Annotated in this window: 111 protein-coding genes (2 of these 111 running past the window's edge); 32 read left to right on the top strand and 79 right to left on the bottom strand. The window is 53.9% G+C overall.

Annotated elements, in window-relative coordinates:
- A protein-coding gene (locus HUF19_RS02260; protein WP_260998307.1) for an NADH:flavin oxidoreductase/NADH oxidase family protein crosses the window boundary here: on the bottom strand, positions 1 to 860 show its 5' portion. The gene continues 370 nt to the left of window position 1, outside the view; 860 of the gene's 1,230 nt are visible here — the first part of the coding sequence; it begins with the start codon at positions 858 to 860; its stop codon lies beyond the left edge, outside the window.
- An 82-nt stretch (positions 861 to 942) separates the two neighbouring features.
- Between HUF19_RS02260 and HUF19_RS02255 the strand changes: the two genes are divergently transcribed.
- Positions 943 to 1,440, top strand: a complete 498-nt coding sequence (locus tag HUF19_RS02255; RefSeq protein ID WP_260998306.1) for a MerR family transcriptional regulator — start codon at positions 943 to 945, stop codon at positions 1,438 to 1,440.
- Here HUF19_RS02255 and HUF19_RS18325 read toward each other — a convergent pair.
- The 4 genes from HUF19_RS18325 to HUF19_RS02230 all read right to left on the bottom strand — a co-directional run bounded on the left by HUF19_RS18325 (position 1,437) and on the right by HUF19_RS02230 (position 5,113).
- Positions 1,437 to 2,729, bottom strand: a complete 1,293-nt coding sequence (locus HUF19_RS18325) for a methyl-accepting chemotaxis protein (protein ID WP_270049433.1) — start codon at positions 2,727 to 2,729, stop codon at positions 1,437 to 1,439. The two genes, HUF19_RS02255 and HUF19_RS18325, sit on opposite strands and share 4 nt — an antisense overlap.
- A gap of 244 nt (positions 2,730 to 2,973) precedes the next feature.
- A complete protein-coding gene (gene ahr, locus HUF19_RS02240) occupies positions 2,974 to 3,975 on the bottom strand; it encodes an NADPH-dependent aldehyde reductase Ahr (protein WP_260998305.1) in 1,002 nt (333 codons plus the stop codon).
- 106 nt (positions 3,976 to 4,081) lie between these two features.
- Positions 4,082 to 4,504 carry an organic hydroperoxide resistance protein gene (locus HUF19_RS02235; protein ID WP_260998304.1) on the bottom strand — a complete coding sequence of 141 codons (423 nt, stop codon included), beginning with the start codon at positions 4,502 to 4,504 and terminating at the stop codon, positions 4,082 to 4,084.
- A 171-nt stretch (positions 4,505 to 4,675) separates the two neighbouring features.
- Positions 4,676 to 5,113 (bottom strand): MarR family winged helix-turn-helix transcriptional regulator, encoded by a 438-nt coding sequence (locus HUF19_RS02230; RefSeq protein WP_145471108.1) that lies wholly within the window; start codon positions 5,111 to 5,113, stop codon positions 4,676 to 4,678.
- A 1,557-nt stretch (positions 5,114 to 6,670) separates the two neighbouring features.
- Between HUF19_RS02230 and HUF19_RS02225 the strand changes: the two genes are divergently transcribed.
- The gene (locus HUF19_RS02225; protein ID WP_260998303.1) at positions 6,671 to 7,192 is read left to right on the top strand and encodes a hypothetical protein; all 522 of its coding nucleotides are present in this window, start codon (positions 6,671 to 6,673) and stop codon (positions 7,190 to 7,192) included.
- Between the two features lie 80 nt (positions 7,193 to 7,272).
- The gene (locus HUF19_RS18400; RefSeq protein WP_366516531.1) at positions 7,273 to 7,530 is read left to right on the top strand and encodes a CPCC family cysteine-rich protein; all 258 of its coding nucleotides are present in this window, start codon (positions 7,273 to 7,275) and stop codon (positions 7,528 to 7,530) included.
- Positions 7,531 to 7,760: 230 nt separating this feature from the next.
- On the opposite strand, the gene HUF19_RS02220 is transcribed toward HUF19_RS18400, so the two are convergent.
- Positions 7,761 to 8,498 (bottom strand): tellurite resistance TerB family protein, encoded by a 738-nt coding sequence (locus HUF19_RS02220; protein WP_260998302.1) that lies wholly within the window; start codon positions 8,496 to 8,498, stop codon positions 7,761 to 7,763.
- A gap of 215 nt (positions 8,499 to 8,713) precedes the next feature.
- Between HUF19_RS02220 and HUF19_RS02215 the strand changes: the two genes are divergently transcribed.
- On the top strand, positions 8,714 to 9,265 hold the full coding sequence (locus tag HUF19_RS02215) for a YdeI/OmpD-associated family protein (RefSeq protein ID WP_260998301.1): 552 nt from the start codon (positions 8,714 to 8,716) through the stop codon (positions 9,263 to 9,265).
- Between the two features lie 71 nt (positions 9,266 to 9,336).
- Here the strand turns inward: HUF19_RS02215 and HUF19_RS02210 are convergent, their stop codons facing one another.
- Both HUF19_RS02210 and alr read right to left on the bottom strand, forming a co-directional pair.
- On the bottom strand, positions 9,337 to 9,720 hold the full coding sequence (locus HUF19_RS02210) for an MmcQ/YjbR family DNA-binding protein (protein WP_260998300.1): 384 nt from the start codon (positions 9,718 to 9,720) through the stop codon (positions 9,337 to 9,339).
- A 28-nt stretch (positions 9,721 to 9,748) separates the two neighbouring features.
- On the bottom strand, positions 9,749 to 10,864 hold the full coding sequence (alr, locus tag HUF19_RS02205) for an alanine racemase (RefSeq protein ID WP_260998299.1): 1,116 nt from the start codon (positions 10,862 to 10,864) through the stop codon (positions 9,749 to 9,751).
- Positions 10,865 to 11,108: 244 nt separating this feature from the next.
- On the opposite strand from alr, the gene HUF19_RS02200 reads away from it, so the two are divergent.
- Positions 11,109 to 12,308, top strand: coding sequence for a DnaT-like ssDNA-binding domain-containing protein (locus HUF19_RS02200; protein WP_260998298.1), 1,200 nt, complete (start codon positions 11,109 to 11,111; stop codon positions 12,306 to 12,308).
- Positions 12,217 to 12,885: a replication protein P gene (locus HUF19_RS02195; protein WP_260998297.1), complete on the top strand. Its 669-nt coding sequence runs from the start codon at positions 12,217 to 12,219 to the stop codon at positions 12,883 to 12,885. Before HUF19_RS02200 ends, HUF19_RS02195 begins: the two co-directional genes overlap by 92 nt.
- A 106-nt stretch (positions 12,886 to 12,991) precedes the next feature.
- On the opposite strand, the gene HUF19_RS02190 is transcribed toward HUF19_RS02195, so the two are convergent.
- Both HUF19_RS02190 and HUF19_RS02185 read right to left on the bottom strand, forming a co-directional pair.
- Positions 12,992 to 14,716, bottom strand: coding sequence for a jacalin-like lectin (locus HUF19_RS02190; protein WP_260998296.1), 1,725 nt, complete (start codon positions 14,714 to 14,716; stop codon positions 12,992 to 12,994).
- 208 nt (positions 14,717 to 14,924) lie between these two features.
- Positions 14,925 to 15,425 (bottom strand): FecR family protein, encoded by a 501-nt coding sequence (locus tag HUF19_RS02185; RefSeq protein ID WP_260998295.1) that lies wholly within the window; start codon positions 15,423 to 15,425, stop codon positions 14,925 to 14,927.
- Positions 15,426 to 15,663: 238 nt separating this feature from the next.
- Here HUF19_RS02185 and HUF19_RS02180 point away from each other — a divergent pair, with 238 nt between their 5' ends.
- Positions 15,664 to 17,724 carry a TonB-dependent copper receptor gene (locus HUF19_RS02180; RefSeq protein WP_260998294.1) on the top strand — a complete coding sequence of 687 codons (2,061 nt, stop codon included), beginning with the start codon at positions 15,664 to 15,666 and terminating at the stop codon, positions 17,722 to 17,724.
- Positions 17,725 to 17,819: 95 nt separating this feature from the next.
- Here the strand turns inward: HUF19_RS02180 and HUF19_RS02175 are convergent, their stop codons facing one another.
- Together HUF19_RS02175 and HUF19_RS02170 are read right to left on the bottom strand one after the other, a co-directional pair.
- Entirely contained in the window at positions 17,820 to 18,830 is a 1,011-nt protein-coding gene (locus HUF19_RS02175; protein WP_260998293.1) for an FUSC family protein, read from the bottom strand.
- An 8-nt stretch (positions 18,831 to 18,838) separates the two neighbouring features.
- On the bottom strand, positions 18,839 to 19,966 hold the full coding sequence (locus HUF19_RS02170) for an HlyD family secretion protein (protein ID WP_260998292.1): 1,128 nt from the start codon (positions 19,964 to 19,966) through the stop codon (positions 18,839 to 18,841).
- A 271-nt stretch (positions 19,967 to 20,237) separates the two neighbouring features.
- Here HUF19_RS02170 and HUF19_RS02165 point away from each other — a divergent pair, with 271 nt between their 5' ends.
- Entirely contained in the window at positions 20,238 to 20,954 is a 717-nt protein-coding gene (locus HUF19_RS02165) for a hypothetical protein (protein ID WP_260998291.1), read from the top strand.
- A 27-nt stretch (positions 20,955 to 20,981) separates the two neighbouring features.
- On the opposite strand, the gene HUF19_RS02160 is transcribed toward HUF19_RS02165, so the two are convergent.
- From HUF19_RS02160 to HUF19_RS02105, 12 genes are all read right to left on the bottom strand, one after another.
- Positions 20,982 to 21,515, bottom strand: coding sequence for a GNAT family N-acetyltransferase (locus HUF19_RS02160; protein ID WP_260998290.1), 534 nt, complete (start codon positions 21,513 to 21,515; stop codon positions 20,982 to 20,984).
- Positions 21,512 to 22,126 carry a GNAT family N-acetyltransferase gene (locus HUF19_RS02155; RefSeq protein ID WP_145470904.1) on the bottom strand — a complete coding sequence of 205 codons (615 nt, stop codon included), beginning with the start codon at positions 22,124 to 22,126 and terminating at the stop codon, positions 21,512 to 21,514. Before HUF19_RS02155 ends, HUF19_RS02160 begins: the two co-directional genes overlap by 4 nt.
- Positions 22,127 to 22,207: 81 nt before the next feature.
- On the bottom strand, positions 22,208 to 23,608 hold the full coding sequence (dnaB, locus tag HUF19_RS02150) for a replicative DNA helicase (protein WP_260998289.1): 1,401 nt from the start codon (positions 23,606 to 23,608) through the stop codon (positions 22,208 to 22,210).
- Between the two features lie 167 nt (positions 23,609 to 23,775).
- Complete coding sequence (gene rplI / locus HUF19_RS02145; RefSeq protein WP_260998288.1) at positions 23,776 to 24,222, bottom strand: 50S ribosomal protein L9; 447 nt, start codon at positions 24,220 to 24,222, stop codon at positions 23,776 to 23,778.
- Positions 24,223 to 24,246: 24 nt separating this feature from the next.
- Positions 24,247 to 25,107, bottom strand: a complete 861-nt coding sequence (locus tag HUF19_RS02140; RefSeq protein ID WP_260998287.1) for a hypothetical protein — start codon at positions 25,105 to 25,107, stop codon at positions 24,247 to 24,249.
- Between the two features lie 152 nt (positions 25,108 to 25,259).
- On the bottom strand, positions 25,260 to 25,490 hold the full coding sequence (gene rpsR / locus HUF19_RS02135) for a 30S ribosomal protein S18 (protein WP_145470898.1): 231 nt from the start codon (positions 25,488 to 25,490) through the stop codon (positions 25,260 to 25,262).
- A gap of 15 nt (positions 25,491 to 25,505) precedes the next feature.
- On the bottom strand, positions 25,506 to 25,931 hold the full coding sequence (rpsF, locus tag HUF19_RS02130) for a 30S ribosomal protein S6 (RefSeq protein WP_145470896.1): 426 nt from the start codon (positions 25,929 to 25,931) through the stop codon (positions 25,506 to 25,508).
- A gap of 251 nt (positions 25,932 to 26,182) precedes the next feature.
- Positions 26,183 to 26,545, bottom strand: coding sequence for a hypothetical protein (locus tag HUF19_RS02125; RefSeq protein ID WP_260998286.1), 363 nt, complete (start codon positions 26,543 to 26,545; stop codon positions 26,183 to 26,185).
- Entirely contained in the window at positions 26,538 to 26,858 is a 321-nt protein-coding gene (locus tag HUF19_RS02120) for a Bor family protein (protein ID WP_260998285.1), read from the bottom strand. Before HUF19_RS02120 ends, HUF19_RS02125 begins: the two co-directional genes overlap by 8 nt.
- Positions 26,859 to 26,904: 46 nt before the next feature.
- Positions 26,905 to 28,254 carry an ATP-binding protein gene (locus HUF19_RS02115; RefSeq protein WP_260998284.1) on the bottom strand — a complete coding sequence of 450 codons (1,350 nt, stop codon included), beginning with the start codon at positions 28,252 to 28,254 and terminating at the stop codon, positions 26,905 to 26,907.
- A complete protein-coding gene (locus HUF19_RS02110; RefSeq protein ID WP_260998283.1) occupies positions 28,254 to 28,928 on the bottom strand; it encodes a response regulator transcription factor in 675 nt (224 codons plus the stop codon). The genes HUF19_RS02115 and HUF19_RS02110 overlap by 1 nt, the downstream gene beginning before the upstream one ends.
- Positions 28,928 to 29,395, bottom strand: coding sequence for a hypothetical protein (locus tag HUF19_RS02105; RefSeq protein ID WP_260998282.1), 468 nt, complete (start codon positions 29,393 to 29,395; stop codon positions 28,928 to 28,930). Before HUF19_RS02105 ends, HUF19_RS02110 begins: the two co-directional genes overlap by 1 nt.
- Positions 29,396 to 29,680: 285 nt before the next feature.
- Between HUF19_RS02105 and HUF19_RS02100 the strand changes: the two genes are divergently transcribed.
- Positions 29,681 to 29,926, top strand: a complete 246-nt coding sequence (locus tag HUF19_RS02100) for a hypothetical protein (RefSeq protein WP_260998281.1) — start codon at positions 29,681 to 29,683, stop codon at positions 29,924 to 29,926.
- Between the two features lie 5 nt (positions 29,927 to 29,931).
- On the opposite strand, the gene HUF19_RS02095 is transcribed toward HUF19_RS02100, so the two are convergent.
- Together HUF19_RS02095 and HUF19_RS02090 are read right to left on the bottom strand one after the other, a co-directional pair.
- The gene (locus HUF19_RS02095) at positions 29,932 to 30,363 is read right to left on the bottom strand and encodes a DUF6691 family protein (protein ID WP_260998280.1); all 432 of its coding nucleotides are present in this window, start codon (positions 30,361 to 30,363) and stop codon (positions 29,932 to 29,934) included.
- A complete protein-coding gene (locus HUF19_RS02090) occupies positions 30,360 to 30,782 on the bottom strand; it encodes a YeeE/YedE family protein (protein WP_260998279.1) in 423 nt (140 codons plus the stop codon). The genes HUF19_RS02095 and HUF19_RS02090 overlap by 4 nt, the downstream gene beginning before the upstream one ends.
- Before the next feature lie 220 nt (positions 30,783 to 31,002).
- Here HUF19_RS02090 and HUF19_RS02085 point away from each other — a divergent pair, with 220 nt between their 5' ends.
- The 3 genes from HUF19_RS02085 to HUF19_RS02075 are packed head-to-tail and all read left to right on the top strand — an operon-like array spanning position 31,003 to position 33,428.
- Positions 31,003 to 32,370 carry a leucyl aminopeptidase family protein gene (locus HUF19_RS02085; protein WP_260998278.1) on the top strand — a complete coding sequence of 456 codons (1,368 nt, stop codon included), beginning with the start codon at positions 31,003 to 31,005 and terminating at the stop codon, positions 32,368 to 32,370.
- Between the two features lie 41 nt (positions 32,371 to 32,411).
- Positions 32,412 to 33,032 (top strand): trimeric intracellular cation channel family protein, encoded by a 621-nt coding sequence (locus HUF19_RS02080; RefSeq protein ID WP_260998277.1) that lies wholly within the window; start codon positions 32,412 to 32,414, stop codon positions 33,030 to 33,032.
- Between the two features lie 24 nt (positions 33,033 to 33,056).
- The gene (locus tag HUF19_RS02075) at positions 33,057 to 33,428 is read left to right on the top strand and encodes a hypothetical protein (RefSeq protein WP_260998276.1); all 372 of its coding nucleotides are present in this window, start codon (positions 33,057 to 33,059) and stop codon (positions 33,426 to 33,428) included.
- Positions 33,429 to 33,465: 37 nt separating this feature from the next.
- On the opposite strand, the gene HUF19_RS02070 is transcribed toward HUF19_RS02075, so the two are convergent.
- The 3 genes from HUF19_RS02070 to HUF19_RS02060 all read right to left on the bottom strand — a co-directional run bounded on the left by HUF19_RS02070 (position 33,466) and on the right by HUF19_RS02060 (position 37,488).
- Positions 33,466 to 34,131 (bottom strand): carbonic anhydrase, encoded by a 666-nt coding sequence (locus HUF19_RS02070; RefSeq protein ID WP_260998275.1) that lies wholly within the window; start codon positions 34,129 to 34,131, stop codon positions 33,466 to 33,468.
- Positions 34,132 to 34,241: 110 nt separating this feature from the next.
- Positions 34,242 to 36,053, bottom strand: a complete 1,812-nt coding sequence (gene oadA / locus HUF19_RS02065; protein ID WP_260999454.1) for a sodium-extruding oxaloacetate decarboxylase subunit alpha — start codon at positions 36,051 to 36,053, stop codon at positions 34,242 to 34,244.
- A gap of 19 nt (positions 36,054 to 36,072) precedes the next feature.
- Positions 36,073 to 37,488: an acetyl-CoA carboxylase biotin carboxylase subunit gene (locus HUF19_RS02060; protein ID WP_260998274.1), complete on the bottom strand. Its 1,416-nt coding sequence runs from the start codon at positions 37,486 to 37,488 to the stop codon at positions 36,073 to 36,075.
- A 136-nt stretch (positions 37,489 to 37,624) separates the two neighbouring features.
- Between HUF19_RS02060 and HUF19_RS02055 the strand changes: the two genes are divergently transcribed.
- Positions 37,625 to 38,581: a LysR family transcriptional regulator gene (locus tag HUF19_RS02055; protein ID WP_260998273.1), complete on the top strand. Its 957-nt coding sequence runs from the start codon at positions 37,625 to 37,627 to the stop codon at positions 38,579 to 38,581.
- 48 nt (positions 38,582 to 38,629) lie between these two features.
- Here the strand turns inward: HUF19_RS02055 and HUF19_RS02050 are convergent, their stop codons facing one another.
- From HUF19_RS02050 to HUF19_RS02040, 3 genes are all read right to left on the bottom strand, one after another.
- The gene (locus HUF19_RS02050) at positions 38,630 to 38,755 is read right to left on the bottom strand and encodes a hypothetical protein (protein WP_255606124.1); all 126 of its coding nucleotides are present in this window, start codon (positions 38,753 to 38,755) and stop codon (positions 38,630 to 38,632) included.
- Between the two features lie 38 nt (positions 38,756 to 38,793).
- Complete coding sequence (locus HUF19_RS02045; protein WP_145470949.1) at positions 38,794 to 39,003, bottom strand: hypothetical protein; 210 nt, start codon at positions 39,001 to 39,003, stop codon at positions 38,794 to 38,796.
- A gap of 73 nt (positions 39,004 to 39,076) precedes the next feature.
- Positions 39,077 to 40,057 carry a GlxA family transcriptional regulator gene (locus HUF19_RS02040; RefSeq protein WP_260998272.1) on the bottom strand — a complete coding sequence of 327 codons (981 nt, stop codon included), beginning with the start codon at positions 40,055 to 40,057 and terminating at the stop codon, positions 39,077 to 39,079.
- A 108-nt stretch (positions 40,058 to 40,165) separates the two neighbouring features.
- Here HUF19_RS02040 and HUF19_RS02035 point away from each other — a divergent pair, with 108 nt between their 5' ends.
- Positions 40,166 to 40,708, top strand: coding sequence for a thioesterase family protein (locus tag HUF19_RS02035; RefSeq protein ID WP_260998271.1), 543 nt, complete (start codon positions 40,166 to 40,168; stop codon positions 40,706 to 40,708).
- Positions 40,709 to 40,753: 45 nt separating this feature from the next.
- Here HUF19_RS02035 and HUF19_RS02030 read toward each other — a convergent pair whose 3' ends face one another.
- From HUF19_RS02030 to HUF19_RS01995, 8 genes are all read right to left on the bottom strand, one after another.
- Positions 40,754 to 41,140, bottom strand: coding sequence for a phage tail sheath C-terminal domain-containing protein (locus HUF19_RS02030; protein ID WP_260998270.1), 387 nt, complete (start codon positions 41,138 to 41,140; stop codon positions 40,754 to 40,756).
- Positions 41,094 to 42,272 carry a phage tail sheath subtilisin-like domain-containing protein gene (locus HUF19_RS02025; protein WP_260998269.1) on the bottom strand — a complete coding sequence of 393 codons (1,179 nt, stop codon included), beginning with the start codon at positions 42,270 to 42,272 and terminating at the stop codon, positions 41,094 to 41,096. The genes HUF19_RS02030 and HUF19_RS02025 overlap by 47 nt, the downstream gene beginning before the upstream one ends.
- 233 nt (positions 42,273 to 42,505) lie before the next feature.
- A complete protein-coding gene (gene ahpF, locus HUF19_RS02020; RefSeq protein ID WP_260998268.1) occupies positions 42,506 to 44,059 on the bottom strand; it encodes an alkyl hydroperoxide reductase subunit F in 1,554 nt (517 codons plus the stop codon).
- A gap of 235 nt (positions 44,060 to 44,294) precedes the next feature.
- The gene (ahpC, locus tag HUF19_RS02015; RefSeq protein WP_145470856.1) at positions 44,295 to 44,852 is read right to left on the bottom strand and encodes an alkyl hydroperoxide reductase subunit C; all 558 of its coding nucleotides are present in this window, start codon (positions 44,850 to 44,852) and stop codon (positions 44,295 to 44,297) included.
- A gap of 190 nt (positions 44,853 to 45,042) precedes the next feature.
- The gene (locus HUF19_RS02010; protein ID WP_145470854.1) at positions 45,043 to 46,125 is read right to left on the bottom strand and encodes a mechanosensitive ion channel family protein; all 1,083 of its coding nucleotides are present in this window, start codon (positions 46,123 to 46,125) and stop codon (positions 45,043 to 45,045) included.
- A 74-nt stretch (positions 46,126 to 46,199) separates the two neighbouring features.
- Complete coding sequence (gene rlmB / locus HUF19_RS02005; RefSeq protein ID WP_225692440.1) at positions 46,200 to 46,943, bottom strand: 23S rRNA (guanosine(2251)-2'-O)-methyltransferase RlmB; 744 nt, start codon at positions 46,941 to 46,943, stop codon at positions 46,200 to 46,202.
- A 3-nt stretch (positions 46,944 to 46,946) separates the two neighbouring features.
- Entirely contained in the window at positions 46,947 to 49,625 is a 2,679-nt protein-coding gene (gene rnr, locus HUF19_RS02000; protein ID WP_260998267.1) for a ribonuclease R, read from the bottom strand.
- A gap of 378 nt (positions 49,626 to 50,003) precedes the next feature.
- The gene (locus HUF19_RS01995; protein WP_260998266.1) at positions 50,004 to 50,375 is read right to left on the bottom strand and encodes a gamma-butyrobetaine hydroxylase family protein; all 372 of its coding nucleotides are present in this window, start codon (positions 50,373 to 50,375) and stop codon (positions 50,004 to 50,006) included.
- 144 nt (positions 50,376 to 50,519) lie between these two features.
- Here HUF19_RS01995 and HUF19_RS01990 point away from each other — a divergent pair, with 144 nt between their 5' ends.
- Positions 50,520 to 52,154, top strand: coding sequence for a methyl-accepting chemotaxis protein (locus tag HUF19_RS01990; RefSeq protein ID WP_260998265.1), 1,635 nt, complete (start codon positions 50,520 to 50,522; stop codon positions 52,152 to 52,154).
- Positions 52,155 to 52,222: 68 nt separating this feature from the next.
- Here HUF19_RS01990 and hslU read toward each other — a convergent pair whose 3' ends face one another.
- Positions 52,223 to 53,566 carry an ATP-dependent protease ATPase subunit HslU gene (gene hslU, locus HUF19_RS01985; RefSeq protein ID WP_260998264.1) on the bottom strand — a complete coding sequence of 448 codons (1,344 nt, stop codon included), beginning with the start codon at positions 53,564 to 53,566 and terminating at the stop codon, positions 52,223 to 52,225.
- A gap of 3 nt (positions 53,567 to 53,569) precedes the next feature.
- Positions 53,570 to 54,100: an ATP-dependent protease subunit HslV gene (hslV, locus tag HUF19_RS01980; protein ID WP_145470843.1), complete on the bottom strand. Its 531-nt coding sequence runs from the start codon at positions 54,098 to 54,100 to the stop codon at positions 53,570 to 53,572.
- A 158-nt stretch (positions 54,101 to 54,258) separates the two neighbouring features.
- On the opposite strand from hslV, the gene HUF19_RS01975 reads away from it, so the two are divergent.
- Entirely contained in the window at positions 54,259 to 54,750 is a 492-nt protein-coding gene (locus HUF19_RS01975) for an FKBP-type peptidyl-prolyl cis-trans isomerase (RefSeq protein WP_260998263.1), read from the top strand.
- A 102-nt stretch (positions 54,751 to 54,852) separates the two neighbouring features.
- Here HUF19_RS01975 and HUF19_RS01970 read toward each other — a convergent pair whose 3' ends face one another.
- On the bottom strand, positions 54,853 to 55,242 hold the full coding sequence (locus tag HUF19_RS01970; protein WP_260998262.1) for a hypothetical protein: 390 nt from the start codon (positions 55,240 to 55,242) through the stop codon (positions 54,853 to 54,855).
- A 115-nt stretch (positions 55,243 to 55,357) separates the two neighbouring features.
- Between HUF19_RS01970 and HUF19_RS01965 the strand changes: the two genes are divergently transcribed.
- The 3 genes from HUF19_RS01965 (at position 55,358) to HUF19_RS01955 (ending at position 58,310) form a co-directional block, all read left to right on the top strand.
- Positions 55,358 to 55,936: an LPP20 family lipoprotein gene (locus tag HUF19_RS01965; protein WP_145470838.1), complete on the top strand. Its 579-nt coding sequence runs from the start codon at positions 55,358 to 55,360 to the stop codon at positions 55,934 to 55,936.
- Between the two features lie 70 nt (positions 55,937 to 56,006).
- Complete coding sequence (locus tag HUF19_RS01960) at positions 56,007 to 57,563, top strand: hypothetical protein (RefSeq protein ID WP_260998261.1); 1,557 nt, start codon at positions 56,007 to 56,009, stop codon at positions 57,561 to 57,563.
- 99 nt (positions 57,564 to 57,662) lie between these two features.
- Positions 57,663 to 58,310, top strand: coding sequence for an MBL fold metallo-hydrolase (locus tag HUF19_RS01955; RefSeq protein WP_145470834.1), 648 nt, complete (start codon positions 57,663 to 57,665; stop codon positions 58,308 to 58,310).
- A 75-nt stretch (positions 58,311 to 58,385) separates the two neighbouring features.
- On the opposite strand, the gene HUF19_RS01950 is transcribed toward HUF19_RS01955, so the two are convergent.
- Positions 58,386 to 58,946 carry a hypothetical protein gene (locus HUF19_RS01950; protein WP_145470832.1) on the bottom strand — a complete coding sequence of 187 codons (561 nt, stop codon included), beginning with the start codon at positions 58,944 to 58,946 and terminating at the stop codon, positions 58,386 to 58,388.
- Positions 58,947 to 59,217: 271 nt separating this feature from the next.
- Between HUF19_RS01950 and HUF19_RS01945 the strand changes: the two genes are divergently transcribed.
- On the top strand, positions 59,218 to 60,078 hold the full coding sequence (locus HUF19_RS01945; RefSeq protein WP_260998260.1) for a hypothetical protein: 861 nt from the start codon (positions 59,218 to 59,220) through the stop codon (positions 60,076 to 60,078).
- Positions 60,079 to 60,383: 305 nt separating this feature from the next.
- On the opposite strand, the gene rpmE is transcribed toward HUF19_RS01945, so the two are convergent.
- Positions 60,384 to 60,593 (bottom strand): 50S ribosomal protein L31, encoded by a 210-nt coding sequence (gene rpmE, locus HUF19_RS01940; RefSeq protein ID WP_145470828.1) that lies wholly within the window; start codon positions 60,591 to 60,593, stop codon positions 60,384 to 60,386.
- Positions 60,594 to 60,735: 142 nt separating this feature from the next.
- Between rpmE and HUF19_RS01935 the strand changes: the two genes are divergently transcribed.
- From HUF19_RS01935 to HUF19_RS01920, 4 genes are all read left to right on the top strand, one after another.
- The gene (locus HUF19_RS01935; protein ID WP_260998259.1) at positions 60,736 to 62,946 is read left to right on the top strand and encodes a primosomal protein N'; all 2,211 of its coding nucleotides are present in this window, start codon (positions 60,736 to 60,738) and stop codon (positions 62,944 to 62,946) included.
- Between the two features lie 103 nt (positions 62,947 to 63,049).
- The gene (locus HUF19_RS01930) at positions 63,050 to 63,865 is read left to right on the top strand and encodes a CZB domain-containing protein (protein ID WP_260998258.1); all 816 of its coding nucleotides are present in this window, start codon (positions 63,050 to 63,052) and stop codon (positions 63,863 to 63,865) included.
- 22 nt (positions 63,866 to 63,887) lie between these two features.
- Positions 63,888 to 64,400 carry a phosphatidylglycerophosphatase A family protein gene (locus HUF19_RS01925; protein ID WP_260998257.1) on the top strand — a complete coding sequence of 171 codons (513 nt, stop codon included), beginning with the start codon at positions 63,888 to 63,890 and terminating at the stop codon, positions 64,398 to 64,400.
- A gap of 176 nt (positions 64,401 to 64,576) precedes the next feature.
- Complete coding sequence (locus HUF19_RS01920; protein WP_260998256.1) at positions 64,577 to 64,963, top strand: VOC family protein; 387 nt, start codon at positions 64,577 to 64,579, stop codon at positions 64,961 to 64,963.
- Between the two features lie 197 nt (positions 64,964 to 65,160).
- Here HUF19_RS01920 and nudC read toward each other — a convergent pair whose 3' ends face one another.
- The 4 genes from nudC to HUF19_RS01900 all read right to left on the bottom strand — a co-directional run bounded on the left by nudC (position 65,161) and on the right by HUF19_RS01900 (position 69,664).
- Positions 65,161 to 65,994 (bottom strand): NAD(+) diphosphatase, encoded by an 834-nt coding sequence (gene nudC / locus HUF19_RS01915; protein WP_260998255.1) that lies wholly within the window; start codon positions 65,992 to 65,994, stop codon positions 65,161 to 65,163.
- A gap of 3 nt (positions 65,995 to 65,997) precedes the next feature.
- Positions 65,998 to 66,819, bottom strand: coding sequence for a mechanosensitive ion channel family protein (locus tag HUF19_RS01910; protein WP_260998254.1), 822 nt, complete (start codon positions 66,817 to 66,819; stop codon positions 65,998 to 66,000).
- Positions 66,812 to 68,878: an ATP-binding protein gene (locus tag HUF19_RS01905; RefSeq protein ID WP_260998253.1), complete on the bottom strand. Its 2,067-nt coding sequence runs from the start codon at positions 68,876 to 68,878 to the stop codon at positions 66,812 to 66,814. The genes HUF19_RS01910 and HUF19_RS01905 overlap by 8 nt, the downstream gene beginning before the upstream one ends.
- A gap of 108 nt (positions 68,879 to 68,986) precedes the next feature.
- Entirely contained in the window at positions 68,987 to 69,664 is a 678-nt protein-coding gene (locus HUF19_RS01900; RefSeq protein ID WP_260998252.1) for a zinc metallopeptidase, read from the bottom strand.
- A gap of 256 nt (positions 69,665 to 69,920) precedes the next feature.
- On the opposite strand from HUF19_RS01900, the gene ribA reads away from it, so the two are divergent.
- A complete protein-coding gene (gene ribA, locus HUF19_RS01895) occupies positions 69,921 to 70,577 on the top strand; it encodes a GTP cyclohydrolase II (RefSeq protein ID WP_260998251.1) in 657 nt (218 codons plus the stop codon).
- A 15-nt stretch (positions 70,578 to 70,592) separates the two neighbouring features.
- Here the strand turns inward: ribA and nosR are convergent, their stop codons facing one another.
- The 5 genes from nosR to HUF19_RS01870 form a co-directional block, all read right to left on the bottom strand.
- Entirely contained in the window at positions 70,593 to 71,933 is a 1,341-nt protein-coding gene (gene nosR, locus HUF19_RS01890) for a response regulator c-di-GMP phosphodiesterase, NosR family (RefSeq protein WP_260998250.1), read from the bottom strand.
- Positions 71,923 to 73,599 (bottom strand): sensor histidine kinase, encoded by a 1,677-nt coding sequence (locus HUF19_RS01885; RefSeq protein ID WP_260998249.1) that lies wholly within the window; start codon positions 73,597 to 73,599, stop codon positions 71,923 to 71,925. The genes nosR and HUF19_RS01885 overlap by 11 nt, the downstream gene beginning before the upstream one ends.
- An 89-nt stretch (positions 73,600 to 73,688) precedes the next feature.
- Complete coding sequence (gene dxs, locus HUF19_RS01880) at positions 73,689 to 75,569, bottom strand: 1-deoxy-D-xylulose-5-phosphate synthase (RefSeq protein WP_260998248.1); 1,881 nt, start codon at positions 75,567 to 75,569, stop codon at positions 73,689 to 73,691.
- 206 nt (positions 75,570 to 75,775) lie between these two features.
- Positions 75,776 to 76,678 (bottom strand): (2E,6E)-farnesyl diphosphate synthase, encoded by a 903-nt coding sequence (ispA, locus tag HUF19_RS01875; RefSeq protein ID WP_260998247.1) that lies wholly within the window; start codon positions 76,676 to 76,678, stop codon positions 75,776 to 75,778.
- The gene (locus tag HUF19_RS01870) at positions 76,678 to 76,920 is read right to left on the bottom strand and encodes an exodeoxyribonuclease VII small subunit (protein WP_260998246.1); all 243 of its coding nucleotides are present in this window, start codon (positions 76,918 to 76,920) and stop codon (positions 76,678 to 76,680) included. The genes ispA and HUF19_RS01870 overlap by 1 nt, the downstream gene beginning before the upstream one ends.
- A 173-nt stretch (positions 76,921 to 77,093) precedes the next feature.
- Between HUF19_RS01870 and pomA the strand changes: the two genes are divergently transcribed.
- The 4 genes from pomA to HUF19_RS01850 all read left to right on the top strand — a co-directional run bounded on the left by pomA (position 77,094) and on the right by HUF19_RS01850 (position 80,258).
- Positions 77,094 to 77,852 carry a flagellar motor protein PomA gene (gene pomA, locus HUF19_RS01865; RefSeq protein WP_260998245.1) on the top strand — a complete coding sequence of 253 codons (759 nt, stop codon included), beginning with the start codon at positions 77,094 to 77,096 and terminating at the stop codon, positions 77,850 to 77,852.
- 5 nt (positions 77,853 to 77,857) lie between these two features.
- A complete protein-coding gene (locus HUF19_RS01860) occupies positions 77,858 to 78,838 on the top strand; it encodes a flagellar motor protein MotB (protein ID WP_260998244.1) in 981 nt (326 codons plus the stop codon).
- A gap of 17 nt (positions 78,839 to 78,855) precedes the next feature.
- Complete coding sequence (locus HUF19_RS01855; protein ID WP_260998243.1) at positions 78,856 to 79,413, top strand: PilZ domain-containing protein; 558 nt, start codon at positions 78,856 to 78,858, stop codon at positions 79,411 to 79,413.
- A 116-nt stretch (positions 79,414 to 79,529) separates the two neighbouring features.
- Positions 79,530 to 80,258 (top strand): 16S rRNA (uracil(1498)-N(3))-methyltransferase, encoded by a 729-nt coding sequence (locus tag HUF19_RS01850; protein ID WP_260998242.1) that lies wholly within the window; start codon positions 79,530 to 79,532, stop codon positions 80,256 to 80,258.
- A gap of 25 nt (positions 80,259 to 80,283) precedes the next feature.
- Here HUF19_RS01850 and HUF19_RS01845 read toward each other — a convergent pair whose 3' ends face one another.
- The 5 genes from HUF19_RS01845 to HUF19_RS01825 form a co-directional block, all read right to left on the bottom strand.
- Positions 80,284 to 80,517 carry a TIGR02647 family protein gene (locus HUF19_RS01845; protein WP_260998241.1) on the bottom strand — a complete coding sequence of 78 codons (234 nt, stop codon included), beginning with the start codon at positions 80,515 to 80,517 and terminating at the stop codon, positions 80,284 to 80,286.
- A 100-nt stretch (positions 80,518 to 80,617) separates the two neighbouring features.
- Complete coding sequence (locus tag HUF19_RS01840; RefSeq protein ID WP_260998240.1) at positions 80,618 to 81,286, bottom strand: Frag1/DRAM/Sfk1 family protein; 669 nt, start codon at positions 81,284 to 81,286, stop codon at positions 80,618 to 80,620.
- The gene (locus HUF19_RS01835) at positions 81,283 to 82,017 is read right to left on the bottom strand and encodes a hypothetical protein (protein ID WP_260998239.1); all 735 of its coding nucleotides are present in this window, start codon (positions 82,015 to 82,017) and stop codon (positions 81,283 to 81,285) included. Before HUF19_RS01835 ends, HUF19_RS01840 begins: the two co-directional genes overlap by 4 nt.
- Before the next feature lie 37 nt (positions 82,018 to 82,054).
- Complete coding sequence (locus HUF19_RS01830) at positions 82,055 to 82,708, bottom strand: Frag1/DRAM/Sfk1 family protein (protein WP_225692413.1); 654 nt, start codon at positions 82,706 to 82,708, stop codon at positions 82,055 to 82,057.
- 61 nt (positions 82,709 to 82,769) lie between these two features.
- A complete protein-coding gene (locus tag HUF19_RS01825) occupies positions 82,770 to 84,041 on the bottom strand; it encodes a bifunctional O-acetylhomoserine aminocarboxypropyltransferase/cysteine synthase (protein WP_260998238.1) in 1,272 nt (423 codons plus the stop codon).
- Positions 84,042 to 84,220: 179 nt separating this feature from the next.
- On the opposite strand from HUF19_RS01825, the gene radA reads away from it, so the two are divergent.
- A complete protein-coding gene (gene radA / locus HUF19_RS01820) occupies positions 84,221 to 85,591 on the top strand; it encodes a DNA repair protein RadA (RefSeq protein WP_145470767.1) in 1,371 nt (456 codons plus the stop codon).
- Between the two features lie 46 nt (positions 85,592 to 85,637).
- Here the strand turns inward: radA and HUF19_RS01815 are convergent, their stop codons facing one another.
- The 19 genes from HUF19_RS01815 to HUF19_RS01725 all read right to left on the bottom strand — a co-directional run bounded on the left by HUF19_RS01815 (position 85,638) and on the right by HUF19_RS01725 (position 109,825).
- The gene (locus HUF19_RS01815) at positions 85,638 to 86,573 is read right to left on the bottom strand and encodes a chemotaxis protein (RefSeq protein WP_260998237.1); all 936 of its coding nucleotides are present in this window, start codon (positions 86,571 to 86,573) and stop codon (positions 85,638 to 85,640) included.
- Positions 86,574 to 86,667: 94 nt separating this feature from the next.
- Positions 86,668 to 87,027 carry a Na+/H+ antiporter subunit G gene (locus tag HUF19_RS01810; RefSeq protein WP_260998236.1) on the bottom strand — a complete coding sequence of 120 codons (360 nt, stop codon included), beginning with the start codon at positions 87,025 to 87,027 and terminating at the stop codon, positions 86,668 to 86,670.
- Positions 87,028 to 87,032: 5 nt separating this feature from the next.
- On the bottom strand, positions 87,033 to 87,317 hold the full coding sequence (locus tag HUF19_RS01805; RefSeq protein ID WP_260998235.1) for a K+/H+ antiporter subunit F: 285 nt from the start codon (positions 87,315 to 87,317) through the stop codon (positions 87,033 to 87,035).
- A complete protein-coding gene (locus HUF19_RS01800) occupies positions 87,311 to 87,796 on the bottom strand; it encodes a Na+/H+ antiporter subunit E (RefSeq protein WP_260998234.1) in 486 nt (161 codons plus the stop codon). The genes HUF19_RS01805 and HUF19_RS01800 overlap by 7 nt, the downstream gene beginning before the upstream one ends.
- The gene (locus HUF19_RS01795; protein ID WP_260998233.1) at positions 87,793 to 89,313 is read right to left on the bottom strand and encodes a monovalent cation/H+ antiporter subunit D; all 1,521 of its coding nucleotides are present in this window, start codon (positions 89,311 to 89,313) and stop codon (positions 87,793 to 87,795) included. Before HUF19_RS01795 ends, HUF19_RS01800 begins: the two co-directional genes overlap by 4 nt.
- Positions 89,314 to 89,315: 2 nt before the next feature.
- Complete coding sequence (locus tag HUF19_RS01790; RefSeq protein WP_145470755.1) at positions 89,316 to 89,639, bottom strand: Na+/H+ antiporter subunit C; 324 nt, start codon at positions 89,637 to 89,639, stop codon at positions 89,316 to 89,318.
- Complete coding sequence (locus tag HUF19_RS01785) at positions 89,639 to 92,434, bottom strand: monovalent cation/H+ antiporter subunit A (RefSeq protein ID WP_260998232.1); 2,796 nt, start codon at positions 92,432 to 92,434, stop codon at positions 89,639 to 89,641. The genes HUF19_RS01790 and HUF19_RS01785 overlap by 1 nt, the downstream gene beginning before the upstream one ends.
- Positions 92,435 to 92,664: 230 nt before the next feature.
- Positions 92,665 to 93,732, bottom strand: a complete 1,068-nt coding sequence (gene hemE, locus HUF19_RS01780) for a uroporphyrinogen decarboxylase (protein WP_260998231.1) — start codon at positions 93,730 to 93,732, stop codon at positions 92,665 to 92,667.
- Between the two features lie 160 nt (positions 93,733 to 93,892).
- The gene (locus tag HUF19_RS01775) at positions 93,893 to 95,470 is read right to left on the bottom strand and encodes a vWA domain-containing protein (protein WP_260998230.1); all 1,578 of its coding nucleotides are present in this window, start codon (positions 95,468 to 95,470) and stop codon (positions 93,893 to 93,895) included.
- Between the two features lie 162 nt (positions 95,471 to 95,632).
- Positions 95,633 to 97,051 carry an FAD-dependent oxidoreductase gene (locus HUF19_RS01770; protein ID WP_145470748.1) on the bottom strand — a complete coding sequence of 473 codons (1,419 nt, stop codon included), beginning with the start codon at positions 97,049 to 97,051 and terminating at the stop codon, positions 95,633 to 95,635.
- A gap of 30 nt (positions 97,052 to 97,081) precedes the next feature.
- Complete coding sequence (gene gltB, locus HUF19_RS01765; protein WP_260998229.1) at positions 97,082 to 101,533, bottom strand: glutamate synthase large subunit; 4,452 nt, start codon at positions 101,531 to 101,533, stop codon at positions 97,082 to 97,084.
- A 204-nt stretch (positions 101,534 to 101,737) separates the two neighbouring features.
- A complete protein-coding gene (locus HUF19_RS01760) occupies positions 101,738 to 103,258 on the bottom strand; it encodes an SPOR domain-containing protein (protein WP_260998228.1) in 1,521 nt (506 codons plus the stop codon).
- Positions 103,259 to 103,281: 23 nt separating this feature from the next.
- Positions 103,282 to 104,373: a 3-dehydroquinate synthase gene (aroB, locus tag HUF19_RS01755; protein WP_260998227.1), complete on the bottom strand. Its 1,092-nt coding sequence runs from the start codon at positions 104,371 to 104,373 to the stop codon at positions 103,282 to 103,284.
- 5 nt (positions 104,374 to 104,378) lie between these two features.
- On the bottom strand, positions 104,379 to 104,894 hold the full coding sequence (gene aroK, locus HUF19_RS01750; protein ID WP_260998226.1) for a shikimate kinase AroK: 516 nt from the start codon (positions 104,892 to 104,894) through the stop codon (positions 104,379 to 104,381).
- Positions 104,895 to 104,897: 3 nt separating this feature from the next.
- Positions 104,898 to 106,961, bottom strand: coding sequence for a type IV pilus secretin PilQ (locus HUF19_RS01745; protein WP_260998225.1), 2,064 nt, complete (start codon positions 106,959 to 106,961; stop codon positions 104,898 to 104,900).
- Positions 106,962 to 106,992: 31 nt separating this feature from the next.
- Positions 106,993 to 107,532, bottom strand: coding sequence for a pilus assembly protein PilP (locus HUF19_RS01740; protein ID WP_260998224.1), 540 nt, complete (start codon positions 107,530 to 107,532; stop codon positions 106,993 to 106,995).
- A 1-nt stretch (position 107,533) separates the two neighbouring features.
- Entirely contained in the window at positions 107,534 to 108,175 is a 642-nt protein-coding gene (locus HUF19_RS01735) for a type IV pilus inner membrane component PilO (protein ID WP_260998223.1), read from the bottom strand.
- Positions 108,176 to 108,179: 4 nt separating this feature from the next.
- Positions 108,180 to 108,728, bottom strand: coding sequence for a PilN domain-containing protein (locus HUF19_RS01730; RefSeq protein WP_260998222.1), 549 nt, complete (start codon positions 108,726 to 108,728; stop codon positions 108,180 to 108,182).
- Entirely contained in the window at positions 108,728 to 109,825 is a 1,098-nt protein-coding gene (locus tag HUF19_RS01725; RefSeq protein ID WP_366516530.1) for a pilus assembly protein PilM, read from the bottom strand. The genes HUF19_RS01730 and HUF19_RS01725 overlap by 1 nt, the downstream gene beginning before the upstream one ends.
- 205 nt (positions 109,826 to 110,030) lie before the next feature.
- Here HUF19_RS01725 and HUF19_RS01720 point away from each other — a divergent pair, with 205 nt between their 5' ends.
- Positions 110,031 to 112,466, top strand: a complete 2,436-nt coding sequence (locus HUF19_RS01720) for a penicillin-binding protein 1A (protein WP_260998221.1) — start codon at positions 110,031 to 110,033, stop codon at positions 112,464 to 112,466.
- 102 nt (positions 112,467 to 112,568) lie between these two features.
- Here the strand turns inward: HUF19_RS01720 and HUF19_RS01715 are convergent, their stop codons facing one another.
- On the bottom strand, positions 112,569 to 113,972 hold the full coding sequence (locus tag HUF19_RS01715; protein ID WP_260998220.1) for an FAD-binding oxidoreductase: 1,404 nt from the start codon (positions 113,970 to 113,972) through the stop codon (positions 112,569 to 112,571).
- Between the two features lie 232 nt (positions 113,973 to 114,204).
- Here HUF19_RS01715 and serA point away from each other — a divergent pair, with 232 nt between their 5' ends.
- Positions 114,205 to 115,343, top strand: the 5' portion of a protein-coding gene (serA, locus tag HUF19_RS01710; protein WP_260998219.1) for a phosphoglycerate dehydrogenase. 91 nt of this gene lie beyond the right edge of the window; 1,139 of the gene's 1,230 nt are visible here — the first part of the coding sequence; its start codon is at positions 114,205 to 114,207; its stop codon lies beyond the right edge, outside the window.

The raw sequence follows: 115,343 nt of genomic DNA, 5'->3' as shown, positions 1-115,343 counted from the left end.
GCAAATTCGAGAAAATACGCCTCGCGTGCCAGGGTGCGGCCATCAGCGGTACGCCCCTGCATTGCCGGTGCTTCGTAGCTGCCACCGGAAATTTCTATCGCATCCACATGCAGTTCGTTGAGCAGGGTTACTACGGCTTTGGCGTCGGCAATATCAAAACCGCCACGCTGAAAATCGGCGGAATTTAATTTAACTGCAACAGCAAATTCTGGTTTAACCGCAGCGCGGATACGGCGGGTAATTTCCAGTAATAAACGCGCACGGTTTTCCAGACTGCCACCCCACTCATCCGTGCGCTGATTGGTCAGCGGTGATAAAAACTGGCTGAGTAAATAACCATGTGCGGCATGAATTTCCACACCATCAAAACCGGCTTGTTCAGCCCGCTGCGCGGTGGTTACAAAACGGCTGATAACGTCTTCAATTTCTGCTGCGGTCATCGCCTGCGGCCGGGCAAATAAATGTGAATGTTTGCCCATATCCACCGCGACCGCCGATGCCGACAACGCCTTCCCCCCCAGTGCGGCATACACCTGACGACCGGGGTGATTAATCTGCATCCAGATTTTTGCGCCCTGTTCTTTCGCCGCCTGCGCCAGTGCCATAAAAGGTGCCAATGGCGTTTGCGCTTCCAGCGCCAGGCCACCGGGGCCGGTCATTGCCAGCCGGTCGACCATCACGTTACCGGTAATAATCAGGCCACTGCCGCCCTGACCCCAGCGCCGGTAGAGGTGAGTCAGCGCCGCATCCGGCAGTAACTGCGCATCGCCCATATTTTCTTCCATCGCCGCTTTGGCAATGCGGTTTATAAGCTGCTGGCCATTGGGCAGAGTCAGCGGGGTAAACACGGTTGAAGTCATAACTGCTCCGGAATAAATTGTGTGAAGATTCGACAAACACGATGCTAAACTTAAAGTTAACTTTAAGTTCAACTGGTTTTTTATGCCGTTTTCATCTGTCGATAAACCCTCTGCAGCACTCCCCAGCAAAGCGGATACACGATTAATGCGCATTGGTGAACTGGCTGCCCAGAGTCAGACGCCTGCGTCCACCATCCGCTATTACGAGCAGCAGGGTTTGCTGAGTGGCGTGCAGCGTACCGCTGGCGGCAGCCGCCGTTACGATGGCAGCGCACTGTTGCGCCTGCAGATGATCCGCAGTCTGCAGAATATGGGCTTTGCTCTGGGGGATATTCCGGTACTGCTGCGCGATGAGCAGCAAGGCGTCGATCATGAACGGGTCATGACTACCCTGAATGGCCGGCTGAAGGATATCGATACTTTATTAGCCAGCCTGCAACAGCAGCGCGATCAGTTGCATGCGCTGCGTTGCCTGCTGAAAAGCAGCTGGGATGCAGGAAACTGCCTGACCGATGAGCAGATTCTGGCGCTGCGCGATCAGTATCTGCAGCCATCGGGCATGGTGGGAGATCAGGATTAATTGAGCCGGGCAACCGTGGCAGCTACGTCTTCAGCGCTGTGGCGGATCTGCTCAATCACATCTGCCGCCTGCTGAATCTGTTCACCCACCTGCCGGGTTTGTTGCTGGGTTTTTTCCATCTGCTCCATCGCCGCACGGGTCAGGGCTTCATTCGCCTTAACCATTTCGTCGATTTCCAGTGTTGAGCTGTTGGTACGCGATGCCAGACTGCGCACTTCATCGGCGACCACCGCAAAACCACGGCCATGCTCACCGGCACGCGCCGCTTCAATCGCGGCATTTAAGGCCAGCAGATTAGTCTGCTCGGCAATGCTGCTGATGGTGGTGACGATGGCGGAAATTTCCGCCGATTTACTGCTTAAATTGCTGATGCTCTGTGCCACATCACCCACCTGTGCCGCCACCTGCGCCGATGCCGTAACACTGGCACGTAACAGGCCACTGCCGTTCTGAGCCAGATTAACGGTATCAGCCGAATTACTGCGCGCCAGCTCCGATGCTTCGCGCACCTGCAGTGCCTGTGTAACCCGCTCAGTGATATCACGGGCAAATTTAATCACCTTCACGACACGCTTATTGCTGTCCAGAATCGGGTTATAACTGGCCTCCAGCCAGATGATCCGCCCCTGTTTATCACGCCGTTCAAATTTGCCATTCTGAATCCGTCCCTGCCCCAGCTGCTGCCAGAAATCCGGATACTCGCGGTTAAAACCCTCGGTACAGAACATCTTGTGGTGCTTGCCTTTAATCTCTTCCAGGCGATAGCCCATGGTGCGCAGAAAATTCTCATTGGCATTCTGGATGGTACCGTCCGGGGTAAATTCAATAATGGCCTGCGAACGGTCGAGAGCATCCATCACCGCTTCCTGACGCTGCCGCTTTTCGGTATTAGCCGTTACATCCTGAGCCAGTTTAATCACCCGCACCACACGGCCGTTAAGCTGCACCGGGAAATAGGTAGCGCGCAGCCACAGGCGCTCCCCCTGTTTATTAATCCGCGGAAAAGAGCCACTGGCAAATTGCCCGGCGGCCAGTTGCCGCCAGAAATTGCGGTACTCTTCTGAATTAACGTAATCATTACTGCAGAACATTCGGTGATGCTGGCCCATCACCTCATCACGGCGATAGCCAACCACCTGCAGAAAGAGATCATTCACGGCGGTAATAGTGCCATCCGGGGCAAATTCAATCATTGCGGAATCCTGACGCAATGCCTGCTCCAGCGCCTGAGCTTCGGCCAGTGCCTGTTCAAGCTGCTGAACCTTGTCTTTGTTTTTATCGAACCACATAACTGCTCCGGAATAAGTTTGCATACAAGGTACACACGCTCTCAATCTAGCCCAGTCCTGCACGCCCGCCAGTGCTGGCTACAAGCGACAGGCACTATTTATAAAAACCAGTGATGTATAACAATCCGGCATCGTGTTGCAGGCATAAAAAAGCCGCCAAACGAGGCGGCTCCGGGCTTTAAGTACAACAGCGGTACTACAGAGGTACAACAGCGCTACAACAGCAGTACTACAACAATGCCGCTTACTTTTTCAGCACCACACGATAACGCGGGCTGCCGTTTTCCAGACGGTCGATGGCGTTATTTACGTCCGCCATATCAAACACTTCTACTTTAGGTTCGATGTTATGGCGGGCGGCAAATTCCAGCATTTGCGCAATCACTGCAGGACTGCCAACTGGCGACGACGACACCGAACGCTGGCCGCCCATCAGCGCGAACACATTCAGCTCGACCGGTTCCAGTACCGCACCGACCAGATGCAAACGGCCCTTCGGACGCAGGGTATTTACATAGGAACCCCAGTCGAGTTTTACATTCACCGTCGACAGAATCAGATCGAAATACCCGGCGGAATCTTTCAGCGCCTGCCCATCACGGGAATCCAGCGTACGGTGTGCGCCCAGCTCCAGTGCTTCGGTGCGCTTGGCTTCCGACGAGGTAAAGGCCGTTACTTCACAGCCCCAGGCATTGAGGAACTGCAGCGCCATATGGCCAAGGCCACCAATCCCGACTACGCCGACACGCGCCGTAGGCTTAACACCAAACTGCACAATCGGGTTAAACACGGTAATACCACCGCAGAACAGCGGTCCGGCCACTTCGCTGCTGACGTTATCCGGCAGTTTCACTACGCTGGCGGACTGCGCCCGCACCTTGTCGGCAAACCCGCCATGACGGCCAACAATAGTGCCGCGCGCACCGGCACAGAGGTTGTGGTCACCTTCCATACAGGTCTGACACTCGTTGCAGTAACCGGAATGCCAGCCGAGGCCGACCCGATCACCCACCTGCAGTTTTTTCACATGAGCGCCTACCGCACTGATGCGCCCCGCCACCTCATGGCCCGGCACAAAGGGATAACGGGTCATGCCCCATTCGTTATTCAGCATGCTCAGATCGCTGTGGCAGATACCGCAGTATTCCACATCGATTTCCACATCATGGTCACCCAGCGGGCCCGGATCGTATTCAAACGGCTTGAGTTCACCACCCGGTTCGAAGGCTGCGTAGGCTTTGATCATGGTTGTTCTCCTGACATAAAAAATGGGCTTAGCGGTTACACCTGAGCAGATGCCGGCGTGCCTGCTCACACGCCGTTGTATTACACCGACAAAAGACGGCGATGACTCAGACCAGCACCAGCTCAACACGGATATTACCGCGGGTAGCGTTAGAGTATGGACATACCTGGTGTGCCTTTTCCACCAATGTCTGAGCGACAGTGTTATCCATGCCCGGCAGGCTGATATGCAGCTCAACGTCGATGGCAAAACCCACACCCTTATCATTAGGGCCAATGCCCACATGCGCGGTAATGGCGGTGTCAGCTGGCAGCGCGGTTTTATCCTGCATCGCCACAAACTTCAGCGCGCCGATAAAGCAGGCGGAATAGCCCGCCGCAAACAGCTGCTCCGGATTCGTACCATCACCACCGGCACCACCCAGTGCTTTAGGGGTGCTGAGTTTGACATCCAGCGCCTGGTCGGATGAGACAGAGCGGCCATCGCGGCCGCCGGTTGAGGTTGCCTGGGCGGTATACAAAATTTCCATAGGATTCTCCGTTTTCGGTTCGTCGTTGCTGGCACCGTCTGCTGCTGTTTGTTGCTGCCCGCTGCCACCAAGATATAGTTATCGCAATAACTATATGATTTTAAAAAATGGCCTTGTGTGGCCAGAATGGAGAAAAGATTATCGCAATAATCTATTGCGCGCAATATAAAATCATTCCCCCTGCAATGCCCGGCGCAGAACATCCAGCCGCTCTTTCAGATCCATCAGCTCCGGAATAGCGGCATTGCAGTGGCTGGCGGCACAGGCATTCACCTGCAACGCCTTCTCGCGCAGGCTGCGGCCATGCTCACTGAGGCGGATCTCCAACAGCCGCTCATCGGCGCTGCTGCGCGAACGGCTGATTAAGCCCTCAGCCTCCATCCGCTTGATCACCGGCGTTAACGCTCCCGGCTTCTGCCCCAGACGCGCGGCAATATCCTTCAGCCCCAGACCGTCCTGCTCCCACAGAATCAGCAACACCAGATACTGCGGATAGGTCAGCCCCAGCGGCTCCAGCAGAGGTTTATACACCTGAGTCATCGCCAGCGAGGTAGCGTACAGAGAGAAGCACAATTGCTTATCGAGCAGCAGCGGATTGGAATCGGACATAAAGGCTCGGGCCTGTGGTGATCAAAGATGACAATAAGGGAATGCTGCCATAAGCCGGCGTTGCGGAACAGTGTTGGTGGCAGCTGCAGGCTGGCAGGGTGTGGGACCGGATCTTATCCGCGACATGCGGGAGCAACCTGTGGGAGCGACTTTCAGTCGCGATAGCCTACTCGCTCCCACGCTCTGCGTGGTAGTGCCTGCTGTGTTGCTGGCTCTGGAAATGATCGACTCGCTCCCACGCTCTGCGTGGTAGTGCTACTGCTGGAGGTAGATGTGTTCTCGACTCGCTCCCACGCTCTGCGTGGTAGTGCTACTGCTGGAGGTAGTTGTGTTCTGAGTTGTAGCCGCAGCGCGGGCTGGCTTTTTGAGCTACCGCCCGGCCCTATGACCTCTTTGAGGGGTCTTACCCCTCACGCCGGTCGGGCAAACTCCCTGCTTCGCGCTTTGTGGCCCGTAACCCCTTACTCACTCGGTTTTTCTGACCACGCGCCCATGCGACGTCCCTGTCGCTGCGCACTCGCCGGGCATCCATGCCCGGCGGATCAGAAAAACCATCGTTCGCTGCGGCGGGCCACGTGCGCATAAAACCATGACGCAAAGCCAAACTTCAAAGCTGGCAGAGTTTCTTTTGAAAAGCCGCGTTGCGTCTGAATGAACGCGGCATTTGTGCGGTGCCAGTCAACCAGGCAGGCAATCCGGTGGAAAGCACAGTACGGCCCGGAGCCCATTCATTTAAATTATCAAACGGTATAAGGCTCCGGGCGAATTGCTGTGCGGGCCGGATTGGCCACGCAGTTGACTGAACAGCACCGGACAGCCGCAAGAGAGGATCGGAAGGAGATACCTCTCCTTGCATGGGGCGCAGGGGCTTGCCCCGCATTGGCTCAGAGGCTATTACAAAAGCCAGACCGCGCAGCGGCTACTCTGCAGTAAAAATAAGACCACGACAGTGAACAACTGTCGCCCTTAGCCACTTGTAACCAGTTTTATCAATTATTGAACCCATCCCAGAACTTCAGTACTCTTCAGTCCAGCAGGGAAGCCGTATCCGCCGATATAACAACACCAGAACTCAGACCGTCAGGTCGGTTTATCTGACTCAGCACCGATACCCTCCCCGCCTGAAATCCGACTGCTTTATCACGCAATTCCTGCCCTGCGCTTACAAGGACGGGCGGCAGCGTGTCTGAATCAGCAATCAGTGGTTTTTTGTGGGTAATAGCAAAACTTTCAACGTAAAGAAGTACTGATGTACATACAGTATATTTCCGGATTTAAACGAAATCTGGCACGCTTTACATTCGTGCTTGCTCGTTTTGCCGGAGGCCAGTAACTTAAACGCGAAGTTAATCAATAATTTACAAAGCTGGTTTACAAGTTTATGTACGCTGGAAATTAGAATTAACAGGCGTGCGCGTTTTTCTGGAAGGGATATTTAAGTTATGGAAGATTTTTCAGGCTGTTCAATATGTTACGTGGGAATATTCGAAAGAGCCTCCCCGAATTAATGCGCATGCACACTAATAAGCTGTTAACTTAATAAAAAACGAGAGATCTGTGGAACTAAACATAGCACCATATCTGGCAATAATTACTGCAATAGTGGCAGCGTACTTTACGTATAGAAACCAGCAGAGACTGAAGTCGTTTGAAATTCTCTATGATAGAAAAACTTCTGTTTTGGCTGATATGGAAGCATATTTGAAGAATTTGCATCTATTAAGATCAGAGATTGAGAAGGATGAGCTAAGTGATGTGCTAGAAAAATACTTGCGTGAGCACTTTCATGAAGGTCTTGTGCTTTACCACAAAGTAAAGGGGGCTAATTTTGGTGGCATATCTGAAGTCATGGCAGAAACATTCTGGTCAATCGTTAAAGAGACTTCCACTAAAGGAGCCATGACAAAGGAAGATGCGAAAGAATGGATACATAGAACAACAAATGCTCTGTCTGCACTTTATGGTTTCTCGCACAGTCAACTTACAAAAGATCTGGAAGAAATGGCCTTCTCATATACAGCAAGATTCATCAGAAAGAGAAAGCGAGAAGTTAAAGTTGAGAAAAAAGTTAACAAGTAGCTTCAATGGACAGCAAAAAACGCCGCTCGTACCTCGCTCTACTTTTTACTGCCCCTGAGCTTAGCGTTAGGTAGCTGAAGATGAAGCCACAGTCTGACTACTGTTTGCCTTGTCCCTGTTGCGGCTTCAAAACAATAGGCGAGGCTGGAGCTTTCGAGATATGTCCCGTTTGCTGCTGGGAAGACGATGGTCAAAGCGACGCAGATTCCAGCATTTTCCGCGGGGGTCCAAACGGGGAGCTAAGCCTTGAGCTAGCGCGCGAGAACTTCGCAAAGTATGGCGCATGCGCTAAAGAGTATATTGGCCAGGTTCGAAGCCCAAATATCGATGAAATGTAGTGCTAATCCGCAACCTAACAAGGCCAAGCAAGACGGGACTGATCTTCCCCCGCTTGAACGGGCACCAAAATCAAACCAACAGGGTGTCCGTTCCAACCCAACCCCTCTGAAAAATCCGCGTTAATCTGCCAGAATTAAATCCCACCTCTCGCGCATTTTTTCTGCTAACTTTTCTTAACCTGCCGCACTACCCTTTCTTAACCTGCCGCAAGTCCGCTATCCTCAATCAGTCACCCCTGACCCGCCAGCTGTACCTGTTTTTCCAGTTCAGCCACCAAACCAGGCTCCAGCTTTAACTGCCGGGCCAGTTCCTGCAGGTAGGCTTTTTCCATAAAGTTTTGTTCATCCACGATTAACACCGAGGCCAGATAGACTTCGGCGGCTTCTTCCGGTGCTTTTACCTGAACGGCTATTTCTGCCGGGTCGAGTGGCTTGCGCAGTTCCTGTTCAACAAAGCGGTTTACCTCTGCTGTTGCGCCCATGGCCTGTACGGCGTTGCTGATGCGTTGTTGTTCGGCGTCGTCGATATGGCCATCGGCTTTGGCGGCAGCAATCATGGCAGATAACAGCAGCAGGCTTTCACGTTCGTTCGGTGCGGGGGCGCTGATAGCGGCCTGTTCTGGTAAAGCCGCGGCCGGAGTCTGAAGTGCGGCATTATGGTCGCCACCAGCAGCCGCTGCGTTTTTTCCGGCTTTCCAGCTCTGGTAAGTTTTAAAGGCAACGGCAGCCAGCGCGGCGCTGCCACCAACCTTCAGCGCAGTTGAGCCAAGCTTGCGGCCGCTTTTTGAGCCCAGCAGCAAACCCAGTGCACCGCCACCCAAAGCGCCTTTGGCCAGGGTCGATAAGGTATCGCTGCGCGCCTCGCCTTCGGCAGGAATATTCAAAGCCTTCTCTGCGCCCTGCTTACCTTGCTGAGCAAGATCCGTGGCAGAGCTGAGAAACAGATTCACCAGTCCTTTAATATCCATAAAGCATACCTGATAACAAATGAGTCCATTACCAGTATGCGCATTTAAATTTAAGCTTGGGTCAGGGATTGTGAGGAATGGTCAGGCCGGGCACACAAGGTTATGCGATAAAATTTACACAATAATAAGCAGGCAGCGCAGCCACAGAGGTTAACAGCCGCAGCCTGAGCCGCTACTATCATTCCGCTACTCATTAAGTGCAGACGGAGTTATCGATGAGCAGGGATGCAGAAAAAGCCACTTTTACCGCACAGTTATACGCTCCGGCAAAAGCCGCTGGTGATGATCTGCGGGCATTTCTGATTTTGCCTAAAGAAGTCAGCGATCTGCTGCCCCGCCGTGGCCGCACCAGTGTCGAAGGCACCATCAATAATCACCCGTTTCAGGCACCCCTGGAGCCGGACGGTCAGCTCAGCCACTGGCTTAAAATGGATAAAATCCTGTATGAGGCCTGTGGCGCAACGATCGGTGAGACGGTTACTGTAGAAATTGCTGCCATGCAAAAGGAGCCGGAGCCTGCGCTGCCCGAAGATTTTCAGGCCCTTCTTGATGCCTCACCGCAAGCTAAAGCGGTGTGGGAAGCAACAACGACTATTGCCCGGGTCGACTGGATTCACTGGATCGAGTCTGCCAAGCAGGCCAAAACCCGCGTAACCCGTATCGAAAACGCCTGCGACATGCTCGCCTCGGGTAAAAAGCGGGTGTGCTGTTTTGATCAGTCGGGGTTTTACAGTAAGGCTTTGCGCTCGCCGGACGTTAAAACCTGAACGGAATTAAAAAGCCTGACAGAGCTGACGCCCAGCTCAGATCAGCCCAGTCCAGCACAGCCAAACAGGCATTATTCCGCACATAATTCTTTATCGCTGTAACGGGTGCTGAGGTAGCGCTTCTGCGCTCTGGTTAATTTCTGAAAAATCAGCCGGTAAGAATGATCGACCATACGTTCCAGTTCGCCGTCGGGTACATCGCCGTCCAGCAGTACAGTATTCCAGTGGGTTTTATTCATGTGGTAGCCGGCCATTACAGCGCTGAATACATCACGTAATTCCACCGCCTGCTGCGGATCACACTTCAGGTTAATCCGCGCTTTGCCGTCTTTTTCGTACAGCAGGGCAAACATTTTGCCCTGCACTTTATACACATAAGCATCCGGGCCGAAGGGAAAATCCTCCAGCGCTTCGGGCTTGCTCAGCAGGTAAGTACGCAGGGTCTGGAAGTCCATTTACGCTCTCATATTTACGTTTGGCAAATCAGGGATTAAGTACCGTTGCGCCATCGCTCGGCAGTTCGCGCGCCACGCGTTTTACCCGCGGCGTCAGCTGGCAGAACAACTCATAACTGATGGTGCCGCACAGTTCTGCGATACGGTCGACGCTGAGATGCTCGCCCCAGAGTTCAACCGGCGAGCCGATCTGTGCGTGTGGATGGTCGGTAAGATCGACGGTGATCATATCCATCGACACCCGGCCAATCAGCGGGCATTCAACACCGTCCACCAGCACCGGCGTACCGGCCGGCGCATGGCGCGGATATCCGTCCCCATAACCAATGGCAACAACGCCAACGCGGGTATCGCGTTCAGCCGTCCAGTCACCGCCGTAGCCTACGGTTTCACCGGCGGGTACGTCATGGGTGCTGATTAATTGTGATTCGAGGCTCATTACCGCTTTCAGGCCCAGCTCGGCAGTACTTTTATAATTCAGCGGCGAGCTGCCATAGAGCATGATGCCGGGGCGGCTTAAACCTTCGGCGACCAGTTCATTGTTGATGCGTTTTTCGGTCAGCAGGCCGGCACTGTTGCTGATGCTCAGCGGCACCGGCCAGTCGCGGCTGTAGAGAGTATCAAGCTGTGCGGCAAGTACCGGAGACTGCCATTCATCGGCACTGGAAAAGTGCGAGATCACATAGCGCAGTTCCAGTTGTTCGTCGGCACTGATCAGAGCGAGGATGTCGTCGGCCTCGCTGACGCGGAACCCTAAGCGGTTCATGCCACTGTTGATCTTCAGCCACACGCCTACCGGCTGGCTCAGCGTGGCGCTGGCCCGGTCCTGCAGCTGTTTGCGGTGATGCACCACCAGCTGAATTTTGTGTTCGGCGGCCAGTGTCCATTCATGCGCGTCGTAAGCGCCCTGCAGCACCACCAGCGGACGGCGGATACCGGCTTCGCGCAGGGCCAGAGCCTCGTCAACACAGGCCACGGCAAAGCCGTCGGCGCTGCTCAGGGCGCGGGCGCAGTTGACCAGCCCGTGGCCGTAGCCATTGGCTTTAATTACCGCATAGGCCTTACCGCTGACGCCGGATTTGGCCAGTTGGTAATTGTGGCGGAAGTGAGACCAGTTGATTAATGCGCGCGTTGGACGTGTCATGGACGTGGGAACAACCTCGAAAATAGGTACAATAGCGCTTTGGCCCTGCCACAACCAGTGATGCCGGTATCAATAACGCAGAGCCGCCATAAGGCGGGAATCGTTGCTGATACGGAATGCCGGGTATTTAGTGCAGGGCCGCCGGAGTACAATGCCGGCAGAATCTGCCGGGCGGCCATTATGTCAGGCCTGTCCGGCAAAAACACCCGCTGCCTCTGGCTGCAAACCGGCTACGGAAATAACCATGCCCAGTCACCCGCTGTTTACCGACAAAACCATTGCCCTCTCGGCAACGCTGGCGGCGACCATTGGCCTGGAAGAAGCCGTGCTGCTGACCGTGCTGAACGATGCCGCCAGCATCCAGGGTCAGCAATGGGCGCGGCTGCATAATCAGGCACTGCGCAACCAGCTGCCGTTCTGGGATGACGTCAGCATCCGCCGCGTGCTGCGCAACCTGCTCGATAAAGGCCTGCTCAGCCTGCAGGGGCCGATGTTTCCCGATGCCGAAGGTCTTATTTACGCCTTCAGCGCCGCGCAGACGCAGGGGCGTGCGCAACCCGGCAGTGAAGCGCAGCCACAACAGACAATTCCCCCGACCCAGCCCGGCCACTTTAAGCAGCCGCTGGAATCGCGCTGGCAGCCACAGGAAGACACCCTCGCCCGCCTCGAACAACACGGCATTCCGCGCAGCTTTGCCTGGGCGCAGCTGGATACCTTTATTCTGCAGGGGCAGGAACAGGGCGCGAACCGTAATGACTGGAACACCCGCTTTTTCCGCCATGTGAAGAGTCAGTGGGTATTCACTCAGAACGATGCACAGAAGCAACAGCGCACCCTTGAGCGTGGTTTTCAGGGAACCGCAGCCGCCACGGGCGTTCAGGAACGCAGTGCCTTTAAACCCAGCCATGATGAAGCAGCCCCCATCAGTCTCGACTGGCAGCCGAGCCAGGATGCCTGCCAGATTCTGCAGCGTGCCGGTATCGACCCACAGTTTATTGCCGATGCCGTGGCCGAGTTTGTACTCTACTGGGCCGAACGTGGCGACGCGTTCAAAACCTGGAACAGCAAGTTTATTCAGCAGGTGCGCCAGCAATGGGCGCGCTACAGTGCCTCGGTGGAGCATTCCTCCCTGCCGACCCGTATTCCCGATAACTGGCAACCGGCGGAGGACTGCTACGACATTCTCGCCATGGGTCATATCGACCGTCAGTTTGCTCAGGGTCTGGTAGCGGAATTTGTGCTTTACTGGCGCGACTCCAATCAGGTACACAACAGCTGGAACAGCCGTTTTCTGCAATACGTTAAACAGCAATGGGGCAAGCGTTTAGCCCAGACTTCGTCAGGAGAATCTTATGGCACGCACACCGGCCAGCACACAACTGCTCAACCGGGTTACGCAACAGCTGAAGCAAGCGTCCAGCGACTCAAAGACACCAGCTGGTGAAACCCTGGCGCACGAGCCGAGCATTGAGCAGAAAGAAGCCATTAACCAGATTTTTGAGCTGTTCCGCTTTAATTATCACAACCAGTTTTTAAAGGCCTTTCCCGACCTCGACACCATGATTATGGCGAAGCGGTTATGGGCACGGCTGCTGGGTGAATACAGTGGTGACGTGATGATGCGTGCCGCCGAAAGAGCGGTAAAAGAAAGCAGTTTCCTGCCCAGTGTGCACGAAGTACTGGCCCGCTGCGACGTAGCCGACAGCCTGGGGTTGCCTTCCGTTCACGCCGCTTTCATGGAAGCCTGCCGCGCACCGTCGCCGAAAAAAGAATTTAACTGGAGCCACCCGGCGGTGTACTTCGCCGGCCGTGCCAGCGACTGGTTTTTTCTGGCTAATAATGTCGAAGAGAAAACCTTCCCGGTATTTAAACGCAATTATGAAATATTGCTGAGGCGCCTGCAGAATGGCGAAAGTATCGAGATGGAAGTGGCCAAAGCGCTGCCCGAACACAGCGAGACACCGCTGCCGCGTAAAGAGCAGCAACAGCGGTTGCAGGAACTGAAGAAGCAGTTAAGTTAAAAAAAATCCCGGAATACTCCGGGATTTTTTTATTTAAATCATGATTAAACGCTGATTGCACTTCAAAAGCCTTAGCAGGGGTTAAGTAGCCGCTAAAGCCCGGCCCTTAAGGCACCAGCGTCCAGCGCTGGTTATTCCCACCCCAGTTATACCAGGTTCCGGCGTTATCTCCGGCATTGCTGCCGTAACCATCCACCACCTGTTCCGGGAATGTACGCATAGCTACTGAGCCATCGGCATTCAGGCTGAAACGCTGATTTGCATTGCCATTGCACTGCCAGATCATCAGGTTGGCGCCGTTGGCAAAGTTGCCGCCATTGTCCAGACAAAAGCGGTTGTCCTGCTGGCTGCGGATTAGTCCGCTGCTGGCGTCGTAATGCCATTTCTGCCAGTTGCCGTTATTGCAGGTCCACTGGCCTACGTTGGTGCCGTTGCTCATGTTGGCATTGCTGATATCCAGACACAGGCCGGAGGCGTTATTAATAAACTGCACGTAGTCCACCGCTGGCGGAATATTGCCCGCCTGGAACGGTGCGTAAACCACACCGGCTTTATCCAGCTCTTCACCGGCGCGGCCATGCAGGCCAACAATCTGCCAGCCAGCCGGAGCATTAAAGGTCTGACAGCTGCCGGTGGTTGAGCCCGCCGCGACGCTGCGGTTCTGACTGGTGGTAAAGCGGCTGTAGAAGATACGGGTTCTGCCGTCTTTCTGGCCGCTGCACAGCTGCAGTGAAATCAGGTATTCACCACTGTTGAGGTTCAGCACATGATCCGTACCGCCATTACCGCCGTGCGATAGCACGAAGCCATTGCTCAGGGTCAGGTCGATACGGTCAACGCGGGAACCGGCGCGGATATTTACGCCACTTACGGCCGGATTCTGCGGTAATACCGCCACATCGTTAAAATGCGTACCGTGCGGGCCACCAAAAGGATCGCTCAGCCGGCGGTCGGCCGGGGTGGAATAAACAAAGTCAGTCTGCAGCGGTGGGTGGTCAGATAAACGCAGCCCATCGCTGGTGTTGTCGTCCTGACGCAGCAGGTGATAGACCGCATCCAGCCCGACAAAACCGTTATCGCGGAACAGTACTTTATCGACAATTTCGCAATCCGGGGCCGAAGTCTGCGGATCACAGGTCAGGGCATCAGCGCCGCTTACCGGCACGTCGCCGTTACGCGACAGCTTGAGCCAGGCATCGCTGAAACCACGGTTCAGCAATTCCCAGATATTATCGCCACTGCGGGTATAACGGGTGTTGGTATCGCCCATCACGATCACCGCATTACCGGCAGAATTGGCATCGATATAGCTGATTAACTGGCGGATATTGCCACGGCGGGCAGCCAGATCGGCATCGCCCACCTGAGCCTGGGTATGCAGGTTATAGATATCCACATACACGCCTTCTGCCAGACGGGTACGGGCCAGGGTGAAGCCCTTAGGGGTTAAACAATCAACGCCATTACAGTCTTTCCAGCTGACCCGTTCCCAGTCGCTGTACGGGAAGCGGCTGAGGGTATTCAGGCCACTGCCAATCCCCATGCCGCCGGTGGTGGCGGAGCGGTATGGATGGGTGTTGCAGGTGTCATAGAGTGCGGCGTGATAGTTAAAATCTTCCTGCACGTTCACCACATCAAATTCGTTGATATAACAACTGATCTCTTCCGTGGCGCTCTGGCGCGGCGATACCGCACTGGAAAACAATTCCAGTAAACCGGCGACGTTGTAGGTGAGCGTACTGAAGCTGCCTTCCTGTGAAGCCGATACCTGAGCAGGCGCGGCACAGAGTGCGGCCAGCATCATGCCGGCCGTCAGCATGGATCTGTTCATAAGAGTTACCTTCGTATTTATGATTATTATTTGGCCCATCGCAATTCGATTGCGGTACTTTTGTACCACATCAAAACTTCACTGCGGCAGGACAACACGGGCCGCTGCGTAACAGACCGGCTGAGCAGCCATGCGCTGCTCCAGGCTCTGATGAAAGGGAAGAAGACGCCGCAAGGCGTCAAAGGGGGACATTACAATGGAAAATAATTCAGCGACTGAGTGCCAGTTCTACCCGCTCACCGGCATTCAGGGTCTGCACACCACCGCCAGACTGTGCGCGCACACTGCCTTCCAGTACTTCGAGGGCCACAACGCCATTACCCATCTGCAGGGTAAAAGCGCTGGCATCGGCGCGCAGCCTCAGGGTTCCGGCCTGGGCCCAGAATGGCCGGACATTGTCCGGCGCAATAATAAACAGCACTTCACCACGCAGCAGCTGCACGCGGCGTTGCTCGGCGCTGTAACGCACGGCCACACTGCTGTTTTCCTGCAGGCGTAATTCTGAACCGTCATCCAGCCGCAGCGCACGCTGTTCTGCGCTCACCGTGCTGTAGGTTTCCACATCCGCCGCCTGTTCGTTCTGAGCGGGGGCCAGAAACAGATACACCAGCAATGGCACACCCACCAGCAGCAGTAACGCGGCCAGCAGCATACGCGGGTTTCCCGGTGTTGCCTGATGCTCTGCGGAAGACTCGTATCGTCCTGCCATAAAAGGCCTCATATCGTTCCGGATCGGGTGATTTTGTTGTTATGGGCTGCCACTGTGACAGAACAATTACCCTAACACCGCAAGCCATTCTCAGGCATGAGACTTTTCGCTAACGCAAGTCAGCCAGCGATGAACTGACGCATATCAGCCCTGCGACACCCTGTCGCATCCCGCACAGGCGCCCCAGCGGTTACTCTGCGCGCCATTAATGTATTTATCTTTTTATTGCGGAGTATTTATGCCGGCCTTCCGACCATCGCTGTTAGCGTTTCTGATTACTTCCCTGAGCGTGCAAAATGCCCTGGCGGCAGACACTGACACTGCTGCAGACACTGCGACTAACAGTGCAACCCAACTGGAGCCGATGGTGGTTACCGCTCCGCCAATGAGCGGTGTACTGACTGTAACCACCGACCCGAAAGCGCCGCGCCAGCCCATTCCTGCCCACGACGGTGCCGATTTATTAAAGAATATTCCCGGCTTCTCAGTGATCCGCAAAGGCGGTACCGACGGTGATCCGGTATTCCGTGGCATGGCAGCATCACGTCTGGGGATTTTACTGGATGGTGAAATGATTCTCGGCGGCTGTGGTATGCGCATGGACCCGCCCACCGCTTATGTTTTCCCCGAAGCCTATGACGAAGTAACCGTATTAAAAGGCCCGCAAACGGTTAAATACGGCCCCGGCAACAGTGCCGGTGTGGTGATGTTTGAACGTGTGGCACCGGATTTTTCCACCACGCCGGTACAGGGCGAAGTCAGCCTGCTGGCAGGCAGCGCCGACCGTAACGATCAGGTTGCCCATCTGCTGGCCGGTGGTCAGAAAGGCTATGTCGATTTAAGCGGCACCCGCTCCGACGCCAATAACTATGAAGACGGTGACGGCAACGAAGTACACTCAGCCTACACCCGCTGGAGTACCAACGCCGCACTGGGCTGGACGCCGGATAACGATACCCGCATCGAACTGAGCGGCGCCAGAAGCGATGGTGAAGCACGCTACGGCGACCGCAGCATGGACGGCGCAAAATTCGATCGCTCCAACTTAGGCCTGAGTTACGAACAGGAAAATATCTCGCCGCTGTTTAATAACGTAAAAGCCCGTATTTACCGCAATTACGTTGACCACGTGATGGATAATTATTCATTGCGCGCTAACAGCGGTATGAAAATGGTTTCCAACCCGGACCGTTTAACCAAAGGCGCCAGCCTCAGCAGTACGCTGGCATTAAGCAACACGACCGAACTGGAAATCGGCGTTGATACCCAGCGCAACGAACACTCGCTGCGTAAAGCCAGCAGCATGAGTGGCACACCGGATTACGAAAGCCTGAGCCGTGTGGATGATATGCGCTTCGCCAGCAACGGTATTTATGCCGAACTCGATCATCGCTATAACGCTGGCCACAGCGTGCATGCCGGTGTGCGCATTAATAAAGATAAAGCCGAAGATTTACGTACGGGTAAAACCACCAGCGGCATGGATGACAACAACACGCTGCGCAATGGCTTTATCCGCTACGAGCACCAGCTGAGCAGCGCCAACCGTTTATACGCCGGCCTGGGACACAGCGAACGCGCGGCCGATTACTGGGAGCGCTCCAAATTACCGGAAGCCACGGTCAATATGATGGGTATGCGTGTCGAAGGTACAGCCTCCACGTTTGATATTGCCCCGGAAAAAACCACCCAGCTGGATATCGGCGCGCTGCACAATGCCGGTGATGTACAGGCCTCGGTCTCGGCGTTTTACACCAAGCACAAAGATTACATCCTGATTGAAACCCTGCCGGATGTGAGTGCCTTTGCCAGTAATGCACGTAATATCGACGCCACCAGCTACGGTGCAGAAGCCGACAGCCGCTGGGAATTTACCCCCGGCTGGAACAGCACCGCCACCCTCGCCTGGGTGCATGGCGAAAACGACAGCGACCACCGCGCACTGGGCCAGATGCCTCCTCTCGAAGCCCGCTTCGGTCTGAATTACGACAACGGTTTATGGTCAGCCGGTGCGTTATGGCGCTTAGTCGAAGAGCAGAACCGCGTTGCTGAAGGCAGCGGTAATATTGTTGGTCAGGATATTGGACAAAGCGGTGGCTTTAATGTGTTCTCGCTGAATGCCGGTTATCGCCCGCTGGACGATATGCTGCTGACCGCCGGTATCGACAATCTGTTTGACGTTACCTACGCCGAACATATTTCGCGCAGCGGCGCGGCAATTCCGGGCTACGAAAGCACCACCCGCGTCAATGAGCCAGGACGTACCCTGTGGCTGAAAATGCAGTGGGCGTTTAATTAACCATCAGCAGCAGACATACCATAATGCAGGCTGAAACAGGCCTGCCCTACCGGGCCTGTTAACGCCAGTTAAACAGGCCCTAAAGCAACCTGCGGTTAATGTTTTTCGGTAATCAGCAGGCGTTCCAGAAAACTGGTGAGTACTGCCGCTGTTAAAGCACCGGCAAGGGTGAGAAAAATACGCATCCCGGTATAGCCTAAGGGTGCCTTGCTGCTCAGAGCACCGACCACCAGTGCAATGGTTACCGATAAGGCAAACTGATAGACCATGGGCGGATAGCGGCCATGTAACATCTTATTGCCGAGAAACAGAGCGACGAGAAATAACAACAGAAAAAGAATGCTGATATGGGCCGCATAATAAAAAACAGCCAGTATTAACAACGCCATTCCGCCCCCCACAAAGGTGGCGAAGGTTCTTTCCCAGGCTTCGGCAAATTGCCGCTCACGGGTGGGGAAAACCAGCACAAAGACTCCGGCCATAGCCAGCATGATATTTGAGCTGTCGACAACCGTATAAAGCCAGAAAATCAGCAGCATTAATACCAGACCACGAATAAGCGCACGCAGGGCATGCTCTCCTCTCTGGTCTGGTTCATAAACCTCAATAAAAGGTGTGTTGTTATGCGGTGGCAGCAGCCAGTAAAGCAGCGGAATAATAATCAAAGCGCCAAGACAGGCTTCGATAAAGGCATCGCGCATAACAAACATAATCGTCAGTGAATGCATGCCCATCACCGACATCAGAACCGCCCCCATCAGCAACAACATGCCGGTCGGACTGCCGCTGCGCAGAATAATAAAATAGGCAAAAACACAGCTGGCCAGAATAACAACCAGCAGAACCCCCGGCATCGGCCTTGTCAGGGCGACCAGAGCAGCATAAAAGCTGATGATAAAAATCATTGCCAGTGGTCCGCCAAAGGCTTTTTTGGCAGAAAAGCGCTGACGAATACCAGCAATCAAACCTAATGTCATCGCTGGCATCAGCATAGGCATGGGTGAATTCAGCCACATAGCCAGCAACAATGCCAAGGTCACGGCACAGGCAAGACGTATGGCATAAAGAGGATCATCAGCAAGCAGTGGACGCGGCGCGACGTACATAGCAGGCTTCAGTAAAGATACGAAAGATAGGACTTAATTCTTAACAGTCCGGCTGCAATCCAGGAAACCGGGTTATTACGCCCGCCGGCATAGACCACCACTGCGACTTTACCACCGGCTTTCACTGGCGCAGGCCAGGCGTCGAGACTGTCAGAAAGCTCTATCCTTACCGGTATCCGCCGGGCAGGCTCGAACCAGTCATTTTCCGGCTGATTCTGCGCCAGGCCTCCGGCGTATGGCCGGCCCGGATCAATCCCCCAGGCCAGACTCTGCACATGACCACGGAAGATCGTGCCCGGCATTGCATCAAACAGAATATCCACCTCATCCCCGGTGACTACATGGCCGATCTGATTCTCACGCAGGTCGGCGGTAATCCAGGCACCACGGGCATCAATAAAGGTTACCGCCGCGGAACCTGCCGCGACATACTGGCCAACTGCCAGATGCAGGTTGGTAATGACACCACGGGTCGGGGCCTCCACTTCGGCAAAGTGCCTGTCGAGCTGAGCTTTTTCCAGATCCGCGCGCGCAGCCTGAATTTCAGGATTATTTTCTCCCTGTGCGCCCAGCTCAAGAATGGCACTTTGCAGATCCGCTTCGGCTTTTTCGGCATCTGCCTCAGCGCTCAGCAGCCCTGCCCGGGCATTGTCAGCATCAGCCAGAGAAACCAGACCGCGTCTCTCCAGACTCAGGGTACGGTTGGTGGTCGCGCGGACGTTTTCCAGCTGGGCTCGGGCCTGAGCCACCCTGGCCTGCGAGGAAATAATAGAAGCAGCACCGGCCTGACTGGATTGAACCGCACGGGCAAGCCGGGCCTCCGCCTGACGTACCGCCAATTCAAAAGGACGGGGGTCAAGACGGAACAGCAGCGTACCCGCCTCAACCACATCACCATCCTGCACCAGCACTTCCGTTACCTGCCCCGGAACCCGCGCAGCAAGCTGGGCAACATAGGCGGACACCGCACCACGGCCGGAGTAAGGGGAAACCCGGTCAGATACGGCATACCAGACAATTAACAGCAGCAAAACCGACAGCAGCGGCACTGCAACCTTACGGGCAGGGTTGCCCACATCATCGTCACTGAGCTGCTGCACAGCAGCTTCGCTGCCTGAGTTCTCTGTTTTATTCATAGTCTGTTCCATTGCTCGGCAATAATCGGCTGGAAAATCAGCGGCTGGAAAATAAATCACCTGAATCCAGAGAATAGACGAAGAACTGCACTTATCCTGAGCGAGCCCCGGGCGCATTGCATACTGAGCGAATCAATGGTTAACAGAGCAGCCCGGTGCTGAAAGCAACATGACTCCGGTACACACAGGCCTGTATTATCCAACCTATACACTGTAATGCATGCCGGTCAGGCAGAGTTGCACCGGGCGTTCACTTATTTACAGGAAAGTTATGCCGTTTTTTACCTCTGTTCTGAATCAGTTTCCTGAACACAGCCTTAAAGTAAGAACGATTAATCAAAGCCGCCAGCGCCAGTGCTTTATTGTCCACAGAAAACCACAGGCGCCGCAGTGGCAGGAAGAAAACGCCCACGAAATTAAAAACGATGAAATATCCCGTGTGATTGAAACCCCCGAAGGCTACATCGTTAAGTACATAAAACAGCGTACCTGGCACGATAATCTGCGTATTTTTTGGGGTGCGAGCAAAATTTCCGCCGAACTGAGAAGCTGTATTTTCCTGCAGAATCTTGGCCTGCGTGTACCTGCGGTTCTGGAATACGGCATGGCGTTTATTCCGGGGCACTTATGGGGGGTAACCGGTTATTACCTGATGGAAAAGCATCCGGCGGCGGACATCGTTAAACACCATTTCCACCATTGTGATCAGCCTGCCCGGCAAAAAATACTGGCGCAGCTGGTGCACGATCTGCAGCGTCTGCGCGACGCCCGTTGTGTATACCGCGATCTGTCCTTCCGCAATATGATGACGGATGACGAAGGTGAGCTGTTCTGGATTGATACCAATATCAGACGTTATGCCAAAGCCAATCAGAAGTTTATCGCCGACTGGAATAAAACGCTGAAGGTGTTGCTGCAGGAACTCAGCACCATGTCGGAGTCCGCCGAACATGACGGACTGCGGGCCATTCAAGACCTGATGCTGTAGCTCCCTGTGTCGTTTCTGTGCCGCGCCTCAGCTGTCGCTGGATAAGCGCGAGTACAGTGCCATATCGACGCTGCTGTCGTTATATTCAACCTGTGCCGGCAGGCAACCTTCGTAGTGAAAGCCCAGTTGCTGCAGCAGCGTTTCATGATGCTCAGAACCGGCGCGCAGACGCATTTCAATACGGTGCAGCCCGAGTTCGCTAAAGCAGAAATTCAATAATGGTGGCATGACTTCCTGTAATGCCGGTAAATCGGCGGCATCACTTAATTCCCACTGTAATTGAGCACAACTCAGCATCCAGTTAATTTTCTGAATACCAATACGCGCAATCAGCTGCTTATCGTACAGACCTTCCACCAGCCAGAAAGCGGCCTCGCGGGTTTCAAAGCGCATCGCCATGCGACGCAGCTCATCCAGCGCCTGAGCGTCCACCGTCATGGCGGTACGCGGAATATGATCAACCCGGCTCTGCTCTTTTAACAGAGCATACAGGGCATCGCCGTCCTGATCGGATACCGGCAGGCGCAGGCTGAAATTACCGGCAGAAAAATTCCAGTTCATGCGACACCTCCGTTACTATTATCAGCATTCAGGTTCTGGCCGGGATTAATATCACTGTCTTCACCCAGGCGACCGGCCACCGGCTTTTTCTTATCCAGTACCAGATTAAACTGCACTACATTGGCGAATGAATGTTCGCCGCTGCGCCAGGCATCACGCATTACAGCACTCTGCTTAAAACCCAACTCAGTGAGCATGGTTTTAAATTCTTCGTTCTGGCCTTCAATCCACTGATAGCCAAAATTACGCAGATGATATTTCTGCGCCATAAAATCCATACATACCTGCAAGGCTGCACTGCGCTGCGCCAGTGTTAATTGCGGCAAACCATCCACGCGCAACATGGTGCGCAGCAGTGATGGCTGCCAGTCAAAAGCACTGACCATGCCGATGATGGCACCATCCACTTCCAGCGCCCACATCATGCCGCGCTGCGTCGCCGCCATCTGCACGCTCAGATCCACCATGCGGATCAGATTATCTTTATTGTCCAGAACACGCTGACCCGGTAATTCAGGGTGCTGATACAGCTCGAATAATGCATCGGCATCATCATAAGTCAGCGGCCGGACACGACCGCCGGAAAAGGATAATTCGGGGGTAAATTTCATAAAAAAAGCCTGAAGTCTGCAGCCAGACGCCTGAGGCTGGCGACTGTCACAACAGACGCCGCAGCCAGACGCAAAAGCTAATTAATACTCATCATCGCCGCCGTCATACGGGCGGGCAAGATTCTCAAAGCGGGTGTATTTACCGATAAAGGCCAGACGGTCGATACCAATCGGACCGTTACGGTGCTTACCGGTAATAATTTCGGCCACACCTTTATCCGGCGAGTCTTCGTTATAAACTTCGTCGCGGTAAATAAACTGAATAATATCGGCGTCCTGCTCGATCGCACCGGATTCACGCAGGTCGGAGTTCACCGGGCGTTTATTCGGCCGCTGCTCAAGGGAGCGGTTAAGCTGCGACAGAGCAATCATCGGGCAGTTAAATTCTTTGGCGATCACTTTCAGGGTGCGCGAAATTTCCGAAATTTCCTGGGTACGGCCTTCCGATGGTCCGGACACCCGCATCAGCTGCAGGTAGTCGACCATGATCAGCGCCAGGTCATTGTTGTTTTCGCGGTAGACTTTACGTGCGCGGGCACGCATTTCCTGCGGTGTCAGCGCCGGGGTATCGTCGATATACAGCGGCAGATCTTTTAACAGATTCACTGCAGCGGATAATTTCGGCCAGTCTTCATCGATTAATTTACCGGAACGGATACGGGTCTGGTCGATTTTGCCGATGGACGACAGCATACGCATGACGATGGATTCCGACGGCATTTCCAGACTGAACACCAGACACGGACGCTTGGTTGCCAGCAGCGCATTTTCCACCAGGTTCATGGCGTAGGTGGTTTTACCCATCGACGGACGCGCCGCGACGATCACCAGGTCGGCTTTCTGCCAGCCCGAGGTACGGTTATCAATCTCGTTAAAGCCGGTGGTGACGCCGGTCAGACCATCCGGCTGGTTGAACATCTGATCGAGCTGTTCGAGGGTATTTTTCAGGATCGGAGCCACCAGTTGCGGGCCACCGTCTTTACGGCTGCCTTCGGCAATCTGGGCAATGGCTTTTTCGGCATCCGACACCAGTGTCAGCGAGGTTTCACCTTCCGGCTCATAGGCTTTGGCCATAATGTCCGAGGCGGCTTCAATCAGGCGGCGCTGTTGCGCCCGCTCGCGCACGATCTCGGCATAGGCTGCGCAGTTGTCGATCGACGGTGTCATATCGACCAGACGGCTCAGGTAGGCGGCACCACCGACGCTCTCGAGCTTGCTGCGCTCTTCCAGCTCTTCGGCCACGGTGACCACGTCAATCGGCTGTTCCTGATCAACCAGGTGTCTGATGGCACGGAAAATCAGGCGGTGGTCGTGACGATAAAAGTCACTGTCCTGCAGGGTTTCAGCCACCGTTTCCCAGGCGCGCTCATCCAGCATCAGCGAGCCCAGCACCGATTGCTCGGCCTCTACCGAATGCGGCGGCGTGCGCTGGCTGTTTTCCTGTCTCTGCTCATGTGGCAGTGCAGAATACTCTTCACTCATGCAAGCAATTCCCGGAGATGATCAGACAATAAAAGGTGATAGCGGCCCGTCTTCCGGTCATGGCGCGGACATAAAAAAAGGCACTATCAGCAGGCTGCTAATAGTGCCTTATCTTGCTCATTGCTGCCAGCCGGCAATCGGCCAGGCGGCGACAACAAGCCTCTGAGTTATTCTGCTACTACGTGCAGTTTCAGAGTTGCGTTCACTTCTGCGTGCAGGTGAATCGCGATGTCGAATTCGCCAACGGCACGGATAGGACCGTTTGGCAGACGAACTTCAGCTTTGCTCACTTCAACGCCAGCCTGAGAGATCAGGTCTGCGATGTCGCGGTTGCCAAGAGAACCGAACAGTTTGCCTTCGTCGCCAGCTTTAACAGCAACAGACAGTTCGATTTCTTCGATTTTTTCTTTACGGGCCTGTGCATCAGCCAGTTTGGCAGCTGCCTGAGCTTCCAGATCAGCGCGACGGGCTTCGAAGTGCTCAACGTTGGCTTTGGTCGCAGGAACCGCTTTACCCTGTGGGAACAGGAAGTTACGGGCGTAACCTGGCTTAACGTTAACCTGTTCACCCAGTGCACCCAGGTTTGCTACTTTTTCTAACAGAATAATTTGCATCTTAAAATCCTCATTACAGGGCGGCTATGCATTACCCGCCGTGTCTTTTAGTCGCGCGCGGATGTTCATTAAACTATCCAGCAACGCTACGAAAATTAGTAATGTGTACATGTAAGGCCCGAACAACATCAGTGCCAGATACACCAGCAACATCCAGTTCGGACTGGCCTGTGATATTTTCACAACACCATGGAACAAGGCCAGACCAGCGATCATTAACGGTACCGTTAATACGGGCGTTAATCCTGCCAGTTCAGGCTGCAACTGTCCGGCAGTCAGACAAACCAGCACCGCCGGTAAGCTGAAGGCCAGAGGCAAACGCAGCTGCTTAAACTCGGTGCCGAAGCCGCCGGGGTTATACAGTTCGCTTTGCCAGTAGCGTCCCAGTAACAGACACAAAATAAATACCAGCACATGCAGAGCAGCTAGCACTCCGCTGATCATCGGGGCAATCAGTGGCTGCAGATGAGCCAGTATTTCAGGCTGATCTTTCAGTGCTTCACTGACGGTGGTTTCACTGCTGGCCACCACCTGAGGCAGAACCTCAGACAACATCAGCGGCAACAACAGATACACCAGCACGCCCAGAGCACAGGCCAGCAGCATCGACCAGTCAAGGCGGATACTGTAGCGCAGCAACGCGGCCATGGCGCTGGTGCCAATGGCTACGAGTAACGGGGTCGGATCGCCGATGGCGCTCCAGGCGATGGCCGGTAAAACCGCCCATAAAACCACCTGTCCCCCTTCACGGACACCCTGACGCAGGATAACCAGCGCCAGAATGGCTGCTCCGATCCAGAACAGCAGTGGCACAGCCAGACAGCCACCGGCAGCAACCGCTGCCTGCCAGCGTCCGGTCATAGCCCAACGTGCCAGTGCTTTCATACTATTAACTCAATTGCGCAAACCAAGCGTCGGCGAGGCCGATGAAGCAAGGCGAAAATGCCCGAGGAAGCGCAGTGTATAAGTGATACATGAGCATTCCGAGGGCATTTTTAACGCCACTGCATCAACGCAGCCAGCTTGGAAAGGCGAACTTAGTTGTCGTGCTGATCAGTGTACGGCAGCAGTGCGATGTAGCGCGCGCGCTTGATCGCAGTAGACAGCTGACGCTGATACTTAGCACGGGTACCAGTGATACGGCTTGGTACGATTTTGCCAGTTTCAGTGATGTAGCCTTTCAGAGTATCCAGATCTTTGTAATCGATCTGGCTTACGCCTTCAGCAGTGAAACGGCAGAACTTACGACGACGGAAAAAACGTGCCATGACTCAAATCCTCTCTTATTCAGCGTTATCGTCAGAATCGATCTCGTCAGCGTCATCCGCTTCTTCCGCAGCGCTTTCAGATTCTTCAGCGCGTGGCTCGGAACGACGACGATCTTCGCGGCTTTCAGCAGCTTTGATCGGAGAGATTTCGGTGATGGCTTCATCACAACGGATCACCATGTTACGCAGAACAGCGTCGTTGTAACGGAAGTTGGTGGTCAGTTCGTCCAGAACTTCCTGAGTACATTCGATGTTCATCAGGATGTAGTGGGCTTTGTGCACATCGTTGATTGGGTAAGCCAGGTGACGACGGCCCCAGTCTTCGAAACGGTGAATTTTGCCGTTAGCGGCTTCGATTGAGTTAGTGTAACGCTCAACCATCGCAGGTACCTGCTCGCTTTGATCTGGGTGAACCAGAAAAACGATTTCGTAGTGACGCATTGTCAACTCCTTATGGGTAGTCAGCCTTCCGGCCCATCCGGTAAGGCAAGGAGTCCGTTGTTCGCCCGAGGGCCAATATACGGATAAAAAGGAGCGCGGAGTCTACCAGAGACCGGGGGGCGGATCAATCTTTGTACAGAGCGGGCGGCGGCTATATATTCCGCCGCCGTGGGAACAGCCTTCCGGCAGCTTCAGAAAAGCGCTTAACCCACGTTAAGAGAGTTTCGCGCCCAGTGCAGGAAATAGAATATTCAGGGTTCAAGCGGTTGCGAGCAGCGGGTTTCCACCGACCAGGGTGAGTACAGGCTGACCCAGTCGAACACCGGCGCAACACTGGCTAAGGTACCACCAACCAGAGCCGTTACGAGACCATTGGAAAAGCTGTATTCGACTGTCACCTTACTCCAGGGCTTTCCCTTGCACTCACGGTAAAGATTAACCGGCGGACTGATTTCAATCATGCCGTCGATCGTTGTGTCATGCCATTTAACCGGCAGCGGTGGCGCCGGCTGGCGGCTGCTGCTCAGTTCATGACTGAAGTGAATCGTGCTGCAGGCCGACAATAATGCACAGGCAATAACGGCAACAGCTCTGATGATACGCCTCTCAGCCATGCTCGCTCTCCTGTGACGGATGTTCGCACCAGACCTTGGCGGTGCGCGGCGTATAAATCAGCAAGGTCAGCATACTCTGTAACCAGTCAGACAAGCTGGTGATAGCCTGCATCTGCATAACCCGCCGCTGGCCGCAGATTGCACTGGTATTTACTTCATGCTCGCCAATAATGCCGGCCAGATAAAAGGTTTTACTCGATTGATAATCCGGGGGAGAGGTGTCCTTTTCTCCGCCATAGGGACGGATAGTGACACTGGAACAAGCCGTCAGGAACAACAGACTCACCAGCAGAAACAGTGTCTTATTATTCATATTGCCCAATGCTCTGAAGCGGTTTAATTCTTTTTTCAGCGGCATTCTATAACGTTCCCTGATATTCAAACTCCAGAATAAAGCAAGCGCCCCCCAGCAAGGAATCACGAATACTGAGACGGGCGTTATAAAACGCCAGTATGTCGCAGACCAACGCCAGCCCCAACCCCTGCCCGGCCGTCATGGTATCCAGACGCACACCGCGCTGAAGAATACGCTCACGCTGATCTTCAGCAATACCAGGACCATCATCCTCAACGCATAATTGCCAGCCCGCTAAAGTATTATGCGCACTGACCAGCACCTGCCGGTGACCATACTTGCAGGCATTATCAAGAAGATTGCCGATAATTTCAGTCAGATCGTTGTCGTCTCCCCAAAAGACAACATCGTCATCAGCAACCAGCTGCAGCGCCAGCTGTTTATCGGCATACACTTTTTTCATAACACCCAGCAGCGATTCTGCCACAGGCTTAACCGCCACTTTGTGCAGACTGAAACTCTGCGCCTGCGTAACCGCGCGCTGTAACTGAAAGCGGATACGCTCACTCATGGTGTTTATCTGACGCTCAAGTTCCTGCTTATCATCGCTGCTGAGCTGCGGCTGCCGTACCATACCACTCATTACCGCCAGCGGCGTTTTCAGGCTGTGCGATAAATCGGCCAGCATATTACGGTAACGCTCCCGCTGCGATCGCTCACTCTGCAGCAACTGGTTCAGGTTGGTGGTTAATGGCTGCAGTTCACGCGGATAATCACCGGTTAAATCGGCCTGTTCACCACGCTGCAATTTTTCCAGATCTTTGCTGACACGGCGTAACGGCGCTAATCCCCAGCGCAGAATAATCAGCTGCATCCCGATCAGTAATAAAGCAAACGTCAGTAACGCATAATCCATACTGTTACGGTAACTGACCAGCTGCCGGTTAAAATCCTGCAGGTTCTCAATCATCAGCAGATTAAACTGCGGATTATTATTACCGGCATCCCCCCAGGAAACACCAAGCCGGGCAATCATATATTCTTCGCCCTGCATCCAGGCCAGACTGTAGCGCCACTCACCCGGCTGTACATTACTGCCACTGACTGGCGGTAAATCCTGTGCCGATAATGAGCGCCACACCACATTACTGTCTGAATCCAGAACCAGCGCATACAAACCGGAGCGCTGTCTGTTAAACCGTTCTTCCGGTAAATAATCCGGTATCCACAGCCTGTCAGAACGATAATCAGCCAGGGCCAGCAACGAGTATCCATGCAGACGCAGACGCTCCTGTAAACCATCAACCTGCGCGTAATAAAACGACTGATAAAGCCACACGCCGACCCCCAGCATTAATACTGCCAGCAACAATGTAGTAAACAGCATCAGCCGCGCGCGCAGCGAATTAAGCATCAGCCATTTTCCGCCGCAAACTGATAACCGCGGCCACGCAGGGTAATAATCGGACTGAAACCATCGGCCTGTGCCAGCTTTTTACGCAGCCGGCCAATCAGTACTTCAATCACATTACTGTCGCGGTCAAAATCCTGCGCATACAGATAATCGGTAAGGGTATTTTTCGATATTACTTCGCTGCGGTGGCGCAGCATATATTCCAGGATTTTGTATTCAAAAGCCGTTAATTCCAGGCGTTCCCCGGCCAGTGTTACCTGCTGACTCTGTACATCAAGTTCCAGCGGGCCTGCTTTAAGTACGGAACTGTGGCCAGTGATACGGCGCAATAATGCCCGGCTGCGGGCAATTAATTCTTCGATATGAAAAGGCTTTTCCAGATAATCATCCGCACCCGCTTCCAGCCCTTCCACTTTGGCTTTCCAGCCGCCTCTGGCGGTCAGTATCAGCAGCGGAAAATCACAACCTTCATTTCGCAGACGACGAATCAGTTCAATACCATCTATTTTGGGCAGGCCAAGATCAATAATGGCCATATCGTAGGGATATTCACTGGCCTGAAAATAACCTTCCATTCCGTCCGCTGCTGACTGACACTGAAAACCGGCTTTATTCAGACCGTCGGCCAGCTGACTGCGCAGATTCGCATCGTCTTCCACAATCAGGATTTTCATCACTGCTCTCCTTGTGCTTTGTTCTGCTGCGCCGGGACGCTATCAGCGGCAAAGGGAACAGTGTCCAGCAGCGTGCCATCGATTGCGTGTATATAGTAACTGGCAATATTGCCTTTACTGCCAAGCAGCTTAATCAGGTAATAAGGTGGCGGGCCCGGCTCAAAATGAATACGCAGAATATCTCCCGGATAGAGCAAACGTAATAAACGTCCGGCTTCCTGCGGTGAAATAGCGTTAGCCGGTGGATTGACCCGGTGAGAGAAAACATCCGCCGGAGGCAGTACCGGTGCTTCCGGCTGAGCTGGTTTACCCTGAATTTTTCGCTCAACCCAGCGGTTAAACGGAGTAAAGATTTCTTCGACCCATTCGGTTTTCGGATTGATGGTTTCTTCAACCCAGTCGTGATTTTCCTGCAGACGCTCTTCTGGTTTGTCATCTTCCGCGGCCAGCACCGGCCATGCCAGCATCTGTAGTAACAACAGACACAACCAAGACCGAACAACACGGCAGCCTGCAACCCGGCACAGCGCTGGCGATGTTGTGCGCGCACTGAATGCAGATTGCAGCGACAAGAAAGAAAGAATCAAAAGTGGGGCACCTGTGCATCAGTATCCGGGCAGTTTAAACAGAATACCCTGAGCAGGTGAACCAAAGCTGAATAAATTGCCGTGCCAGAGCATGGTCCAATTCAGCTCAGGTTCAGACTCGGCTGATTATAGTGCTGGCTCAATAACCAGAATGGAGATACTCAGATGGAATTTCCACAGGAATCCGGTGCGGGAGCACAACAAGAGCAACAGCGCCGCTTTACCGCCTATTTTGACCTGCTGCCCGGCATCACCCGCCAGTTCGGCGAAGTTATGGCCAGCAATCGTAAGGCAAAAATCAACAGCGCCATTGTTGAATCATTACACCTCAGCCCGGAAGAAGATGCCGGCAACGTCGCCGGCCCTGCCGCGCTGTGTGACGATATGATATGCACCGATGAAGCCGCATGACGCTGCTATCGAGCAGGCCCAACCAGCCAGTGCGCAGCACGGTTACCGGCTAACAAGGCCAGCACAAAAACCAGCACACCCGGCTCAAAGGTCAGCAGATTAACCAGCGCGGGTCCCGGACAAAGACCAACCAGACCCCAGCCGATGCCAAACAACAGCGCTCCGGCCAGCAGACGCAGATCAATGTGTGTCAGCTTAGGCTCATGAAAAGCCGCGGCACAGAATGGTGTTTTACGGCGCTTACTGAAATAGAAAAACAGTGCAAATACCGGTATAGCCGATCCCATGACCGCAATCAGCGATGGGTCCCAGGCAGCGAATATATCGAGAAATGCCCGTACTTTTGCCGGGTTATTCATTCCGGAAATCAGCAAACCCAGGCCAAAAATAAGACCACTGACCAGAGCCACTAACGGGCCCAGCAGGCGTGCGTTCATAAAATACCTCCGGCCATATTCATAACAGCAACCGTTGCCACTCCGGCCAGAATAAAGGTAACCGTCGCAATCGCTGAGCGCAGCGATAAACGCCCCATGCCGCACACGCCGTGACCACTGGTGCAGCCATTGCCGATATAAGTACCGAATCCGACCAGCAGACCGGCGGCAATCAGCAGACCATTGTTTGTGGTCATCTCTATCGGTGCACTGTGACCCAGTAACAGATACAGCGGATAAGCCAGCGTCAGCCCGGCCAGAAACCAGAATGCCCAGTGGCGTTGCTTTTCGTGCAACAAAAACAGGCTGGATAACACTCCGGTCATACCGCTGATACGGCCAATCCCTAACCACAGAATACTTGCCGCAAGACCAATCAGCGTGCCGCCGATCAGCTCCGGAATCAGTTCATTGATCATTATGAATACCTGAATAAAACAGTCTGACATTCTAAACGAAGTCGCCCTTTGCGTCTGCTGCCCGGTAACCGGCACCATTACCGCCAGAACCGATATCCCCCAGGACAATGCTGACAGCGGTTTATCTGTGACCTACACCAAGGTCTCTGGCAGCGATCATTCTGTAATTTGCGGGAATTACCTATACTGTGAACATTATTTTCAGTAGTCCGGAGTTTCCATGTCTGATGTTTTAGCCGCAGGCCAGCAAGGTATCCCTCTTACCATTCTTGAAAGCAGCGATTTTCCGCGCTGGCTGGAGCAGCAGGCAGACGGCGTAAAAGCCTGGCTGGAAGCCTGCGGCTACAGTGGCAAGGGAGTACAGTTATTACCGGCAGCCAATGGCTCCCTGCAAAGCGCGCTCTTTGTCTGCGATAACCTCGACGATATGTTTGCCTGTGGCGAGCTGGCCAATCTGCTGCCCGCCGCGGATTACGTGATCGACAATATCAGCGATACCGATCAGTTAATCAGCATTGCCTTTGCCTGGGGCGCTGGCGCTTATCGCTTTGAGCGTTATGTAAAACCGGGTAAGCCACAGGCGCGTTTATTACTGGCCGACAGCGGCGCACTGGCGTATGCCCAACAGCTGGTCAGCGCTACCCGTCATGTGCGTGATCTGGTGAATACTCCGGCCGCCGATATGATGCCGCAGCATCTGGCGGCTGCTCTGGAAAATCTGGCAAAAGAATTTGGCGCGCAGTTTTCACAGGTCGTCGGCGATGATCTGCTGAGCGAAAATTATCCGATGATTCATGCGGTCGGGCGCGCCAGTGCCCATGCTCCGCGCCTGCTCGATCTGCGCTGGGGCGATGAAAAACATCCGCTGGTCACTCTGGTGGGTAAAGGTGTGTGCTTTGACAGCGGCGGTCTGGATTTAAAACCTGCCGATGCCATGCGCACCATGAAGAAAGATATGGGCGGCGCGGCCCATGTGGTTGGTCTTGCTTACCTGATTATGGCGCAGCAGCTGCCGGTACGTTTACGCGTGCTGGTTCCGGCGGTTGAAAATGCCGTCAGCGCTGACAGTTTCCGTCCCGGTGATGTGCTGAATACACGCAAAGGCTCAACCGTTGAAATTGACAACACCGATGCCGAAGGTCGTCTGGTGCTGTGTGATGCATTAACCGAAGCGGTCAGTGAATCACCGGATCTGGTCATCGACTTCGCCACGCTCACCGGCGCCTGCCGGGTAGCTCTGGGTACTGAATTACCGGGTTTCTTTACCAACCAGATGCAGCTGGCTTCTGATTTAATGCAGGTTGGTCAGCGCATTACCGATCCGGTCTGGCATCTGCCTTTGCATCAGGCTTATCGCGATTCTCTGAAAAGCGACATCGCTGATCTGGTGAACTCTGTACCCGGGCCTTTTGGTGGTGCAATTACCGCTGCGCTGTATCTGGAGCATTTTGTTGATAACACGCCCTGGGTGCATTTTGACGTAATGGCCTGGAACCGCCGCAAATTACCGGGCCGCCCGGTCGGTGGCGAAGCCATGGGCATGCGCGCCGTTTTCGCTTATCTGCAGAACCGTTATGCAGCGCAATAAGCGCTGCTGTTTTTTACATTAGTTAAAACCGGGCGATCACTATGGTTCTGAGCACCGCTGAAGTGATGTACTGGTCAACGATGTTTGCCTCGATTCTGTCCGCTTCTGCCGGTGTGCTGGATGCGCGCAGCAAACAGTTTGATCTGTTCGGTATTATGATTATCGCGTTTTGTGCCGCCCTTGGTGGTGGCACCCTGCGCGATACCCTGCTCGACCGCACCGTATTCTGGGTAGCGGATTCCAGCTACCTTATTTTTACCTGGTTTGGCGCACTGGCCACTTTTTTTCTCGCACGCTGGATTAAATTATCCGGCCGCTGGTTTGTGGTTCCGGATGCTGCTGCACTCGGTTTATATACCGTCGCCGGAACGCAGGCAGCACTGGGCGTCGGTGCCGATATGCTGGTCGCTTCTTTTATGGGTGTTATTACCGGAGTTGCCGGCGGTATCCTGCGCGACATACTGCTGAATCAGGACCCTTTGGTATTTCAGGGCCAGTGGTATGCCACTGCAGCCTGGAGTGGTTCGCTGCTCTATATCCTGCTGATTCACAATGACATTAATATCGGTGCGGCTGCATTAATTGCCGGAATATTTATTTTCCTGCTGCGCCTGAGCGCCATCCGCTGGAATCTGGTATTACCGCGCTATAAAGAGAAATAAATTCAAATCTTCAAAGGAATGAGCATGACTTCTAACCTGTTACCCTCTCTGCTGCTGTTAACCGGGCTTACTGTTGGCACAGCCTACGCTGCACCAGAATTGCCACTGGCTGATGGCCAGTATGTATTTCAGCAGCGCTATGCCGAGCACCCACAGATGCAGGGCATCAATCTGGATACCGAAATAAAACAGGGAAGGATCTCTCTGACCAACAACGACAGTGACGGCGTATTTCCGTTGGGATTAATTGATGAGGGAGAGCTGTACTGGCATGCCCGCTCCGGCCAGTGGATTATTATCTATGAACCGCAGGATAAAGAGGCAAAGGATGTTGGCGGTTGCAGCGACGGCCCGGCCGTCGTTGATCTGGAGAATAAAATTTACTGGACCTGCTGAATACAGAATCATGGCCGGTAAAAACCGGCCATGAGAGTTATTCGCCAACGCGCGCAATAATATCGGCGTATTGCTCAGAGAAGTCGTTGAAGGTATCGCTGTTATGGCTGCAGCAGCGGATGCCGCCACTCTTAATATCGTATACCCAGCCATGAATGCTCACTTTCTGCGTCGACAGCTTAGCCGCCACCACCGGGTGGGTACGTAAATGCTGAACCTGCTGCAGTACGTTTTCTTCGATGGCTTCGTTCAGGTGTTCATGGCCAAGGCACATATCCGATGGAATGTCGTTACGTTCACGCACAATTTCCATCGCCGAACGGCAATGACCCAACCACTCTTTAACATGCGGCAAGCCTTTCAGCTTGGTCATATCCAGAGCACCTTTAATCGCACCGCAGTCGGTATGGCCGCATACAATAATATGACGCACACCGAGCACGGCTACGGCATATTCGATAGAGGCTGTCATACCACCGGTTTCGTTCGAATGCGGGGGAATAATATTGCCGGCGTTACGACAGATAAACAGATCACCGGGAGCGGACCCTGTCACCATATTCGGATCGATACGGGAATCCGAGCAGGTAATAAACAGCACATCCGGGCTCTGACCATCGTCTGCCAGCGTGCCAAACAGGTCTTTCTGCTGCGGATACACATTCTGCTTAAAATTCAGTACACCACGTATCAACTTTTCCACTGCAATCTCCCCTTATCAACGGCGCTAAGAATACGGTATTCCCTCCGTAAGAAACATGATTTTCTCAGCGGACTGTTGTGCCGCTGAAGACACAACAATCCGCTTTGGCATCAGCCGATTTCGACCAACACTTCACCCGGAGTCACACGGTCGCCTTTGCTCACATATACCGCTTTTACCGTACCGGCGATATTGGCATGAACTTCGGTTTCCATTTTCATCGCTTCGGCAATCAATACCGACTGGCCGGCTTCGACACTGTCGCCTTCTTTAACCAGTACATCGACGATGTTGCCCGGCATTGCTGCGGTCACATGACCAGGCTCGGTCGCTCGCTTACGGCCATGATTGCTGCCACCTGCGGCAACGTATTCGTTCAGCGATTCAAAAATCACTTCTTCCGGCATACCGTCCAGCGACAGGTACAGTTTGCGTTTACCGGCACCGGAATCGCCAACACCGGTAATAGCCACTTCGTAGCTTTCGCCGTGTACATCGATGCGGAATTCGGTTGCCACCGCTTCGCCCATCCGGCCTTTGCCTTTCTGATCCGGTGGCAGCAGTTCTTCCGGCTTCAGAGTGCCATCGGCACGCTGCTGCAGGAACTCACGGCCCAGATCCGGGAACATGGCGAAGGTCAGTACGTCTTCTTCACTTTGTGCCAGAGCACCAATGTCATCACGCAGCTTGTTCATTTCCGGGCTTAATAAATCCGCCGGACGGCCATCATTAACGCTCTCATTACCAATGGCTTTTTTCTGCAACTCAGCATTCACCGGCGCCGGCGCGGCACCATAGCCACCCTGCAGGTAACGCTTAACTTCGTTGGTGATGGTTTTATAACGCTGACCCGCCAGCACGTTATATACCGCCTGAGTACCAACAATCTGTGAGGTTGGTGTTACCAGCGGAGGAAAACCAAGGTCTTCACGCACCCGCGGAATTTCGGCAAACACCTCACGGATTTTATCCAGCGCGTTCTGTTCTTTCAGCTGATTGGCCAGGTTGGACATCATGCCGCCCGGCACCTGATTAATCTGCACGGAAACATCTTCGCGGGTAAATTCACTTTCAAACTGGTGGTATTTTTTGCGCACTTCACGGAAGTAATCGGCAATTTCACCCAGTAATTCCAGATCCAGACCAGTGTCATATTGCGTGCCTTTTAACGCTGCAACCTGCGACTCGGTCGCCGGATGACTGGTACCTGAGGCAAAGGAAGAAATCGCGGTATCGATACGGTCAGCACCGGCTTCAATCGCTTTCAGCTGACACAGCGGTGCCAGACCGGCCGTTGAATGGCTGTGAATAACCAGCGGTAAATCGACTTCGGCTTTAATCGCTTTTACCAGTTCATAAGTACCGTACGGCGTAAGCAGACCCGCCATATCTTTAATGGCAACAGAGTCGGCACCCATGGCCTGCATCGCTTTGGCCTGTTCAACAAAGAGCGCTGGCGTGTGCACCGGACTGGTGGTGTAGCAGATGGTGCCCTGCGCATGTTTACCGGCTTTTTTAACCGCTTTCATCGCAGTTTCGATATTACGCAGATCGTTCAGCGCATCGAATACACGGAATACATCAATGCCGTTATCCGCCGCTTTCTGCACGAACGCTTCCACCACATCATCGGCGTAATGACGATAGCCGAGCAGGTTCTGGCCACGCAGCAGCATTTGCAGACGGGTATTGGGCAGCGCTTTTTTCAGCTGACGCAGACGCTCCCACGGGTCTTCTTTAAGGAAACGCACACAGGCATCAAAGGTGGCGCCGCCCCAGACTTCCAGCGACCAGTAGCCGACTTTATCCAGCTTGTCGCAGATTGGCAGCATGTCTTCGGTGCGCATACGGGTCGCAATCAGTGACTGGTGTGCATCACGCAGAACCACATCGGTGACTTCAATCTTTTTCACGTTACTCATCATTCATTCCTCCTGCGGATTACCAGCCGGCGTGTGCGGCAATGGCTGCGGCAATGGCCAGCGCAACTTCGCTGGGGTGACGTTTTTCTGAATAATTCAATAATTCCGGATGGGTCGGCACAAAGCTGGTGTCGAATTCCGCCCGTTTAAAATCGGCATTGCTGAGAATCTGCTGGTAATAGTGCGCGGTGGTTTTAATACCGTGCAGACGCATGTCATCCAGCGCGCGCTGTCCACGGGCAATCACTTCTTCCCAGGTCAGCGCCCAGACCACCAGTTTTAAACACATGGAGTCGTAATACGGCGGAATTTCATAGCCGGTATAAATGGCGGTATCGACCCGTACACCCGGACCACCCGGTGCGTAATAGTGAGAAATACGGCCAAAGCTTGGCAGAAAATCGTTTTTCGGGTCTTCGGCATTAATACGGAACTGCAGGGCAAAACCACGATAGGCAATATCTTGCTGGCGATAACTGAGCGGCAGGCCAGCGGCAATGCGCAGCTGCTCACGCACAATATCCACCCCGGTGATCTGCTCGGTAATGGTGTGCTCAACCTGTACGCGGGTATTCATTTCCATGAAGTACACTTCGTTGCCGGTCAGCAGGAATTCGACCGTACCGGCATTTTCATAACCAACGGCGGCGGCCGCTTTCACCGCCAGCCCACCAATATACTGGCGCTGCTCCGGTGTTAATTGCGGGCTTGGCGCAATTTCAATCAGCTTCTGGTTACGGCGCTGAATAGAGCAATCGCGCTCGTACAGATGCACCACATTGCCGTGGCTGTCGGCCAGAATCTGCACTTCGATATGACGCGGGTTAACGATGCACTTTTCCATAAACACATCGGCCGAACCGAAGGCTTTGGTGGCTTCGGAAATAACCCGCGGGTACTGGGATTTTAATTCGTCGGCAGAATCGCAACGGCGGATACCGCGACCACCACCACCGGAAGTGGCTTTCAGCATCACCGGATAACCAATCTCGGCGGCCAGTTTCAGCGCTTCATCCAGATCGGCCAGATTACCGTCGGAACCCGGAGTAATAGGTACGCCAGCAGCGCGCATGGAATCACGGGCCTGGGTTTTATCACCCATTTTGTGGATAACATCCGACTTCGGCCCGATAAAGGTTACCCCTTTCTGTTCACACAGGCGGGCAAACTCAGCGTTCTCTGACAAAAAGCCGTAGCCCGGATGAATGGCATCGCAGCCGGTTTCCAATGCCAGATTCACAATGCGCAGCGGATCGAGATAACCAGCCAGCGGATCTTCACCCAGCATATAAGCTTCGTCCGCACGCTTAACATGCAGCGCATAGCGGTCCGGTTCGGTATAGATAGCCACCGAGCGGATGCCCATCTCGGCGCAGGCGCGCACGATACGGACGGCAATCTCGCCGCGGTTAGCAATAAGAACTTTCTTCAGCATGGGGAACTCCTCGTTCGTAGTCCCTGAGTGAAAGGGTCAGATCAGCTTAGACAACACCAGACCAAAGCAAAAATTGATATTTTTTACCCAACCTATAAGGTATTACTTATATATAAAGACCAATGAGCAACATAACATGCCGCTTAGCGTACACAAATTAGCCAGCCGCCTGACTTTTCGCCAGTTGCAGGTATTCCACGCAGTATATGAACTGGAAAGTTACAGTAAGGCGGGCGAGCTGCTCGGGCTGACCCAGCCGGCGGTCAGCAGCCAGATGCGCCAGCTGGAGCAGGCGCTGGAAATGCCCTTATTTGAATATGTCGGCCGTCGTTTATTTGTAACAGCGGCCGGGGAGAAGCTGGCTCAGAGCGTACTCGGCATTTTTGGCGAACTGCGCCGGCTGCAGACCGATCTGGCCGAGCTGGATGGTAAAGTGGCTGGCGAGCTGAAACTGGTGGCGGTGAATACCGCGCAATATGTGGTGCCGTATCTGTTACGCGCCTTTCTTAATCTGTATCCGCAGATCAATGTCAGCGTCAGCGTGGTGAACCGCGCTGCAGCGATTCAGCGCCTGAACGATAACCGTGACGACCTGGTGATTATGGGCATGGTACCCAGTGAGAAGCCGCTGGCCTCGCTGCCGTTTCTCAATAATGAACTGGTGCCGGTGGTGCCGGCCGGACATCCGTTACTGCAACAGCAAGCGGTCAGCCCGCAGGAGTTTCTCGACAGCAACCTGCTGATGCGCGAGGCCGGTTCCGGCAGCCGCCTGGCACTGGAAGTTCATTGTCAGGAGCAGCGTCTGCGACTGAAACCCAGCATGGAAATCGGCTCGAACGATGCGGTAAAACACGCAGTGATTGCCGGCCTTGGCGTAGCCGTACTGCCTAAACTCAGTATCCTGCCGGAGCTGGAATTAGGGACATTACAGGTACTGAATATCAGTGGTTTTCCACTGCGCCGCAGCTGGTGTGTGGTGTATCCGCAGGCCAAACATCCGACCCCGGCGATGAAGGCTTTTATTGATTATATTCAGCAGAATATTAAACAGTTTGAGCAGACATTTTTGCGCAATCCGCAACTGAAATCCTGAGCAAAAAAAACGACACCCGCGGGTGTCGTTTTTTATATCAGCCGGCGATTAAGCGGCTTTTTTCAGCTTTTTCTTCAGCACTTTCAGTTTGCTTTCCTGCTTGGAGATCTTGGCCTTACGCGCTTTGATCTCTTTTTTCAGGCTGACGACTTTCTTGGATACTTTCTTAGACATAACAAATTCCTTCTTTATTCCGATGGGTGCGTTAAGCACTATGACTCTTCAGTCTGCTGATTCTTCCGGATAAAACCGCGGATAAATCGCCGGATTTCACGGGCTGCACTGGTGTCCAGCTCTTCACACAGAGCAAGAAACTGCTCCCGCTCTTCGCCATTAATACGGATAAGCAGCTGCGCATCATTCTTTACAGCTTTGGCCTTTTTACTGCGGCCAGTTTTGGCTGAAGCCTTTGCCTTATCCACGACGCCTGAAACCCAATAAGATGAAGAGAACTTAATGATATACATTGTATATCATAATGCAATACGTTAGTTGTTAATCAGACGGCTGCGCTCTGACCTTTGGCTGAAACTGTTTACGATAAGCCGCCGGTGATAACCCTACCCGCTGGCGGAAAAGACGGCGGAATGAGTTGCTGTCTTCATACCCAACCGCCAGCGTGATGCTGTCAATGGTCATGCGGGTCGATTCAATCAGCTGCTTGGCTTTTTCTATGCGCAGCGCCTGCAGATAAGCCAGCGGCGCCTGCCCCGTCGCCTCTTTAAAACGCCGCTTAAAGTTACGCACACCAAAGCCGAAACGACTGGCCAGCTCATCGATGACCAGCGCTCCGGCAAAGTGTTCATCCAGCCAGTTCTGTACTTTCAGAATCTCCTGATCGCTGTGATTTTTCGGCGCCGCCCATAAGGCATAGGGGCTTTGCGCGCTGCGGACATTGTCGATTAATAGATAGCGGCTGCAGGTTTGTGCCAGCTCTAATGAAGCAAAACGGCGTATAAGGTGCAGCAGCAGATCCAGCACCGCCGTCGCTCCGCCACTGCTGATCAGCTGGCCGTCTTCGCACAGCATTTGCTGCTCATCCAGCCTGACCTGCGGAAAGCTGCGCCGGAACAGCCCGGCGAAAGCCCAGTGAGTCGTCACCCGCATACCGTCGGCAAGACCGCTTTCGGCCAGTAAAAACGTTGCATTACACATGGTGGCAATCGTCGCCCCCTGACGGTAACGCTCCCTCAGCCAGGCCCGGTAGCGGCCAAATTCCGGCATTGCCTGCTGCAGACTGAAGAGAAACCCCGGAATCACAATCAGATCGGTCTGACGAATATCAGTTATCCCACCGTCCACGCTCAGCTGCTGACCGGCTGACGCTGCTACCGGCAAACCGTCCAGCGACACCGTACGCAGCTCAAACAGCGGCTTCTCCTGAGCGGCAAACAGATTGGCGGCGTAAAAAATCTCCTGCGCCATGGTCGCACTGGCCGCAGAACACTGGTCAGCCAGCAACAAAGTAACGTGCATAATGCCCTCGCTTGCAGATATCGCATGGAACAAGTCATTTATGCATATACAACGCCGGAACCGCAAGCCTTAGACTGCCCGCCTGTTTAAGCAGTCAGGAAAATAAAGATGAATCTCTGGTTCCGTTTGTTATTGATGTTGCTGCGCCGCCCGTGGCGCAAGCCGGTCGGCGGCCTCGATACCACGGTGGTGAAAATGCGCGTATGGCCACTGGATCTGGATTTTAATCGCCACGTAACCAATGGCCGTTACTTCACCATGGCCGATGTCGGGCGTATGGATTACGTATTACGCAGCGGCGCCTACAAAGTGGCTCTGCGCCATAAAGCGTTCCCGATTGTCGGTGATGTCTGGGGAAAATTCCGCCGTGAGCTGCGGCTGTTTGAGGCCTTCGAAATTCACAGCCGTATGCTCGGCTGGGATGATAAATGGGTCTTTGTTGAACACCGTTTTATACGCAAAGAACGCGTGATTGGTGTGGTGATGATGCGTGGCCTGTTCCGTTCGGCAAAAGGATTGGTCGACCCGCAGGAGTTTATCGCTGAGATGAACCTTGATCCGCAATCACCACCGCTGCCAGACTGGCTCAGCGCCTGGTCAGAAAGTTGCGACGGAATGAGCTCCCAGCTGCGCGAGGAAGAGCTCTGCTGAAAAAAACTGGCCGGAATTACCGGCCAGTCAGCGTTTCCGGCAGCATCAGGAATCTGCCTGCTGCTGCTCAAAGTTCAGCACAATAAATTCCGCAGGACGAACCAGTGCTACTTTTACACTAACCCGCAGCCAGCCATTCAGAATATCGTCACTGGTCATGCTACTCCCCAGCCCGACCGCAACCGAAAATGCATCACTGGAAGAAGCACCCTGCAGACCACCTTCTTTCCAGATACTGGTGAGAAAACTCTCAATCATAGCTTTTACAGCGCCCCAGGTGCTGGCATCGTTGGCAGAAAAAATATAATTTTCCATGCCCTCCTGAATTGAACGCTCAAGAAAAATCGCCGTGCGCCGCACCGGAATATAACGCCAGTCCTGACTGTTACCATCCAGCGTGCTGGGCGCCCCAGACCAGAATTCCCTGACCATTAAAAAAACGAATAGCGTTAATGGATTTACCGGAAACCGCATCAACATTCAGGTCAGCCTGTTGCTCATCCGTTAAACGGATAGGCAATACAGCAGCGCCAACGATGCTGACATTAGCTGGTGCACGCCATACGCCCTCGTTGCTATCGTTAAGCACATAAATGCCAGCCATTGCCGCACTGACCGGCAAAATATTGACCTCGGTATTCAGTCTTTGCTGCAAACTGTTATATCGCTTACTGGCATTCCGTAATGCTATATCGTGCTGGCGGATCTGTGCTGCTGATGGCTCTGCTAAGGCTGCGATATCCGCCAGAATGCGGCTGACTGCCGATGCACCATCAGACTCGGCATGAAGGAACGCCGCCAGTTGATGCAGATTACCGCCGAACAGATTGGTGTAATTCAGCTCGTTACTTCCCACCATCGTGGTGCCGATAAACGGATAATAGCAGGCAGCATTTTTCAGCCCGTTACTGCCCGTACTTTCACGAAAATTCCGGATATCTTCGCTGTATAACAGCGGGTCAGGATTGCGCCCGCCAATCACATCGAACAGACAGAACGGATACTCCAGCTGTTCAGCCTGCAACAGCATGGCCTGCATCAGTGTTGCATTTTCTGCCACCGGCAGCAGTGTTGCGTCCGGACACAGGTACAGCGTCGGCTCCGATTCTTCTGCCAGAACCTGAAGACCACGCAAAAGGTCAGCGAGCAGAATATTCGGATTAATAATCGCTGCCTGCGCGTTGCTTAAGGGGTTTCCGCTCGGCTTACCGTAATTTCCGACCGATACAACATAAGCACTGCCACCCCCGTTTTCAAAAAACAGCCGCATACTGTTACACAGGTAATACACCGTTGCCGGGTCGGGCAGAAGTTCGTAATTATCATCTCCGCCCTGTGGGTAATACTGTACCGGCTGGAGTGCGTCCGGATGCATAAAGCGTGAGACAAATTCTTCATAAGATTGTACAAGCACCGCTTTATTCAGCAGTGACTGACCGCTTAATTGTGCCGCAGGCGTATAACCGATAAACGCAGGAATAGCGGTTGCACTGGGCACAACCGAATCAGGAAAGGTGTTTATCTCATTGATATAAACACCCGGGGTTTTGACTGTCGTGGTCATAGTGGCTCCGTGCGCTGCTGTCTGTCCGTGAATGACTGAGCATGCCTGAAGTGGCTTTATAGTCAAGAAACACTCCTGAACCCTGCTTCTCCGAAAATCCGTTTCACAGCAGTCGACTTTGATGTGATTAAAAACAAAAACGGCCCGGCAGCAATCATTGCTACCGGGCCGCGGGCTGCTTGTCTGTTCCCAACAAGCATTCAGGGTGCTGAATTTTTAAATTATGCGGTCGCTCAGTTGCGGATTAAGTAATCGAAGGAACCCAGTGCAGCCGTTGCACCTGCGCCCATCGAAATAATAATCTGCTTGTACGCCACGTTGGTGCAGTCACCTGCAGCGAATACGCCCGGTACATTGGTCTGGCCATGACCGTCGATAATAATCTCGCCACGCTCAGTCAGGTCGACCGTTCCTTTCAGGAATTCGGTATTCGGCACCAGACCAATCTGTACGAAAATACCCGCCAGTTCGATCACATGGCTCTCACCGGTATTACGGTCCTGGTATTTAATCGCCGTTACCCGCTCACCGTCACCAATCACTTCAGTGGTCATCGCCATTTTAATAATGTCGATATTGGCGGTGGCTTCGGCTTTTTTCACCAGTACCGCATCAGCACGCAGTACATCGGAAAATTCCAGTACGGTGACGTGCTCGACAATACCCGCCAGGTCAATGGCAGCTTCGATACCGGAGTTACCACCACCGATCACCGCAACGCGCTTGCCTTTAAATAACGGGCCATCGCAGTGTGGGCAGAAACATACGCCTTTGGCTTTGTATTCCTGCTCGCCGGGTACGTTCATTTCTCTCCAGCGTGCACCGGTGGCGAGAATCACCGACTTACCCGCCAGCACCGCACCGTTTTCCAGTTCGACTTCGGTTAAACCGGAATCGGTTTTGCGTACCGCAACGGCTTTCTGGGTTTTCATCACATCCACGTCGTATTCTTTAACGTGTTCTTCCAGATGAGCGACCAGCTTCGGACCTTCGGTGTAAGGCACGGAAATAAAGTTCTCGATACCGACGGTATCGGATACCTGACCACCAAAACGCTCGGCCACCAGACCGGTACGGATGCCTTTACGTGCAGCGTAAATTGCAGCTGAAGCACCTGCCGGGCCACCGCCAACCACCAGCACATCAAACGGATCTTTATCGGCCAGCGCCGCCGCGGCTTTGGCATCGGCGTCGTCATCCACTTTATTGAGGATTTCCGCCAGCGTCATTTTACCGTTGGCCAGCACTTCACCATTCAGGTACAGCGAAGGGACCGCCATAATATTGCGCTCTTTCACTTCGTCCGGAAATACGCCGCCGTCGATCATGGTGGCGGTCACGTTCGGATTCAGCGCGGCCATTAAATTCACTGCCTGTACAACATCAGGACAGTTGTGGCACGACAACGATACATAGACTTCAAAGTTCAGGGTGCGCGTCAGGGATTTTGCCTGATCCTGCAACGCCTGATCTTCTTTCGACGGGTGACTGCCCGCCTGTAATAAAGCCAGTACCAGCGAGGTAAACTCGTGGCCCATTGGCACACCGGCAAAGGCCACACGGGCTTCGCTGCCCGCTTTGGCAATGGTCATTACCGGAGAACGGCCACCGATTTTTTCGTTAGTGATCGTCAGGGAAATCTGATTATTCAGTTCTGCGATTTCACGCGCCAGGGTTTCCAGTTCTTTGGATTTTGGCGAATCATTAACAGACACCTGCAGTTCAATCGGATTACGCAGATTGTTCAGGTAGGTGCCTAATTGTTGTTTCATATTTGCATCAAGCATGGAAATACCGTCCGATTGAAGATTTTTAAAACGGCTCCGGAAAACCGGAGCCGGGTATTGCAATTACAGTGTCGGCCCGCGTCCCGAAGCCGGCAGCATTTGGCAAATGCCGGCCCGAAGCGTTGGCGAGGCCGACAGCGCTAGGCAAAAGCCGATGAAGAAGCAGAGCTTAGTGGACTAAGTGAGCATTCTGAATCGGCTTTTAACAACGCGATGTCAACGCAGCCAGCTTCGATTAAATTTTGCCGACAAGATCCAGAGAAGGAGCCAGCGTCGCTTCACCTTCTTTCCACTTAGCCGGGCACACTTCACCTGGGTGAGCAGCAACGTACTGAGCAGCTTTTACTTTACGCATCAGGTCGTCTGCATCACGGCCGATACCTTCAGCAGTGATTTCCATCGCCTGGATAACGCCCTGTGGATCAACCAGGAAAGTAGCGCGGTCTGCCAGGCCCTGACCTTCACGCATTACACCGAAGTTGTTGGTAATGGTGCCGGTCTGGTCGCCAACCATGTAGTAGTTGATCTTACCGATGGTTTCAGAGCTGTCGTGCCATGCTTTGTGGCAGAAGTGAGTGTCGGTAGACACAGAGAATACTTCTACGCCCAGCTTCTGCAGTTCTTCGTATTTGTCAGCCAGATCGCCCAGTTCGGTCGGGCATACGAAAGTGAAGTCGGCTGGGTAGAAGAAGAATACTGCCCACTTGCCTTTAACATCAGCTTCGGTGATTTCTACGAACTCACCCTGTTTAAAAGCGGTTGCTGCAAATGGTTTGATTTCAGTGTTGATCATGTGGTCTTACTCCATAGGTTTGTGTTGGGAACAGGATCTATAGTAGGGGTATGCTCTTGATTAGTTAAATTGATCTTTTCAAAGAAGGCTATTAGGTATAGCTATTGAACCGTTTAACTAACAGTCCGGAGGGTAAGTGCTCTGCCCTTGAAATGAAGGGCAGAGGTTGCCGGGCAGAGCCAGAGCCTTGTCAGCGCTGGGCCGGAGCCGTACCAGCCAGTTGCGGCGGTAAAGAATCGACATGCAGCGTGCGGGTCGGGAAGGCGCAGTCGCCACCCTTCTCGTGGATGATATTCAGTACTTTCAGCAGTACATCCTGCTTGATCTCGTGGAACCTTACCCAGTCGGTGGTTTTGGTGAAGGTGTAGATAAAGAAATCCAGACTGGATTCACCAAAGCTGTTGAAGTTCACGATCATGGTCTGGTTATTATCAATTTCCGGATGTTCGCGCAGCATGGCACGCACGCCTTCCATAATCGCCGGCAGATGACGCGAATCCTGATAGCGGATACCAATGGTTTCGTAGATACGGCGGTTGGTCATGCGCGATGGGTTTTCCACCGAGATATTGGTAAACACCGAGTTCGGCACATACAGCGGACGCTTATCAAAAGTGCGGATACGGGTTACGCGGAAGCCGATATGCTCTACCGTTCCTTCGATGCTGCGGTCCGGCGAACGCACCCAGTCACCGACTTTGAACGGGCGGTCGAGATAGATAATCAGCGAGCCGAAGAAGTTGGCCAGCAGATCTTTGGCGGCCATACCGACAATCAGACCGCCGACACCACCAAAGGCGAGGATGCCGGAAATGGATATGCCCAACAGCTGAAAAATCGGCAGAATAATCAGAATGGTCACACTGAGTTTGGCCACCTTACCCACCAGCTGTACCGTGGTCGGATCGATGCCATTCACAATCTGCCGTTCTTCCACACGGTTAATCAGACGCCACAGCGCCCAGGCGGTGAGAATAATCAGCGCCAGCTGACGTACCACCGGAATACTGGAAATAATTTCAGAAGAAAAATGACCTGCGGTAATGTCGGCAATCCAGGTCGCACCAATGGCAAAAATAATCCAGCTGATAGGAACGCCAATGGCCTCCAGCACAATATCGTCCCAGCGGTTCTTGGTCGCCAGCGCCAGCTTAACCAGACGCTTGCGGGTAAAACGCCATGCCGCACCGGCAATCAGCGTGATACTCAGGGCAATGCTGACATCCCAGAACCAGTCATAATTCTGTGAAATTAATTCGTTCCACCACTCCACGCAGAAGACTCCATTTATTCAGAGGGAATTTTGCGCAGACAGGCAACAGCGGTTACCTGCCCGCAAACCGGTACTCAGCTCAACTGACGCTGACGCACCGCTTCAAACAGACAAATGCCGGTAGCCACCGACACGTTAACAGAGCTGACTTCGCCAGCCATCGGAATATTCACCAGATAATCGCAATGTTCACGGGTCAGACGACGCATACCCGCACCTTCTGCGCCCATAACCAGAGCTGTTGGCCCGGTAAAATCCTGCTGATAAATGCTGTGCGTTGCTTCACCGGCGGTGCCGACAATCCAGATACCGCGTTCCTGCAGTTCTTTCATGGTGCGCGCCAGATTGGTGACCTGAATATAAGGCACGGCTTCGGCTGCACCACAGGCCACCTTGGCGGCTGTTGCATTTAACGGTGCGGATTTATCTTTCGGCGCAATCACTACCTGCACGCCGGCGGCGTCTGCCGTACGCAGACAGGCGCCCAGATTATGCGGATCGGTAACGCCGTCCAGAATCAGAATCAGCGCATTGCCACTGATACCGTCGAGAATATCCGGCAGGTGTTTCTCGTTTTTATTCTGCACCGGCTTACGCCAGGCAATAATGCCCTGGTGATTACCTTCATCGGCTTTCTGATTCATCAGGCCTTTATCGGCCTCACGGATATCCAGCCCCTGTTCGGCAGCCAGTTCCAGCACGCGCTGCATACGCTGGTCCTGACGGCCTTTCATCACCCACAGCTCCACCACCTGATCCGGACTGCGCTGCAACAAGGTGGTAACGGCATGCAAACCGTAAACGGCTTCTAACTTCATTGATTAATCAACCTGTTTCTTTCCGGCCTTTTTGGCCGGTTTTTTCTTGGCGGTCTTTTTCTTTACCGCTTTTTTGCTTTCGGTTTTCTTTTTGGCGTTCAGCTTTTGCCGTTTGCTCGGCTTGGGCTTTTTCTTTTTGCTTTTAGTGCCTTCTGAATCGTCAGCAACAAAGGTTTTAGCGCCTTTGTCAGCCGTACGCTTAACACCGGCTTTTTTAACGCCACTTTTGTTTCCGCCGCTTTTATTAGCGCCGCTTTTATTACCGCCACTTCTGGCACCATCTCCAGATTCTGTCGAGGGTGCCCGTGCTTTTTTTTGGCGGCTTGGCTCCAGCGTTTCTTCGGTTACTTTGCCATCGGCCTGTTTATTACGGCGGCGCGGTAAACGCGCAGGCGTTGGCAGATCGCTGGCTTTGCTGCGTCTGGCGTTAACCGGTGCAGTGGTCAGTTCGAAATCGACTTTACGTTCGTCGAGGTTCACGTTCATGACCCTTACCCAGAGCTTATCGCCAAGGCGGAAACTGCGGCGCGTGCGCTCACCGACCAGACGATGTTTCACGGCATCAAAGTGGTAGTAATCGTTTGCCAGACCACTGATATGCACCAGACCTTCGACATAGACGTCTTTTAATTCAACGAATAAGCCAAAGCCGGTAACCGCGGTAATAACCCCTTCGAATTCTTCACCGATACGGTCGCTGATAAATTCGCACTTGAGGAAGTCGACCACGTCACGGGTAGCATCATCGGCACGGCGCTCGGTCATCGAGCAGTGCTCACCCATCACCACCATCGCTGCGGTGTCGTATGGGTAAATGGTTTTCTGGGCCAGTGGTTTGGCACCGTCTGCACGTTTTACGTGTTTGCATTCACGTTCGCTGCGGATCACGCTGCGCAGACCACGGTGTACCAGCAGATCGGGGTAACGGCGGATTGGCGAAGTGAAGTGGGTATAGGCTTTATAAGCCAGACCAAAATGACCTTCGTTATCCGGCTTATAAACGGCCTGACTGAGCGAGCGCAGCAGCACGGTCTGGATTAAATGTGAATCCGGACGGTCGCCAATCTGGCTCAGCAATGCCTGATAATCTTTCGGCGACGGGTCCTGACCATGCGGCATGGACAAACCGACTTCAGCGAGGAAAGATTTCAGGTTTTCGAGTTTTTCTGCACTCGGGCCGTTATGCACACGATACAGTGCCGGCACGTCATAACGCTGGAAGAAATCGGCAGCACAAACGTTGGCAGCCAGCATGCATTCTTCAATCAGCATATGGGCCGCGTTACGTTCGGTCGGTACGATTTCCTGAATTTTACGCTCAGCATCGAACACGATACGGGTTTCGACCGAATCAAAATCCATCGCACCACGCTCTTCGCGTTTGGCACGCAGGGTTTTATACAGGGCGTAGAGATTTTCCAGATGCGGCACAACGTCTTTGTAGTGTTCGCGCCAGGCATCGCCGTCGTCACCGCGCTCCGGCTGCAGCATTTTCCAGACCTTGTTATAGGTCAGGCGCGCATGGGAGTGGATAACACCTTCCATAAACTGATAACCGGAAATATTCCCGGCCTTGGAGATAGTCATTTCACATACCATCACCAGACGATCTACTTCCGGGTTCAGCGAGCATAAACCGTTGGACAGTTTTTCCGGCAGCATCGGTACCACAAACTCAGGGAAATACACCGAGTTGCCACGACCGTGCGCTTCAACATCCAGCGCCGAACCAACCTGTACGTAGTGGGATACATCGGCAATCGCCACGTATAAACGCCAGCCACCGGTTTTGCGGTTAGGTTCGCAATAAACGGCATCGTCGAAGTCTTTGGCGTCTTCACCGTCGATGGTGACAAAAGGCAGCCTGCGCAGGTCAATGCGGCTGTGTTTGTCTTTATCTTTGACCTGTTCCGGCAGCTTTTTAGCTTCTACAAGCACGGCCTCCGGCCACTCGTGCGGAATATTATGGCTGCGGATGGCAACATCAATTTCCATCCCCGGTGCCAGATGATCACCCAGCACTTCGACCACTTCACCCATAGGTAAGCCGCCGGGCTTGGGTTGTTCAACAATCTGTACTACCACAAACTGACCATGCTCAGCGCCTTTACGGCCAACCGGCGGAATCAGGATTTCCTGTGATACGCGTTTATTATCCGGCTGTACGACGCCGACACCGGACTGATCAAAGTAACGGCCGACAATCTGCTGGGTATTACGCTCCAGCACTTCAACAATTTTGCCTTCCGGACGGCCACGGCGATCAAGGCCCAGAATCTGTACCGCAACGCGGTCACCGTGAAAAACTTTGCTCATCTGGCGGTTAGACAGGTACACATCATCAGCACCGTCACGCAGTACAAAGCCATAACCATCGCGATGACCCATGACCACACCGGTAACCAGATCGACTTTGCGCAGCGGCGCAAACTGGCTGCGACGGTTGCTGATCAGCTGGCCATCACGCGACATCGCGATCAGGCGACGACGCAGAGCTTCTACGCGGTCTTCATCGGTTTCACCCAGGGCTTCGCAGACTTGCGCGTGGGTAGCCGGGTGGCCCAGTTGCTCCAGCAATGCCAGCAGGGCATCGCGGCTGGCAACCGGGTTTTCATATTTTTGCGCTTCGGCCTCGGCATTAGGATCATGGAACGGGGCTTTTGGTGCGTTGGAATCCGTCAATGTGCGGCTCCTGTAATTAGGGCCTGTTTACACGAATTAAACAGGCCTGTTTCGGCTAAAAATATCTCAGACGAGGCGCTGAGAGTGTGGGATGTTCAACACATCCCCGTGCTTTCCCTTCGAGCAGCACGTAAATCTGTTCCAGACAGATTGGTAACAGGTTAAGCGAACGGACAACAATACAGAGTGAGGGATTTTTAGCCATAACCCTTCGGGCTGAGGCCAGTTTTTCCCATCAACTTCGTCGCTCGTCATTCATTTAGCCCGCTAATATCACTACTCTCTCCTTGTTCTGAGAAAAACTGTCTCTCAGCAGGCACGGTTCACTTCGTGTGAACAGGCCCTGATTTGCGCCCAGTATAACGGTTACACGGATGTTTACAGGGCTTTAAAGTTGATTTGCGCGCTTTCGCGGCTTTTTCCGGCCTGTTGCAGGCGCTGCAGGTAATCAGCCCACAGTTCATCACGATGCGTGCACAAATGATAGAGATAACTCCAGTCATACAGACCTGAATCATGGCCATCGTCAAATACCAGCTTCAGCGCGTAATTACCGGCCGGCTCAATGCGCAGTAATACCACATCTTTTTTACCACTCTGTAACACCTCATTGCCGACACCATGACCACGGACTTCTGCCGATGGTGAATGCACGCGCAGAAATTCGTAAGGCAGCTCATAAGACTGCTCACCATAGGTCAACTCAAGACAGTGGCTGACTTTCTTCACTTTTATTGCTTTTGGAATCACTGTTATTCCACTCCGGGAGTAAGGATAACGCGCATATAAGACAAACCACGCTACACTTTTATATCAGGCATACAAGGTGTGCCTATCAGAATCAGGCTCCAGCTGTACCTGACGTAGTTTACTATCGGTGAGATTGAGCTGCCTATGAGTTCTTTACGCAATATCAGTATCCGTGCCCGTTTATGGGTCATTCTCAGCGCCGTGATTGTCTGTGTCCTGCTCATTCAGACACAGGCCATGAAACATATTTACGACACCATCAGTTATGGCAAACAACTGGGCGTTAAACAGCAGATCGACAGTGCTTACAGCCTGATTGATCATTATTACCAGCTCAGCCAGCAAGGCATGCCGGTAACAGAAGCACAAACGCTGGCGAAGAATGCTATCCGCGAATTACGCTACAACGGCAATGAATATTTCTGGGTTAACGACTCAGCACCTGTCGTTGTTGTTCATGGCGCAAAAGCCGAGCTGGAGGGGCAAAACGTGAACGACGTTAAAGACCCCAACGGCCTGTATTTGTTCCGCGAAATCGTAAAAGCAGCAAAAAGCAAACCCGAAGGCAATTACGTCCACTACTACTGGCCAAAGGCTGGCAGCTCAGATCCGGTATCCAAGGTCAGCTACGTTAAACACTTCAAACCCTGGGACTGGATTGTTGGTACCGGTGTTTATACCGACGATGTGATGACCGCCTTCTGGGTGAATGCCACCAGCCTGATTACCACCAGCCTGATCTTTATCCTGCTGCTGCTTGCGGTCATCATGCTGGTATCCGGCAGTATCCGCCAGCCGCTGCAACTGATTACCAGCGCGATGGATGATATTGCCCGCGGTGAAGGCGATCTGACCCAGCGCCTGCCGGCGCAGGGACGGGATGAAATTACCAATATTGCCCGCGCTTTCAATACCTTTATTGGTCAGATTCATCAGGTGGTCAGCGAAAGTAAAACCGCCTCAGAACTGCTGGCACAGCTGACGCGGGAGATTGCGACGGTCAGCGCTGAAACACGCCGTCTCACCGATGATCAGCTGCAACAGACCGACCTGGCCGCTACCGGCTCCAACGAAATGAGCCAGACCATTCATGAAGTTGCCGGTAATGCTGAACGTGCTGCTGCAGCGGCGCGGGAAGTCGACGAAAATGCCCGCAGCGGTATGAAAACCATGCAGGGAACACAACAGCGTATCGGCAATCTGGCGGCAGATATTCAGAATTCCTGTGAAGTGATCCAGGGCCTGCGCAGTGAAACTGATGCCATCGGTTCGGTACTGGATGTTATCCGCGGCATTGCCGAACAAACCAACCTGCTGGCACTTAACGCTGCGATCGAAGCCGCCCGTGCCGGTGAACAGGGCCGCGGCTTTGCCGTGGTCGCCGACGAAGTGCGCACCCTCGCCTCGCGCACTCAGGAATCCACGGAAGAAATTAATAAAATGATTTCCCGTCTGCAGGAGCAGGCCGCAAGCGCCGTAAACTCGATGGAAGAAAACGTTAAGAATTCCGAATCGACCTCGGCCACCTCACAACAGGCGCTGGATGCGATATCAACCATCAGTGCCGCCGTCAGCACCATTACCGAGATGAACCTGAGTATTGCCAGTGCGGTTGAGGAACAAAGTGCCGCGGCCAACGAAATCAGCGGCAACGTTATCCGCATCGCCGAGTCGTCAGGACATATCGCCGACAATATGATCAAAACTGATCAGTACGGACAGAAGTTGTCGGACAGCAGCGAAGCTCTGGTAAAACTGATCGAACGTTTCAGAATTTAAAGCACACCAATAACTTTACCCATAAAAAAGGGAGGCCTGAGCGCCTCCCTTTTTTATCCGTCTCTGTGTCAGAGAATAAACTGACTCAGGTCCTGATCGCGGGCCAGATCGCCCAATTGCTTCTCAACATAGGCGGCATCGATATTAACCGCTTCGGTCATATCGGTTGCGTCAAAAGACACCTGCTCCAGCAGTCGCTCCATAATGGTATGCAGACGGCGGGCACCGATATTTTCTGTGCTCTCATTCACCTCAAAGGCAATTTCTGCCAGGCGTTTGATCGCATCGTCAGTGAAGTGAATGTCCAGCCCTTCGGTTTTCAGTAACGCTTTATACTGTTCGGTCAGCGATGCTTTTGGCTCGGTCAGAATACGCTTAAAGTCATCCGGCGTCAGCGCTTCCAGCTCAACACGGATTGGCAGACGGCCCTGCAATTCCGGAATCAGATCGGAAGGCTTGGACAGATGGAAAGCACCGGAGGCAATAAACAGAATATGGTCGGTTTTAACCATGCCGTATTTGGTGCTGACGGTGCAGCCTTCGATTAATGGCAGCAGGTCACGCTGTACACCTTCACGCGACACATCGCCACCGGAGCCACTTTCGTGACGCTTGGCGACTTTATCGATTTCATCAATAAAGACGATGCCATTCTGCTCCACCAGCTCCAGTGCACGGGCTTTCAGCTCGTCCATATTCAGCATATTTGCGGCTTCTTCGTCGCGCAGCTGCTTGAAAGCTTCTTTGATTTTTAATTTACGTTTGTTTTTCTTTTCGCCGCCGAGGTTGGAAAACATGCTCTGCAGCTGACTGGTCATTTCTTCCATGCCAGGAGGTGCCATAATTTCCACACCAACGCTGACCTGTGCCAGATCGATTTCAATCTCTTTGTCATCCAGCTGCCCTTCACGCAGCTTTTTACGGAAAACCTGACGCGTTGAGCTGTCTTCTGTTTTTGGCTCTTCGGTAGTGTCCCAGCTGGTTGTGCTGCTGCGCGGCGGCGGTAACAGTACATCCAGAATGCGTTCTTCCGCGGCCAGTTCGGCACGGCTGGCAACCTTCACCATCTCCTGCTCACGCAGCAGCTTCAGACCGGTTTCGGTCAGATCGCGGATAATGGATTCAACATCTTTACCGACATAACCGACTTCGGTGAATTTGGTGGCTTCAACCTTAATAAAAGGCGCATTGGCCAGCTTCGCCAGACGGCGGGCAATTTCGGTTTTACCCACACCGGTCGGGCCAATCATGAGGATATTTTTTGGCGTTACTTCATCGCGCAGTTCCGGCTGCAGCTGCATCCGGCGCCAGCGGTTACGCAGCGCAATGGCAACCGAGCGTTTGGCATTGTGCTGCCCGATAATATGGCGGTCGAGTTCATGCACGATTTCGCGCGGGGTCATCTGGCTCATGGATTATTCTCCCGCCTTCAGTTCTTCGATAGTGAGGTTGCTGTTGGTAAATACACAGATATCTGCAGCAATATTCAGACTTTTTTCAACGATTTCACGTGCGCTTAACTCGGTGTTTTCCAGCAATGCACGGGCCGATGCCAGCGCGTAATTACCACCAGAGCCTACGCCAATCAGATCGTTTTCCGGCTGCAACACATCGCCGTTACCGGTGATGATCAGCGACGCCGTATGGTCGGCAACCGCCAGAATGGCTTCGAGCTTGCGCAGCGCACGGTCAGAACGCCACTCTTTCGCCAGCTCAACCGCAGCCCGGGTCAGTTGCCCATGGTGCTTCTGCAGCTGCGCTTCAAATTTTTCAAACAGGGTAAAGGCATCGGCCGTTCCCCCGGCAAAACCGGCCAGCACCTGATCGTTGTACAGGCGCCGCACCTTGCGGGCATTACCTTTCATTACGGTATTGCCCAGAGAAACCTGCCCGTCACCGCCAATCACCACATCATTACCACGGCGTACGGATACAATAGTTGTCATGAAAATTTCCTGCTTTCTGATGCACGAGTAACCGATATGGGGGCCGGTGACAACAAATCAAGTCACCCCGCTGCGTAACCGCCAGAACGCGACAGGTGTTGCCAAAGACCGGGCCGGAACCGATACTCGCGCCTTTTAATGTTTATGGGGAAATCATCATGATCATCGCCAAGGATACCGTGGTGCAGCTGCACTACAGCCTGTTCGACGAGCAGGACCAGCTGATCGAAAGCACCAATAAAGATGCCGGTGGCGAAGCCATCGCTTATCTGCACGGCCACAACAATATGATTGCCGGATTTGAACAGGCCGTTGCCGGCAAAGAAGCCGGTGAGCACATCAGCATCACCCTGACCCCGGATCAGGCCTATGGCGAACGTCAGGCCGATACCGTCACTCGCGTACCGGTCAAGCATCTGCAGGGCGCAAAAAACTGGAAGAAAGGTATGGTTGCCTGGGTCGAAACCGAACAGGGCACCCGTCAGGTAACCATCGTTAAAGTGGGCCGCTTTATGGCCGACGTCGATACCAACCACCCGCTGGCCGGCAAGACACTGAAGTTTGAAGTGGATATCGTTGCTGTACGTGAAGCAACCGCTGAAGAGATTGCGCATAAGCACGCTCACGGTGCCGGTGGCCACCAGCACTGAGGCTGTTTAATCAGAGAAAAAGCCCCTGACTGAACCCGGACTGAACGGCACGCTGCGGAATTTATTGTTCCGCCACGGGCCGTTCAGCCTGTTTTCTGATCGTTAATGGCTTTCCAGCCAGACGTAATATTCATCCCGCTGGGCGTCATACCAGGTGTCACGGATACGCGCTTTTACCGTTACGCCACTGACTTTTTCCACAGTCTCTTTATTCAGACTGACACTGCTGGCGTCGTTGCGCACCCGTTCCGATAAATAAGACACGCTGCTGATTTCCACGCCCTGCTGCGCCGCCAGACGCTCGCGGGCACGCTGCAATGCGCATTCTTCCTGGGCATAACGGCCTTTAATATTAAACCCACAGGATGCCACTACGCCGTTACCCGGATTCATAATCCACGCCGGCACGCCGTCCTGAGCCGGGGTTCCGGCACAGCCATTCTGTAATAAAACTGTTATAAATAATGCCGTTGCCAGCGCCATATTTTTCATCTTTGATCCGTCTCACATCCGCCATAATCCCGTGTGGCATTTTGCCATAGCATCCGCTATTCTCGGCACACCTTTTGAGCTTTATTAAACCGCTCACTTCATCAAGGAGAGGAAGATGAAACTTCGTACTTTATTTGCTGTAGCCACGACCAGCCTGCTGGTCGCCTGTGCATCCAATAAACCAGCTCCGGCTCCGGTAGCCAGCTGCATCTTTGCTGACGGTTCTGGTCAGGCCGCTCCTGAGTGGGTGTGTGGTGCTCCGGTTGATGGTCTGGATCTGTCTGCTGTTGGCTACGCTGACAAATCTGCTGCCGGCCCTAACTTCATGAAGCAGATGGCTGCAACCGCTGCCCGTGTTGAACTGGCACAAACCATGAAAGTGGAAGTGCAGAACATGATCAAACAGTACGCCGAAACCACTGGTACCGGTGACTCTGAAACCGTTGATCGCGTTAATACTTCTGTAACCAAACAGATCACCAAAGAAACTCTGGTAGGTTCTAAAATCTTCCGTCAGATGCCAACCCCAAGCGGCGGTATCGTAGTTCTGGTTGGTCTGGATGCTGACACCGTTAATAAACTGGCGGAACAGGCAATCAAAACCTCAATGAACAATGAGCGTGCCCTGTGGCAGAAATTCCAGGCCGAGAAGTCTTTTGACGAACTGGCTTCTGAAATTTCCAACATGCAGTAAGCGTTTAACGCTGACGCACGATCATAATAAGAAGCCGGCGTCTGCCGGCTTTTTTATGCGAGGAATCCCGATGAAATTTCCAGCAAAGCTCTCTGTTTACCTTTGTGTCTTACCAGCACTCAGTCTGTCGGCTATAGCAACAGCCGAGTCTGAATATGAACAATGGTTAAAGAAAACACGTGGCGATTTTCAGACCTATCTGGATGAAAACGACAAAGCCTTTATTCAGTTTCTGCAGCAGAAATGGCAACCGGTTGATGTGAAGCCTGCCGAGCTGCGCGACCCAAAACCCAAACCGGTCGACCTGCCGGAAATTCCGGCTTCTGCCAAGCCAGATGCCAAACCAGCGGTAGATGATACGCCCAAAGTCACCCTGCCCGAGCTGCCGCCGGTCGCAGAAGTTCCTGCGCCCAAACCACCGGCTCCGGAGCTGATCAAGCCACCTCTGGCCAAGCCACCGGTTGACGACAAACCAGCCACAGAAAAGCCAACACTGGATAAACCGGTAGCAGAAAAACCCGCAAAAAAACCACCGCTCAGCGGCCCGGTTGCACGTTTTGGTTTCTACGGAAATGCTATCGAAATTCCGTATAACGCCAAATTCAAACGCAATTTCAGCGGTAAAATTAATAACGAAAAAATTGCTTCATACTGGCAGCAACTGGCCAGTGCTGAGCACAAGCCAACGGTGCAGGCACTGCAGGCTGCAGCACAGCGTCTGGGCCTGAACGACTGGGGCAGCGCCCAGCTGTTTGATCAGTTTGCCCGCGCCCTGCATAAAGACAGCACCAGCCGTAAGCTGACCAGCTGGTTCCTGCTGGTAAAAGCCGGTTACGATGCCCGCGTCGCTTATAACGACAAAGTTCATCTGCTGCTGACGTCTGAACAGGAAATGTTTGGCGTTACTTTTTTCCGCCTCGGAAATAAAAAATATTACGCCATTAACCTGAACGAAAAAGCACTGAAGCCCGGCAAAGTATTTACCTACGAAGGCCAGCATGACGAAGGCTCGCGCGCCCTTGATTTCAGCCAGCCGAACCGTTTTGCCATTGGCGGCAGCGAAGAACAGCGCCAGCTGACATTTAAATACCGCGATCAGTCATACAACATCAAAGTGGCGTATCCGCAGCGTTTCGTCAGCTACTTCAGCAGCTATCCACAGCTGTCGTTGCCGAACTACTTCAAAGCCGGCTTACCGGCGGTGACCAGCGAATCGCTGCTCAATCAGCTGCGCCCGGTCGTCGCCGGGAAAAGTGAGCAGGAAGCGGTGAATCACCTGCTGCGCTTTGTGCAGACGGCATTCGCCTACCAGACCGACGATGAGCAGTTCCACGAGGAAAATTACCTTTTCCCACTGGAAACCCTGCACTACCCCTACTCTGACTGTGAAGACCGTGCGGCGCTGTTTGCCTGGCTGACCGAATCGCTCTTGGGGCTGGATGTCGTAATTCTCGATTACCCGGGACACGTCGCCACCGCCGTTGCCTTTAACGGCGGCGTACAGGGCGATAACTGGAGCTGGCAGGGCAAACGCTACACCATCGCCGACCCCACCTATGTGAATGCCGATGCCGGTATGACCATGCCGCAGTTTGCCGGGGTCAAACCGAAAATCATGGCCTTCTGAGCCGCACGTTACTGCACCAGCGGGAGAAGCCTGCGGGCTTCTCCCATCCCTCCTGTTAGGCTACCCTTGCGTTTTTATTGCAAACCAGAGCCCCTGTTCATGTCTTTATCTGTTGCCATTGTTCCCGTTACCGCCTTTGCCCAGAACTGCTCCATCCTGATGTGTAATGCCACCAAAGCGGCTGCCATCGTCGATCCGGGCGGCGATATTGAACGTATCCTGCAACAGGCAGACGCTATGGGCGCACGGGTCGAAAAAATCCTGCTGACCCACGCCCATATCGATCATGCCGGTGGCACCGCCGAGCTGGCACGCCGTCTGAGCCTGCCGATTGAAGGGCCGCACGAAGGTGATCTGTTCTGGATTCAGGGACTGCCGCAACAATCGGCGATGTTTGGTTTTCCGCAGGCCGAGATCTTTACCCCGGACCGCTGGCTTAACGATGGCGATAAAGTACAGGTCGGCGGGGTTGAGCTGGATGTGATTCACTGCCCCGGACACACCCCCGGCCATGTGGTGTTTTACAGCGCTGCCGACCAGCTGGCGATTGTCGGTGATGTGATTTTTCAGGGCTCCATCGGCCGCACCGATTTCCCTAAGGGCAACCATGCCGAGCTGGTGTCTTCTATCCGTGACAAATTATTCCCGCTCGGTGACGACATAACCTTTATTCCCGGCCACGGCCCGGAATCCACCTTTGGCCACGAGCGCCGTACCAATCCTTTTGTGTCTGATCATCGCGGCTGAACATCCTGACCGGTAAACAACAGGCATAAAAAACGGCGTGCAGTGCACGCCGTTTTTTATGCCTGAGCGGAGTCATCAGTTCAGAACCGGTACCGGTTCTCCTCTGTCAGGCAGAGGAATCGCCTCAACATCCGGCAGGGCCGAAGTCTGCAGACGCGACAAACGGTTCATACGCGCGCGGCTTTCGGCCAGCGCCTCGTCCATTTGTTCTTCGTAAATATCCAGCCAGGTGCGCGAGCCGGGCACCATACGAGCCAGATCACGCATCCCCTGTTTGAGGGCATTCAGATGCAGCTGATAGCTTTTTTCCTGCTCCAGCATCAACGCCTTAAACGCCGTGGCATTACTGCTGTCGAGAATATTTTTGGTGTCGGCCATGCTCTGCTCGTAGGCGATAGCCGCCTCTTTCAGAATACCAACGTCCCGCTCCAGCTTGGCAAAACTCTTACTGTCGACATAGGTCACATCCGGCTGCATCAGCTTAACCACCGCGACGGTTACCGCCACAGATATCGCCACCACTGCCAGCACAGCGATGATCATCAGCACAACCCGGTTGGTCGATACGGTGTCTTCCAGCAGTGCCAGACGCTGGGCTTCGCTCAGCTCTTCTTCACCTTCTTCGCGTCTTGTCACAAAAAGCTCTCTGTATACGAATGACAGGATAAGTTTAGTAACGGATTGGCTGTCGCGCCAATCAACAAACCGATACACCAACACAACAGGCCTGACAGCGTCATACAACAGTCATCCCGGCGCGGCACAGTCTGCGTTACCACCCGACCACTTCTGACAACATTGGCGCATTCTTCGTTCAGCAAATGCAGATTCGCCGCTTCGCCTGATTGCCGGAACAGCCGCAGCAGCCGAGGATGTTACGGCCACTCATCGCGTGAAGGAGCTGACGATGACACAGACCCGCAATACAACACAGGAAAGCGATCAGGCTGCAGCCAGACAGCTGCTGGGAACCCTGAGCAATCAGGCGCAGGATATTGAGGCTGCCTGTCAGCACCAACTGCGCCAGACGGCTACCCAGCTACTGCAGCAGCACCAGCCCGCCGAACAGCAGGCACTCTGTCATACCCTGAATCAGCTACTGGCCGCCCGCCAGAGTCTGCTTAACGAACCCGTGACAACCAGCCCCGACGAGGCTGCCGTTGAGGCCTCAGTCCACACCACAGGTGCAGAAAACCTGCCGCCGCAGCCAATTGCGACGCGCACTGATACTTCTGCAGGCACAGGCGCCTCCCTTTGGCCTGCCATGACTGCTCCACGCATGATGCTGCTTGCCTTGCTGTTACTGTGCATCACCACTGCCAGCCTCACATTCAGCCAGCAGCAACATATCCACAGTCTGCAACAGCAACTCCTGAGCCTGCAGCAAAGTCTGCAATCCGGTCAGCAACAACTGGCACAGCAGTTAACCGTACAGCAGCAGGAACGGACTGAGTGGCGGCAGACGCAGCAGGAATACCAACATCAGATCACTGCCGCACAGCAGCAGTTACTGGCTCAGCAGCAACAGGCCAGTGCGCAACAACAGGAGTGGCAGCAACGTCTGGCCGGTGTGGATAAAGCCCTGGCGCTGGAACAACGCGAAGGCGATGCCCTGCAGCAGCGGATTAACCGTCTTAGCCGGGTATCGGAAGAATTGATTGCCAACCTGTGCGCCGACAGCGCTGCCGTTGGCCCTGCGGTCGGCCTGACGATCTATGCGCAATATATGCAGCGCTGCCAGCAAAGCTGGGAACTGGCGGCGCAGTGAGAGCTGATGTCGGATGTCGGATGTCGGATGTCGGATGTCGGATGTCGGATGTCGGATGTCGGATGTCGGATGTCGGATGTCAGATGTCAGATGTCAGATGTCAGATGTCAGGCATAGCATCAACGCCGGGAGCGTTGGTCAACATTGCGCAGCAATGGCCCGCAGGGTGCCCGCCATGGACGGCGGGCATAAAAGCGCAGTATGGAACGCAGCTTAACGCGCTTCAGCGCGGCCCGCAGGGGCCCGCCATGGACGGCGGGCATAAAAAAACCCGCACAAGGCGGGTTTTTTCGGTTCGGGCTTTATTACTTCTTGAAAGCACCGAAACGCTTGTTGAAGCGGTCGATACGACCACCGGTATCAACAACTTTCTGCTTACCAGTGTAGAACGGGTGGCAAGCGGAGCACACGTCCAGGTACATAGTACCAGGCTTAGTGGATTTGGTTTTGATCACGTTGCCGCAGGAGCAAGTTGCTTCCAGAGCAGCGTACTCAGGATGAATACCTTCTTTCATGGGACACCTCTTGGGTCTTCACGCCGCCACTTGCGAATCTTCTCTCCACAAGTACCGCGCTACTGGATTACAAAAACTTGCCCTTGCATGGGCAATAAGGACGCGCATAATACCAGAGCCGACCTAAGCAGCAAGTCTTTTCATGTCCTTTTTTGTTGTCGAAATTGCTCTTCCCCTCCCGCTACGCCGCACTTTTGACTACTTGCCGCTGCCCGGAGAAACGCCGGATCACTATCGGCCTGGCCAGCGCGTGCGGGTGGAATTTGGCCGTCAGCTGCTGCTGGGCATCGTGCTCAGCTGCCGTGATCAGTCGGATGTCCCCGCTAATAAGCTGAAACCGCTGCTGGCGCGCCTTGACGACACCCCACTGATCGACGAACACAGTCTGGCGCTGTGCCGCTGGCTGGCCGATTACTATCACCACAGCATGGGCGAAGTGCTGGAGCATATGCTGCCGACCATGCTGCGCCGTGGCTGTGAGCTGAGCGAGGCCGACGAACGGGTCTGGCTGAAAACCGCAGATGAACCGGCCAAAGCCCTGCGCGGCAGCAAACAACAGGCGCTGTGGCAGTTATTTCAGCAAAGCCCGCAATGGCCACACAGCGAACTGACGGCTCAGGGATTTACCCTTGCACAGCTGCGCAGCCTGGCCGACGCCGGACTGATTGAGGAACGCCAGCAGCTGCCACTGCCGCCGGTTATTCAGGAGAATCAGCGCTTTCACAGCCTGAACCCGCAACAGCAGAGTGCACTGAAGGCACTTGAACCGGAGCTGCATCACTTTCGTGCCTGTCTGCTTGAGGGCGTAACCGGCTCGGGCAAAACCGAGGTTTATCTGCGTCTGATCGAGCAGGTACTGGCGGCGGGCAAACAGGCACTGGTGCTGGTACCGGAAATCGGTCTGACACCACAAACCGTACGCCGCTTTCAGGCGCGTTTTAATGTGCCCATCGCCATGTTGCATTCCGGCCTGAATGACCGCGAGCGTCTGCAGGGCTGGCGTCAGGTGAGTGAAGGCGGTGCACGCATTCTCATTGGCACCCGTTCGGCGGTATTCACGCCGATGCCCGACCTCGGCCTGATTATTCTCGACGAAGAACACGATGCCTCATTTAAGCAGCAGGATGGCCTGCGCTATTCGGCGCGCGACTTTGCTCTGGTGCGGGCGCACAAAGCCGGCGTACCTATCGTGCTCGGTTCAGCCACGCCCTCGCTGGAAACCCTGTACAACGCCCTCAGCGGTAAATACCTGCACCTGAAACTGAGCCAGCGCGCCGGTAATGCCAAAGCGCCGGGCATGAAGCTGCACAGCATTCTGCATCAGCCGCTGACCGCCGGTTTCGCCCAGCCGGTGCTGAATGCCATGCACAAACATTTAACCAGCGGCAAACAGGTGCTGGTGTTTATTAACCGCCGCGGTTTTGCGCCGCTGCTGGCCTGTCGTGACTGCGGCTGGATGGCCGAATGCCGCCGCTGTGATGCACGCCTGACGCTGCATCAGTATCCGCCGCATCTGCACTGCCACCACTGCGACTTCCAGCAGGGAGTGCCGGCGGTGTGTCCGCAATGTGGCAGCCATCAGGTGGAAGGTATTGGTCAGGGCACCGAAAAAATTCAGGATCAGCTGGCCGTGCTGTTCCCGCAGGTGCCGGTGCGCCGGGTCGACCGCGACACCATCCGCAGCAAGCAGGCGTTCGATAATCTGTTCGACGATATTCACCGCGGTGGCCCCTGCATTCTGGTCGGCACCCAGATGCTGGCCAAAGGCCACCACTTTCCCGATGTTACTCTGGTGGTGGTGCTGGACGCCGACGCCGGTTTATTCAGCGCCGATTTCCGCGGCATGGAACACAGCGCGCAATTAATCTGTCAGGTGGCCGGCCGCGCCGGGCGTGAAGAAGCGCCGGGTGAAGTGTGGATTCAGACCCTGTACGCCGAGCACCCGCTGCTTAACCTGCTGCTCGACAGCGGCTACCACGCACTGGCGCTGTCACTGCTGCAGGAACGCCAGCAACAGCAGCTGCCGCCGTACAGCCATATGGCGTTACTGCGCAGTGAATGCGAAGACCGGATGCAGGCGCAGCAACTGCTGCAACAGGCACGCGCCTTTGTGCAGCAATGGCTGCAGAACCACAGTGGCGCCAGCTGGCAGGCACCGGTTACCCTGCTTGGCCCCTTCCCCGCCATCATGGAACGGCGCAATGGCCGCTTCCGTTTTCAGCTGCAGTTTTACGCTGCCGAACGCAGTGTACTGCACCGTACCGCGGCAGCACTGGTGCATTTTCTTGAGCAGCATAAGGGCTTATCGAAGGTGCGCTGGAATCTGGATATCGACCCCATCGATACGCTCTGAGCAGGCTGGCCGCGACAACCCGGCAAGACAGATATCGCGGTCTATACTTGGGCATATTCACTCCCAGCCAAGCGCTGCATGATGCCCACGCCAAGGACTCAGCATGGAATACCTCAGCTTCCGCCACGCCCGCCAGCACTTTGCCGTCCCCATTGAAAGCGTGCGTTTTATTGCCGCCGAAAGTGCTCTGACGCCCACCCAGGTTGCCACCGGTAAAGGCCAGCAATTCGATATGGTGGAGTTTGAAGGCCAGGCCTGCATTATTCTGTCGCTGGCACGTCTGCTTAATCAGCCATCTGAGCGCAGCAAAAGCCGCGATTTACTGGCGTTACTGCAGGCGCGCGAGCAGGACCATATCAACTGGCTTAATACCTTAAAAAACTGTCTGCAACATGGCGGCAGTTTTGATCTGGCGCGTGACCCGCACCAGTGCAAATTCGGCCAGTGGTACGACCATTTCCAAACCGAAGACAACCAGTTGCAGCATGTACTGCGCAGCTTTGATGAGCCACATAAGCGCATTCACGCCCTCGCCGATCAGCTGCTCACCCTGCGTGATAACGATCAGGCCGAAGAAGCGCTGCAGATCCTGAACAATCAGGGCAGCAATACGCTGCAACGCCTGCGCGACCTGTTCGCCGAAGTGTCCGCAATGGTGCGCAGCAGCATCCGTCCGACCGTAATCATGCTGCAGAGCAGCGAACAACAAACCCTCGGCCTGCGGGTCGATGACGTCGGCGAGGTATTCAGCTGCAACGCCGCACAGCTGGAAAAAGAGCAGCAGGACTATATGCCGCCCTTTGCCCGCGGCTGGCTGAAAGGCATCCGTATTGGCGGGAATGAAGTGACCATCATGGAAATTAATCCCGCCCGGCTGCTATCATCCACCGCTATCAACGAGGGTCAGATGCTGGCCTGAAACAGGTCAGCCGGAGAACCCTGTGAGCAACTCAGTCAACCAGTCTGCTGTACGCCCCAATCTTAAAAATCCCATTCATTTGCTGGCCTTTGGTTTAGGTTCTGGTCTGGCACCGAAAGCACCCGGTACCTTCGGCACGCTGGCCGCCTTACCTTTCTGGTATTTTTTGCTGCAGGGAGTCCCCACACTGCCGTATCTGGGCATTCTGATCGCCGGTTTTGCCTTAGGCGTTGTGCTGTGTGAAATCACCTCACGCGACCTCGGTGTGCACGATCACGGCGGTATTGTCTGGGACGAATGGATTGGTGTGTGGATTACCCTGTTGTGGCTGCCTCACAGTGGCGATGTGCTCACTGATATGGGCTGGCTGCTCTACGGCTTTGTGCTGTTCCGTTTTTTCGACATCCTCAAACCCTGGCCGATTAAATGGCTGGATGCCAAAGTCCATGGCGGTTTCGGCATTATGATTGACGATGTGATTGCCGGTATTTTTGGATTTCTGGTATTGCAGGGAACGGTGCTGGCGCTGGGATAATTCACCAGCCTGCTGACACATTAACAGGCTGCAAAGCCGTTACACAAAACAGGTCATAAACGCTGGCCATGCCTGCGGCTCGCTGCTGTGCCGGCGAAGTATTGTGATATCAATACTGCTGACACTTTCTGTCACCAGGTGCCTTTATCCTCGCTGCTTTCTGAAGGAGAACCATAATGAAGATGAATTACTTTGTGTTTGGCACCAACAATATGGAAGCAGCGGTTAAGTTCTATGATGCATTGTTCGAAAATACGGAGATGCGCCAGACCTTTGCCACCGAGCGTATGACCTTCTGGCAGGGTGAGGATGAAGACGGAGCCTTTGCCGTGGCAATTCCTTTTGATCAGAACGCAGCGACCAGTGGCAACGGCACCATGCTGGGTTTCAGCCTTGATTCTGAGGATGAAGTGATCCGGCTGTATAACAAAGCCATTGAGCTGGGCGGAAGCTGTGAAGGCAAACCCGGCCAGAGAGGGCCGCGTTTCTCGGCCTATGTGCGCGACCTGGACAATAATAAAATTGCCTTTGGTGCAAAAAATATCCAGGGCACCTCTGAATAATTCAGTGCCCGCTTCGGCTTACTGAAAAGTTCAGATCAGGGCGCCACGCTGAAGGCATTCTGCAGCACTCACGCGAAACTGTGCAGAATTATTCTGAGACACCCTGGCTGTGCTGCAACCGCCTGCAGGAGCTTCCGCTGACAGTATCCGCAGAGTTCCTGCATTTATATGACACGGTTTAATGTTAAGAAAATGGCTTAATATTTATCGTCTTCTCTGATCAGCGCTACTGCCGCTTCAATTAATTTTCGCGCCACCGTCTGTGGTGCCGGCAGTTGTGGCAGTTTATCAATATCAAACCAGTCGGCACTTTCCAGTTCAGTCGTGTCGATGTTCAGTTCACCACTGTCGTAGTCGCATAAATATCCGAGCATTAACTGGTGCGGGAATGGCCATGCTTGCGAGACAAGATAGCGTGGGTTTTTAATCTGTACTCCGGCTTCTTCAAATATTTCCCGTGCCAGTGCTTCCTCGGCCGTTTCGCCAGCTTCAATAAAACCGGCGAGACAGGAATACATGGCGGTGCGGTGGCGATTTGAGTGGGCGAGCAATAATGTCCGTCCTTTGCGCACAACGCCAATCACACACGGGGATATTTTCGGATAAGAGCGATAGCTGCACGCCGGGCAAACCAGCGCACGGTCATTCACAATAGGTTTCAGCAGCGTACCGCAGCGGCTGCAAAAATTCTGTGTACTGCGCCAGTAACGTAACTGTGCGGCAGCATTGACCACACGGAAAATATCGTCACTGGCGGCCAGCAGATAATCGCGCAATGCGACTTCTTCAAACCCCGGCGGAATATCGGCCAGCCCAACCACCCGCAGCGGTACACCATCAACGCTGCCGAGTAATAATTCCAGCCGCGGATCCTGTTCAACCGAATCAGTTGTCCAGGGAAAAATCTGCGTGGCGTTGTTCATCACCTCAGGTTTCAGCAACAGACGTTCGCCACAAAAATACAGGCTCAGGGTTTGCGGGCTGTCTTCACCCGGCACGATGGCCGGGTGATAAATAAATTCGAGACTCATAATTCAGACGGCTAATAAAGGTTTTGGACGGGCAATATTGTGCATAGCAAGCAACGCCGTGCCGCGCTGTACAATATCCGACTGAAAGGCTTTTTCGTAACGCACATCGAGAACGTAGGCTTTTACCCGCAGACGGATAGCCAGTGCATGCGCGATTTCAACTTCTTCCAGCGTAAAGGCCACCGGCTTTTTCAGGTAAGCGTAGCGGCTGGTTACCACCACCTCTTCGATCAGCTTTTGCGCCTCTGCCAGATTGGCATCAAGGGCCAGATGAAAATCAGTAACCACCATCATATCCAGCTCGCCGGCATTACCGGAGGCAACCACATCGGTAATAAAACGCGAGTTGGGAATCGTCACCAGATTATCGTCCAGCGTTACCAGGCGTACAGTACGCAGACCAATAGATACAATTTCGCCATAGGTGTCGCCAAAGCTGACGCGATCACCGACGCGGAACGGGCGATCAAACAGCAGCAGAATACCCGCCACCAGCGATGCAGCAATATCTTTTAAGGCAAAACCCAGCGCAACCGCCACGGAACCAGCGGCGGCAAACAGCAGCTCTTTCGGTGGCTGCAGCACAGCAATAAACAATCCGACGGTGCCGAATATATACAGCGCAAACGTCAGCAGTGTGGATATCTGCAGAATTAAAAAACGCCGCGCCGGAATTTTACCCATCAGACGCTGGCTGAGGTTATTTAATCCCTGGGCAGCAGCCCACAGCGCAAAGCCACCGATAATCAGCCAGAAAATGGCATACAGATTAAAAATTCCGGCGATGCTGAGCAGGCCATCGACCAGACCATTGGTTTCATTCATTCAGCATATTCATCCTGTTCAGGGTGCTTACCACGGTGTGATACCAGAGTGCAGTGATCGCATAACGGCCATCATTGCCTTTCCTGATCATTCCGGCTTCCAGTCCGCTTTTAAGGGCAAAACGCACGATGTTTTCTGCAGTATTGGTTACCCGCACCAGTTCAGCCGTAGTGAGATTGCCGTGGGTAACAATGGCGGCAAAGATAAACAGCATACGCGGCCCGGATTTTTCAAAGCCGGAGCCGACCGGCAGGCGCGGAATGCTGACGGTTGCCACACCGCGCTGGGTGCTGACCGATTCTTTCCATAACATCAGCGCGGTAACCGGAATACCATGACAGGCATCCCACAGCAGGCTGAAATACCGTTGCTCGGCATTTCGTAAGGCACCGGCAACCGGTGAGCGCGGATCAATAAGTACATCATCATATTGCAGACGATAACCACTTTGCTGATTACGGGATAAAATCAGTGAGCGGATTTCTGCCTGACTCCAGCGTTTTACCCGGATCACATTACGCATCTGATAATCACGGCCAAACACATTGCACAGGTATGCCCAGCTCTGATTATTAATCACGATCAGCCAGTAAATATTCTGCACATGGGTATTAGTCAGACTAAGCAGTGCACGCCAGCCTTCAAAACTGCCAACCTCTGCAAGAAAAGAGTTTTCGGCATTATTGAGAATAATCAGCGTCGGCTGCAGCTGTTCATCCTGAGCAGCCAGCGCCGCCGGACCAGAACTTAAATCGATATTCAGCTCGTCACCGAGCATGCGGTAAATATCGGCAGCGGCGGTGGTTTTTGCCGGAATATCCAGCTGGTGAATCTGCAGCTCACTGTTTTCACTCTGCAACGAACCGGCAAAGCGTCTGGCCGCCGATTTTTTACCAATACCCGGCTCTCCGGTAATCAGCAGTACATTGTCGTCACTGCGCTCACTGAACCAGGCGTCAAAGTTTTTACGGATCGCGGCACTGAGACCGGTGTCTATAATCGGATAATCCCAGTCATTTCCGCTATTGAACCAGCGCAGATAATTGTCATCGGTACATTCGCCCGGTTCGTTTTCTTCATTGTTATCGGCTACGGTATTTTTCATCCGGAACCAGCGTGCATTCAGCTTCTGATACCAGGTAAATTCCGCCACCAACTGGATAATAAAGGCGCGCAGAAACAGCACGAGGTTAAACGGAACCCAGAGCGGCAACAGCAGACTCATAAAACGTCCGTGTCCGGCTTTCTCGATCAGAGGATCTGTTTTTTCAGGCAGCAGCCGCTTAAGGTTCTGAATTAATTCTTCGCGGTAGAAATTCAGCAAATAACTGATAACCACCCAGCTGAACAGCCAGACAAAGGCTCCCAGCATGCGGCTGATCACGGAATGCTGAAACAGATAATCAGCCAGTGCAATCAGCACCCAGGGTAATAATAACCAGGAGGTAAATGAGCGCGCGCGCTGTTCCAGCAGGGCCGTATTGTCGGCATTTAAATAGCTGCCAGCCCCCTGGCAGACACTGAACAGAAACCACTCCGCCGCCAGTTTCAGCAACACATACAGAATATACACCTGCATCAGCAGTGGCAGCGCACCACCCACAGCAGACGTTTCCTGCTGCAGCGGCGGTAACAGGGTTGTCGCCCACAACAGTAATATCCAGGGCACAAGTGGCGTAATACCGCTGATAAAGCGGGTAATGGCGCGCAACCCCTGATGGTGGATACCACCACTGATCAGGCGGTTATGCAGCGCGGCCAGCATACCGGCCGTCCAGCTGGCAAAATGTCTGGCCAGCCAGCGCAGCGGAAAGATCAGCAGTAAAGGGACACCACTGTTCATAATCACCTGCGTGCGCTGCCCTTCGGGAATGCCATGCAGCAGGCTGTCCCAGGCGCTGAGGATATTATTAAAGGTGGTGGTCAGCTGCTGCCACTCGGCACGTATCAGCATGTCCAGCCCCGGCCAGTCAATCAGCGCGGCCTGGGCAGCAGGCGCCAGCAACAGCGCAACCACTGACAGAAGATAACGACGGCTGGTATATAAAGACAGGTTCATCCTTCACTCACGGCGGTGTCCATGCGGGCACGTTAACATGCAGCGGGGTCTGTTCACACCTGAGCCGTGAATTCTCACTGGCCGGCACCGGCTGAACAGCACCGCGTATCAGCGCCGCAGGAAACGCAGCCAGCGACCAATATTCAGCAGGCTGACCAGCGAGGCGGCGACATAGGTTAAAGCCGCGGCGGTCAGAATACTGTGTGCGGCTTTCATATCACGCTCATCCAGATATTCCCCCTCGCGCAACAGCGGCAAGGCTTTACCGAAGCTGGCATCCCACTCCACCGGTAAAGTAACAATATGCACCAGGGTGCCGATCAGCATAGCGCCCACCGCAATCACCAGAGCAAAACGCGAGGCAGCAGGAGCAACCACCGCCAGAAACGGTGCCAGCAATAACGCCAGCGGGGCAATTCGCTGCATCCAGTAGGCCAGTACGGCAAAGCCGGTGCGGCTCTGAAACAGGGTTTCTTTACGCGCATGCTGCAGTGCGTGACCAACTTCGTGGGCTGCGACCACTACCGCCGTGAGGCTTTTACCGTCCAGCTTATCGCTGGTCAGGCGCACGGTTTTACTGCGCGAATCATAGTGGTCCCCCTGATCGGTGGCTTCTACCTGCACATCATGCAACTCCAGCTTGGCCAGCAGGTGTCGCGCCATATCACCACCGTTACCCGGATAATCATTGCGCGGAGCACTGTGCTTTTTCAGCACATGCTGCACCCATACGCCGGGTAAGATAAGAATCGCGAGTACTAATAAGGCCAACAGCAGCCAGATCATTGGGTCGGTTTCCTGTATTCATTGTTCGCTGAGAGAAAAATAACGCCGCCAGCGACGTTCTGATGGTGCAATTCTACTGTACTTTGCCACGTATTCCGCCTGTTCAGGGCGTCGGTAATGGTATTCAGAGTCAACCATTACGGTAACAACCGGGTCACAGAGAATAACCCGCCGCCGGTCTTTGGCGACATCGCATTAGGCAGGGCAGTGTCAGACTGTTAGAATACGCGCCCTGTTTTACCCAGGAGTACTCCCATTGAGTATCACATTCATTGCTTCGTCCAAATTACCGACCCCGTTCGGTGTCTTCACCATGCATGGCTTTGAAGACAGCAGCAACGGCAAAGAGCACGTAGCTCTGTCCATGGGCGATATCGCCAATGGCGAGCCGGTACTGGCGCGGGCACATTCTGAATGTCTGACCGGCGATGCGCTGTTCAGTATGCGTTGTGACTGTGGCTACCAGCTGGAAGAAGCGCTGCGCGCGGTGGCCGAAGCCGGACGTGGTGTGGTGTTGTACCTGCGTCAGGAAGGCCGTGGCATTGGCCTGCTGAATAAGATCCGTGCATACAACCTGCAGGATCAGGGAGCCGATACCGTTGAAGCCAACGAACAGCTGGGTTTTGGTGCTGATATGCGTGATTACAGCATGTGCCGGCCAATGCTCGACCATCTGGGCATCCACGCCATCCGTCTGATGACCAATAACCCGCGCAAGGTTAAAGCACTGAGCGAAGCCGGTGTGGATGTGGTTGAGCGGGTATCGTTACAGGTAGGCCGCAACCCGCACAACGATGGCTATCTGAACACCAAGGCCAGCAAGTTGGGGCATTATCTGCCGCAATCGGCGGCTGGTATCGTCACTCATCAGGATGACGATATTCCGGGTAACAGCGACGACGCTCAGCAGTAAGCAGCGGTCTGTTGCTTACTTTTTCGCGGCGGGCTCCCGCCGCACGTGCAGTTTAATTTCATGGCCTTCAAACTGCCGCTCCATCGCCGCCAGTTTGGTGATATGCCGCTCGGTCAGCTCCGTACCTTCTGACAACAGCACTACGCCGGCAGGACTGACCAGATTACCGGCCAGAACCATACCGCTGCGGGCCTCTTTGATATCGATGCGTTCCAGGTTTGGTACCACGGCTTCTTCAAAGTCATCCAGCACCGTCATAAACACATCCACCAGCTCGCGGTCATAACGCTGCCCGGCCATCTTCAGCAGATAAGCCCGGACCGTTTCCTCGTCCAGGGTTTCGCCGAGAAAATTATGTTCGCGCTGAAGATCCGCATAGTCGCTGACGATACGCAGTATGCGCGCCTCTTTGGGAATCGCGCTGCCGCTTAGCTTGTCGGGAAAACCTTTGCCGTTATACAGCTCCATATGCGAGCGGATGATATTGGCCACATTCTGCAGTGGTTCGAGCAGCATCAGGCTTGTCTGACCATTAATGGGGAAATGGGCATAATCGGATTTTTCGCTGACGCTCATTTGCGTCAGGGCCTTACTCAGCACACTGTCGGGTAAGGTTACCTTACCGATATTTCTCAGCAGGGCAGCGTAATACACATCCTGAATGGCCTGACCATCGAGACCGGAAAATTCAGCAAATAATTTGGCCAGCCGTGCCAGGCTTTCACTGCAGCCTTTTTCTTCACCGTTACGCGCTTCCATGATGCCCACCAGAATATGCACCATGCTGTTAAATTCCTGCCGCAATGTACGGTAAGCATCGTGCAGTTTTTCTTCTGCCTCCCCCACCTGATCCGACTTCTGCTGATACTTGTCCTGCAACTCAAGATTCAGGCGCGCAAGCTCAGCATTCTGCTCTGCAATATGCGCATTAAGACGGATATTGGCGGCTTTGAGTTCACGGGTATCGAGCGCTTCGGCCACAATATTACGCAGCTGATCGTTGTCCCAGGGTTTGGAGATATAACGGTAGATATTACCTTCGTTGACCGCTTTGATAGCAGACTCAAGGTCAGAGTAGCCGGTAAGCAGAATGCGGATCATATCCGGATATTGCTCAAAACAATGCTTCAGCAGTTCTGCCCCGCTCATACCCGGCATACGCATATCGGAAATAATCAGATCAAATTCATCCTGCTGCAGCAGCTCAACCGCCGCCGCACCACTGCCCAGAACAACCACCTCGTACTGGCGATGGAACAAACGCTTCAGCGCCTGCTGCACAGCTTCTTCGTCATCCACAATCAGCAGACGACCGTGCTTTTCCTGCAGCGGAATCTGAACATTATCACTCAGCATGGTTCTTTTCTCCGATCGGCAGAATCAGGGTAAAACAGGCGCCTTTACCGGGAGCGGTCTCAAGCTCAATCCCTCCCTGATGTTCCTGCATCAGTTTGTAGCACAGCGCCAGCCCCAGGCCGGTGCCATCACCTTCCAGTTTAGTAGTAAAAAAGGGCTCGAATACCCGGGCGGCCACAGCGTTGTCCATGCCCGGACCATCGTCACGGATACTGATGCTCAGCACACCATTTGCCAGCACCTCACTGATACGGATAGTACCGCCGTCTTTTTCCAGTGCCTGAATGGCATTCACCAGAATATTCAGCACCACCTGCCCTATCTGTGAGGAGTTGCAGTACACCTCCGGCAATTCGGTCAGTTCCACCTGCAGGCTGATGTTGCCCGGCAGGCGGGCGCGGGCAATATTGATAATGCTGCTGATATCATCATTCAGCTGGCACCACTGCATATGCGACTGAGTACGGCTGAGCTTGCGCATATCGGCAATAATCTGGGTGACACGCTCGGTACCGCGAATACAATCCTGCAGGCGTGCCGGAGCAACACTGGTCACCTGTTTAATATCCAGACGCTGATAGGCGAGCAGTAATTCCTGATAATAATCCGATTTAATATCCAGCAGGTCGGAAGCCTCATCGATAGCCCGAACAAAGTCCAATAACGCCTGCATGTCATTGCCCAGCTCTTTCAGATTGCTGCTGATATAGGCCACGGGATTATTTATTTCATGAGCAATACCGGCCGATAATTCCCCCAGCCCGGCCAGCCGTTCAGAGAGTTGCAGTCGCGTCTGGGCATTTTCCAGATCACGGTTCAGACCACGTAACTGGTAATTACTTTTCAGTAACTCTTTCTGGCTGCGCGCATTCAGAGCCATCTGCGTTCGCAGGATATGACTGGTTTCTGCCAGCTCGGCCGAGCGCCCTTCCAGCTCACGACGCAACTGCACATGGCGGCCATACTGATAAAACACTGCAAGCAACAGCAACAGGGATACAAGCGCACTGCCAGCGGCAGCTGAAATGGGCAGATAGGTCTGAAAAAAATGATTCTCAATCTGGCTGCGGTCGAGATAGAGGCTGAATTCGGGCAGCAGAAAATCGTTAAATACCATCATCTGCTGACGCTGCTGCGGTGCCGGTGCTGACAGCGGCTGTGCCTGATACATGACCAGCAGCGTGGTATCGCCATAGCCCATATCTGAGGTGATCTGATGCAGCCACTCATATAATTCCAGACGAATAATCAGACTGCGCTTGCTGTCCGGAGAGTACAGATTCATCAGCAGACCGGGATGACTGGCAAGCCTTGCCGGGACGCCGATCTCGGCTTTCAGATCCTGCAATGACATACGCAGCAACCAGTCACCGGTTACTGCCAGCGCTTCAGAATTCTCTTCGCCGATCAGCATAAAGGGGCCGAGCGGCGAGTTCAGCCGGTACTGCTGCAACTCGATATAACCCGGAGGATGGTCATTCAGCAGCTGTTCCACATCCCCCAGCAACTGGTAATACTCACGTAAAGCGCGGATATAAACGTGCTGCAGCAGATTGGCGGAAATCGCGGCGGTTCGCTGCTGCTCTACGCGCACACTCAGCTCATAAACTCCCACTCCGATGATTGCAGCGAGCAGCAGGCTAAGCAGAATATGACGTTTAGCCATGCGTTCCTCTCCCTGACATTGCTTAAGCTATCAGTAAAGCACTGTCCGGGAGAAAAACGAGGGATAAAATAAGCAGGGGAAGCGCAGAATCAGCCTTTTGCCAGACGGCTGCGGATGCTGCCGAGGATACTATCGGTATCCAGCGCAATATCGCGCTGCTGCTGGGCAGGAGAGGCATGTTCGATATAGCGGTCGGGGATGCCCAGAGTCAGTACCGGAACCTGTACATTGGCGGCTGCCAGCGCTTCCAGCACGGCACTGCCGGCCCCGCCCATCACAGCGTTTTCTTCCAGTGTGACCAGCAGGTCATGGTCTGCCGCCAGCTGTAATACCAGTTCGGTATCCAGTGGTTTAACAAAACGCATATCGGCGACGCTGGCATCCAGAGTGGTTGCCACCAGCAAAGCCTCACGCAGAGGCGCACCGAAGGCGAGAATGGCAACCCGCTTACCCGCTGCGGCAGAACTTTCGCGGCGTAAAATGCCTTTACCCATCGCCAGAGCCTGCATCTCTGCGGCTGGCTCAACCCCGGTGCCACTGCCACGCGGATAACGCACTGCGGCCGGGCCTTCGTGCTGATAGCCGGTATAAAGCATCTGACGGCATTCGTTTTCATCCGATGGGGTCATGACCACCATGTTCGGGATGCAGCGCAGGTAACTTAAATCGTAGGCACCGTGATGCGTCGGGCCGTCTTCACCGACCAGACCAGCGCGGTCGATGGCAAACAGCACATCCAGATTCTGTAATGCGACATCGTGAATCAGCTGATCATAGGCGCGCTGCAGGAAGGTCGAATAAATCGCCACCACCGGTTTGGCACCTTCACAGGCCAGACCAGCAGCCAGGGTCACCGCATGCTGTTCGGCAATGGCAACATCGAAATAACGCTCCGGGAATTCCTGCGAGAAGCGGATCAGGTCAGAGCCTTCACGCATCGCCGGAGTAATACCCATCAGGCGCTCATCGGCGGCCGCCATATCACACAGCCAGTTACCGAACACATTGGAATAGCTCGGCAGTTTCACACCAGCGCCGGCATTGCTGCCTTTCAGTGCATGGTATTTGATCGGGTCGTCTTCAGCCGGCTGAAAGCCTTTGCCTTTACGGGTAACCACGTGCAGGAAGCGCGGGCCTTTGAGCTTTTTCAGGTTCTGCAGGGTAAGCAGCAGCTCATCCAGATCGTGACCGTCGATCGGGCCGTAATAGTTGAAGCCCAGCTCTTCGAATAAGGTGCCGGGCGCGACCATGCCCTTCATATGTTCTTCGGTTCGGCGGGCAAATTCCCACGCCGCCGGAATTTTCTCCAGCACCCGTTTACTGCCTTCACGCAAAGCGGAATAGGTGCGGCTCGACCAGATGCGGGTGAAGTATTTGTTCAGCGCACCGACGTTGTTGGAGATCGACATATCGTTGTCGTTCAGGATCACCAGCATATCGGCTTTAACGTGGCCGGCGTGGTTAAGCGCTTCAAAGGCCATGCCGGCGCTCATGGCGCCATCGCCGATAATGGCCACAGTTTGCTGTTCTTTCTGCTGCGCGCGCAACGCCAGCGCCATGCCTAAGGCCGCACCGATAGAGGTACTGGAATGACCCACACCAAAGGTGTCGTACTCGCTTTCTTCACGCAGCGGGAATGCCGCCGGCCCTTCAGCGCTGCGGATGCTTGGCATCTGCTCGCGGCGGCCGGTCAGGATTTTGTGCGGATACGCCTGATGACCCACGTCCCAGACCAGACGGTCTTCCGGGGTATTAAATGCGTGATGCAGAGCGACGGTCAGCTCAACCACCCCCAGACCTGCGGCAAAGTGGCCGCCGGACTGGCTTACGCTGTACAGCAGAAACTCCCGCAGCTCAGCACAGACCTGGGGTAACAGGTCGGCATCCAGCGCGCGCAGATCGGCCGGAGAGTCAATGCTGTCCAGCAGCGGCGTACTTGGGCGGGAGCCAGGAATTTCAGTCAATGTCATCAGCTTATATTGGCGCGATCGCGGTATCCGTCAGGTGGGGGCATATTCAGGAACAAGAATAACCATGAGGCAGCCCCGCAAAAGGGCTGCCATTCTAACGACTGTTGGCGTTAATGAGTAGCGCTGTGACGTATCTGGCACGGACTGACAGTTCTGAAAGCGCACTTTCTGTGCTATTCCGCAGTATCCATACGCGCAGACTGAACTCAGTGGTCGCGGTTAATAATGTAATCCGCCAGTTGAGCCAGAACCGAGGTATCACCGCGCAGTTCGGTCAGCGCCGCATGAGCGTCGGCGACCAGTTCACGGGCCTTGGTCCGCGCACCGTCAAGGCCCAGCAACGCCGGATAGGTTGGCTTATTCAGTGCCAGGTCGGCGCCCTGGGTTTTGCCCAGAATGGCGGTGTCACCTTCGATATCAAGAATGTCATCCTGTACCTGAAAGGCCAGACCGACGGCATCGGCATAGCGCACCAGCGCCTGCTCGGTTGTCTTATCCACGTCAGCACAGGCAGCGTGAGCGCCCATTAACACGGCACTGCGGATCAGCGCCCCGGTTTTATGGCGGTGCATGCGCTCCAGCTCGGGCAGCGTCATCGGCTTACCGACATGGCCGAGGTCTATGCTCTGTCCGGCCACCATTCCCGCACCACCAGAGCCCTGCGCCAGCAGACGTATCAGGGTCAGGCGCTGCTCTGCCGTTTGCTGCGGCGCATTGGCCAGCACTTCAAAGGCGGCGGTCAGCAGGCCATCACCGGCCAGAATAGCGGTCGCTTCATCGAAAGCGATATGACAGGTTGGCTTACCACGGCGCAGATCATCGTCGTCCATGGCCGGTAAATCATCGTGCACCAGACTGTAGCTGTGCACCATTTCCAGTGCGGTGGCTGCGGCATCGGCCTGCTGCCAGTTTCCACCCAGCGCCTGGGCGGCGGCATAACAGAGAAATGGCCGCAGGCGTTTACCGCCATTCAACACGCCATAAGTCATGGCTTCCGCCAAACGCGGATCGGCCAGCTGCAATGCCTGCAGATGCTGATGCAGCTGCTGCTCCAGCCGTAGCTGTACACTCTGCAGCTGTTGCTGTAATGGCTGTAAATCCTGCGCCATTATGGCTCCTCACCTGTACTGAAAGGTTGCGCCACGCTCTGTCCATTTTGTTCCAGCAGCAACTGCACCCGCTGCTCGGCGGCACTCAGCGCCTGCTGGCACTGACGGGTCAGGCCAATGCCCTGCTCAAAGGCACGTAACGAATCTTCCAGCGACAGGTCGCCGTTTTCCATACGCACGACCAGTTGCTCAAGCTCGGTCAGTGCTGCTTCAAATTCAAAAGGGGCATTTTTACCAGTCATATATCGCGCTCTCCCGGAGAGCGGCCACACTAAACCCAAGGCTGCGGCGGGTCAACCGGTGCAGGGGTGACGGTTTCTGCACCGCTTGCCAACAATTTCGTCAATGCGAAGGAAGATCACGAATGTTTGACTAAACTCAGAGGCAGTGAATGGTTTAGTGGCAAGGAGCATCAGTGGATCTCGCATCGTTAGTTGGGGTAGTCGGCGCCTTTGGCATCGTCGTTATGGCGATGGTCCTGGGCGGCGATATCAGTATGTTTGTGAACGTGCCTTCGATCCTGATTGTGATCGTCGGCAGTATGTTCGCCGTTATGATGAAGTTTGAACTCGGCCAGTTTCTTGGCGCTATTAAAATTGCCGCCAAAGCCTTTTCTTTTAAGCTCAGTAAACCGGAAGCCATTATTGAAGAGGTAGTGGAAATGGCCGGTCTGGCGCGTAAAGGCGGGTTGTTATCACTGGAAGGCAAAGAGGTCAGTGATGACTTCCTCAGTAAAGGTATCCAGCTGCTGGTCGATGGCCACGATCCGGACGTTGTGCGCACGTTAATGAATAAAGAGCTGAAGCAAGCCAGCGAACGCCATGATATCGGTATCACTATTTTTAAGTCGCTGGGTGACGTTGCTCCGGCGATGGGCATGATTGGTACCCTGATTGGTCTGGTGGCCATGCTGGCGAATATGGATGACCCCAAGTCCATCGGTCCGGCCATGGCGGTTGCACTGCTGACCACACTCTACGGTGCGATGGTTGCGACCATGCTGTCACTGCCGATTGCCGACAAGCTGACGCTGCGTAAGAACGAAGAAGACCGGCTGAAATCTATGATCATTGATGCACTTCTCGCCATTCAGAGCGGCCAGAATCCCCGTGTAATTGAAACCATGTTGCAGGCCTATATTCAGGAAGGCAAACGCAACACATCAGGTGACTGAGCATTATGGCCGCTGAAGAAGAACAGGAATGTCCACCCTGTCCTGCCGGTATTCCCGGCTGGGTGATGACCTTTGCCGATCTGATGTCGCTGCTGATGTGCTTTTTCGTACTGCTGCTGTCATTTTCAGAAATGGATGCCATGAAATTCAAACGGCTGGCCGGTGAGCTGCGTGAAGCTTTTGGCGTGCAGACGGTTGTGAACGTCAGTGATCCGCCAAAAGGCACCAGTATTATTGCCCGTCATTTCAGTCCGTCGATTCCGGAGCCGACCCCAATCAATGAGGTACGGCAAAAAACCAGCGACATCACCAAAAGTTCGCTGGAAGTGTTGTGCCAGGATGAAATTACCCAGCAGGAAGAACGCCAGGGCGATCAGGGACAGCAAACCCGTGAAATAGTGGTACCGCAAGAAGATATAGAGAATAAAAAGACCGAAGCAGAGGCTATGGAAATAGCGGCCAAGCTGGAAAGCGAAATTGCTCAGGGCCAGCTGGAAATCGAAACCGTGGGCAAAAAGATTATTATCCGCATCGAACAGCGCGGCGCCTTCCGCTCAGGTTCGGATTATATTGACGACAAATTCCTGCCGGTGATCGATAAAATCCGCGAAGTACTGGTAACGATTCCGGGTCAGATTTCCGTTGAGGGACATACTGATGATATTCCGGTTGCCGGTGGCCGCTACCGTTCCAACTGGACGCTGTCTTCCGCCCGGGCTGCAGCCTTTGCCGAAGAGTTGTTTGTCGCGCCGGAACTCGACTCCAGCCGTTTTCAGATTGTCGGCCATGCCGATACTCAGCCACTGGTACCGAATACCGATGCTGAATCCCGCGCCCGTAACCGCCGGGTAGAGATCGTGATTCTGCGCACCCACGAAAATGACGATGACGATGTTCCGGAGATACAACCGGACGACGGACAGGTAAAAGATGCGGTAAATGCCCGGCCCGAGGATTTCGAGCTGAGCCCTGACGAAATATTCTGATTGGGATAATAAAAACAATGGAAGAGAGACGCCGCTTTTTCCGCCTTGATGATGAAGTGGTGATGGATTTTCAGGCCATCACCCAGGATGAATTCAGCCACTGGAAAGAGAATCACAGCCAACAGAAGAGTGAGCTGAAACAACTGGAGCAGGACATCGGCAATCTGATTCATCAGGTGCGCTCGGTGCACCCGGCCATTGGTCAGGCTCTCGAATTACTGAACCGTAAAATGAATCTGCTGAACGGCAGCAACGCCAATCATCCGGAACTGAATCTGTCGATGACGGAAGCCCGCGTACGGGTAAATCTCAGCGCCTGTGGCATGGCCTTTAATACCGATGCCGATCTGCGCGGCAGCAGCCATTTGCTGTTTAACCTGCAGCTGAAACCATCCAATGCCATTCTGTCTCTGGCGGGTAATATCGTCTCCATCGACAACAGCGGCGAAAGCGATGCACCTTACATGGTGCGGGTCAATTTTGAAGGCCTGAAAGAAACCGAACAGGAGCTGCTGATTCAGCATCTGTTCCAGCTGCAGAGCCGTACCTTACGCCAGCAACGCGATCACGAATAAAATACCGGCGCCGGGTCAGCTGGCGCTTTCTGCTTTCCCCTCCCCCAGCCCCTCTCTGATTTCAGCACTTTTTTGTTATCATGCAGAGCTCTGTCTTCTGCAGGAATCCGTTCATTATGTCCGGCCCCCGTATTTATTCTGCCGCCGCCCTGTGCAGCGGTCTGCGCATTGAACTGGATGACCAGGCCTTTGCCCACCTGATCCGTGTATTACGCATGGGCGACGGCGATCCTGTCCGCCTGTTTAATGGTGATGGCCATGAATACGCCGGACAACTGTGTGATGTGCAGAAAAAAAGTGCGTCGGTACTGGTTGGCGATATTCTGCGCAGCGAAGCCGATACCCTGCTCAACCTGCAACTTGGGCAGGTGGTCTCCAAGGGTGACCGCATGGACTTCACTATCCAGAAAGCGACCGAACTGGGTATCAGCGATATCACCCCACTGTGGAGCGAGCGCTGTGAAGTCCGCTTAAAAGGCGAGCGGCTGGATAAAAAAATGGAGCACTGGCAGAAGGTGGCAATTTCCGCCTGTGAACAGAGCGGCCGTAACCGCATTCCGACCATTCATCCACCACAGTATTTTGCCGACTGGGCAAAAGACAACACTGCGGATGTACGTCTGTTGCTGCATCCTCACCGGCAGAAACCACTGCGTGACTATCCGCAGCCGGCAAGCGTCGCCCTGCTGGTCGGACCGGAAGGCGGATTCAGCGAACAGGAAGTGGAAATGGCCATGAGCAGCGGCTTTGCCGGACTGACATTAGGCCCGCGGATTCTGCGTACCGAAACAGCAGCGCTGGCGGCATTAAGTGTGTTTCAGTTTCAGTGGGGGGATTTCAGCTGAGCAGACGCTCAGCTGAAACAGCAGGTCAGACTTTAAGAATCTGCAGCAGATTCTGCACATGCTCAGCGGCATCCAGTCCCAGACTGGTGAGATAGCCGCCATCAGCCTGATCAATCAGGCCTTTATCAAACAACCGCTGTGCAGCAGCGACAATTTCCGGCGCAGCATCAGAATGAACCTTGATACCCTGTTGCATGCTGTGCAGATCAAACTGTGCCAGCAGATTCATTTCGTGCAGTAATTCCTGAGAAATCGGCATAGAGTCTGTCCTCTTGTTCTTAGCAAAAAACGGCAGTAACGCGCCGTCAGGAAATCACAGCATAAACCGCCGCTGCCGCCGGAGCTATGATTCCGGTCAGTTATTCTGCATCTGTCAGGCGGAAACCGGCCCAATCGCGATAGCTGGTCAGGTAAAACAACCCGATCAGCAATGCCATCCACCACTCCACCACGTTTTTCCAGCGGTCATCACTATCGGCAACCTGCAGCACGATCATTACCCCAAGGAAAAACCACTGGGCATACACCAGAATAAATTTCTGCCGCAGACTGGAACCGATATTCACACCGCGCTTGGCCAGATGTTTCAGCCAGTAAGTGATACGGGTCTGTACCACCAGTGAAATCAGGAAAAATAAAGCCGCACCGACAGTATGCAGCGTCCAGGGCAGATTGCCCTTATCCGGCCGCAACACAGCGGTCGCAACAATCAGACAAATCGAGCTGATAATGCCCGTGGTGACCATATAGCGCACCGTCCATATCGGCCGTTCGGGTGCAATTTCAATCAGCCAGGCCTGCATGCAGTACCACCAGACAATAAACAGAACGCAGGCAGCAATTAAACCACCGCGAAAAATAAACGCCTGCGGATCAGGAATGCCGGTTGCAGTAATGCTGGTACAGCCCGTCAGATAAGGAATACAGACATCGGTCACGCCCCAGGCCATGCTCAGCGCCAGAGTCAGCCAGAAGGTGAGATGTGATAACCAGAAACTGCCTAAGGCAACGCGTTGCGGTAACGTCATACGGTCACCTCCTGCAGGGTTTCATGCTGTTGCAACGCCAGCTCTTTTTCCCGCCGGGTTAAACGGAAATCGCGCCAGTCGTGGAAGGTGGTATAAAAATATAAGCAACTGAAAGTCGCCAGCCACCATTCAAAAATTTCTTCCACGCCATCGGTTTTTAAGTCCAGCAGCAGAATCAGCACAAAGGCCGCCAGTAATAACAACTGCAAAACCGCCAGAATCTGTTTGCTGGCAATACGGCTGAATTTAATATTCAGCTCACGCTGCAACTGACGCATACGCAGTGTCATCATGATCTGACACAACGCCGTTACCAGAAAAAACAACCCCGCTGTTGCGGTATGAAAGCGCCATAAAAACCGGTGCTCAGATGGCGGCAGCATATGCTCACCCAGCACCGCGATGGAGGCGATCAGCAGCATGCTGGCGATAATAGCGAAGGTAACAATACGGTGAATCCAGGGGTGATGTTCAGGGCGGCCAACACTTTCCAGCCAGGCGCGCACACAATACCACCAGAGAATAAACACTACGGCGGCACTGATTAATCCGGCACGGAACACATAAGCCGCCGGATAATAAATACCGGTTGCAGTGATGGTTGTGCAGCCCTCGAAATAGGGAACGCACCAGGGCTTATGGCCGCTCTGTACGGTAAGAAAATAACTCAGCGCAATGGTAATAATTGGCAGCAGGCAAGCCACCAGCGCCGCTCTTTGCGGTAAGGTCATAACAACATCCTTGTTCCGTTTTGTTTACATCAGCGAATTAATAATGACTGAGGCGAACCCGTTGCCAGTCCCAATAAGAGGTCAAAAAGTACAGGCCAATAAAGAGCGTCGCCCACCACTCGATAATGCGCTTGCCGTTACTCATTTCCACGCCGACGGTCACACCGGCAAAGGCGACAAACATCAGCCAGAGAATCGCCATCAGTACGCTTTTTGCGATAAACGACGGCACTTCCAGTCCGGCCTTACGGGCGCGGAAAATCAATACATAGTTAATCGTCAGCGCAATCAGCATGCCCTGAAAAAACAGATTCGCGCCGCGCACATGTACACCCCAGCGGGTTGCGTCTTTTTCCGGCACCAGCACCGCAGTCCCGACCAGTAAACCAACAGCAGCGATCACACCAAAAAACTGCATGGCATTTAAAGCCATACGACCACTGTGTCCGGCCAGCCAGGTACGCATCACCTGCCACCAGACAATAAAAAATGCGCAGCCGGCAATCATGCCGCCACGGAAAATAAATCCGGCATCGCCTTTCATTCCGGTATGGGTAATGTCAGTACAGCCATCAAAGAAAGGATTACAGGCAACAGCAGTACCTTCGTTTACGCCAACGGCATAAGTCACGGCAATGGTGCCGAGTGAGAGTACGGTGCAGATCAGGGCAACAAACTGACCAAAAGACATAACCAAAAAAACTCCGCAGAATGTCCGGCGCACAGCGCCGGACGTTTCAGATACAACCGGCTCAGCGAGCGGCTTTCAGCGCCTGCTCAACGTCAGCAATGATATCGTCAACATGCTCGATACCAATCGACAGACGCACCAGATCGGTGCTGACACTAGCGGATGCCAGTTCTTTTTCATTCAGCTGACGGTGTGTGGTGGTTGCCGGATGACAGGCCAGACTCTTGGCATCACCGATATTTACCAGACGCTTGATCATCTGCAGGGCATCAATAAATTTAGCGCCGGCTTCGGCACCGCCTTTGATACCAAAGCTGAGAATCGCCGATGGCTTACCATTCAGCATACGCTGTGCCAGTTCGTGGTATTTGCTGGTTTTAAGACCGGCATAATTCACCCAGGAAACCTGCTCATGGGCGGCCAGATATTCAGCCACTTTCTGCGCGTTTTCTACGTGACGATCCATACGCAGAGCCAGAGTTTCCAGCCCCTGCAGAATCATAAAGGCATTAAACGGCGACAGAGCTGCACCCATATTGCGCAGCGGTACTACGCGGGCACGACCGATAAAGGCCGCTTCACCAAAGGCATCGGCATACACCACGCCGTGGTAAGACGGATCAGGCTGATTAAAGTGCGGGAAGCGTGGGTTATCTTTCCATGGGAATTTACCGGAATCGACAATCGCGCCGCCAACGGTTGTACCGTGACCACCGATGTATTTGGTCAGCGAGTGCACCACAATATCGGCACCGAATTCAAACGGACGGCACAGGTAAGGGGTGGCAACGGTGTTATCAACGATCACCGGTACGCCATGTTTGTGCGCCATGTCGGCCAGCGCCTGAATGTCCACCACGTTACCCGCCGGGTTACCGATGGACTCACAGAATAATGCGCGGGTTTTATCGTCAATTAACGCTTCCAGCGCGGCAACGTCATCGCCGGAGGCCATGCGTACTTCGATGCCCTGCTGCGGGAAGGTGTGGGCAAACAGGTTATAGCTGCCGCCGTATAACTGGCTGACGCTGACGATGTTATCGCCGGCACGGGCCAGGGTCTGGATGCTGGCGGTAATGGCGGCCATGCCGGATGCCATGCACAGTGCGGCGATACCGCCTTCCATTGCGGCAACGCGCTGTTCCAGCACATCGTTGGTCGGGTTCATGATGCGGGTGTAAATGTTACCCGGCTCTTTCAGGTCAAACAGGTCAGCACCGTGCTGAGTATCGCGAAAACTGTAAGAAGTGGTCTGATAAATAGGCACCGCAACGGCACGGGTTGTCGGATCATCCGCAAAGCCGGCGTGAATCGCCTGAGTTTCAATTTTCATGCTGATCTTATCCTTATTGTCAGGTTTGACGGAAAGCAGGGAGTTTAACAATTTGTACCGCGCCGCCATAGGGAGAATGCAGCCTCTTTACCGAGCCTGACGATGAACGCGTAACGGCCCTGACGCTGAACGCGCAATGCCTTACACTCTCCCCTTCCGCTTATTGCACAGAAATCGCTATGGCCAAGAAAAAAACCGCTTACGTCTGCAACGACTGTGGCTCTGAACACGCCAAATGGCAGGGACAATGTACCGACTGCGGTGCCTGGAATACGCTGCAGGAGTTTGTCGTATCCTCCTCCAAAACCCCGTCCCGTGATGCCAGTTACGCAGGCTATGCCGGCGCCGCGGGTAGTCAGGGCATTCAGCGTCTGGCCGATGTCGATCTGGCCGAAGTACCGCGTATCAGCAGCGGCATGCTGGAATTTGACCGGGTACTGGGCGGTGGTCTGGTGCCGGGCTCGGCCATTTTAATCGGCGGCCATCCCGGTGCCGGTAAGTCCACACTCCTGCTGCAGACTATGTGCACGCTGGCCGGGAATATGCCCGCGTTATACGTGACCGGCGAAGAAAGCCTGCAACAGGTTGCTATGCGCGCCAAACGTTTAGGCCTGCCAACCGACCAGCTGAATATGCTGAGCGAAACCAGCGTCGAGCGCCTGCTTAATACCCTGCAGCAGCACAAACCGAAAATTGTGGTGATCGACTCGATTCAGGTGATGCACGTTGAAGGCGTAGAATCGGCGCCGGGCAGCGTGTCACAGGTACGCGAAAGCGCCGCCGCCCTGACCCGCTACGCTAAACAAACCAATACCGTGCTCTTTCTCGTCGGTCACGTGACCAAAGACGGGACCCTCGCCGGGCCGAAAGTGCTGGAGCATATGATTGACTGCTCGATCATGCTCGAAGGTTCCGGCGACAGCCGCTTCCGTACCCTGCGCGGTATTAAAAACCGCTTTGGTGCCATTAATGAGCTGGGCGTCTTTGCCATGCTCGACAGCGGCTTAAAAGAAGTCAAAAACCCAAGCTCCATCTTTTTAAGCCGCAGCGAAGAGCCCGCCGCCGGCAGTGTGGTGATGGTGATCTGGGAAGGTACGCGGCCGTTGCTGGTCGAAATTCAGGCGCTGGTCGACGACAGCCACTTTGGTCATCCGAAACGGGTGGCCGTGGGTCTCGACCAGAACCGTATGAATTTATTGCTGGCTGCACTGCATCGCCACGGAGGCGTACATCTGGGTGACCAGGATGTGTATATCAACGTGGTCGGTGGGGTAAAAGTCGGAGAAACCGCTGCCGATCTGGCCTTATTACTGTCGGCGCTCTCCAGCTTCCGCAACCAGCCATTGCCGCAGGAGTTAATCGTATTTGGTGAGGTGGGTTTATCCGGAGAAATCCGGCCGGTGCCTTCCGGTCAGGAACGCATTAAAGAAGCCGCCAAGCATGGCTTCACCCGCGCCATCGTGCCGAAAGCCAATGTTCCGCGTCAGGCAATACCCGGCATGACCATTATTGGTGTGGATAAATTACAGGAAGCCATCAACGCCGTTTAACCGCAGCGCTGATAAGCCGGCTGGAAAGTCGTCGCAGGAGCCAGAGTTAATTCTGGCGGCGGCTTTCCACACCGGGAATCACATCACCACGCTCAACCTGCTCAGCGCCGCGCAGCATGGCATGAATCAGCTCGGCGGCATCAAATTTCGTCAGCGCTTCATTGGCACCCACCTGATGGGCACGGTCGACGCTGATTTCGCTGGAAAGCGAGGTGTGCAGAATAATGTACATCCCCTGAGTTGTGCTGTTATTACGCACCTCAAAGGCCAGTTCATAACCATCCAGCCCCGGCATTTCAATATCGCTGACCAGAATATCGAACGGTGTACCGCGTGCTGCGGCGTCGGTCAGCAACGTTAGCGCCTGCTTGCCATCGGAGCAAACCTCAAACGGCACATCAACATGATTCAGTGCTTCCGCCAGTTGCCGGCGGGCGACGCTGGAATCATCCACCAGCAAAATAGGATGCACGCGCAAGCGGCTCTGCTCTTCACGGCTGATATCAGCATGCAATGCTTCTTCATCGGCCGGAAAGATGGTCGACAGCACCATCTCAATATCCAGCAACTGAATCAGCTTCTTGTCATACTCAATAATACCGGTGGAATAAATATGCCGCCCGGCAGCACTGGGTGGCGGGCTGATATTGCGCCAGCTGTAGTCAATAATGCGATCAATTTTACGCACCAGAAAACCAACATTCTGCCGTTGGCAGTCGGTAATAATAATAAAGCAGTCTTTCATTTCTGCCGGACTGACCGGGCGATACCCAATAGCCGCGGCCAGATCGATTACCGAAATAGTAACGCCACGGATATAAGCCGTTCCGGCAACAACTGCATGGGATTGTGGAATAGAAGTTAATGGCTGCCAGGGCACAATTTCTTTTACTTTAAGAGTGCCAAGGCCAAAGGTTTGCCGTTCATTGATTTTAAACAGCAGCAACCCCTGGGACTGCTGGTACTGACTGCCATTACGCATGTTAATCTCGGTTGTGATATGGCAAGACAGCAAAGCCTTGCGCGAACGATATACCGCTAAGTATAGCCATTATTCACAACGTGGCCGGTGAAAATTACTCAGGTGTTTTTTGCTCCGCAGCACGGGCAGCCAGCTGAGCGTTCTTGCTGTGATCAAGAAACTTAACCCGGCGGTGCAAGGCAGCCTTAGCCAGCATATGCGCAGAAACCGGCGCAGTAATAAACAAAAACAGACTGATGACCAGCTCATGAATGCTCAGATGCCCATCGCGCATTGTCGTCAGCACCATCGAGGCCAGCAGAATGGCCCCTATGCCCATAGTTGTTGCCTTGGTTGGCGCATGCAGACGGGTGAAAAAGTCCGGTAATTTCAGCAGCCCCACCGAGCCAACGAAGACAAAAAAACCGCCCGTCAGCAACAATACCGCAACGATAATATGTACTACAGATTCCATAAGCATTACTCGATGATGTCGCCGCGCAACAGGTATTTACACAAAGCCGCCGTACTGACAAAGCCCAGCATGGCAATCAGCAGGGCTCCCTCAAAATACAGGGCTGAGCCGTTATACAGGCCAAATAAAATAATCAGCGCAATGCTGTTAATGTACAGCGTATCCAGAGCCAGAATACGGTCGGTAATATCCGGTCCGCGCAGCATACGCCAGACATTGAGAATGAGCGAAACCACAACCAGTACAGAAGTCAGTAAAATCGCTGTTTGCAACAGGGTCAGATTCAGCATGAAAAAATCTCCTGCAGCGGTTTTTCGTAATGCTGTTTGATATCGTTAATCAGCGCCTGCTCATCAGTAATATGCAGTGCATGAATGTACAGCCACTGCTTATCTTCAGAAAAATCCACGCTCACCGTACCGGGCGTCAGCGAAATCGTGCTGGCTAACACGGTCAGCGGAAAATCACCGGTCAGTACCAGTGGAAAAGCAACAAAACCCGGCTGCAGACTCTGATTGGATTTCAGCACCCGCCGTGCAACATCAACATTCGATAACACAATATCCAGTAACAAACGCAGCACATAACGGATAACCACCAGCGGTTTCCCGGCACGGCTCTGATGATCCGAATAAGGTGCTGTTAACAGCGGAATAAGCCAGGCGAGGAAGCCACCAAGAACAAAATGCCCGGCCGAAAAGCCATTCAGCAGCAGCCATACCAGTAACAGCAGCAGGCTGTGCAGTGGCATAGGTAACCAGCGTTTCATTTCAGCACCTCCTGCACTGCACTTACCGCCGGAGTCAGCGGCTGTGGTAAGCGGTGTAATTCATTAGCAGCGGCCATCGTCATATCGGCCAGATCACCACCCCAGATAACCATTAAAGGTGACGTCAGTAACAACAGAATAACCGCCGTAATCTGTAACGGATGGGCGACGGTCTGACTCTGTGATACCCCCTGCACACGCCAGAACAATGTTGTTCCGGCGCGTGAGAACATAATCAGTGCCGCCAGACCGGAAATCAGTAACGGTGGCCAGATCCAGGCAGCATCAGCGCCATGACCCGCCGCCTGCAGCAGCATAATTTTACCAACAAAGCCGGACAGCGGCGGCATACCGATTAATGCCAGCGCTGCGATAAAAAATAAGCCACCGAGCAGTGCCGGCTGGTTGACCGGGCGGGAACGCACGAAGCGATCCTGCGCCTGCCCGCGCTGCTCCTGCACCAGCCCGGCAATCAGAAACAAAGCGGCAGCCATCAGCGTGCTGTGAATTAAATAATACAGCCCGGCGGCCGTTGCCTGTGGTGTATTAAGCGCAATGGTTAATAACAGTGACCCGGCAGAAACCACCACCAGATTAGCCGCCAGCATTTTCAGCGTCTGACTGGCCAGCAAAGCAATTATTCCGGCAACCAGGGTTGCCAGAGCCAGCGGCCACAACCAGCTGATAGCAATATTGGCCAGCTCACCACCATACTCACCGAACACCGCAGTGTGCACCCGCCAGATACTGTAAATACCCACCTTGGTCATAATGGCAAACAGTGCAGCAACCGGCGTGGAAGTGTGGGCGTAGGTACGCGGCAGCCAGAAATGCAGCGGTAATAACGCAGCCTTCAGACCAAAAACAACCAGCAATAACATGCCGCCGGCTTTCGCCAGGGCGATATCTTCACTGTTTAACTGCGCAGCCTTATGCGCCATATCAGCCAGATTGAGCGTGCCGAACGTGGCGTAAATAATACCCAGACCAAAGAGGAAAAACGCCGAGCCCACCAGATTCAGCAACACATAATGCACGGCTGCCTGAGTGCGGTGCTTACCACCACCATGGATCAGCAGCGAATAGGAAGCGATCAGCAGAATTTCGAAGAATACGAAGAGGTTAAAAACATCACCGGTCAGAAATGCACCGTTAATACCCATCAGCTGAAACATAAACAACGGATGGAAAAACGGACCGCGCTGGTCATCACCAGCACAGGCATATAAATGCACAGCAAAACCCAGCACCGCACTGAGCAGCAACATAATGGCCGCCAGTTTATCGTTGACCAGGGCAATACCAAAAGGCGCCTGCCAGTTACCCATCATGTACATCTGCGGTTCATGCTGAACACTTTGCTGAAACAGCAGAACAGCACTCATCAGAAGCAGTGTATTCACCATAAAGACAGCGACACGCTGGCGCTGAACATGTCCCTGCAGTGGCGGCAGCAATAAAAAGATACCTGCCAGCAGAGGTAATAAAACCGGAAAAAAGATCAGATGCTGCAGCATATTCAGTCGTTATCTCCATCAACCTGGTCATTACCCAGATCAGCACGGGCACGCAGTGCCAGAATCAGAGCAAAAGCCGTCATGGCAAAACCAATTACAATGGCGGTTAATACCAGCGCCTGCGGTAACGGGTCGGCATACACTTCTGACTCACCAAGAATCGCCGCGCCATTAATCACCAGACGTCCACTGGCAAATAAGAACAGGTTGACCGCATAGGACAGCAGCGTAAGTCCGAGCACCACCGCAAAGGTATAACCGCGCAGCACCAGAAACACACCGCCGGCGGTCATAATACCAACGCAGATTGCATAGATAGTTTCCATTATTTTCCTCCCGGCAGTGGCCGCTCACTGGTCGTAAGCTGCCCCAGATTGGCCAGAATCAGTAAGGTTGCACCAATCACCGTAAAATAAACGCCCAGATCAAATACCATGGCACTGGCCAGCTCAAATTTACCAATCCATGGCAACGAGAAATAATCGAACCAGGTTGTCAGGAACGGCTGCCCGAACACCCAGCTGCCCAGACCGGAGAAGGTTGCCAGCAATAAACCCACAGCAATCAGCCAGTGATACGGGAAGTTCAGCCTCACCTTCATCCACGCCACACCATGGGCGATATATTGCTGAATTAAAGCGATCGCGGTAATCAGGCCAGCAATAAAACCACCGCCCGGCATGTTATGGCCACGCAGGAAAATATAAGCCGAAACCAGCAACGCCAAGGGCAGCAGACTCTGTGAAATCAGCGCCAGCATCATCGGGTTTTTATCTTTAGCCCATGGACGACCATCGGAGTCTGCAGCCGGAACATACAGGCGCATCCCGGCCAGCAGTTTATAAATACCCAGACCGGCAATCGCCAGAACGGTAATTTCACCCAGCGTATCGAAACCACGGAAGTCCACCAGAATAACGTTCACCACATTGGTGCCGCCACCGCCGGTTTTACTGTTGGCAATAAAGAACTCGGAAATACTGTGCAATGGCCGGGTCAGCATGGCGTAACACAGAGTACCGATCACCGCCCCCACCAGCGAGGCAATACTCAGGTCACGCACAATACGCCGCGGTGAGCTGTCACGCAGTGGCGTTTTCTGTGGCAGGAAATACAACGCCAGCAAAAACAGGATGATGGTTGCCACCTCAACCGACAACTGAGTCAGTGCCAGATCAGGGGCTGAGAAATAAGCAAAGGCAATGGCCACAATCAGACCAACGATGGAAATCATAATCAGCGCCAGCAAGCGCAGATGACTGAAGACCACGGTGGCCAGAGTACCGATAATAAGCAATCCGGCAGCCACCAGAACAATGCCGTTAACCGGCAGTGGCGGACGACTGCCCTGAGCATGATCCAGTTGCAGTAATGGCCATCCGGTGACAATCAATGAAAAAAGAATCAGCAGAAATACATAACGCTGCAGCGAGGCATTATCCAGCCAGTGATGCACAACCGCAGCCTTTGCCGTGATCCACTGAATGCCTTTTTCAAATTCAATTTTGGCATCAAGATCGGCAAACTGTCCCTGAAAGGCAAACAAATGGCGACGGTTATAATACAGCGTCGCACCACCGGCCACCGCCAGCAGACTCATCAGTAACGGGCCATTAAATCCGTGCCATACCGCCAGACTGAAATCCGGCAATGGTTTGTACAGTACGGCACTGGCTGCTGCATTTAATAAATCACCCACGGCGAAATTAGGTACCACACCCACCAGCAGGCAGAGCACAACGAGAATTTCGACCGGCACCCGCATATAGCGCGGAGGCTCATGCGGCGTACGCGGCAGATTGATCGGCTCGCCATTAAAAAATACGTCGTGAATAAACCGCAGGGAGTAAGCCACGGCCAGCGCACCACCAACAGTAGCCAGCAATGGAATCAACCAGGATAACGATCCCAGGGTCGACTGATGCAGGGTTTCGGCAAACAGCATTTCTTTCGATAAGAAACCATTCAGCAACGGCACCCCGGCCATCGATGCCGCCGCCACCATCGCCAGCGTTGCCGTATACGGCATATATTTCCACAGACCATTCAGCTGGCGCATATCACGCGAGCCGGACTCATGGTCAATAATCCCCGCCGCCATAAATAATGACGCTTTGAATACCGCGTGGTTAATGATGTGGAATACCGCAGCGATGGCAGCCAGTTCGGTATCCAGACCAAACAGCAGCGTAATCAGGCCCAGATGGCTGATGGTGGAATAGGCCAGCAGCCCTTTTAAATCGTGCTTAAACAGCGCGGTATATGCGCCCAGCAGCAAGGTGGCCAGACCCACCATGCTGACTATCACAAACCACAGATCGGTATCCGCCAGTACCGGATAAAAACGCGCCAGCAAAAACACACCGGCTTTCACCATAGTGGCCGAGTGCAGATAGGCGGAAACCGGAGTCGGAGCAGCCATTGCATGTGGCAGCCAGAAATGGAACGGAAACTGGGCCGACTTGGTAAAAGCACCCAGTAAAAACAACACAATAATAACCGGATACACCGCACTCTCACGCAGCACATCACCACTGGCCAGCACCGTACGCAACTCGTAGCTGCCCACCGTCTGACCGATCAGAATCAGTGCGCCCAGCAAAGCCAGGCCGCCGGCACCGGTAATGGTCAGTGCCATACGGGCGCCCTTACGGGCATCGGTCTTATGTGACCAGAAACTGATCAGCAGGAAGGAACTGATACTGGTCAGCTCCCAGAAAAACCACAACTGCAGCAGGTTATTCGACAGCACCACACCGAGCATGGCGGTCATAAACAGAATCAGATACGAATAAAAGCGCCCCATATGATCGTTATCAGACAGGTAATAACGGGCATACAGAATCACCAGCAGGCCAATTCCCAGAATCAGCAGGCTGAACAGCAATGCCAGACCATCGAGGTGAAAGGCCAGATTAAGACCAACCTGCGGAATCCAGCTGGCCTGCCAGGTTAACGCCTCACCGGCAAACACTGCCGGAATAGCCTGAACAACCAGTATCAGAGATAGTGCCGGCAACAATGCGGTCAGCGCGGCGGTCGCCGTACGCCCAAAGCGATAGCTGAGTAATGGCACCAGTGTTCCCAGCAATGGCAGCAACGGAATCCAGAGCAGATTCATAAAAATGAAAGCCTCATACCTGAAGGTGACGGTCATCCACCATGACCTGAACCGCCAAAAGATAGCATGATCAGCGCCAGTGCTACACAAAAGGCGACTTTGCGGTGCAAAGAATTGTCAGTCATTGTGCCGCTAAGAACCAGAATAAATGCAAAGAAATCATGCAGTTATAAAAAAGCCGAAGCTCCCTGCGGAGCTTCGGCTTTAATCATGACACGCTGCGATTCTGATCAGCCCTGATGATATTCAGGACTTAATTCAACCACCGCCTCAACAAAGGCTTTGGCGTGCTCAGGATCGACAAACTGATGAATGCCATGACCGAGGTTAAACACATGGCCGGTGCCAGTGCCGTAGCTGTCGAGGATACGTTTAACCTCGGCACGGATGGTTTGTGGCGAAGCGTACAATACCGACGGGTCCATATTACCCTGCAGCGCTACCCGGTTACCCACACGGCCACGGGCATTACCGATATCCGTTGTCCAGTCGAGACCCAGCGCATCGGCGCCGGTATCGGCCATGGCTTCCAGCCACTGACCGCCGCCTTTGGTGAACAGAATCACCGGAATTTTCTGACCATCGTGCTCACGGATCAGCCCGGAAACAATCTGCTGCATATACTTCAGCGAGAATTCACGGTAAGCGACATCACTCAGGCTGCCGCCCCAGGTATCAAAAATCTGTACCGCCTGGGCACCGGCTTTAATCTGCGCATTCAGATAGTCGATCACTGACTTGGCCAGCACATCCAGCAGCTGATGCATCACTTCCGGCGTGTCGTACATCATCGCCTTCACGTGGCGGAAGTCCTTGGAAGAACCACCTTCAACCATATAGGTCGCCAGCGTCCATGGACTGCCGGAGAAACCAATCAGCGGTACGCGGCCATTCAGTTCGCGGCGAATGGTGGAAACCGCTTTCAGCACGTAATCCAGATCGGCGGCAGTATTCACCACATTCAGGCTCTGCACATCGGCTTCGGTGCGGATGATTTTATTGAAACGCGGGCCTTCGCCGGTCTCAAAGTACAGACCCAGTCCCATCGCATCGGGGATGGTCAGGATGTCAGAGAACAGGATCGCCGCATCCAGCGGAAAACGATCCAGCGGCTGAATGGTGACTTCACAGGCCAGCTCAGGGTTCTTACACAGCGACATAAAGTCACCGGCCTGAGCACGGCTGGCGCGGTATTCCGGCAGGTAACGCCCGGCCTGACGCATCATCCACACCGGAGTGCGGTCAACCGGTTGACGGAGCAAAGCCTTAAGAAAACGATCGTTTTTCAGTTCAGACATGGAATACCTAAATCAGCACCAGAGAATTTGCGCGCTATCATACCAAAAAATCGCTAACGCGATTTTTGACTTTGCGCAGCAAAGAGCAGAACAACGCCTGCCTAAAAACAACAGACACAAAAAACCCGGCCTGAGCCGGGTTTTTATCAGCCTTTCCGCTTCAGTTAGTCACTGCAACCGTGGCCGTTGTTGTACCGGAAGACAGACTGTTATTGGTCAGCACAACATTCAGCCCGGCATCGGCGGCACTAATGGTGATAGAGCCATCCGCTGCCGCAGTACGCGCTGCACCACCCACCGTCCAGCTGTAGTTGGCAGCGGTAAACGGAATGGTTGTCCAGCGGGTCGCCGGGTAGAGTTTGGTTACATTCGCAACACTGACGGTATTGCCAACCAGATAACCATTCGCCGGACCGGTAATTTCCACTACCGGGCTGATTTCCGGCTCGGCTGAACCCGGAGTTAAATCCACCTCACCGGTCAATGAGTAGTTAAAATTGGCGGTATTGCTGGAAAATACTGTGGTGTATTTACCGTTGCGCGGCAGGATCGCATAGCGGATCAGATACTGATTATCCGGGCGGGTACGCACGGTAATTGCGGTTTGCTGCGCTTCAAGAATCTTTTCAGCAACGCCATCGAAATTCGTCAGGCTGGCGGCAATGGTATTGGCCGCCATCGCATTGACCTTAGAATCCGTACCATTGATTGCAACATAAATCAGCGGTTTGCCCAGCAAAGCCATACCATCCGGAGCGGCGGCACCGCCATCGGCATCATCCGCCGGAGCATCCCCCGCCGTTTCGTCATCCGTTGTGTCTTCAGCGCTGGCTTCCTCGTCATAGACCAGGAAAGACTGCCAGTTCAGCGCCGTCTGCGCACTTTCCGCATCAAACTCACCCGGGGTATTACCGCCCGGGGTAAAAAGAATCACACTGCTGAGATTCAGGCCGGTGATCACGCTGGGGCCGGCATCAAAGGTATAGGCATCGAACAGGTCATTATCCCCGTCATTGGCAAAATCTTCATCACTACCCGTGGCCGGGGTCGTGCCATTAAAGGTTCCCACCGCCCTAACAATCGCCTGATACAAGGCTGTTCCCGGCTTACCACTCCAGTTACTCAACAGGTTATCCAGTGCGGTATTCAGCGTGGTCGCATCGGAAGTAAATACGCCCTGCACGGCCGTGACAGCGCCGTCAAAACTCCAGAGGGTAAAACGCTGATTGGCAATGGTCGGATTTGAAGATGCCTGAGCCTGCTGAATATAGGCTTTAACCTCGGCGATTAACGCGGCTTTATCCACCGCCTGAGTGCTGCCACTGGTATCGATCAGAATCGCAGTATTCATGCTCACCGGCATACCAATCACCGGCTGCATAATCAGCCCCTGCTCCAGCGGCTCGATGCTTTCATCATTCATGGTGAAGCTGTATTCACTGACCTGCGGGTCAGACACCGGCTGCAGGGTTTTGCTGTCAACCGGAGCGATCATATAACCCTGAATCAGAGGCTCGAAACCGATACCACTGAAGAAAGCGCCCTCAACATAGCCTGCCCCCTGCATGTACACCTGCAGCGGAAAGTAGGTCAGTGAGCTGGTTGCACCAGAGCCATTATCACCGCCTGAACCGTTATCGCCGCCTCCGTTACCAGCCACAACAGAGCCGCCACCACCACCACAGGCAGTCAGCAGTAACGTCAGCAGAGGAGTGATCAATGCAAGGGGCTTAAACATGCGCGCGCGCTCCATTTTAAATTGTCCCGACCGTGTTCTTATTGCCGGCTAGGATAGCATTGCAGCGGTTAAGGAGGCCATAAACAAAAACGCGGCTACCCACCGGGTAAGCCGCGTTTTATGCCGTTTGTCACATTCTGCCCGATACAGGCAGAAAATGGCTTATACGTCGAGGTAGTCGAGAATACCTTCAGCAGCGTTACGGCCTTCCCAGATGGCAGTAACTACCAGGTCAGAGCCACGCACCATATCGCCACCGGCAAACACCTTCGGATTAGAGGTCTGGAACTTGAACTCCTGCTCTTCCGGTGCAACCACACCATCCCAGCTGTTCAGTTCGATACCGAAATCCTTAAACCATGGCGCCGGGCTTGGACGGAAGCCGAAAGCCACCAGTACCGCGTCTGCTGGCAGGATCTCTTCAGAACCTTCCACCACTTCCGGACGGCGACGGCCGTTTTCATCCGGCTCACCCATTTGCGTGGTCACGACTTTTACGCCTTCCACTTTGCCATCGCCAACAATGGCAACCGGCTGACGGTTGAACAGGAAGTTCACGCCTTCTTCACGGGCATTAACCACTTCGCGCTTGGAACCCGGCATGTTGTCTTCATCACGACGGTAAGCACAGGTCACTTTGGCTGCGCCCTGACGGATGGAGGTACGGTTACAGTCCATCGCCGTATCACCACCACCGAGAACCACAACTTTTTTGCCTTTAACGCTGACAAAATCCGCAGCGTCTTTCTCAAAGCCGAGGTTACGGTTGACGTTGGAGATGAGGAAATCCAGCGCGTCATGCACGCCCGGCAGATCTTCACCCGGGAAACCGCCCTTCATGTAGTTGTAGGTACCCATACCCAGGAACACCGCATCGAACTCGTCGATGATGCTCTGGAAGTCCACGTCTTTGCCCACTTCAGTGTTCAGACGGAATTCCACACCCATGCCTTCGAAGACTTTGCGACGGTTAACCATCACGCTCTTTTCCAGCTTGAATTCAGGGATACCGAAGGTCAGCAGACCACCGATTTCCGGGTACTTGTCGAATACCACCGGGGTAACACCGTTACGCACCAGCACATCCGCCGCACCCAGACCCGCAGGGCCGGCACCAATGATGGCAACGCGCTTACCGGTTGGTACCACTTTCGACATATCCGGTTTCCAGCCCATGGCGAAAGCCGTATCGGTAATGTATTTCTCAACATTACCAATGGTCACTGCGCCAAAGCCGTCGTTCAGGGTACAGGCCCCTTCACACAGACGATCCTGCGGACATACACGGCCACAGACTTCCGGCAGGGTATTGGTCTGATGGCTCAGCTCTACCGCTTCCAGAATATTGCCTTCGCTGGCCAGCTTCAGCCAGTTAGGGATGTAGTTGTGGACCGGGCATTTCCATTCACAGTATGGGTTGCCACACGCCAGGCAGCGGTGTGCCTGGTCATTAACCTGTTCCTGCTTGAAAGGCTCATAAATCTCCACGAACTGCGCTTTGCGCAGATCGATGGATTTTTTTGCCGGGTCCTGACGACCCACTTCGACAAACTGGAAATTATTGTTCAGACGTTGCGCCATCTCGAACCTCTCTCTCTCGTCCTGTACCGATTACTCAGGACGAGCACGGGTGTTATTCAGCAATTGTTGTAAGTCGGCCGCTTTTGGTTTCACCAGCCAGAATTTGCCGATGAAGCCATCGAAGTCATCCAGAATGGTCTGACCCCAGGCACTGCCGGTCTCGCCGACGAATTCACGCAGCACACCACGCAGATGATTGCGGTGTGCTTCGGTCAGTTCGTTGGAGATACGGTGGATATCCACCAGCTCGTGGTTGTACTTGTCGACAAAGCTGTTATCGAGGTCGAGTACATAAGCGAAACCACCGGTCATACCTGCACCGAAGTTGTAGCCGGTTGCACCCAGCACACACACCATACCGCCGGTCATATATTCACAGCAGTGATCGCCTGCACCTTCAACAACGGCATGAGCACCGGAGTTACGCACACCGAAACGCTCACCGGCACGGCCGGCTGCCAGCAACTTACCGCCAGTCGCACCATACAGACAGGTGTTACCAACGATGGAGGTGTCATTGGTCTTAAAGGCCGAACCTTTTGGCGGGAAGATCACCAGCTTACCGCCGGTCATACCTTTACCCACGTAGTCGTTGGCATCACCTTCCAGCACCATTTCCAGACCACCGGCGTTCCATACACCGAATGACTGGCCGGCAACACCGGTCAGGTTCATGCGTACCGGCTTGTCAGCCATACCCTGGTTGCCATAACGCTTGGCAATTTCACCGGACAGACGCGCACCAATCGAGCGGTCACAGTTGGTGATGCGGAAGCTGAATTCGCCACCGGTTTTATTCTCAATCGCCGGCAGAACATCCTGCACCATGCGCTCAGCCAGCAGGCCTTCATCGTACGGTGCATTGCGTTCTACCTTAACGGTATGCGGCTTGTCGGCAGGAATATGGTCGTTAGCCAGTAACGGCATCAGATCCAGATTACGCTGCTTGCTGGTCAGGCCTTCCAGCATATCCAGCAGGTCGGTACGGCCAACCAGCTCTTCCATGCTGCGCACACCCAGCTGAGCCATCCAGCCGCGTACTTCTTCAGCGAGGAAGCGGAAGTAGTTTTTCACCATTTCCGCGGTACCGATGTAGTGCGCGTCACGCAGACCATCGTTCTGGGTAGCAACACCGGTCGCACAGTTGTTCAGGTGACAGATTCGCAGGTATTTACAACCCACCGCCACCATTGGCAGAGTACCGAAGCCGAAGGATTCCGCACCCAGAATGGCTGCTTTTACCACATCCAGACCAGACTTCAGACCACCATCGGTCTGTACACGGACCTTGCCACGCAAGTCGTTGGCACGCAGCGCCTGATGAGCTTCGGACAGACCCAGCTCCCATGGCGAACCGGCATATTTAATCGAGGTGATCGGCGAAGCCGCAGTACCGCCGTCATAACCGGAGATAGTAATCAGGTCGGCATACGCCTTGGCAACACCGGCCGCGATCGTGCCCACACCCGGCTCAGATACCAGTTTCACCGATACCAGAGCATTCGGATTCACCTGCTTCAGATCGAAGATCAGCTGAGCAAGATCTTCAATCGAGTAGATGTCGTGGTGCGGTGGCGGCGAAATCAGGGTTACACCAGGTACGGAGTAACGCAGGGTCGCGATCAGGTCATTAACCTTACCACCCGGCAGCTGACCACCTTCACCCGGCTTGGCACCCTGAGCGACTTTAATCTGCAGCACATCAGCGCTGGCCAGATAAGCCGGGGTTACACCAAAACGACCGGAAGCAATCTGCTTGATCTTGGAATTTTTGTTGGTGCCGTAACGGGCCGGATCTTCACCGCCCTCACCGGAGTTGGAACGGCCACCCAGTTCGTTCATGGCTTCAGCCAGTGCTTCGTGCGCTTCAGGTGACAATGCACCCAGAGACATCGCAGCGGTATCAAAGCGCGGGAACAGCTTTTCAGCCGGCTCTACTTCGCTGATATCGATTGGCGTGATGTCTTTACGCAGGCTCAGCAGGTCACGGATAGTCGCCACCGGACGCTTGTTCACCAGGTCGGCGAAGCGGTCGTAAGCGGCCTGACTGTTGGTCTGTACGGCTTCCTGAATGTTTTTCACAACATCCGGGTTATAGGCGTGATATTCACCACCGTGCACGTATTTGATCAGACCGCCCTGGTCGATTTTCTTACGGGTTTTCCAGGCGTTCTTACGAATCAGCTCAAGATCTTCTTCGAAATCGGCAAAGGTCGCACCCTGAATACGGCTGGTAACACCACAGAAGCACAGATCCACAACTTCTCTGCTCAGACCCACAGCCTCAAACAGCTGCGAACCACGGTAGGAAGCCACGGTTGAGATGCCCATTTTGGACATCACTTTCAGCAGGCCCTTACGGATGGCTTTGCGGAAGTTCTGCTGAGATTTCAGCGGATCGCCCAGCAATTCGTTGGTGCGGTGCAGATCGGTCAGTACGTCGTAAGCCAGCCATGGGTAAACGGCAGTCGCACCGAAGCCCAGCAGCACAGCAAACTGATGTGCATCGCGGGCAGAACCGGTTTCAACCACGATATTACCGTTGGTACGCAGGCCTTTGTTCACCAGACGGTGATGAACCGCGCCGGTGGCCATCACAGCCGGGATAACCCACTGGTTTTCGGCCACTTCACGGTCGGACAGGATGATAATAACGGTGCCATCACGCATCGCCTGCTCAGCCTGATCAGCCAGATTGATCACCGCCTGCTGCAGACCAACTGCCGGGTCGAATGCCAGCGACAGCGTGGTATGCGCAAAGGCATCCAGACCGGTGGTTTTCAGACCGTGGAATTTCAGCGGTGACAGTACCGGAGACGTCAGGATGATGCGGTTAGCATGGTCAGCACCGGTTTCGAATACGTTTTTCTCGGCACCGATACAGGTTTCCAGCGACATCACGATGGCTTCACGCAGCGGATCGATCGGCGGGTTGGTCACCTGCGCGAACTGCTGACGGAAGTAATCGGCCATATGGCGTACGCGCTGAGACAGCACGGCCATCGGCGTGTCATCACCCATAGAGCCAGTCGCTTCCTGACCCTCTTCGCCCATCGGACGCAACACCTGATCACGCTCTTCGTTGGTGATCAGTTGCAGTTTCTGATGAGTATTGAGCTGGTCACCGGTTAAGGCTTCAGCGTCATCGACTTTTTGCAGCAGCAGCTGACTTTCCATACGGATGGCATTTTCTTTCAGCCATTTTTTGTATGGGAACTCTGACTTCAGTGCGTTGTCGATGTCTGAGGCATTCAGCAGCTTGCCTTCTTTGGTATCAATCGCAAGGATTTCACCCGGGCCAACACGGCCTTTGGCAACGACGTCTTCCGGCTTGTAGCCGTACACACCGACTTCAGACGCAACGGTGATGAAGTTGTCTTTGGTGATAACCCAGCGCGATGGACGCAGACCGTTACGGTCAAGGCCACAAACGGCATAACGGCCATCAGTAATAACCAGACCCGCCGGACCATCCCAGGCTTCCATATGCATGGAGTTGTATTCGTAGAAGGCGCGCAGATCGGCGTCCATGGTCTCTACGTTCTGCCAGGCTGGCGGGATCATCATGCGGATAGCGCGGAACAGGTTCATACCACCGGTAACCAACAGTTCCAGCATGTTATCCATGGAAGAGGAGTCGGAGCCTGTGGTGTTTACCAGTGGCGCCAGATCGCTCAGGCCCGGCAACAACTCGCTGTTGTATTTCGGCGTACGGGCATTGGCCCAGTTACGGTTACCCTGAATGGTGTTGATCTCACCATTGTGCGCCAGCATGCGGAATGGCTGCGCCAGCTGCCAGCGTGGCATGGTGTTGGTGGAGAAACGCTGATGGAATACGCAGATCGCGGTTTCCATACGCTCGTCACCGAGATCCAGGAAGAAGTTCGGCAGGTCGACCGGCATGGTCAGACCTTTATAGGACAGCACCCGGTCAGACAGGCTGGCAATATAGAAATCCGGGTATTCGCTCAGTGCTTTCTCGGCGTAACGGCGCGCGTAGAACAGCTTCACGGCAAAGGCGGTTTCGTCCAGCTCAGAGTCGGCAGCAATAAATACCTGCTCAAAACGCGGCAGGCAGTCGATCGCCATCGGTCCCAGGCAGTCATTATTGGTTGGCACGGTGCGCCAGCCCAAAACAGACAGACCCTGACTGCTGAGAGCTTGCTCAACGGCGGTTTTCTGCTTGCTGAAGATGGCATCATCAAGATCCATAAACAGCATACCAACAGCGTACTGTGCCGGTAATTCAATACCCGCCTGTGCAGAGACCGCACGCAGGAAAGAATCCGGCTTTTGGATCAACAGACCGCATCCATCACCGGTTTTGCCATCCGCAGCAATACCGCCACGGTGTGTCATACAGGTTAAGGATTCGATTGCTGTCGTTAACAGCTTGTGACTCGGCTGCCCTTCCAGATGGGCTAACAAACCGAATCCACAGTTGTCCTTAAAGTCGCCTGGAGTATACAGACCAGTTCTCATAGAACAGCTCTCATTAGTAAAAACAATTGAAAAATCAAGGGCTTACAGCAGCCCAATGCTCAAAATTTAAGCAGCATCGAGACAAAAGGACGCTCATTCTACACATCTGAAGGCCCTGTCACAAATATGAGCGTTTTTGCGTATTGTTGTAAGGCAGCAACAGAAGGCTGCCTGAGGGGTCAAATTGCGGCCGGAAAAGTCTTCTCAGCGCAGTACATTCTGTACCGCAGAAACTTCACGAATCCAGGGAGACTGCGTACGCAGTTCCCGCGGCAAGGCGTTCACCGCGGCTTTGGCTTCGGCACGACTGCCATACACACCGGCAACCACAACAAACCACGGGCGGTCATTATGCTCGGTGCGATACTGATACAGCGAACCGGCAATCTGAGCCTGCCACTGCTGACGGAAACCTTTGGCATTATCTGCCTGATAACTACCAAACAGCTGTACAACAAAACCGCCACTCGCTGCCAGCAGGGCGCGCTCATCGGCGCTGCGCTGTGGTTTGGTAATGGCAGGCGCAGCCACTTCAGCTGCAGCAGGTGTGCTGGCCGGCTGACTGGCCAACGGCGTGGTGATAGCGGCAGTCTCTGCGGCCGGCGCCTGAACCGGCGCAGGGGCTACTGTTTCGGACGGCGTTTCTGAGCTTCCGCCAGAGCTTTCTGCTGCGGCGTAGTTGTAATCGGGCTCTGTGGCCGGACTGTCGGTTTTTACGACCGGCGGGGTAATTTCTGTCGTTTCAATACTTTCAGCTGCAACAGGCTCATTGCCGTTGTCCGGGGTACTGATAAAAGGTGATGGCTCACTGTCGGGCAACGCATCCGTCACCGCCAGTGAATTATCCGGCGCAAGCGTTGCCGGCTTATCGGCATCGCGGTACAGAAAGGAAACGATCAGTGCTGCTGCCACGCCGGCAATTGCCAGCATATGCAGCAGAGGAAAGCGGTTGGCCTGAGCCGCGGCTTTGGCAGCCGGTACCGCTTCAGCCATACCGGGCGACAGTAAATAATCTTCAGCCTGATGCAATAAAGCCTGTGGCCAGCCACCCGATTGCTGCCAGATAAACAATAACTCATCCTGACTCAGCGCCAGCGGCTGCCCCGGACTGAACACCTGCTGGATCAGCGCGGCGGAATCGTCGAGTGACAGAGGCTCAAGATGCAGAACATGCACAGGCGCCTGCGCCGGGCTTTCGCGGAATGCCAGCTCAAAACCCGGCTGACCAAACAGGGCAAAGGAAATAGCCTGAGGAGCCAGCAGAGCAAAGTGCGCAATTTCATTCAGCGTATCGGCATCGAGCTGGTCGGCCTGATCAATAATCACCAGCAGGCTGATACCATCTTTATAACGCAGCAAGGCAACGTCTTTAATGGCTTCGCGGGCATGAATAATATCATCGGCCAGCTGCGGCATATCCCAGTAGCGGGCGATCTGGTTGAGGATAGCCGGCATACCTAACATCAGGTCTGCGGTAATAAACAGGCTTTCTTCCGGCTCCTCACGCTGCGCGGCTAAAGCCTGGGCCAGAACCGTTTTGCCACTGCCTTCAGGGCCGGTGACGGCAACCAACAGTTCGCTGTAAGACGCCAGATGGGCGAGCAGCTCAAGATGCTTGAGCTGCTCAGACAGCAGCCGTGGCAAAGGCAGATGGTAGCCGCTTACCGGATCTTCTGTGCTGCTGTTGCGGTGCGCGTCCAGATCCAGATTAAAATCGGTTTCCATAATGCCTCCTTCAGGGCCTTGAGTTAAGCCGTACCGAGTTTATCCCCTGCCAGCAGGGTTTGCGTCAATAGGTCTTTCGGTACATCCGAGGTCATATAAGCCTCACCGATACGCTGCAACAGCACCAGACGGATACGGCCATCCAGTACTTTTTTATCCACCTGCATGCGCGACAGATAATCATCCTCTGACATATTGGCCGGACCGACCACTGGCAACTGCGCTGCCTGCAGTAATGAGCGCAGTTCACGCAATTCAGCAGCACTGATATGCCCCATGCGCCAGCCAAGATCGGCCGCCATCAGCATACCGGCACCAACAGCCTCACCATGCAGCCACTGACCATAGCCCTGATGGGCTTCAATCGCATGACCAAAGGTATGACCCAGATTCAGAATGGCGCGGATACCGGATTCAGTCTCATCCTGCGCCACCACTTCGGCCTTATCCTGACAGGATCGTTCAATCGCATACGCCAGAGCCTGCGGCTCACGCGCCATCAGCGCCTGAATATTGTCTTTTATCCACTGATAAAACGCGGAGTCACAGATAAGACCGTACTTGATTACCTCCGCCAGACCGGCTGACAGCTCACGCTCGGGCAGGGTGTTCAGGGTAGTGGTATCGGCGATCACGCACTGCGGCTGATGAAAAGCGCCAATCATGTTTTTACCCAGCGGATGATTCACACCGGTCTTGCCGCCGACCGAGGAATCCACCTGAGATAACAGCGTGGTCGGTACCTGAATAAAGTTCACCCCACGCTGATAAGAAGCAGCCGCATAACCACACATATCACCAACAACGCCGCCACCAAGGGCCAGCAGGGTCGTTGTACGGTTATGCTGTTTCTGCAGCAGGGCGTCATAAATAAGATTCAGCGTGCTGAGGTCTTTGTAGGCCTCGCCATCCGGCAGGATAACCTCATCGACCTGATAGTCCGTTAATGCCGCTTTTACCTGCTGCAGGTACAAAGGCGCAACGGTTTCATTGGTGACGATAAGAACCTGGCGGCCTTTAATATAGGGGGTGTATAACGCAGAATCGCCAAGCAGCCCGGCTCCGATAAAAATCGGGTAGCTGCGGTCGCCCAGATCGACAGTCAGGGTATTCATGTGTGTCAGCCTTTTATAAGCCTTTTAAGTTCCTGCACCACCCAGCGCGGGTTGCGCTGGTCGGTTTCAATAATGATGTCAGCAATTTCCCGGTACAAGGGATCACGGACACTGAACAGATCGCGCAGAATACGTTCCGGGTTTTCAGCCTGCAGCAACGGACGGTTTTTATCCTTTGCCGTCCGCGCCAGTTGTTGCTCAACCGAAGTGCACAGATAGACAACCGTGCCGCGTGCACTCAGATGACGGCGGTTTGCTTCGCGCATAACCACACCACCACCGGTGGCCAGTACGATTGACCCCATCTGGGTCAGTTCATCAATGGCCTGCTCTTCACGCTCACGAAAACCACTCTCCCCTTCCATATCAAATATCCAGGGAATATTGGCGCCGCAGCGCTCTTCTATGACCTTATCAGAATCAAAGAATTCGAGTTTGAGTTCGGCGGAAAGCAAACGGCCAATGGTGCTTTTTCCCGCACCCATTGGCCCTATTAGAAAGACAGATTGTGATCGCTTCATAGATTAACGATTGCTGAGCGAATCCTTAACCAGACGCGGAGTGATAAATACCAGCAGCTCGCTCTTATCTTCGGAGTGGCTGTTATAGCGGAACAGCGCGCCGATTAATGGCAGGTCGCCAAAGAACGGAGTTTTACTGATTGCCGTTACTTCTTCCGAGCGGAAGATACCACCCAGCACCACCGTTTCGCCATTGTCGACCAGAACCTGAGTTTCCACGGCGTTAGTGTTGATGCTTGGTCCTGCCGGAGTCAGTTCGCCCACGGAATCCTGGTTGATTACCAGATCCATGATAATGCGGTCATCCGGGGTAATCTGCGGTGTTACTTCCAGACGCAGTACCGCAGACTTGAACGACACGTTGGTAGCACCGCTGGAGCTGGCCTGCTGATATGGAATTTCAGTACCGGATTCGATAGAAGCCGTCTGGCCATCAGCAGTAATAACCCGTGGCTGCGACACGATTTCTGCACGGCCATCGGTTTCAATCGCCGCCAGTTCCAGATCCAGCAGGTAATCTGCGGTCTGATAGCCCACAGCAAAGGTGGTCGCCGCGGCGTTGGTCACACCGAAATCAACAATGTTTGCTGAAGTCAGGTTAATGGCTTCCGGCTCGTCACCATTAAAGCGGTCAAGCAGAACCTGATTACCTTCCGCAATAGTGGTCTGACTGCCGCCAACCGTCGTCCAGTTATTACCGTTATTTTTATAGCCGGCACCACCCCACTTAACACCCATTTCTTCGCCAACACTGGTAGTGGCAACGACGATACGGGCCTCAATCAGCACCTGACGCACTGGCACATCGAGCATATTCAGGGCTTCACGTACTTTTTCCAGATTACCGGCGGTATCTTTCATCAGCAGGGTATTGGTGCGCTCATCGACAACCGCCGAACCACGCTCAGATAACAAGCCCTGCTCGGACGTCAGCAGCTTGGCCAGCTCGCTGGCTTTGGCATATTTCAGCTGCATGTATTCGGTGACCAGCGGAGCCAGTTCTTCTACCTGTTTAACCGCTTCCAGCTCGATTTTTTCACGTGCTGCAATTTCTTCCGCCGGCGCAATCAGCAGTACAGAGCCCATCTGGCGTTTACCCAGACCTTTGGTTTTCAGTACCAGATCCAGCGCCTGATCCCATGGCACGTTCTGCAGGCGCAGGGTAATGCTGCCCTGAACGGTATCGGATGCCACAAGGTTGAGGCCGGTAAAATCGGCGATCAGCTGCAGAACCGCACGTACTTCAATATTCTGGAAGTTAAGAGAGAGCTTCTCGCCGGTGAACGGGAACTGTTTCTTGCGTTCTTCTTTCTGTTCTTCCGGTAATACAGAAACGTTGATCGACAGCAACTTGTCGGTCTGATAAGCCAGATACTCGAAATCGTCCGAGGTTGGCTCAATCACGATACGGGTAGAGTTATCTTCACGCTTGGTGTCGACAAAGCGTACCGGTGTTGCAAAATCGGTTACATCCAGACGACGGCTCAGAGCTTCCGGTAAACGAACGCCTTTCAGATCGGCAATAATCTTATTGCCTTCGCGACGGATATTGGCAGAAGCACGGGGATCGTTCAGCATCACCTGAACCTGACCTTCACCCAGCTCGCCACGACGGAAATCAACGTTAACCACTTTGATATCGCTGCTCAGCATGCCTGCCTGATCGGTGCTGTTATCCGCGACAAATACTTTCTCGCCTTCTGTCTGACCGATACGCAGTAACAGGGTATTGCCATCAACCTTGGTGCTGTAACCCACCAGACGGGTGAGGTTAACAACCAGACGTGAGCGGTCTTTGGTCGACACCAGAGTGGCGCTGCGGGCGTTGCCGGAACCGATCTGATGGCGCTTTGTTTTCAGCGTACTGACAACACCCGGCAAGTCCAGAGCGATACGCGCTGGCTGCTCAATGGTATAGCCACTGACCTGCGGCGGCGTACCATCGAAAACCATGCGGATTTCAGTCACGTCTCCGGGTAATGAAGAAAACTTCAGATCGTTCAGCGTTGCCGCCGAAACCGCAGAAGCCATCAAAGCCAGCAGCAGGACCGGTAGTGCCTTTATCATTGTGTGAAAGCCTTTCACCATGTTCATAAAATTACTCTCCACCCAGTCCTTCCAGAGCCAAAGTACGCGGCCGCTCAATCCAGCCACCGATACCATTAGGTACAATTTCAATTAAATTTATTCTGTATTCAGAGATCGACAGGATACGGCCATGATTCTGGCCCATATAGTTGCCTTCTTTTACCCGTACAACACTGTCATCGCCATCTTTAACCAAAGCCCAGAGAACACCATCATCCCGGGCCAGGGTACCGACCATGGTCAGCGCACCCAGAGTATACTGCTCAAGGTGCTCTTTAGGTCGCTCCAAATCAGGTCTGATATCACTCGCCGGCTGCAGATTAATCTCAGCATCAGCAACCACAGGCAACTCAAAAGGCGAACGCAGGCCGGCGGCACTATAGCTGAAAAACTCGTAGGGCTTAAACACCGGGATAGGCTCAATGCGCCCGCGCGGTTTGTTTAATGTGTCATCAACAAAACGTTTCAGGTCGGCGGTATCTGAAGAACCGGAACAGCCGGCAAGAAATACAGAAACCATAATGGTGAGGAGTAGCATCAGCTTGCTCATATTACTTCCCCTCATCACTGCTGTACTGATAAGTTTTGGCCAGAATCTTCATTTTCAGATCGCCATCCTTACCTGATTTTTCGATCGAGAAATCATGCAGGGTCACAATACGTGGCAGAGACGCCACTGATGAAACAAATGCACCCATTTCGTGATAACCACCGACAACCTCAATGTTGATTGGCAGTTCGTTATAAAACTCCGTTTGGGTCATTTTCTGCGGATCTATCGCATTCAGTTTCAGGCCAGCACCCAGTGCTGCAGAGCTGATGTCATCAATCAGGCCCGGAACCTCAGTATCCCGTGGCAGCTGTTTAAGCAGCGAGCCGAAGCTTTCTTCCATTTCAATCATTTGCGCTTTATAGGCGTCCAGATTGGCAACACTGAAGGCCTTACCTTCAAAATCTTTTTTCAGTGTTATTTCTTTCTTGGCTTCACGATCCAGACGCTCAAGTTTCTCTTCAACAAAGCCAAAGTAACCGCCCACCAGTACCGCGATAAATATCAGTACACAGAACACAACCTTGCCGGGAAAGGGCCATGAACCCATGTTTTCCCAGTCGATGTTATTCAGATCATCGATTTGAAATTCGTTAAGCTTTTCAGTCAGGGCCTTTAAATCTAATTTTTTCAGGTCAGCCATGCTGTCACTCCTCTTCCGCTTTTGGCTGAACGCGCTTCATGGTTACTTCAAACTCATTCACCCCTTCGGATTTGGCCTGCACACGAATCAATGCAGGGTCAGCAAACCATTCGGACTGATCGAAGTTACGCATTAAAGCGGCTACCCGGTTGTTCGATTTAGCGACCCCCTTAATGGTGACTGCGGTTCCCTTAATACTAAGAGAATCGAAGTAAAGATCTTCCGGAATCGAACGGGCCACCTCGTCGAACACCCGCACGATAATCGGCCGGTTACCCTGTAATGCCTGAATCAGCTCCATCCGCTCAATCAACTGCTTGCGCTTATCTTTTAATTCGCGGATCTCAGATATCTTCTCTTCAAGAACCCTGGTTTCATTTGTAATGTATGCATTACGGCGATTCTGAGACTGAATGCTGCTCTGGTAATAATCGTTAACCAGATAGATGATCGCTGCGGCACACAGAGCGACCAGCGCGATCACGCCATAAAATTCATTCTGCTTTTCTTTCCGCAGCGCCTGGCGCCACGGCAACAGGTTAATATTAGCCATCAGTCAAAGCTCCTCATCGCCAGCCCACACGCAATCATCAATGAAGGCGCGTCGCCATTCAGCAGATTAGCGTTAACTTTCTGCGACAGCGTCATATTCACAAAAGGATTGGCAATCACAGTGGCGATACCCATCGCATCCTGCACCTGATCAGACAGATAAGGGATAGAAGATGTACCACCAGCAAGAATAATGTAATCCACATCATTAAACTGACTGGACGAGTAGAAAAACTGCAGCGACCGGCTGACCTGCTGCACCACAGCACGGCGGAAAGGCTCAAGCACTTCGCTTTCGTAATCATCCGGCAGACCGCCTTCCAGCTTGGCACGCGTGGCTTCCTCTTCGCTGAGGCCATAACGACGCATGATATCTTCGCTCAGCTGCTTGCCACCGAATAACTGTTCACGGGTATAGATAGATTTGCCTTCATGCAGCACGCTGAGCGTGGTCATCGTGGCACCGATATCCAGGATAGCGACGGTTTCAATCTCATCACCATCCAGCTGACCTGCCAATAACGAGAAGGCGCGTTCGGTACAGAAGGCTTCAACATCCACAACCGCAGCTTCAAGGTTGGCGTACTCAACCGCATCTTTACGGCGCTCAACGGTTTCAGAACGACAGGCCGCCAGCAGAACGTCCACCATATCATTGCCAGAATCGGACGGCCCCTGGATTTCCCAGTCCAGCGCAACTTCTTCCAGCGGATAAGGAATGTACTGGTCAGCTTCTGCACGGATCTGAAAGTCCATTTCATCGTCTTTCAGTTTGCCGTTCATCTGTACGGTTTTGGTGATGACCGCAGAGCCGGCTACAGCAATAGCAGCACGCTTGGCGCTGGCACGGGAGCGGCTCAGAGCACGGCGTATCGCCTCGCCAACCGCTTCGTCATTGCTGATGCTTTGTTCCACCACGGCATTGGCTGGCAGGGGTTCAGCGGCATAAGCTTCAACCTGATAGCGATCGTTATTGCGACTCAACTCAAGGACTTTCACTGAGGTGGAACTGATATCCACCCCAAGAATTGCCTTGTTCTTCTTATTAAACAAGTTAGCCAGCACGACAAAATCCCCATCAAATTCGCGAACTTGCACGCACAAGCTCACTCAGATCCTATATAGTCGGAGTCATTATAAGCACATTCCTATTAAAAGAACAAAAAACCCTTATAATGCCGCAACCCGCATATTCACTGGCTTCCCGAGGCGATGACAATCTTTTTTTATGACTAAGTCACACCCGCTCCTGCAATTGTTTTTTTGGCTTGTAATGTCCATTTTTGCCGGCTCCGGCATGCTGATGATGGCAATCTATCTGTATCTGGCGCCAACACTGCCGGATACAGAGGAACTCAAGGACGTCGAACTGCAAACCCCACTGCGCGTTTATTCCGCCGATGGCAAGCTGATCAGCGAATTTGGCGAGAAGCGCCGCACCCCGCTGACCTATGCTGAAATACCGCCGCAGTTTATCAATGCCCTGCTGGCTTCAGAGGATGATGGCTTCTTCGAGCACCATGGTATTGATCTCAAAGGCCTGGCGCGGGCCGCCTTTGAGCTGATCCGTACCGGCCGCAAGAAATCCGGCGGCAGTACCATCACCATGCAGGTCGCCAAAAACTACTACCTGTCCTCAGAAAAAACCTTTGCGCGTAAATTCACCGAAATCCTGCTGGCGCTGAAAATTGAACAGAGCCTGAGCAAGCAGGACATCCTTGAGCTCTACATCAACAAAATTTATCTCGGCAAGCGCGCCTACGGTATCGAAGCCGCAGCTCAGGTTTACTACGGCAAATCGATTAAAGAGCTTAATCTGGCGCAACTGGCCATGATTGCCGGCCTGCCTCAGGCCCCCTCTGCGGCCAACCCGGTTAACAACCCGCGCCGCGCCCTCGATCGCCGCAACTACGTGCTGGCACGTATGCGCACCCTTGAAATGATCAGCGCAGAAGAATTTGATCAGGCTGCGCGCGCACCGGTTACCGCCCGCTACCATGGCGCGACTTCTGAGGTGGTGGCTCCCTACGTCGCCGAGATGGTACGCCGCGAAATGGTTGAACGTTATGGCGATGAAGCCTACACCCTGGGCTACAACGTCTACACAACCGTCGACACCAATCGTCAGCTGGCCGCCAACAGAGCCCTGCAAACCGGCTTGCTGAAATACGACCGCGACCACGGTTACCGCCTGCCGAAACCCATGGCACCGATAAATACTCTGGATGTTGCTGAAAATCCGGAACTGGAGCCCTGGCTGAGCAAAGCGGACAAAGCCTACGATATCGACTGGCCGGAAACCCTTGAGCAATGGGACAGCATCCTGCGTGATCAGGATGATATGGGCCTGATCTCGCCGGCAATTGTGCGCAGCGTCGAAAACGACGGCGCCTGGATCTATCAGAACAACAGCGAACGCTGGCTGCCATTCAGCGGCATGCTCTGGGCCAAGCCCTACGTCAACGTCAACATCATTGGTTCTGAACCCGAGAAACCCGCCGATCTGCTCAGCGCCGGCCAGCGCATCTGGGTGGAAGAAGGTCAGGACGGTCTGATTCTGGCCCAGGTGCCGGAAGCCGAAGGCTCTATTGTGTCTCTGCGCCCGAATGACGGTGCGATTCAGGCACTGGTAGGCGGCTTCTCACTGGGCAACAACAAGTTCAACCGCGTAATTCAGGCCGACCGCCAGCCGGGCTCGGCATTTAAGCCGTTTATTTACAGCGCCGCACTGGCCAACGGTTTCACCCCCGCCAGCATTATTAATGATGCACCGGTGGTATTCGAAGATGCCAGCCTGGAAAACACCTGGCGCCCGCAGAATAACAGTGGCAAGTTTTATGGCCCGACCCGCCTGCGCCAGGCGCTGTATAAATCGCAGAACCTGGTCTCTATCCGCATCCTGAAACAGGTGGGGCCAAGCAGAGCAGTTAACTACATCGAGCCTTTCGGCTTTCCGCGCAGCAAGCTGAACGCCGACCTGTCACTGGCCCTCGGCGCTTCCGCCGTTACCCCAATGGAACTGGCGACCGGTTACTGCGTGCTGGCGAACGGCGGTTATGCCGTCGATCCTTATCTGATCAGCCGCATTGAAGACAGTAATGGCAATATCCTGTTTACCGCCACCCCACGCACCGTGTGCCGTGAATGTGAAAAGCCACAGTCCGGCACCGCTGAAGAACAGCTGAGCGCCAGCGAACTGGAACAGCAGCTGCAGCAGCAACTGAATCCGGAAGAAGCCCTTCCCCTGGCGCCGCGGGTGATGGATGAGCGCACCCACTTCCTGATGATCAGCATGCTGAAAGACGTGGTGCGTCTCGGTACCGGTAAGCGCGCACTGGCACTGAACCGTGATGATCTGGCTGGTAAAACCGGTACCACCAACGATCAGAAAGACGCCTGGTTCTCCGGCTTCAGCCCGGATCTGGTGACTACCGTATGGATTGGTTTTGACCAGCCGAAAACCCTCGGCCGCTGGGCATTCGGTTCCAACACCGCGCTACCGATCTGGGTTGATTATATGGGTAGCGCCCTGAACGGCGTACCTGAGCATCCATTCGAGCAACCGGAAGGAATTGTCAGCGTGCGCATCGACCCGGAAACCGGCCTGCTGGCGACACCGGGGCAAAGCAACGCGATCTTTGAATACTTTAAAGAAGAAGACGTCCCAAGCCAGCCGGTTAAAATTGCACCAACCAACGGCAGCGGCGAAACTGAGCTGGTGCCGGAGCAGCTGTTCTGATCAGACAGCTGCTCCGAGAGCGCAGCCGCTGACAGCGCAAGCATAAAAAAGGCCGGGTTAACCGGCCTTTTTTATGCTTGCTGCTTGCGGACAAAGCGCTGCTTACAGGTCCACCAGCTTACCCGGGTTCATCACGTTATTCGGATCGAATACCGCTTTCACTGCTTTCATATAAGCCAGCTCGGCCGCCGAACGGGTGTATTCCAGATACGGCTTTTTGGTCATGCCAACACCGTGCTCGGCAGAAACCGAGCCGTCGTATTTCTGCACGATTTCAAATACCCACTTAGATACCTTGGCACAGCGTTCGAAGAACTCTTCTTTCGCCAGAGCATCCGGCTTAAGAATGTTCAGGTGCAGGTTGCCATCGCCAATGTGGCCGAACCAGATGATCTCGAAATCCGGATATTCACGGGTCACGATTTCATCGATATCGTTCAGGAACGGTGGCACTTTGGAAACAACCACGGAAATGTCGTTTTTGTAAGGTGTCCACTCGGAAATGGTTTCGGAAATATCTTCACGCAGACGCCACAGATTCGCCGCCTGGGTTTCACTCTGACTGATCACACCATCAACCACCCAGCCGTTTTCCACACACTGCTCAAACAGGTTCATGGAAAGATCCATATCGGCATCGGTGACGGCTTCAAATTCGATCAGCGCATAAAAATCGGCACTGCTGTCGAACGGCGCAGGCACATCGCCGCGCGCCAGTACTTTGCGCATGGCTTTATCGGAGAAGAACTCAAACGCAGTCAGATCCATGCTGCCCTGAAACTGGTTCAGCACCTTCATCACGTCGTCCAGTTCAGGAATCGCCAGCACCAGTACGGTCAGGTTTTTCGGTGTACGGGTCAGACGCATAGTGGCTTCGGTAATAAAGCCAAGCGTACCTTCACCGCCGATGAACAGCTGACGCATATCGTAGCCGGTGTTGTTTTTCAGCAGGTCTTTATTCAGACGCAGAACCTCGCCCTGACCGGTTACGACCGTCAGACCAGCCACCCAGTCACGGGTCATACCCCAGCGGATGACTTTAATCCCGCCGGCATTGGTGCTGATGTTACCGCCAATCTGACTGGAGCCCGCAGAAGCGAAATCCACCGGATAAAACAGACCCTGCTCTTCGGCATAATTCTGCAGCTGCTCGGTAATCACCCCGGCACCGCATTTAACGGTACGGTCAACGGCATTAAAGTCGCTGATCTGATTCATATAATCAAAGGCCACAACGATTTCGCCATTGGCTGCCACCGCGCCGGCACTCAGACCGGTACGGCCACCGGATGGCACCAGTGCCAGCTGATGCTCGTTGGCCAGCAGCACGATATCGCGCACCTGCTCGGTGGTTTTCGGGAACACGATCGCAGTTGGCTTGGGCGCGTAGATTTTGGTCCAGTCTTTACCGAAGGTTTCCAGAGAGTCTGCATCGGTACGAACCTTATCGGCACCAACAATGGCCGATAACCGTTCAATCAGGGCGTCTTGAGTCAGGGCAGTCATGGGAGATTCCGCATAGATGAATGTCATTCACCTCAAATTGAGTATTCTTCGCGATGAAAAGCGAGTTTGAGGCTCACGTTAACAGGCCGGGTATGCTAGCATACGCGCCTTATTTTTCGGAGTGGTTTTCGCTCCGGAAGTGAGTCCGGCGCCTGTCGTTACCTGTGCTGTACCGTGCAAGCACCGGCCGGATTCACCGCAACGGTTCTACATACTGCATATAGGTACCATCATGGCTCAAACCTCCCTCGATAAAAGCAAGATCAAATTTCTCTTGTTGGAAGGCGTGCACCAGTCTGCTCTCGAAACCCTGAATGCCGCTGGTTACACCAACATCGAGTACCTGAAGACCTCGCTGCCGGATGACGAGCTGAAAGCCCGCATCAAAGACGCACACTTTGTCGGCATCCGCTCCCGCACTCAGCTGACCGATGAAATCTTCGAAGCCGCCGAAAAACTGATCGCTGTAGGCTGCTTCTGTATCGGTACCAACCAGGTTGACCTGAAAGCCGCCACCAAGCGTGGTGTTGCCGTGTTCAATGCGCCGTACTCCAACACCCGTTCCGTTGCTGAACTGTCTCTGGCCGAAATCATCATGCTGATGCGCGGTATTCCTGAGCGTAATGCCCAGTGTCACCGTGGCGGCTGGAACAAGTCTGCGGATAACTCTTACGAAATCCGTGGTAAGAAACTGGGCATCATCGGTTACGGTTCCATCGGTACTCAGCTGTCTGTAATGGCTGAGAGCATGGGCATGGACGTGTACTTCTACGACGTGGTTACCAAGCTGCCACTGGGCAACGCCAAGCAGGTTGGCTCGCTGAACGAACTGCTGAATCTGGCCGATGTTGTTTCCCTGCACGTACCGGAAACCGCCGCCACCAAGTGGATGATGGGTCCTGAGCAGTTCGCACAGATGAAACAGGGTTCTATCCTGCTGAACGCTTCCCGCGGTACCGTGGTTGATATCGACGCTCTGGCCGAAGCCATCCGCAGCAAAAAACTGCTGGGCGCTGCGATCGACGTATTCCCGGTTGAGCCACGCGCCAACGGTGAAGAGTTCATCACTCCGCTGCGTGAATTCGACAACGTGATCCTGACTCCGCACGTGGGTGGTTCTACCCTCGAAGCACAGGAAAACATCGGTAAAGAAGTGGGCGAGAAGCTGGCCCAGTACAGCGATAACGGCACCACAACCTCTTCTGTTAACTTCCCGGAAGTGGCCTTGCCGAGCAACAAAAACGTGCACCGTATCCTGCACATCCACAAAAACGTTCCTGGCGTTATGAATGCGATCAACAGCATTTTCGCCGAGAACGGTATCAACATCTCAGGTCAGTACCTGCAGACGGTTGAGGATGTGGGTTATGT

This window comes from Thalassolituus hydrocarboniclasticus (assembly GCF_025345565.1).
Taxonomy (GTDB): domain Bacteria; phylum Pseudomonadota; class Gammaproteobacteria; order Pseudomonadales; family Oceanobacteraceae; genus Venatoribacter; species Venatoribacter hydrocarboniclasticus.
This window is presented reverse-complemented; position numbering and strand designations above follow the sequence as displayed.

Coding starts and splice junctions, on each gene's coding strand:
- HUF19_RS02255 (WP_260998306.1), top strand. CDS start 943: ATGCCGTTTTCATCTGTCGATAAACCCTCTGCAGCACTCCCCAGCAAA.
- HUF19_RS18325 (WP_270049433.1), bottom strand. CDS start 2,729: ATGTGGTTCGATAAAAACAAAGACAAGGTTCAGCAGCTTGAACAGGCA.
- ahr (WP_260998305.1), bottom strand. CDS start 3,975: ATGATCAAAGCCTACGCAGCCTTCGAACCGGGTGGTGAACTCAAGCCG.
- HUF19_RS02235 (WP_260998304.1), bottom strand. CDS start 4,504: ATGGAAATTTTGTATACCGCCCAGGCAACCTCAACCGGCGGCCGCGAT.
- HUF19_RS02230 (WP_145471108.1), bottom strand. CDS start 5,113: ATGTCCGATTCCAATCCGCTGCTGCTCGATAAGCAATTGTGCTTCTCT.
- HUF19_RS18400 (WP_366516531.1), top strand. CDS start 7,273: ATGAAGCCACAGTCTGACTACTGTTTGCCTTGTCCCTGTTGCGGCTTC.
- HUF19_RS02220 (WP_260998302.1), bottom strand. CDS start 8,498: ATGGATATTAAAGGACTGGTGAATCTGTTTCTCAGCTCTGCCACGGAT.
- HUF19_RS02215 (WP_260998301.1), top strand. CDS start 8,714: ATGAGCAGGGATGCAGAAAAAGCCACTTTTACCGCACAGTTATACGCT.
- HUF19_RS02210 (WP_260998300.1), bottom strand. CDS start 9,720: ATGGACTTCCAGACCCTGCGTACTTACCTGCTGAGCAAGCCCGAAGCG.
- alr (WP_260998299.1), bottom strand. CDS start 10,864: ATGACACGTCCAACGCGCGCATTAATCAACTGGTCTCACTTCCGCCAC.
- HUF19_RS02200 (WP_260998298.1), top strand. CDS start 11,109: ATGCCCAGTCACCCGCTGTTTACCGACAAAACCATTGCCCTCTCGGCA.
- HUF19_RS02195 (WP_260998297.1), top strand. CDS start 12,217: ATGGCACGCACACCGGCCAGCACACAACTGCTCAACCGGGTTACGCAA.
- HUF19_RS02190 (WP_260998296.1), bottom strand. CDS start 14,716: ATGAACAGATCCATGCTGACGGCCGGCATGATGCTGGCCGCACTCTGT.
- HUF19_RS02185 (WP_260998295.1), bottom strand. CDS start 15,425: ATGGCAGGACGATACGAGTCTTCCGCAGAGCATCAGGCAACACCGGGA.
- HUF19_RS02180 (WP_260998294.1), top strand. CDS start 15,664: ATGCCGGCCTTCCGACCATCGCTGTTAGCGTTTCTGATTACTTCCCTG.
- HUF19_RS02175 (WP_260998293.1), bottom strand. CDS start 18,830: ATGTACGTCGCGCCGCGTCCACTGCTTGCTGATGATCCTCTTTATGCC.
- HUF19_RS02170 (WP_260998292.1), bottom strand. CDS start 19,966: ATGAATAAAACAGAGAACTCAGGCAGCGAAGCTGCTGTGCAGCAGCTC.
- HUF19_RS02165 (WP_260998291.1), top strand. CDS start 20,238: ATGCCGTTTTTTACCTCTGTTCTGAATCAGTTTCCTGAACACAGCCTT.
- HUF19_RS02160 (WP_260998290.1), bottom strand. CDS start 21,515: ATGAACTGGAATTTTTCTGCCGGTAATTTCAGCCTGCGCCTGCCGGTA.
- HUF19_RS02155 (WP_145470904.1), bottom strand. CDS start 22,126: ATGAAATTTACCCCCGAATTATCCTTTTCCGGCGGTCGTGTCCGGCCG.
- dnaB (WP_260998289.1), bottom strand. CDS start 23,608: ATGAGTGAAGAGTATTCTGCACTGCCACATGAGCAGAGACAGGAAAAC.
- rplI (WP_260998288.1), bottom strand. CDS start 24,222: ATGCAAATTATTCTGTTAGAAAAAGTAGCAAACCTGGGTGCACTGGGT.
- HUF19_RS02140 (WP_260998287.1), bottom strand. CDS start 25,107: ATGAAAGCACTGGCACGTTGGGCTATGACCGGACGCTGGCAGGCAGCG.
- rpsR (WP_145470898.1), bottom strand. CDS start 25,490: ATGGCACGTTTTTTCCGTCGTCGTAAGTTCTGCCGTTTCACTGCTGAA.
- rpsF (WP_145470896.1), bottom strand. CDS start 25,931: ATGCGTCACTACGAAATCGTTTTTCTGGTTCACCCAGATCAAAGCGAG.
- HUF19_RS02125 (WP_260998286.1), bottom strand. CDS start 26,545: ATGGCTGAGAGGCGTATCATCAGAGCTGTTGCCGTTATTGCCTGTGCA.
- HUF19_RS02120 (WP_260998285.1), bottom strand. CDS start 26,858: ATGAATAATAAGACACTGTTTCTGCTGGTGAGTCTGTTGTTCCTGACG.
- HUF19_RS02115 (WP_260998284.1), bottom strand. CDS start 28,254: ATGCTTAATTCGCTGCGCGCGCGGCTGATGCTGTTTACTACATTGTTG.
- HUF19_RS02110 (WP_260998283.1), bottom strand. CDS start 28,928: ATGAAAATCCTGATTGTGGAAGACGATGCGAATCTGCGCAGTCAGCTG.
- HUF19_RS02105 (WP_260998282.1), bottom strand. CDS start 29,395: ATGCTGGCATGGCCGGTGCTGGCCGCGGAAGATGACAAACCAGAAGAG.
- HUF19_RS02100 (WP_260998281.1), top strand. CDS start 29,681: ATGGAATTTCCACAGGAATCCGGTGCGGGAGCACAACAAGAGCAACAG.
- HUF19_RS02095 (WP_260998280.1), bottom strand. CDS start 30,363: ATGAACGCACGCCTGCTGGGCCCGTTAGTGGCTCTGGTCAGTGGTCTT.
- HUF19_RS02090 (WP_260998279.1), bottom strand. CDS start 30,782: ATGATCAATGAACTGATTCCGGAGCTGATCGGCGGCACGCTGATTGGT.
- HUF19_RS02085 (WP_260998278.1), top strand. CDS start 31,003: ATGTCTGATGTTTTAGCCGCAGGCCAGCAAGGTATCCCTCTTACCATT.
- HUF19_RS02080 (WP_260998277.1), top strand. CDS start 32,412: ATGGTTCTGAGCACCGCTGAAGTGATGTACTGGTCAACGATGTTTGCC.
- HUF19_RS02075 (WP_260998276.1), top strand. CDS start 33,057: ATGACTTCTAACCTGTTACCCTCTCTGCTGCTGTTAACCGGGCTTACT.
- oadA (WP_260999454.1), bottom strand. CDS start 36,053: ATGAGTAACGTGAAAAAGATTGAAGTCACCGATGTGGTTCTGCGTGAT.
- HUF19_RS02060 (WP_260998274.1), bottom strand. CDS start 37,488: ATGCTGAAGAAAGTTCTTATTGCTAACCGCGGCGAGATTGCCGTCCGT.
- HUF19_RS02055 (WP_260998273.1), top strand. CDS start 37,625: ATGCCGCTTAGCGTACACAAATTAGCCAGCCGCCTGACTTTTCGCCAG.
- HUF19_RS02050 (WP_255606124.1), bottom strand. CDS start 38,755: ATGTCTAAGAAAGTATCCAAGAAAGTCGTCAGCCTGAAAAAAGAGATC.
- HUF19_RS02040 (WP_260998272.1), bottom strand. CDS start 40,057: ATGCACGTTACTTTGTTGCTGGCTGACCAGTGTTCTGCGGCCAGTGCG.
- HUF19_RS02035 (WP_260998271.1), top strand. CDS start 40,166: ATGAATCTCTGGTTCCGTTTGTTATTGATGTTGCTGCGCCGCCCGTGG.
- HUF19_RS02030 (WP_260998270.1), bottom strand. CDS start 41,140: ATGGTCAGGGAATTCTGGTCTGGGGCGCCCAGCACGCTGGATGGTAAC.
- HUF19_RS02025 (WP_260998269.1), bottom strand. CDS start 42,272: ATGACCACGACAGTCAAAACCCCGGGTGTTTATATCAATGAGATAAAC.
- ahpF (WP_260998268.1), bottom strand. CDS start 44,059: ATGCTTGATGCAAATATGAAACAACAATTAGGCACCTACCTGAACAAT.
- ahpC (WP_145470856.1), bottom strand. CDS start 44,852: ATGATCAACACTGAAATCAAACCATTTGCAGCAACCGCTTTTAAACAG.
- rlmB (WP_225692440.1), bottom strand. CDS start 46,943: ATGAAGTTAGAAGCCGTTTACGGTTTGCATGCCGTTACCACCTTGTTG.
- HUF19_RS01990 (WP_260998265.1), top strand. CDS start 50,520: ATGAGTTCTTTACGCAATATCAGTATCCGTGCCCGTTTATGGGTCATT.
- hslU (WP_260998264.1), bottom strand. CDS start 53,566: ATGAGCCAGATGACCCCGCGCGAAATCGTGCATGAACTCGACCGCCAT.
- hslV (WP_145470843.1), bottom strand. CDS start 54,100: ATGACAACTATTGTATCCGTACGCCGTGGTAATGATGTGGTGATTGGC.
- HUF19_RS01975 (WP_260998263.1), top strand. CDS start 54,259: ATGATCATCGCCAAGGATACCGTGGTGCAGCTGCACTACAGCCTGTTC.
- HUF19_RS01970 (WP_260998262.1), bottom strand. CDS start 55,242: ATGAAAAATATGGCGCTGGCAACGGCATTATTTATAACAGTTTTATTA.
- HUF19_RS01965 (WP_145470838.1), top strand. CDS start 55,358: ATGAAACTTCGTACTTTATTTGCTGTAGCCACGACCAGCCTGCTGGTC.
- HUF19_RS01960 (WP_260998261.1), top strand. CDS start 56,007: ATGAAATTTCCAGCAAAGCTCTCTGTTTACCTTTGTGTCTTACCAGCA.
- HUF19_RS01955 (WP_145470834.1), top strand. CDS start 57,663: ATGTCTTTATCTGTTGCCATTGTTCCCGTTACCGCCTTTGCCCAGAAC.
- HUF19_RS01945 (WP_260998260.1), top strand. CDS start 59,218: ATGACACAGACCCGCAATACAACACAGGAAAGCGATCAGGCTGCAGCC.
- rpmE (WP_145470828.1), bottom strand. CDS start 60,593: ATGAAAGAAGGTATTCATCCTGAGTACGCTGCTCTGGAAGCAACTTGC.
- HUF19_RS01935 (WP_260998259.1), top strand. CDS start 60,736: ATGTCCTTTTTTGTTGTCGAAATTGCTCTTCCCCTCCCGCTACGCCGC.
- HUF19_RS01930 (WP_260998258.1), top strand. CDS start 63,050: ATGGAATACCTCAGCTTCCGCCACGCCCGCCAGCACTTTGCCGTCCCC.
- HUF19_RS01920 (WP_260998256.1), top strand. CDS start 64,577: ATGAAGATGAATTACTTTGTGTTTGGCACCAACAATATGGAAGCAGCG.
- nudC (WP_260998255.1), bottom strand. CDS start 65,994: ATGAGTCTCGAATTTATTTATCACCCGGCCATCGTGCCGGGTGAAGAC.
- HUF19_RS01910 (WP_260998254.1), bottom strand. CDS start 66,819: ATGAATGAAACCAATGGTCTGGTCGATGGCCTGCTCAGCATCGCCGGA.
- HUF19_RS01905 (WP_260998253.1), bottom strand. CDS start 68,878: ATGAACCTGTCTTTATATACCAGCCGTCGTTATCTTCTGTCAGTGGTT.
- HUF19_RS01900 (WP_260998252.1), bottom strand. CDS start 69,664: ATGATCTGGCTGCTGTTGGCCTTATTAGTACTCGCGATTCTTATCTTA.
- nosR (WP_260998250.1), bottom strand. CDS start 71,933: ATGCTGAGTGATAATGTTCAGATTCCGCTGCAGGAAAAGCACGGTCGT.
- HUF19_RS01885 (WP_260998249.1), bottom strand. CDS start 73,599: ATGGCTAAACGTCATATTCTGCTTAGCCTGCTGCTCGCTGCAATCATC.
- dxs (WP_260998248.1), bottom strand. CDS start 75,569: ATGACATTGACTGAAATTCCTGGCTCCCGCCCAAGTACGCCGCTGCTG.
- ispA (WP_260998247.1), bottom strand. CDS start 76,678: ATGGCGCAGGATTTACAGCCATTACAGCAACAGCTGCAGAGTGTACAG.
- HUF19_RS01870 (WP_260998246.1), bottom strand. CDS start 76,920: ATGACTGGTAAAAATGCCCCTTTTGAATTTGAAGCAGCACTGACCGAG.
- HUF19_RS01860 (WP_260998244.1), top strand. CDS start 77,858: ATGGCCGCTGAAGAAGAACAGGAATGTCCACCCTGTCCTGCCGGTATT.
- HUF19_RS01855 (WP_260998243.1), top strand. CDS start 78,856: ATGGAAGAGAGACGCCGCTTTTTCCGCCTTGATGATGAAGTGGTGATG.
- HUF19_RS01850 (WP_260998242.1), top strand. CDS start 79,530: ATGTCCGGCCCCCGTATTTATTCTGCCGCCGCCCTGTGCAGCGGTCTG.
- HUF19_RS01845 (WP_260998241.1), bottom strand. CDS start 80,517: ATGCCGATTTCTCAGGAATTACTGCACGAAATGAATCTGCTGGCACAG.
- HUF19_RS01840 (WP_260998240.1), bottom strand. CDS start 81,286: ATGACGTTACCGCAACGCGTTGCCTTAGGCAGTTTCTGGTTATCACAT.
- HUF19_RS01835 (WP_260998239.1), bottom strand. CDS start 82,017: ATGACCTTACCGCAAAGAGCGGCGCTGGTGGCTTGCCTGCTGCCAATT.
- HUF19_RS01830 (WP_225692413.1), bottom strand. CDS start 82,708: ATGTCTTTTGGTCAGTTTGTTGCCCTGATCTGCACCGTACTCTCACTC.
- HUF19_RS01825 (WP_260998238.1), bottom strand. CDS start 84,041: ATGAAAATTGAAACTCAGGCGATTCACGCCGGCTTTGCGGATGATCCG.
- radA (WP_145470767.1), top strand. CDS start 84,221: ATGGCCAAGAAAAAAACCGCTTACGTCTGCAACGACTGTGGCTCTGAA.
- HUF19_RS01815 (WP_260998237.1), bottom strand. CDS start 86,573: ATGCGTAATGGCAGTCAGTACCAGCAGTCCCAGGGGTTGCTGCTGTTT.
- HUF19_RS01810 (WP_260998236.1), bottom strand. CDS start 87,027: ATGGAATCTGTAGTACATATTATCGTTGCGGTATTGTTGCTGACGGGC.
- HUF19_RS01805 (WP_260998235.1), bottom strand. CDS start 87,317: ATGCTGAATCTGACCCTGTTGCAAACAGCGATTTTACTGACTTCTGTA.
- HUF19_RS01800 (WP_260998234.1), bottom strand. CDS start 87,796: ATGAAACGCTGGTTACCTATGCCACTGCACAGCCTGCTGCTGTTACTG.
- HUF19_RS01795 (WP_260998233.1), bottom strand. CDS start 89,313: ATGCTGCAGCATCTGATCTTTTTTCCGGTTTTATTACCTCTGCTGGCA.
- HUF19_RS01790 (WP_145470755.1), bottom strand. CDS start 89,639: ATGGAAACTATCTATGCAATCTGCGTTGGTATTATGACCGCCGGCGGT.
- HUF19_RS01785 (WP_260998232.1), bottom strand. CDS start 92,434: ATGAATCTGCTCTGGATTCCGTTGCTGCCATTGCTGGGAACACTGGTG.
- hemE (WP_260998231.1), bottom strand. CDS start 93,732: ATGTCTGAACTGAAAAACGATCGTTTTCTTAAGGCTTTGCTCCGTCAA.
- HUF19_RS01775 (WP_260998230.1), bottom strand. CDS start 95,470: ATGTTTAAGCCCCTTGCATTGATCACTCCTCTGCTGACGTTACTGCTG.
- HUF19_RS01770 (WP_145470748.1), bottom strand. CDS start 97,051: ATGGCGCAACGTCTGAACAATAATTTCCAGTTTGTCGAAGTGGGTCGT.
- gltB (WP_260998229.1), bottom strand. CDS start 101,533: ATGAGAACTGGTCTGTATACTCCAGGCGACTTTAAGGACAACTGTGGA.
- HUF19_RS01760 (WP_260998228.1), bottom strand. CDS start 103,258: ATGGAAACCGATTTTAATCTGGATCTGGACGCGCACCGCAACAGCAGC.
- aroB (WP_260998227.1), bottom strand. CDS start 104,373: ATGAATACCCTGACTGTCGATCTGGGCGACCGCAGCTACCCGATTTTT.
- aroK (WP_260998226.1), bottom strand. CDS start 104,894: ATGAAGCGATCACAATCTGTCTTTCTAATAGGGCCAATGGGTGCGGGA.
- HUF19_RS01745 (WP_260998225.1), bottom strand. CDS start 106,961: ATGATAAAGGCACTACCGGTCCTGCTGCTGGCTTTGATGGCTTCTGCG.
- HUF19_RS01740 (WP_260998224.1), bottom strand. CDS start 107,532: ATGAGCAAGCTGATGCTACTCCTCACCATTATGGTTTCTGTATTTCTT.
- HUF19_RS01735 (WP_260998223.1), bottom strand. CDS start 108,175: ATGGCTGACCTGAAAAAATTAGATTTAAAGGCCCTGACTGAAAAGCTT.
- HUF19_RS01730 (WP_260998222.1), bottom strand. CDS start 108,728: ATGGCTAATATTAACCTGTTGCCGTGGCGCCAGGCGCTGCGGAAAGAA.
- HUF19_RS01720 (WP_260998221.1), top strand. CDS start 110,031: ATGATGGCAATCTATCTGTATCTGGCGCCAACACTGCCGGATACAGAG.
- HUF19_RS01715 (WP_260998220.1), bottom strand. CDS start 113,972: ATGACTGCCCTGACTCAAGACGCCCTGATTGAACGGTTATCGGCCATT.